At 72.1% G+C, this 109,395-nt stretch carries 101 protein-coding genes and 1 pseudogene (1 of these 102 only partly in view); 51 read left to right on the top strand and 51 right to left on the bottom strand.

Features of this window, described 5'->3' with window-relative positions; translation table 11 throughout:
• On the top strand, window positions 1–909 hold a 909-nt coding region (locus tag A3Q37_RS23870), incomplete at its 5' end, for a hypothetical protein (protein WP_065487665.1).
• A 271-nt stretch (window positions 910–1,180) separates the two neighbouring features.
• On the opposite strand, the gene A3Q37_RS23865 is transcribed toward A3Q37_RS23870, so the two are convergent.
• A complete protein-coding gene (locus A3Q37_RS23865) occupies window positions 1,181–2,173 on the bottom strand; it encodes a L,D-transpeptidase family protein (protein WP_065487685.1) in 993 nt (330 codons plus the stop codon).
• A gap of 250 nt (window positions 2,174–2,423) precedes the next feature.
• Here A3Q37_RS23865 and leuE point away from each other — a divergent pair, with 250 nt between their 5' ends.
• Entirely contained in the window at window positions 2,424–3,101 is a 678-nt protein-coding gene (gene leuE / locus A3Q37_RS23860) for a leucine efflux protein LeuE (RefSeq protein WP_065487664.1), read from the top strand.
• A gap of 47 nt (window positions 3,102–3,148) precedes the next feature.
• On the opposite strand, the gene A3Q37_RS23855 is transcribed toward leuE, so the two are convergent.
• Window positions 3,149–4,615, bottom strand: a complete 1,467-nt coding sequence (locus tag A3Q37_RS23855; RefSeq protein ID WP_065487663.1) for an FAD-dependent monooxygenase — start codon at window positions 4,613–4,615, stop codon at window positions 3,149–3,151.
• 38 nt (window positions 4,616–4,653) lie between these two features.
• Here A3Q37_RS23855 and A3Q37_RS23850 point away from each other — a divergent pair, with 38 nt between their 5' ends.
• The 6 genes from A3Q37_RS23850 (at window position 4,654) to A3Q37_RS23825 (ending at window position 13,222) form a co-directional block, all read left to right on the top strand.
• Window positions 4,654–5,304 carry a TetR/AcrR family transcriptional regulator C-terminal domain-containing protein gene (locus A3Q37_RS23850; RefSeq protein WP_065487662.1) on the top strand — a complete coding sequence of 217 codons (651 nt, stop codon included), beginning with the start codon at window positions 4,654–4,656 and terminating at the stop codon, window positions 5,302–5,304.
• A gap of 143 nt (window positions 5,305–5,447) precedes the next feature.
• Window positions 5,448–6,431 (top strand): glycosyltransferase family 2 protein, encoded by a 984-nt coding sequence (locus tag A3Q37_RS23845; RefSeq protein WP_065487661.1) that lies wholly within the window; start codon window positions 5,448–5,450, stop codon window positions 6,429–6,431.
• A 3-nt stretch (window positions 6,432–6,434) separates the two neighbouring features.
• Window positions 6,435–7,928: a polysialyltransferase family glycosyltransferase gene (locus tag A3Q37_RS23840; protein ID WP_176711492.1), complete on the top strand. Its 1,494-nt coding sequence runs from the start codon at window positions 6,435–6,437 to the stop codon at window positions 7,926–7,928.
• A 67-nt stretch (window positions 7,929–7,995) separates the two neighbouring features.
• On the top strand, window positions 7,996–9,366 hold the full coding sequence (locus A3Q37_RS23835) for a hypothetical protein (protein ID WP_065487660.1): 1,371 nt from the start codon (window positions 7,996–7,998) through the stop codon (window positions 9,364–9,366).
• Window positions 9,363–12,119: a polysaccharide pyruvyl transferase family protein gene (locus A3Q37_RS23830; protein WP_255311915.1), complete on the top strand. Its 2,757-nt coding sequence runs from the start codon at window positions 9,363–9,365 to the stop codon at window positions 12,117–12,119. Before A3Q37_RS23835 ends, A3Q37_RS23830 begins: the two co-directional genes overlap by 4 nt.
• Window positions 12,120–12,124: 5 nt before the next feature.
• Window positions 12,125–13,222, top strand: coding sequence for an acyltransferase (locus A3Q37_RS23825; RefSeq protein ID WP_065487659.1), 1,098 nt, complete (start codon window positions 12,125–12,127; stop codon window positions 13,220–13,222).
• Window positions 13,223–13,312: 90 nt separating this feature from the next.
• Here A3Q37_RS23825 and A3Q37_RS23820 read toward each other — a convergent pair whose 3' ends face one another.
• Together A3Q37_RS23820 and A3Q37_RS23815 are read right to left on the bottom strand one after the other, a co-directional pair.
• A complete protein-coding gene (locus A3Q37_RS23820; RefSeq protein WP_065487658.1) occupies window positions 13,313–14,638 on the bottom strand; it encodes a polysialyltransferase family glycosyltransferase in 1,326 nt (441 codons plus the stop codon).
• Window positions 14,635–15,618, bottom strand: a complete 984-nt coding sequence (locus tag A3Q37_RS23815; protein WP_065487682.1) for a glycosyltransferase family 2 protein — start codon at window positions 15,616–15,618, stop codon at window positions 14,635–14,637. The genes A3Q37_RS23820 and A3Q37_RS23815 overlap by 4 nt, the downstream gene beginning before the upstream one ends.
• 208 nt (window positions 15,619–15,826) lie before the next feature.
• Here A3Q37_RS23815 and A3Q37_RS23810 point away from each other — a divergent pair, with 208 nt between their 5' ends.
• From A3Q37_RS23810 to A3Q37_RS23755, 12 genes are all read left to right on the top strand, one after another.
• Window positions 15,827–17,212: a DUF6716 putative glycosyltransferase gene (locus A3Q37_RS23810; RefSeq protein WP_065487657.1), complete on the top strand. Its 1,386-nt coding sequence runs from the start codon at window positions 15,827–15,829 to the stop codon at window positions 17,210–17,212.
• A 53-nt stretch (window positions 17,213–17,265) separates the two neighbouring features.
• Window positions 17,266–18,510 (top strand): acylneuraminate cytidylyltransferase, encoded by a 1,245-nt coding sequence (locus tag A3Q37_RS23805; protein WP_065487656.1) that lies wholly within the window; start codon window positions 17,266–17,268, stop codon window positions 18,508–18,510.
• Window positions 18,511–18,522: 12 nt separating this feature from the next.
• Window positions 18,523–19,458 (top strand): N-acetylneuraminate synthase family protein, encoded by a 936-nt coding sequence (locus A3Q37_RS23800; RefSeq protein WP_065487655.1) that lies wholly within the window; start codon window positions 18,523–18,525, stop codon window positions 19,456–19,458.
• A 10-nt stretch (window positions 19,459–19,468) separates the two neighbouring features.
• The gene (locus A3Q37_RS23795) at window positions 19,469–20,503 is read left to right on the top strand and encodes a hypothetical protein (RefSeq protein ID WP_065487654.1); all 1,035 of its coding nucleotides are present in this window, start codon (window positions 19,469–19,471) and stop codon (window positions 20,501–20,503) included.
• Between the two features lie 154 nt (window positions 20,504–20,657).
• On the top strand, window positions 20,658–21,896 hold the full coding sequence (locus A3Q37_RS23790; protein WP_065487653.1) for an amidohydrolase: 1,239 nt from the start codon (window positions 20,658–20,660) through the stop codon (window positions 21,894–21,896).
• A gap of 182 nt (window positions 21,897–22,078) precedes the next feature.
• Window positions 22,079–23,125 (top strand): BMP family protein, encoded by a 1,047-nt coding sequence (locus A3Q37_RS23785; protein WP_065487652.1) that lies wholly within the window; start codon window positions 22,079–22,081, stop codon window positions 23,123–23,125.
• Between the two features lie 362 nt (window positions 23,126–23,487).
• A complete protein-coding gene (locus A3Q37_RS23780) occupies window positions 23,488–25,071 on the top strand; it encodes an ABC transporter ATP-binding protein (protein WP_065487651.1) in 1,584 nt (527 codons plus the stop codon).
• Complete coding sequence (locus A3Q37_RS23775) at window positions 25,068–26,186, top strand: ABC transporter permease (protein ID WP_065487650.1); 1,119 nt, start codon at window positions 25,068–25,070, stop codon at window positions 26,184–26,186. Before A3Q37_RS23780 ends, A3Q37_RS23775 begins: the two co-directional genes overlap by 4 nt.
• The gene (locus A3Q37_RS23770; protein WP_065487649.1) at window positions 26,183–27,448 is read left to right on the top strand and encodes an ABC transporter permease; all 1,266 of its coding nucleotides are present in this window, start codon (window positions 26,183–26,185) and stop codon (window positions 27,446–27,448) included. The genes A3Q37_RS23775 and A3Q37_RS23770 overlap by 4 nt, the downstream gene beginning before the upstream one ends.
• On the top strand, window positions 27,445–27,858 hold the full coding sequence (locus A3Q37_RS23765) for a cytidine deaminase (protein ID WP_065487648.1): 414 nt from the start codon (window positions 27,445–27,447) through the stop codon (window positions 27,856–27,858). The genes A3Q37_RS23770 and A3Q37_RS23765 overlap by 4 nt, the downstream gene beginning before the upstream one ends.
• A 118-nt stretch (window positions 27,859–27,976) precedes the next feature.
• The gene (locus tag A3Q37_RS23760; RefSeq protein ID WP_065487647.1) at window positions 27,977–29,254 is read left to right on the top strand and encodes a thymidine phosphorylase; all 1,278 of its coding nucleotides are present in this window, start codon (window positions 27,977–27,979) and stop codon (window positions 29,252–29,254) included.
• A gap of 97 nt (window positions 29,255–29,351) precedes the next feature.
• A complete protein-coding gene (locus A3Q37_RS23755; RefSeq protein ID WP_065487646.1) occupies window positions 29,352–29,942 on the top strand; it encodes a Uma2 family endonuclease in 591 nt (196 codons plus the stop codon).
• An 81-nt stretch (window positions 29,943–30,023) separates the two neighbouring features.
• On the opposite strand, the gene A3Q37_RS23750 is transcribed toward A3Q37_RS23755, so the two are convergent.
• Window positions 30,024–33,308, bottom strand: a complete 3,285-nt coding sequence (locus A3Q37_RS23750) for a S8 family serine peptidase (RefSeq protein WP_065487681.1) — start codon at window positions 33,306–33,308, stop codon at window positions 30,024–30,026.
• Window positions 33,309–33,566: 258 nt separating this feature from the next.
• Between A3Q37_RS23750 and A3Q37_RS23745 the strand changes: the two genes are divergently transcribed.
• Window positions 33,567–33,941 (top strand): STAS domain-containing protein, encoded by a 375-nt coding sequence (locus tag A3Q37_RS23745; protein WP_065487680.1) that lies wholly within the window; start codon window positions 33,567–33,569, stop codon window positions 33,939–33,941.
• Between the two features lie 61 nt (window positions 33,942–34,002).
• Here the strand turns inward: A3Q37_RS23745 and A3Q37_RS23740 are convergent, their stop codons facing one another.
• From A3Q37_RS23740 to A3Q37_RS23725, 4 genes are all read right to left on the bottom strand, one after another.
• On the bottom strand, window positions 34,003–34,302 hold the full coding sequence (locus tag A3Q37_RS23740) for a hypothetical protein (RefSeq protein WP_141693605.1): 300 nt from the start codon (window positions 34,300–34,302) through the stop codon (window positions 34,003–34,005).
• The gene (locus tag A3Q37_RS23735; protein WP_065487644.1) at window positions 34,302–35,330 is read right to left on the bottom strand and encodes a sigma-70 family RNA polymerase sigma factor; all 1,029 of its coding nucleotides are present in this window, start codon (window positions 35,328–35,330) and stop codon (window positions 34,302–34,304) included. Before A3Q37_RS23735 ends, A3Q37_RS23740 begins: the two co-directional genes overlap by 1 nt.
• Before the next feature lie 193 nt (window positions 35,331–35,523).
• Window positions 35,524–36,240, bottom strand: a complete 717-nt coding sequence (locus tag A3Q37_RS23730) for a L,D-transpeptidase (protein WP_065487643.1) — start codon at window positions 36,238–36,240, stop codon at window positions 35,524–35,526.
• Between the two features lie 186 nt (window positions 36,241–36,426).
• Entirely contained in the window at window positions 36,427–37,737 is a 1,311-nt protein-coding gene (locus A3Q37_RS23725; RefSeq protein ID WP_065487642.1) for an MFS transporter, read from the bottom strand.
• Between the two features lie 62 nt (window positions 37,738–37,799).
• Between A3Q37_RS23725 and A3Q37_RS23720 the strand changes: the two genes are divergently transcribed.
• Window positions 37,800–38,753, top strand: a complete 954-nt coding sequence (locus tag A3Q37_RS23720) for a LysR family transcriptional regulator (protein ID WP_065487641.1) — start codon at window positions 37,800–37,802, stop codon at window positions 38,751–38,753.
• 49 nt (window positions 38,754–38,802) lie between these two features.
• Entirely contained in the window at window positions 38,803–39,558 is a 756-nt protein-coding gene (locus A3Q37_RS23715) for a hypothetical protein (RefSeq protein WP_065487679.1), read from the top strand.
• 62 nt (window positions 39,559–39,620) lie between these two features.
• Here the strand turns inward: A3Q37_RS23715 and A3Q37_RS23710 are convergent, their stop codons facing one another.
• Window positions 39,621–40,298, bottom strand: a complete 678-nt coding sequence (locus A3Q37_RS23710) for a dienelactone hydrolase family protein (protein WP_065487678.1) — start codon at window positions 40,296–40,298, stop codon at window positions 39,621–39,623.
• A 187-nt stretch (window positions 40,299–40,485) separates the two neighbouring features.
• On the opposite strand from A3Q37_RS23710, the gene A3Q37_RS23705 reads away from it, so the two are divergent.
• Together A3Q37_RS23705 and A3Q37_RS23700 are read left to right on the top strand one after the other, a co-directional pair.
• Entirely contained in the window at window positions 40,486–41,640 is a 1,155-nt protein-coding gene (locus tag A3Q37_RS23705; RefSeq protein ID WP_065487640.1) for an adenosine deaminase, read from the top strand.
• A gap of 135 nt (window positions 41,641–41,775) precedes the next feature.
• Window positions 41,776–42,075 (top strand): hypothetical protein, encoded by a 300-nt coding sequence (locus tag A3Q37_RS23700; protein WP_010058552.1) that lies wholly within the window; start codon window positions 41,776–41,778, stop codon window positions 42,073–42,075.
• Window positions 42,076–42,201: 126 nt separating this feature from the next.
• Here the strand turns inward: A3Q37_RS23700 and A3Q37_RS23695 are convergent, their stop codons facing one another.
• The 5 genes from A3Q37_RS23695 to afsQ1 all read right to left on the bottom strand — a co-directional run bounded on the left by A3Q37_RS23695 (window position 42,202) and on the right by afsQ1 (window position 46,124).
• Window positions 42,202–42,408, bottom strand: coding sequence for a PspC domain-containing protein (locus A3Q37_RS23695; RefSeq protein ID WP_065487639.1), 207 nt, complete (start codon window positions 42,406–42,408; stop codon window positions 42,202–42,204).
• Between the two features lie 94 nt (window positions 42,409–42,502).
• Complete coding sequence (locus A3Q37_RS23690; protein ID WP_065487638.1) at window positions 42,503–43,075, bottom strand: VanZ family protein; 573 nt, start codon at window positions 43,073–43,075, stop codon at window positions 42,503–42,505.
• A gap of 120 nt (window positions 43,076–43,195) precedes the next feature.
• Complete coding sequence (locus A3Q37_RS23685; RefSeq protein WP_065487677.1) at window positions 43,196–43,831, bottom strand: hypothetical protein; 636 nt, start codon at window positions 43,829–43,831, stop codon at window positions 43,196–43,198.
• 89 nt (window positions 43,832–43,920) lie between these two features.
• Window positions 43,921–45,450 carry a HAMP domain-containing sensor histidine kinase gene (locus tag A3Q37_RS23680; RefSeq protein WP_065487637.1) on the bottom strand — a complete coding sequence of 510 codons (1,530 nt, stop codon included), beginning with the start codon at window positions 45,448–45,450 and terminating at the stop codon, window positions 43,921–43,923.
• Window positions 45,447–46,124: a two-component system response regulator AfsQ1 gene (gene afsQ1, locus A3Q37_RS23675; RefSeq protein WP_006127084.1), complete on the bottom strand. Its 678-nt coding sequence runs from the start codon at window positions 46,122–46,124 to the stop codon at window positions 45,447–45,449. Before afsQ1 ends, A3Q37_RS23680 begins: the two co-directional genes overlap by 4 nt.
• A 182-nt stretch (window positions 46,125–46,306) precedes the next feature.
• On the opposite strand from afsQ1, the gene A3Q37_RS23670 reads away from it, so the two are divergent.
• Entirely contained in the window at window positions 46,307–47,077 is a 771-nt protein-coding gene (locus tag A3Q37_RS23670) for a SigE family RNA polymerase sigma factor (RefSeq protein WP_079137951.1), read from the top strand.
• Between the two features lie 288 nt (window positions 47,078–47,365).
• Here the strand turns inward: A3Q37_RS23670 and A3Q37_RS23665 are convergent, their stop codons facing one another.
• Window positions 47,366–48,073, bottom strand: a complete 708-nt coding sequence (locus A3Q37_RS23665; RefSeq protein ID WP_079137950.1) for a uridine kinase — start codon at window positions 48,071–48,073, stop codon at window positions 47,366–47,368.
• Window positions 48,074–48,135: 62 nt separating this feature from the next.
• Here A3Q37_RS23665 and A3Q37_RS23660 point away from each other — a divergent pair, with 62 nt between their 5' ends.
• Window positions 48,136–48,555, top strand: coding sequence for a hypothetical protein (locus A3Q37_RS23660; RefSeq protein ID WP_006127092.1), 420 nt, complete (start codon window positions 48,136–48,138; stop codon window positions 48,553–48,555).
• An 88-nt stretch (window positions 48,556–48,643) separates the two neighbouring features.
• On the opposite strand, the gene A3Q37_RS23655 is transcribed toward A3Q37_RS23660, so the two are convergent.
• Genes A3Q37_RS23655 through deoC form a run of 3 tightly spaced genes read right to left on the bottom strand, consistent with a single transcriptional unit; the run spans window position 48,644 to window position 51,943 of the window.
• Window positions 48,644–49,561, bottom strand: a complete 918-nt coding sequence (locus tag A3Q37_RS23655) for an aldehyde dehydrogenase family protein (RefSeq protein ID WP_065487634.1) — start codon at window positions 49,559–49,561, stop codon at window positions 48,644–48,646.
• Window positions 49,554–50,990, bottom strand: coding sequence for an aldehyde dehydrogenase family protein (locus A3Q37_RS23650; protein ID WP_065487633.1), 1,437 nt, complete (start codon window positions 50,988–50,990; stop codon window positions 49,554–49,556). Before A3Q37_RS23650 ends, A3Q37_RS23655 begins: the two co-directional genes overlap by 8 nt.
• Window positions 50,991–50,995: 5 nt before the next feature.
• Window positions 50,996–51,943, bottom strand: a complete 948-nt coding sequence (gene deoC / locus A3Q37_RS23645) for a deoxyribose-phosphate aldolase (protein WP_065487676.1) — start codon at window positions 51,941–51,943, stop codon at window positions 50,996–50,998.
• A gap of 134 nt (window positions 51,944–52,077) precedes the next feature.
• Between deoC and A3Q37_RS23640 the strand changes: the two genes are divergently transcribed.
• Complete coding sequence (locus A3Q37_RS23640; RefSeq protein ID WP_065487632.1) at window positions 52,078–52,716, top strand: PH domain-containing protein; 639 nt, start codon at window positions 52,078–52,080, stop codon at window positions 52,714–52,716.
• Between the two features lie 100 nt (window positions 52,717–52,816).
• Here A3Q37_RS23640 and A3Q37_RS23635 read toward each other — a convergent pair whose 3' ends face one another.
• The 3 genes from A3Q37_RS23635 to A3Q37_RS23625 form a co-directional block, all read right to left on the bottom strand.
• Window positions 52,817–54,457, bottom strand: a complete 1,641-nt coding sequence (locus A3Q37_RS23635; protein WP_065487631.1) for a phospho-sugar mutase — start codon at window positions 54,455–54,457, stop codon at window positions 52,817–52,819.
• A 373-nt stretch (window positions 54,458–54,830) separates the two neighbouring features.
• Window positions 54,831–55,655 carry a purine-nucleoside phosphorylase gene (locus A3Q37_RS23630; RefSeq protein ID WP_010058533.1) on the bottom strand — a complete coding sequence of 275 codons (825 nt, stop codon included), beginning with the start codon at window positions 55,653–55,655 and terminating at the stop codon, window positions 54,831–54,833.
• Window positions 55,656–55,771: 116 nt separating this feature from the next.
• Window positions 55,772–56,209, bottom strand: coding sequence for a gamma-glutamylcyclotransferase (locus A3Q37_RS23625; RefSeq protein ID WP_006127099.1), 438 nt, complete (start codon window positions 56,207–56,209; stop codon window positions 55,772–55,774).
• A gap of 294 nt (window positions 56,210–56,503) precedes the next feature.
• On the opposite strand from A3Q37_RS23625, the gene A3Q37_RS23620 reads away from it, so the two are divergent.
• Window positions 56,504–57,943, top strand: a complete 1,440-nt coding sequence (locus tag A3Q37_RS23620) for an NAD(P)H-quinone dehydrogenase (protein ID WP_065487630.1) — start codon at window positions 56,504–56,506, stop codon at window positions 57,941–57,943.
• Between the two features lie 186 nt (window positions 57,944–58,129).
• Window positions 58,130–59,092, top strand: coding sequence for a DeoR/GlpR family DNA-binding transcription regulator (locus tag A3Q37_RS23615; RefSeq protein ID WP_079137949.1), 963 nt, complete (start codon window positions 58,130–58,132; stop codon window positions 59,090–59,092).
• Window positions 59,093–59,402: 310 nt separating this feature from the next.
• Here the strand turns inward: A3Q37_RS23615 and A3Q37_RS37335 are convergent, their stop codons facing one another.
• The 3 genes from A3Q37_RS37335 to A3Q37_RS23605 form a co-directional block, all read right to left on the bottom strand.
• Entirely contained in the window at window positions 59,403–59,609 is a 207-nt protein-coding gene (locus A3Q37_RS37335; RefSeq protein ID WP_176711491.1) for a hypothetical protein, read from the bottom strand.
• Between the two features lie 226 nt (window positions 59,610–59,835).
• Entirely contained in the window at window positions 59,836–60,432 is a 597-nt protein-coding gene (locus A3Q37_RS23610; protein WP_065487628.1) for a TetR/AcrR family transcriptional regulator, read from the bottom strand.
• A 118-nt stretch (window positions 60,433–60,550) separates the two neighbouring features.
• Complete coding sequence (locus A3Q37_RS23605; RefSeq protein WP_065487627.1) at window positions 60,551–62,305, bottom strand: biotin carboxylase N-terminal domain-containing protein; 1,755 nt, start codon at window positions 62,303–62,305, stop codon at window positions 60,551–60,553.
• A 353-nt stretch (window positions 62,306–62,658) separates the two neighbouring features.
• Here A3Q37_RS23605 and A3Q37_RS23600 point away from each other — a divergent pair, with 353 nt between their 5' ends.
• Entirely contained in the window at window positions 62,659–63,093 is a 435-nt protein-coding gene (locus A3Q37_RS23600; RefSeq protein WP_065487626.1) for a hypothetical protein, read from the top strand.
• Here A3Q37_RS23600 and A3Q37_RS23595 read toward each other — a convergent pair.
• The 4 genes from A3Q37_RS23595 to A3Q37_RS23585 form a co-directional block, all read right to left on the bottom strand.
• A complete protein-coding gene (locus tag A3Q37_RS23595; RefSeq protein ID WP_065487625.1) occupies window positions 63,074–63,685 on the bottom strand; it encodes a nucleoside triphosphate pyrophosphatase in 612 nt (203 codons plus the stop codon). The genes A3Q37_RS23600 and A3Q37_RS23595 overlap by 20 nt on opposite strands.
• A gap of 105 nt (window positions 63,686–63,790) precedes the next feature.
• Window positions 63,791–63,919, bottom strand: a complete 129-nt coding sequence (mmpB, locus tag A3Q37_RS37960) for a morphogenic membrane protein MmpB (protein ID WP_006127106.1) — start codon at window positions 63,917–63,919, stop codon at window positions 63,791–63,793.
• A 93-nt stretch (window positions 63,920–64,012) separates the two neighbouring features.
• Window positions 64,013–64,219 carry an acyl-CoA carboxylase subunit epsilon gene (locus A3Q37_RS23590; RefSeq protein WP_065487624.1) on the bottom strand — a complete coding sequence of 69 codons (207 nt, stop codon included), beginning with the start codon at window positions 64,217–64,219 and terminating at the stop codon, window positions 64,013–64,015.
• Between the two features lie 42 nt (window positions 64,220–64,261).
• On the bottom strand, window positions 64,262–65,842 hold the full coding sequence (locus A3Q37_RS23585) for an acyl-CoA carboxylase subunit beta (RefSeq protein ID WP_065487623.1): 1,581 nt from the start codon (window positions 65,840–65,842) through the stop codon (window positions 64,262–64,264).
• Window positions 65,843–66,082: 240 nt separating this feature from the next.
• Here A3Q37_RS23585 and A3Q37_RS23580 point away from each other — a divergent pair, with 240 nt between their 5' ends.
• From A3Q37_RS23580 to A3Q37_RS23565, 4 genes are all read left to right on the top strand, one after another.
• Window positions 66,083–66,952, top strand: a complete 870-nt coding sequence (locus A3Q37_RS23580; protein WP_065487622.1) for a biotin--[acetyl-CoA-carboxylase] ligase — start codon at window positions 66,083–66,085, stop codon at window positions 66,950–66,952.
• A 412-nt stretch (window positions 66,953–67,364) separates the two neighbouring features.
• Window positions 67,365–68,564, top strand: coding sequence for an adenylate/guanylate cyclase domain-containing protein (locus A3Q37_RS23575; RefSeq protein ID WP_065487621.1), 1,200 nt, complete (start codon window positions 67,365–67,367; stop codon window positions 68,562–68,564).
• A gap of 148 nt (window positions 68,565–68,712) precedes the next feature.
• Window positions 68,713–69,525, top strand: coding sequence for an enoyl-CoA hydratase/isomerase family protein (locus A3Q37_RS23570; protein ID WP_065487620.1), 813 nt, complete (start codon window positions 68,713–68,715; stop codon window positions 69,523–69,525).
• A 104-nt stretch (window positions 69,526–69,629) separates the two neighbouring features.
• On the top strand, window positions 69,630–70,784 hold the full coding sequence (locus A3Q37_RS23565) for a diguanylate cyclase domain-containing protein (RefSeq protein WP_065487619.1): 1,155 nt from the start codon (window positions 69,630–69,632) through the stop codon (window positions 70,782–70,784).
• A gap of 66 nt (window positions 70,785–70,850) precedes the next feature.
• Here the strand turns inward: A3Q37_RS23565 and A3Q37_RS23560 are convergent, their stop codons facing one another.
• Window positions 70,851–71,588 carry a translation initiation factor IF-2 gene (locus A3Q37_RS23560; RefSeq protein ID WP_065487618.1) on the bottom strand — a complete coding sequence of 246 codons (738 nt, stop codon included), beginning with the start codon at window positions 71,586–71,588 and terminating at the stop codon, window positions 70,851–70,853.
• Between the two features lie 122 nt (window positions 71,589–71,710).
• Between A3Q37_RS23560 and hutH the strand changes: the two genes are divergently transcribed.
• Window positions 71,711–73,261 carry a histidine ammonia-lyase gene (gene hutH, locus A3Q37_RS23555; RefSeq protein WP_065487617.1) on the top strand — a complete coding sequence of 517 codons (1,551 nt, stop codon included), beginning with the start codon at window positions 71,711–71,713 and terminating at the stop codon, window positions 73,259–73,261.
• A gap of 71 nt (window positions 73,262–73,332) precedes the next feature.
• Here the strand turns inward: hutH and A3Q37_RS23550 are convergent, their stop codons facing one another.
• Window positions 73,333–73,629: a hypothetical protein gene (locus A3Q37_RS23550; protein WP_065487616.1), complete on the bottom strand. Its 297-nt coding sequence runs from the start codon at window positions 73,627–73,629 to the stop codon at window positions 73,333–73,335.
• Window positions 73,630–73,736: 107 nt separating this feature from the next.
• Here A3Q37_RS23550 and A3Q37_RS23545 point away from each other — a divergent pair, with 107 nt between their 5' ends.
• The 4 genes from A3Q37_RS23545 (at window position 73,737) to A3Q37_RS23530 (ending at window position 77,912) form a co-directional block, all read left to right on the top strand.
• Entirely contained in the window at window positions 73,737–74,186 is a 450-nt protein-coding gene (locus tag A3Q37_RS23545) for a hypothetical protein (protein ID WP_255311914.1), read from the top strand.
• Window positions 74,187–74,422: 236 nt separating this feature from the next.
• A complete protein-coding gene (locus A3Q37_RS23540) occupies window positions 74,423–75,691 on the top strand; it encodes an Ig-like domain-containing protein (RefSeq protein ID WP_065487614.1) in 1,269 nt (422 codons plus the stop codon).
• Between the two features lie 212 nt (window positions 75,692–75,903).
• Complete coding sequence (locus A3Q37_RS23535; RefSeq protein WP_065487613.1) at window positions 75,904–76,269, top strand: DUF1330 domain-containing protein; 366 nt, start codon at window positions 75,904–75,906, stop codon at window positions 76,267–76,269.
• Window positions 76,270–76,412: 143 nt separating this feature from the next.
• Window positions 76,413–77,912: a SpoIIE family protein phosphatase gene (locus tag A3Q37_RS23530; RefSeq protein WP_065487612.1), complete on the top strand. Its 1,500-nt coding sequence runs from the start codon at window positions 76,413–76,415 to the stop codon at window positions 77,910–77,912.
• 14 nt (window positions 77,913–77,926) lie between these two features.
• Here A3Q37_RS23530 and A3Q37_RS23525 read toward each other — a convergent pair whose 3' ends face one another.
• Window positions 77,927–78,379, bottom strand: coding sequence for an RDD family protein (locus A3Q37_RS23525; protein ID WP_065487611.1), 453 nt, complete (start codon window positions 78,377–78,379; stop codon window positions 77,927–77,929).
• Window positions 78,380–78,865: 486 nt separating this feature from the next.
• Here A3Q37_RS23525 and gdhA point away from each other — a divergent pair, with 486 nt between their 5' ends.
• Window positions 78,866–80,254 carry an NADP-specific glutamate dehydrogenase gene (gene gdhA / locus A3Q37_RS23520; protein ID WP_065487610.1) on the top strand — a complete coding sequence of 463 codons (1,389 nt, stop codon included), beginning with the start codon at window positions 78,866–78,868 and terminating at the stop codon, window positions 80,252–80,254.
• A 159-nt stretch (window positions 80,255–80,413) separates the two neighbouring features.
• Complete coding sequence (locus tag A3Q37_RS23515; protein ID WP_065487609.1) at window positions 80,414–80,971, top strand: hypothetical protein; 558 nt, start codon at window positions 80,414–80,416, stop codon at window positions 80,969–80,971.
• Between the two features lie 8 nt (window positions 80,972–80,979).
• On the opposite strand, the gene A3Q37_RS23510 is transcribed toward A3Q37_RS23515, so the two are convergent.
• Entirely contained in the window at window positions 80,980–81,390 is a 411-nt protein-coding gene (locus A3Q37_RS23510) for a YrdB family protein (protein ID WP_079137948.1), read from the bottom strand.
• Window positions 81,391–81,545: 155 nt separating this feature from the next.
• Here A3Q37_RS23510 and A3Q37_RS23505 point away from each other — a divergent pair, with 155 nt between their 5' ends.
• Window positions 81,546–81,950 (top strand): RodZ family helix-turn-helix domain-containing protein, encoded by a 405-nt coding sequence (locus A3Q37_RS23505; protein WP_079137947.1) that lies wholly within the window; start codon window positions 81,546–81,548, stop codon window positions 81,948–81,950.
• Between the two features lie 56 nt (window positions 81,951–82,006).
• Here the strand turns inward: A3Q37_RS23505 and msrA are convergent, their stop codons facing one another.
• The 4 genes from msrA to A3Q37_RS23485 all read right to left on the bottom strand — a co-directional run bounded on the left by msrA (window position 82,007) and on the right by A3Q37_RS23485 (window position 87,152).
• Window positions 82,007–82,672, bottom strand: a complete 666-nt coding sequence (msrA, locus tag A3Q37_RS23500; protein ID WP_065487607.1) for a peptide-methionine (S)-S-oxide reductase MsrA — start codon at window positions 82,670–82,672, stop codon at window positions 82,007–82,009.
• A gap of 150 nt (window positions 82,673–82,822) precedes the next feature.
• Window positions 82,823–83,938, bottom strand: a complete 1,116-nt coding sequence (locus tag A3Q37_RS23495) for a hypothetical protein (RefSeq protein WP_065487674.1) — start codon at window positions 83,936–83,938, stop codon at window positions 82,823–82,825.
• A 119-nt stretch (window positions 83,939–84,057) separates the two neighbouring features.
• Window positions 84,058–85,755 carry a M48 family metallopeptidase gene (locus A3Q37_RS23490; RefSeq protein WP_065487606.1) on the bottom strand — a complete coding sequence of 566 codons (1,698 nt, stop codon included), beginning with the start codon at window positions 85,753–85,755 and terminating at the stop codon, window positions 84,058–84,060.
• A 293-nt stretch (window positions 85,756–86,048) separates the two neighbouring features.
• Window positions 86,049–87,152 (bottom strand): hypothetical protein, encoded by a 1,104-nt coding sequence (locus tag A3Q37_RS23485; protein WP_065487605.1) that lies wholly within the window; start codon window positions 87,150–87,152, stop codon window positions 86,049–86,051.
• Window positions 87,153–87,218: 66 nt separating this feature from the next.
• Here A3Q37_RS23485 and A3Q37_RS23480 point away from each other — a divergent pair, with 66 nt between their 5' ends.
• Window positions 87,219–88,364, top strand: a complete 1,146-nt coding sequence (locus A3Q37_RS23480) for a cystathionine gamma-synthase (RefSeq protein WP_065487604.1) — start codon at window positions 87,219–87,221, stop codon at window positions 88,362–88,364.
• A gap of 63 nt (window positions 88,365–88,427) precedes the next feature.
• On the opposite strand, the gene A3Q37_RS23475 is transcribed toward A3Q37_RS23480, so the two are convergent.
• The 4 genes from A3Q37_RS23475 to A3Q37_RS23460 form a co-directional block, all read right to left on the bottom strand.
• Window positions 88,428–88,625: a DUF1059 domain-containing protein gene (locus A3Q37_RS23475; protein WP_065487603.1), complete on the bottom strand. Its 198-nt coding sequence runs from the start codon at window positions 88,623–88,625 to the stop codon at window positions 88,428–88,430.
• 70 nt (window positions 88,626–88,695) lie between these two features.
• Window positions 88,696–88,959 carry a hypothetical protein gene (locus tag A3Q37_RS37330; protein WP_065487672.1) on the bottom strand — a complete coding sequence of 88 codons (264 nt, stop codon included), beginning with the start codon at window positions 88,957–88,959 and terminating at the stop codon, window positions 88,696–88,698.
• Entirely contained in the window at window positions 88,956–89,423 is a 468-nt protein-coding gene (locus A3Q37_RS37325; RefSeq protein WP_065487673.1) for a sigma factor-like helix-turn-helix DNA-binding protein, read from the bottom strand. The genes A3Q37_RS37330 and A3Q37_RS37325 overlap by 4 nt, the downstream gene beginning before the upstream one ends.
• 82 nt (window positions 89,424–89,505) lie before the next feature.
• A complete protein-coding gene (locus A3Q37_RS23460; protein ID WP_065487602.1) occupies window positions 89,506–90,036 on the bottom strand; it encodes a MarR family winged helix-turn-helix transcriptional regulator in 531 nt (176 codons plus the stop codon).
• A 156-nt stretch (window positions 90,037–90,192) separates the two neighbouring features.
• Here A3Q37_RS23460 and ilvA point away from each other — a divergent pair, with 156 nt between their 5' ends.
• The 3 genes from ilvA to A3Q37_RS23445 all read left to right on the top strand — a co-directional run bounded on the left by ilvA (window position 90,193) and on the right by A3Q37_RS23445 (window position 93,421).
• The gene (gene ilvA, locus A3Q37_RS23455) at window positions 90,193–91,422 is read left to right on the top strand and encodes a threonine ammonia-lyase (RefSeq protein WP_065487601.1); all 1,230 of its coding nucleotides are present in this window, start codon (window positions 90,193–90,195) and stop codon (window positions 91,420–91,422) included.
• Between the two features lie 161 nt (window positions 91,423–91,583).
• Window positions 91,584–92,558, top strand: a complete 975-nt coding sequence (locus A3Q37_RS23450; protein ID WP_065487600.1) for an ATP-binding cassette domain-containing protein — start codon at window positions 91,584–91,586, stop codon at window positions 92,556–92,558.
• Complete coding sequence (locus tag A3Q37_RS23445; protein WP_065487599.1) at window positions 92,555–93,421, top strand: ABC transporter permease; 867 nt, start codon at window positions 92,555–92,557, stop codon at window positions 93,419–93,421. Before A3Q37_RS23450 ends, A3Q37_RS23445 begins: the two co-directional genes overlap by 4 nt.
• A gap of 97 nt (window positions 93,422–93,518) precedes the next feature.
• On the opposite strand, the gene greA is transcribed toward A3Q37_RS23445, so the two are convergent.
• Both greA and A3Q37_RS23435 read right to left on the bottom strand, forming a co-directional pair.
• Window positions 93,519–94,016 carry a transcription elongation factor GreA gene (gene greA, locus A3Q37_RS23440; protein ID WP_006127137.1) on the bottom strand — a complete coding sequence of 166 codons (498 nt, stop codon included), beginning with the start codon at window positions 94,014–94,016 and terminating at the stop codon, window positions 93,519–93,521.
• A 242-nt stretch (window positions 94,017–94,258) separates the two neighbouring features.
• Window positions 94,259–94,675, bottom strand: a complete 417-nt coding sequence (locus tag A3Q37_RS23435) for a DUF4307 domain-containing protein (RefSeq protein WP_065487671.1) — start codon at window positions 94,673–94,675, stop codon at window positions 94,259–94,261.
• Between the two features lie 157 nt (window positions 94,676–94,832).
• Between A3Q37_RS23435 and mca the strand changes: the two genes are divergently transcribed.
• Window positions 94,833–95,714 (top strand): mycothiol conjugate amidase Mca, encoded by an 882-nt coding sequence (gene mca, locus A3Q37_RS23430; RefSeq protein ID WP_079137946.1) that lies wholly within the window; start codon window positions 94,833–94,835, stop codon window positions 95,712–95,714.
• A gap of 1 nt (window position 95,715) precedes the next feature.
• Window positions 95,716–95,961 carry a hypothetical protein gene (locus tag A3Q37_RS23425; RefSeq protein WP_065487597.1) on the top strand — a complete coding sequence of 82 codons (246 nt, stop codon included), beginning with the start codon at window positions 95,716–95,718 and terminating at the stop codon, window positions 95,959–95,961.
• A gap of 159 nt (window positions 95,962–96,120) precedes the next feature.
• On the opposite strand, the gene A3Q37_RS23420 is transcribed toward A3Q37_RS23425, so the two are convergent.
• The 7 genes from A3Q37_RS23420 to A3Q37_RS23390 all read right to left on the bottom strand — a co-directional run bounded on the left by A3Q37_RS23420 (window position 96,121) and on the right by A3Q37_RS23390 (window position 105,856).
• On the bottom strand, window positions 96,121–99,342 hold the full coding sequence (locus tag A3Q37_RS23420) for a tetratricopeptide repeat protein (protein ID WP_065487596.1): 3,222 nt from the start codon (window positions 99,340–99,342) through the stop codon (window positions 96,121–96,123).
• A gap of 135 nt (window positions 99,343–99,477) precedes the next feature.
• Window positions 99,478–100,665 carry an ATP-grasp domain-containing protein gene (locus A3Q37_RS23415; protein ID WP_065487595.1) on the bottom strand — a complete coding sequence of 396 codons (1,188 nt, stop codon included), beginning with the start codon at window positions 100,663–100,665 and terminating at the stop codon, window positions 99,478–99,480.
• A 102-nt stretch (window positions 100,666–100,767) separates the two neighbouring features.
• Complete coding sequence (locus tag A3Q37_RS23410; protein WP_065487594.1) at window positions 100,768–101,979, bottom strand: cytochrome P450; 1,212 nt, start codon at window positions 101,977–101,979, stop codon at window positions 100,768–100,770.
• 93 nt (window positions 101,980–102,072) lie between these two features.
• The gene (locus tag A3Q37_RS23405; RefSeq protein WP_065487593.1) at window positions 102,073–102,801 is read right to left on the bottom strand and encodes a bifunctional 2-polyprenyl-6-hydroxyphenol methylase/3-demethylubiquinol 3-O-methyltransferase UbiG; all 729 of its coding nucleotides are present in this window, start codon (window positions 102,799–102,801) and stop codon (window positions 102,073–102,075) included.
• Window positions 102,801–104,084 carry an MFS transporter gene (locus A3Q37_RS23400; protein ID WP_065487592.1) on the bottom strand — a complete coding sequence of 428 codons (1,284 nt, stop codon included), beginning with the start codon at window positions 104,082–104,084 and terminating at the stop codon, window positions 102,801–102,803. Before A3Q37_RS23400 ends, A3Q37_RS23405 begins: the two co-directional genes overlap by 1 nt.
• Window positions 104,085–104,127: 43 nt before the next feature.
• On the bottom strand, window positions 104,128–104,607 hold the full coding sequence (locus tag A3Q37_RS23395) for a pyridoxamine 5'-phosphate oxidase family protein (RefSeq protein WP_369691468.1): 480 nt from the start codon (window positions 104,605–104,607) through the stop codon (window positions 104,128–104,130).
• Between the two features lie 31 nt (window positions 104,608–104,638).
• Window positions 104,639–105,856 carry an SUMF1/EgtB/PvdO family nonheme iron enzyme gene (locus A3Q37_RS23390; protein WP_107471580.1) on the bottom strand — a complete coding sequence of 406 codons (1,218 nt, stop codon included), beginning with the start codon at window positions 105,854–105,856 and terminating at the stop codon, window positions 104,639–104,641.
• A gap of 607 nt (window positions 105,857–106,463) precedes the next feature.
• Between A3Q37_RS23390 and A3Q37_RS38365 the strand changes: the two are divergent.
• Window positions 106,464–107,003: pseudogene (locus A3Q37_RS38365) on the top strand (hypothetical protein); the annotation flags it as partial.
• Window positions 107,004–107,299: 296 nt separating this feature from the next.
• Window positions 107,300–109,321: a thioredoxin domain-containing protein gene (locus tag A3Q37_RS23385; RefSeq protein ID WP_065487590.1), complete on the top strand. Its 2,022-nt coding sequence runs from the start codon at window positions 107,300–107,302 to the stop codon at window positions 109,319–109,321.
• A 70-nt stretch (window positions 109,322–109,391) separates the two neighbouring features.
• On the opposite strand, the gene A3Q37_RS23380 is transcribed toward A3Q37_RS23385, so the two are convergent.
• A protein-coding gene (locus A3Q37_RS23380) for a hemolysin III family protein (protein ID WP_065487589.1) crosses the window boundary here: on the bottom strand, window positions 109,392–109,395 show its final stretch. Its footprint extends 689 nt past the window's final position; only the last 4 of its 693 coding nucleotides appear in the window; its start codon lies off the right edge, out of view — the gene reads right to left on this strand; the stop codon is at window positions 109,392–109,394.

The raw sequence follows: 109,395 nt of genomic DNA, 5'->3' as shown, positions 1-109,395 counted from the left end.
GTCGACCGGCTCGCCGGCCGCGCTGCCGGTGCCGCCGTCCCCGGCCGCCCCGGGCAGCTGCACGCCGTCCAGCTCGGCTCCGCCCCTGCCGCCCCGGCCCGCCGCCCCCGCTGGAGCCGGCCCGTCCGCTTCGGCCTGGCCGCCTCGCTCGCGGGCTGCGCGCTCGGCGGAGTGGCCGTCGCCGCCGGTACGGGCGTGTTCACCGGAACCTTCGGCGGGCAGGGCTCGCCCACGCCCGCCAGCTCCGTATCGGCCGCCGTGACCCCGGGCCCCCTCATGTCCAGCGACTCCGTCGACGACCCGTCCGCCCCGGCGGACCCGTCATCGCCCGCCGAGCCGGAATCCTCCACCTCGCCCACGGCCCGCGAATCCGGCGGCCCCGAAGCCCCCGGCGGCGCGCGGACCGGCGACACGGGCCGCGAGTCCGGCACGGGCCGCCCCGACACCCCGGACCGCCCCGGCGGCAACGGCCGCGAGGAGACCACCGGGGGCGGCACCGGGCGGGACGACCGGCCCGGCGGTTCCGGCGGCGACACGGACTCGGGCAACTGGTACGAGAAGTCCGTCAAGGCCTGCAAAGCCTTCCGCGAAGGCACCCTGGACGACCGCAGCCGGCGCCAGCTCATCGAGTTCGCCAAGGGCGAGAAGAACCTGGAGCGCTTCTGCGACCGCCTCCTCGGGGGGAGCGGGGGGAGCGGTGGGAACGGCGGCTCCGGTGGCGGGGGCGACGACGACGATGACGACGACGGCGGTCAGAACGGGCCGGGCGGCGGCTCCCTGCCGCCCGTCTCCTTCCATCCCGTACCCCGCGCCGCCCCGGCCCCGGAAGCCGGCGTCGGCATGGGCGCGGACGCCGAGGTTCCGCCCCTCCCGACGAGCAGCGGTGCGGCCCCCGTACTGACCCGCTGACCTGCGTTTTCAGGTCTCGGCAGAGGTCCCGCGCGACCAGGTGTGACGTTTTTCGAAGGCCGGGCGCAGTACAGAGTGAGCCGACTGGTCATCGGCCGCGCGACGAGCCGGGGTTCCCCCCGTACCTTCGGCTCAGCGCATCGGCGCGGGCGGGACACGTTCCCCCGGTCCCGCCCGCGCCCTCTCCCGTCCCCGTAACGGCCCGTCTCCGTACCGGCTCTCCCGGCGTACGCACCGGCTCTCCTGGCGTACGTTCCGGTCGAGCAGCCGGTCACCAGTAGACGACGACCTTGTCGCCGGTCCTCACCTGGTCGAACAGCGCCGCGACCTTCTTCTTGTCCCGTACGTTGACGCAGCCGTGCGAGGCGCCGCCGTAGCCGTTGGCCGCGAAGTCCGCGGAGTAGTGCACCGCCTGGCCGCCGCTGAAGAACAGGGCGTACGGCATCGGGGTGTCGTACAGCGTCGACACATGGTCCCGGGACTTCCAGAACACCTCGAACACGCCCTCGCGGGTGGGCGTGTACTCCGAGCCGAAGCGCACGTCCATCGCCGAGACGACCCGGCCGTCGACCATCCACGCCAGGGTCCGGCTGTTCTTGCTGATGCACAGGACCCGGCCCTTCAGGCACCGTTCGTCCGGCGCGGCCACCGGCCGCTCGGTCGGCGGGCGCAGTTCGGCGGCCGTCGGCACCCGGGTCATCGCCAGCAGTCGCCGCCAGGTGACCTCGTCGGTCGAGCCGGTGACGGGCAGACTCCGCTTGGCCTGGAAGGACCGTACGGCGTCGGCGGTGACGGAGCCGTAGTAGCCGGTGGGGGTGCGCCCGAAGTGGCCGATCTGGCGCAGCCGCGCCTGGAGTTCGCGCACCCGGTCGCTCTCGGACCCGGTCCGCATCAGGACGCGCGGCGGCGGTGCGGTGCTCGGTTCCGGGGCCGGGCGGGCGGTCGTCGGGGCTGCGGCCGGGGACGGTGCGGTCGTGGACGCCGACGGGCTCGGTGACGGTGGTGCCGTACGCGGCTTCGCGTCCTCGGTCGCGGGAGCGGTACGCGTGGGGGAGGGGGCGGCTGCCTGCGTGGCCCGCGCCGGAGGTGGCGCGTCCTGCGCACCCGCCGCGGTACCCGGTTCGCACCCCGTCGCGAGGGCGGCCAGCGCGACGAGGCACACGGCGGCGATGCGACGGGCCGGTATCGCCGCGGCCGGACGTGCGCCGCGCGTGCCTCGCGTCTCCCGGCCGTCCCACCCGCTGTCCGTGTCCGTGCCCACCATCTTCGGTCCCCCCTCGTTCACCGGCTCACCCGCCGGCCTGGTGCCTCCTGTACGGATTCCCGTCCGGCCCGGTCCCCGAATCCTCCGTCGGACGCGCGCCGCGCGTCCAGCCCCCCGAGCCGACGCCCGGCCGATCATGGCCGGGTCCGGACCGTCGGGACCGGCCCTCCTCCGCGCGGCGCCGGACCGGCCGTATCGCCTGGTGAAACCCCCTGGACGACGCCCCGTACCGGCGTGCGAGACTCCGTTCATGCTGGGTGTCACCGATCTTCCGACCTATCTCGCCGGCCTGGCGCTGATCGTCCTTCTGCCGGGTCCGAACTCGCTCTACGTGCTCTCCGTCGCCGCCCGACGCGGCGTACGCACCGGGTACAAAGCAGCCGCGGGCGTCTGGACCGGGGACACCGTCCTGATGACGCTCGCCGCTCTGGGCGCCGCGTCCCTGCTGACCACCACGCCCCTGCTCTTCGCGATCGTCAAGTACGCGGGCGCGGCCTATCTGACCTGGATGGCCATCGGGATGCTGCGGGCCGCCGTGGCCCTGTGGCGCGAGCGGCACCGGCGTACCGCCGAACTCGTCGAGACGGTCGAGGCGGCCGGCGACGATTCCCGGGCGGCGGGCCCTGTCGAGCGGCCCTACCGCCGGGCGCTCGTGGTCAGCCTGGTCAACCCGAAGGCGATCCTGTTCCTGATCTCCTTCTTCGTCCAGTTCGTCGACCCCGGCTACGCCTACCCGGCGCTGTCGTTCCTGGTGCTCGGCACCCTGCTCCAGCTCGCCAGCTTCGCCTACCTCTCGGTGCTGATCTTCGGCGGCACCCGGCTGGCCGCCGTCTTCCGCCGGCGTAAGCGGCTCTCGGCGGGGGCCACTTCGGCGGCCGGCGTCCTCTTCCTCGGGTTCGCCGCCAAGCTCTCGCTCAGCAGCGTGTAGCCGGAGGCAGCGTGTAGCCGGCGGAACGGCCCGTCCGGCGGGTGGCCTCAATCCGATCGGCGGGCGGCCTCAGCGGACCTGAGGTCGAGGCCCAGCGGTTCGGCGTACGCGGCGAGCCCGGCCGGGTCCTCGCCCGCCCAGCCGATGTAGCCGTCCGGCCGGACGAGGAAGAGCCCCGGTCCGTACGCCTCCGGGGCCGGTCCCCGGTACGTACGCACCGACGCGTCCGCCACCGCCGGAAGCGCGGCGTCCGTGCCCAGCGCCAGCAGCGTGAAGTGCGGCCCCCGGAACAGGTCGAACAGCCGCCCGTGCGCGCCGGCGGGCCCGTCCGGCGCGCGGTCGCCCGCCTCCAGCAGCCCCGCCCGGCCGGTGGAGAGCGGGCCGCCCCGGTAGCCGAGACCGAGCTGCTGGGTGTCCCGGCCGCGCTCCTGGCGGCCCTGGTGGATCCGGGTCGACAGGCCCAGCATCGCCTCGGCGACCGGGCGGCGCTCCTCCTCGTAACTGTCGATCAGGGCCTCGGGCGCGCCGTGCAGCAGCACCTGGCCGAGCTTCCAGCCCAGGTTGTACGCGTCCTGGACGCTGGTGTTCAGCCCCTGGCCGCCCGCCGGGGAGTGGATGTGCGCCGCGTCGCCCATGAGCAGCACCCGGCCCGCCCGGAAGCGGTCGGCGAGAGCGGCGCGCGGGCGGAAGTCGGAGGACCACCGGACCTCGGTGACGTCCTGGGCGGCCAGGTGGGTGCGGTCGGCGACCAGGGCGCGTACGGCCTCCGGCGCGAGATCGGGTGCGCCCTCCTTGAACTGGGCGACCAGCTGGAAGTCGTCCGTGCCGGGCAGCGGGCACAGGGTGGTGTAGCCCGCGTCACCCGTGAAGATGTGCCAGTTGTCCCGGTCGAGGGCGGCGGGCGCGATCCGCACGTCGGCGACGAGCATCGGTGCCGGATCGACGGTCTCACCCGTCATGCCCACCCCGAGCGCCCGCCGCACGGTGGAGCGTCCGCCGTCCGCCGCGACCAGCCAGGAGGCCCGGATGGTCCCGGTCGTCAGCTCGGCGGTGACCCCGGCGGCGTCCTGGGCCAGCGTGGTCAGCGCGGTGGAGAAGGTGACGTCGCCGCCGAGTTCGCGCAGCCGGCCGAGCAGGATCTCCTGGGTCCGCCACTGGGGCAGCAGCCAGGGCTCCCCGTACGGCTCCGCGTCGGTGGGCGCCGCCCTGCGGAACATCTCGTACGTGCCCTGCCGTACGCCGTCCGCCCAGGCCATCCCGACCGGTGCCGTGCCGCCGTGCTCGCGCACCGCGTCGCCCGCCCCGAGGTCGTCGAACACCTCCCGGGTGCGCGGCTGGACGCCCTTGCCCCGGGAGCCGGGGAAGAGGGTCTCCGCCTGCTCGACGACCAGCGCGGGCACGCCCCGGCGGGCCAGATCGACGGCGAGCGCGAGGCCGCTGGGCCCGGCGCCGACGATCAGTACGTCGACCTCGGCCGAGGCCCGGACACTTTCCTTAACGTTGTTAAGTTCCATGATTCGGAGTCTGCGCTTAACGCTGTTAAATTGTCAAGGTGGCTACGACGAAGATCGACCGGGCGCGCGTCGCCGAGACCGCCCTGCGACTGCTGAACGAAGTGGGCCTCGACGGCCTGAGCCTGCGGGCCATCGCCGGCGAGCTCGGCGTCAAGGCACCCGCCCTCTACTGGCACTTCAAGGACAAGCAGGCCCTCCTCGACGAGATGGCCACGCTGATGTACCGCCGGATGCTCGCCGACGGCCTGCCCGGCCCCGACGAGGCCCCCGCCACCTGGCAGGCGCAGCTCGTCGCGTACAACACCGCCCTGCGCGCCGCGCTCCTGAGCTACCGCGACGGCGCGAAGGTCTACAGCGGCGCCCGCTTCACCGGCACCGACCACGCCCCCGGCCTGGACGCGCATCTGCGGACCATGACCGAGGCGGGCTTCACCCTGCGCCAGGCGGTCCGCGCGGGCACCACCGCGTCCGCGTACACGATGGGCTTCGTCACCGAGGAACAGGGCGTCCGGCCCATGCCGGACGAGCGGCGCGAGGGCTTCGACGTCGATGAACGGGCCGACCGCATGGCGGAGTTCCCCCTCGCGGCCGCCGCCGGCCCGGAGATCTTCACCGGCTACGACGAACGCTTCGAGGACGGCCTGCTGCTGATCGTCGCGGGCATCGAGGCGCGGTACGGGGTGAGGTGAGGCGGGGCGCGCCGCAGGCCCCCGGTGGCGTACCCGGTCATCCGGGCGACGCGCAGAGTTCACCCGCTGTCGTGGCGGGTGTCACCCGATCCTTCCGCGGTCTCACTACGTTGTCGGGACCATGATCGAAGGCGAGGGCACGCGTGCCGAAACTGTCCGTTGTCGTACCGTTCCACAATGTCGCGGCGTACGCCCCGACCACGCTGGGCAGTCTGGCCCGCAACGCGGACCCGGACATCGAGTTCCTGCTGGTCGATGACGCGTCCACCGACGGTACGCAGGACATCGTCGACCACTGGGCGGAGCGGCTGCCGCGCGCCCGGGTGATCAGACACGGTACGAACGTCGGCATCGCGGCCGCCCGCAACAGCGGCATCGACGCCGCGGACGGCGACTACCTCACCTTCCTCGACGGCGACGACTGGTACGCCCCCGGCCACCTCGTACGGCTGCTGCGCGCCGCCCAGGACCTCGACTGCGACTTCGCCCGCACCGACCACGTCCAGTCCACCGGCACCGCCCGCGTCGTGCGGCGCGCCCCCGCCCCGCTCCGGGACACTCTGCTCGACCCCCGCGACGGCATCGGCGCGCCCGAGCGCGAGACCATGGTCGACTACCCGTTCGTCTGGGCCGGGATCTACCACCGGCGGCTCTTCGCGGACGGCGCCCAGCGCTTCGCCACCGAACTGCGCACCGCCGAGGACCGGCTGTGGGTGTGGCAGCTCCATCTGCGCGCCCGCACCTACGCCGCGCTCGGGCTGTACGGCATCTTCTACCGGCGCGGGGTCACCACCTCCCTGACCCAGATCAAGGACGCCCGCCAGCTCGACTTCTTCGCCTCCTACGACACGCTGCTCGACGAGCTGCGCGCCGACCGGGACGCGGACGCCCTGCTGCCGAAGGCCGTCCGTACCTACTGCGCGATGATCGCCTTCCACAACGAGAAGGCCGACGACTACGAGCCCGCCACCGCCCGGAAGCTGCGCGCCGAGTCTGCCGCCGCGCTGGGCCGGATGCCGCAGGACGTGCTCGATCGCACCCTGACGACGATCGACGACAAGCGCGGCACGCTGCTCAGCCGTCTGCGCACCAAGCAGACCAAGCCGACCAAGCAGAAGGCCGCCTGACCGATGACCGTGCCCGAGCCCGTACCGACGCCCGCAGCCACGCCCGTAACCACGCCTGTACGTACGCCCCCGCGCACCCAGATCTTCCAGGTCTCCACCCTGTACGGCGCGGCCACCCTCGCCGCCGCGCTCGACGCCGGACAGTTCGGCCGGGCCACCGACAGCCACCGCATCCTGCTCGTCTCCAACAACGCGGCCGTCCCCGAGACCGCCCTGCGCCTGGAGGAGATGCGCGGTTACGGATCCCTCGCCGCCCGCTTCGACGCCGTCGTCGACTGGAACGAAGCGATCAGCCCGCACCACCCCAGCGGCTGGGGCCCCCGCTCCGAGGAGACCGTCCTGTGGCAGCGGGCCTTCCGCCGCGCCTGGGACATCGACCCCGACGCCCCCGTCGACCTCGCGGTCGAGTCCATCCAGGTCAACCCGGCCCGCGCGCTCGCCGCGATCTTCTCCGAGAGCGCCGTCCACGTCTACGCCGACGGCCTGATGAGCTACGGCCCCACCCGCAACCGGCTGCCCCAGTCCATCGCCTGCCGCATCCGGCGCGTCCTCCACCTCGACCTGGTCACCGGGCTGCGCCCGCTCCTCCTCGCCGAGGCCGGCGTCGAGCCCGAACTCGTCCCGGACGACGCCTTCCGCGCGGTCCTCTCCGAGATCGCCGCTGCCGCCGAGGGCGACCAGGGGCTCGCCGCCGCCGAGGCCGCCGCCCCCACCGCGATGCTGCTGGGCCAGTACCTCGCCGCCCTCACCATCCTCACCCCGGAAGAGGAAGAGGAGCTGCACATCCGGATGCTGCGCGGAGCCGCCCGCGCCGGGCACACCTCCATCCTCTTCAAGCCGCACCCCACCGCCCCGGCCCGCTACTCCCGCGCCCTGGACGAGGCCGCCGCCGAACTCGGCGTACGGCTCACCACGCTGGACAGCCCGCTGCTCGCCGAAACGCTGTACGAGCGGTGCGCGCCGACCCTCGTCGTCGGCTGCTTCTCCACCGCGATGTTCACCGCCGCCGCGTACTACAGCATCCCCGTCGCCCGCGTCGGCACCCGGCTGGTCCTCGACCGGATCACCCCGTACGAGAACAGCAACCGCATCCCGCTGACGATCACCGACCACCTCGTGCCGGACCTGGACGCGCTGGACGACCTGGGCGACGTGGGCGACGCGGACACCGGGGGCGGCCCGGGCGCGCAGGGCACCCCGGACGGCCCGGGCGCGCCGGGGGGCTCCGGGGGCGTCCCCCGTCTCCCGCGCACCGCGCCCGACACCCTCGCCCCGCTGGTGCGGACCGTCGGCTACTGCATGCAGGCCAAGCTCAACCCCGGGCTGCGCCCCGAGGCCGAGGCCTGGCTGCGGGAGCATCTCGACCCCACCACCCAGCACTACTTCAAACGCCGCCGGCTCCAGAGCCTCACCCTGCCCGGCGGCGGTGGCCCCCGGGGCGCGGCGGTCCGGCTGCGCCGCACCGTACGGCGTACCCGCAGCACCCTGGGCCTCTGACCCGGGGCCGGGACCGGGGCCCGAAACCCCGGTGCCGGCGTCCGACTCACAGAACGGCGGAACGAGCATGGGCCAGACCCTCACCGGGCTGCTCACGTCAGTACGTGCGAGAGCGGGACGGGCGGGCACGCCGACCCGGGCACGCCCCGGCGGCGGACCGGACCCGGCGCTCCTGGCCGCCCTGCGGCTCTGCGGCGACCACCTCGCCGCCCTCGCCGCGTCCGGCCCTCTCACCGACGCCCGCCGCACCCGGCTCGTCGCGTCGATCGGGACCCTGACCACCGCGTGCTCGACCCCGGGGGCCGACGCGTTCGACGCGCTGCTGCGGACCGGACAGCAGGCCCTGGACAGCGGCGGCGACGCCGGGGCCCGCCTCGCCCTGGGCCTCGCCGACGAGGCGACCGCCCTGCGCGCCCGCTCCAAGGGGGCGTGGCGGCTGCGCGGCAACGCCCTGGACGCGCTCGGCCGGAACGAGGAGGCGATCACCGCGTACGAACGCCACCTGGCGCTCCAGCAGAACACCGCCGCCTCGCGCGACGTCGAACGCCGGATCGCCGCCCTCCGCGCGGCGGGAGACCGCATCGACGAGGCGCTGGCGCTGTTCGGGGACGGGGACGGGGACGACGACGGGGGCAGGCGCGAGGGCACAGGCGGCGACGACGCGACGGTGGGCCTCCGTCTCTCCCGCCACCTCCCCGCCGCCGAGGCCCGCACCGCCTTCACCGAACTCGTCCGGCTCCGCACCACCGAACGCGGCGCCGCCGACCCGGCCGTCCGCCGGCTCGCCGCGCTCTACGCCGAGCACCGCCGGCTCGCGGACCGCGACCCGATGGACGACCCGCTGCTCGGCGGGGCCGAACCCATCGGCGTACCGGGTCTGCGCCGGTTCCTCGCGGGCCGGACGGTGTGCCTGGTCGCCGACACACCGCACACCGCCGAGCAGGAGCAGCGGCCGGGCAGTTCCCTGGCCGCCCTCATCGAGGGGTACGACCTCGTCGTGCGCTGCGACGCCGTACGCCACGCCGCCCCCACCGCCCGGACCGACCTGCACGCCGTCACCCTGCGCGGCACCACCCCGTGGAAGGGCCCCCGGTGGGACCGCAGGGCCACCGCCCGGCTGGTCTTCGGCGACCCGCTCCCGCACTGGCGGCTCGCCCTGCGCGGCCGGCTCGTCCCCGGCGCCCAGGACCGCGTCGGCGACGCGACGCTGCGCCGCCCGCTGCACGATCCGGCCCTGCTCGCCGAGGCGGTGGACGCGGAAGAGCCCGCGAGCACCGCGTACACCGTGCTGCGGCTCCTCGACTTCCTGGGCACCCCGGCCCGGGTGGACCTCATCGGGTTCGAAGGACCGGCGGCCCTGTCCCCGCGCGAGCGGGAGTGGATCGGATCGCGGACCGGGACCACGGACGCCACCGCAGTGAGGATCACCCTGAGATGACGACGAACGACTCCAACTCTGCGGCCGCTTCCGCGACCGGCTCCACGACGGGCTCCGCCTCCCCGGCGGCTGTGTCCCCGGGCTCCGTCTCCCCGGCCACCGCGTCCACCGGCCCCGCTTCCCCGGGCCCCGCGTCCACCGGCCCCGTGACGGGTCCCGCGTCCCTGGGCATCGCGTCCACCGGCCCCGCGACGGGGCCTGCGTCCCCGGACACCGCGTCCACCGGCCCCGCGTCCCCGGCGACCGCGTCCACTGGCCCGGCTTTCCCGGGCCCCGCGCCCACCGGCCCCAGGACGGGCCCCGCTTCCACCGGCCCCACGTCCACGGGCTCCGCGTCCCCGGCGACCGCGTCCACCGGCCCCGCGACGGGCCCCGCGTCCCTGGCGACCGCGTCCACCGGCCCGGCTTTCCCGGGCCCCGCGTCCATCGGCCCCACGACGGGTCCCGCCTCCGCCGACGACCGCCGCGCCGTCACCGGAAAGCGGCGGATCGCCTTCGCCGTGTACGTCGCCGACGCGGGCCGACTGCCCGGGCTCCAGGACCTCCTGCGCAGCCTCGCGCTGAGCAACCCGGCGCTCTGCGAGGACGTCGTCGTCCTGCACCCCGGTCTGCCGGACACCGCCTTCGACGCCGCCCACCGGCTGCACCCCCGGCTGATCCCGCGCACGGCCGCCGGACGCGACGACATCCTCCGCCTCGACGGCTACGACACCGTCATCGCCCTCACCCCCGCCCAGATCGTCCTCGGCGGGATGGACGCCCTGCTCCGACTCCGTACGGGCGTGGCCGCCGTGCCGCGCCCCGGATCGGACCCGCGTAACGGCATCGCCGACGACGGACTCCTGGTCATCCAGCGCCAGGACCTCGACCACCCCGAACCGCCCGCCACCGCGCAGGACATCCCGGAGAGCCTCCTCGTACCCCTGGAATCCCGGTACGACTTCCCGGCGGCGCGGCTCCGCGACGACCTGGCGGTCCCCGAAGGCGTCGTCGTCCTGAACTTCGCCGGTACGCCCACGACTTCCGCCGGTCCCGCCCACGCGGCCCGGGCACGCCACGACCTGGACGACGAGGCGTTCCGCGCCGCCTACCTCGCCCTCCCCGGTGCCAAACACCCCGACCTGCTGCTGCACCTCGCGCTCCCGTTCCCCGACGGCGCCCGGCCGCCGATCGACCTGGTCCGGCAGCTCGCCGAGATCCACCGGGGGCGTGGACACCACGACCTGGCCGTCGCCCTGCTGGGCGAGGCCGTCGCGGGCCGCCCCGACCTGCCGCGCTGCCACGAGACGCTCGGGGTCTGCCTGATGGCGCTGTCCCGGTACGAGGAAGCCGAGACGCACCTCCTCCTGGCCACCGCGTCCCCGGACTTCGCCCCGCGCGCGTACGGCCAACTCGCCCGCCTCGCCTGGCTGCTGGGGCGTACCGAGGACGCCCGGGGTTACGCGCTCGCCGGTCTGGACTCCGACCCGACCGACGCCAACTGCCGTGCCTGGTACGCCCGTACGTCCCAGATGATCGCGGCGGTAACCACCTCGCCGGACACCTCGCCCAGTGAACAGCTCGCCCATGTCGCCCTGTTCGCCGACGGTGACGAGAACGCGGGCGACAAGGTGCTGCCCGAGGCGGTCCGCAGCTGCTTCACCGCCGACACCGGCCCCGGCCGCTGGCACCAGCAGCACGCGCATCTGCTCGTCGACGAGGCCGGCCTCGAACGCCTCAACGCCCGCAGGGCAGTGATCGTCGGCGGCGGCGGGCTCTTCCTCCCCGACACCGCGCCCAACGGCAACAGCGGCTGGCAGTGGAACATCCCCGACGACGTGCTCGCCCGGATCACCGCCCCCCTGGCGGTCTTCGCCGTCGGCTACAACGTCTTCGACGGCCAGCGCTACCGGCGCGAGCGGTTCGCGGCCTCGCTGCAAGCCCTGGTCGAGCGGTCCGCGTTCTTCGGGCTGCGCAACCACGGCTCCGTCGCCCGGGTCAGGGAGCTGCTGCCCGACTCCCTCCGCGAGAAGGTGCGCTACCAGCCTTGCCCCACCACGGTCGCCCGCCACCTCGACCCCCGCCTCGCCGAACCCGCCGTACGCGAGGACACCGTGCTCATCAACTGCGCCTACGACCGGGCCGGTCTCCGCTTCGGCCACGACTACGGGCACTTCCTGGCGGAGATGGCCGCCGGGATCAGGGGCATTTCCGCCGTCGCGGAGGTCCGGTACGCCGCGCACATGCCCGCCGACGAGCGCTTCGTCGACGATCTGCGCCGCGAACACGGCCTCACCCTCCCCGTGGAGCCGCTGTATCTCCTCTCCAACGACGCCATCCGCGACCTCTACCGGCGTACCCGGCTGGTGATCGGGATGCGCGGGCACGCCGGGATGATCCCCTTCGGCTGCGGCACCCCCGTCATCAGCCTGGTCTCGCACCCCAAACTGGCCTACTTCCTGGCCGACATCGACCGGCCCGACTGGGGCGTCTCCGTTCACGAACGGGCCCTCGGCGCCCGGCTCGCGGAGCGGGCCCTCGCGGTGCTGGCCGACCATCCGGCGGCGGTGGCCGACGTCCACGACCGGCAGCGGACGCTGTGGTCCGTCACCCGCGACAACCTCGCCCTGCTGCGTGAACTCACCGGTCTCCCCGACCCGTTCGGTGACCCGTCCGGCGGCCCTGGCACCGCTCCCGTGGTCCCCGCGCCCCGGTCCGCCGCCGACGGGGACCACGCCGCCCCCTCCCTCCGCACCTCCCCGCCCACCCCCTGAGGACCATGTCCACCACACCCTCCCCCTCCGCTCCCGCCTCGCTCCCCGCCCCGGTGCCGACGGTCCCGGAAGCCTCCCTTCCCGTGCGCGAGCACCGCTACGACATCGACGTGATCCGGCTGCTCTGCTCGGTCGGCGTGATCGTCTCGCACGCGGGCGCCACCTTCCTGGACGCCGCAGGACGCAAGGCCTCCGGCGGCGCGCCCGCCTACTGGACCGGTCTCTTCGCGGATTCCCTCGGCAGGTTCGCCGTACCGACGTTCTTCGCCATAGCGGGCTGGGCCGCCCTGGTCGGAGCGCCGCCCAAGGACGGCGCCCGGCTGCGGCAGCGGATGGTCCGGCTGCTGGTGCCGCTCGCGGTGTGGACGGCCCTCTACCTGCTGTGGGGGCGGTGGCGGGGCACCAACGACGGGCCGATCGGAGACCTGGCCCTGGACTCGCTGTTCGCCTCCGTCCGGCCCGCCTACCACATCTGGTACCTCTACGCCTACATTCCGCTGATCATGGCGCTGGCCCTGATCCCGATGATGCGGGCGGGCAAGCGCCCCTGGGGCGTCGCGGCGGTGCTTCTGGCCGTCGCGGCCGCCCCGACGCTGGCCGGCGATCTCTCCCGGGTCACCGACTGGGACGTGCCGCGTTTCGGCTGGAGCTTCGGCGCGTACCAGGTGATCTACGCGGTGCTGGGCGCCCTGCTGATAGCGGCGCCCGCCGGGGCGTTCGGCAGACGCCGGCTGCCCTGGCTGCTGCTCGCCGCGGGGAGCCTGGTCGCCGTGATCGCGTACCAGCACAGGATCCATTACGTCATACCGAACGCGAGCCTGGCGATCGCGCTGCTCACCGGCGGTTTCGTGCTCTCGCTGCACCGGGTGCGGCTCCCGGACCGGTTCCGCCCCGTGGTGAGCCGCCTCGTCGACGCGACGTTCGGGGTCTACCTGGTCCACGTCATGTTCGAGGACGTGGTGGCCGGCCGACTGGTCCGGGCCGACGTGGGGTGGCCGGCCACGGTGGCGCTCTTCCTGGTCGTGTCGGCGGCGATCACCGTGCTGTCGTTCGCGGCGGTCCTGCTGTGGCGCCGCATCGGGCTGGCACGACTGCTGGGCTGAGGGTACGTCGGCGGGGTGGCCGGGCCGCAAGGCGTGGTGGTTACGGCCTCAAGCCCGCAGCCGGTTGCGATCTCAGCCCGCCCGGGCCGGTTACGACCTCAGCGCCCGCGCCCGCCGCACCACCCTGCGCAGCGCCGGGCTGGAGCGCAGGAACGCCAGCCGGGCCGGGACCACGCCGGGCAGTGCGAGCGAGGCCAGGCGGCGGCGCTTGAAGTAGCGCCAGGTGTGGCTGTCCAGGTGCGCGGCGAGGTAGCGCTCGGCGGCCGGGCGCAGATCGGGGCGCACCTTCGGCCGCATCGCGAAGGCGACGGCCGCCAGCAGACCGTCCAACTCCGCCCCACCGCGCGGCTTTCGGGCCGCGACCGCCTCCGCGTCGCCCAGCCCGGGCAGCACCGCGTCCGCGAGCGTCGCCGCCGTCCGCTCGGCGTTCTCGTACGGGGCCAGGCGCTCCAGCAGCAGCCCCGTGCCGGCGGTCGCCACCGGCAGGCCGTGGAACCGGGCCGCCCCGAACAGCGCGGCCGAGGTGCAGCCCACCACCAGCGCGGGCCGCAGCCGGTGCACCAGCACCTCGGCCGGGACCGGCAACGGGCCGTCCAGCACGGTCAGTTCGACGCCGAGCCGGTCCGCCTCCGCGCGCAGCTCCGCCGGGTTTTCCCAGGGGGCGTACGGATCCGGCGCGTACACCAGCCGGGTGTGACCGAGCGCCGCCGCCCCGCGCACCATCTCCCGCCGCAGCCCCGCCTCGTCGGCCGCCGGGATCAGCCCGGCCCCCGCGAGATCCTGCCCGAGCAGCAGCGCCGACTCCTCGCCCCCCGGCAACACCGCCTCCCCGTCCGCGAGTTCGGCGACGACCTTGGTGATCGCCTCGGGCGGCACGGTGCGCGGCTCCACCCCGTACTCGCCGAGCAGCAGCGGGCGCACCCCGGCCACCAGGTCCGGGTGGAGCAGCCGCCGCACCCGGGTCCCGGTCAGCGCGGGGATCTTCTCCCCGGTCGGGCCGTACGCGCCGGGCCCCTCGGCGTACACATCGACGGGGACGCCCGCGAACACCTGGGTGAGGGCCCGGGCCGGGCCGGCGTGCGGGGAGTCCACGACGAGCTCAAGATCCGTATCGCCGAGACCCCAGGCCCGCCGGAAGTGGCGCTCCCACAGCGGGGCGTCGTCCGCCCGGGGACTCCAGCCATCCGGGTGGAAGGGGGCGATCGCCTCGTTCCACGAGAGCACCTCGTCGAACCGGGTACGCAGCCGCCCGAACCCGGCGCTCTCCGAGACATCGGCGACGGTCTCCGGGGCGGGCCCGGTCCGGGACAGCAGCAGGATCCGGCGGTCGGGCTCGGTGAAGCAGCCCGCGTCGATCGCCGCGGCGAGCAGCACCACCGCCCCGGGCGAGGAGGCGTGGAAGATCCGGATGGTCATGCGGCCGAGGCCCCCTTCGTGGCGCCCGGGCGGCGGCGCAGCCTGCGCACCCGGGTCGCCCGTGTCACGCCCATGGCGTCGAGCGCCTCGTCCAGCAGCCGCTGCGGCAGGCGCCCCAGGGCCGCGGCGCCGCGCGCTTTCAGTTCACGGGCCACGGCCGGTTCGAATTTGTCCAGGTCGCCCAGATGGTGGGCGATGATCGCGCAGTACGTGCGTACGGCCTTCGGGAGAAACACCTCCGCCTCACGGTCGGCGGCGGTCTCCGCGATCACCTGGTCGAATGCGCGCAGGAAATCGAGCTGGCGCACATCGCCGATCTGGGTGAGGGAAGTCGCCACCCCGCGCCGGTAGAAATGGCTGAGCAGCCCCAGGGCGGCGAAGGATTCCGCCTCCCGGTGCAGCCGCCAGATCCACGGCCGGTCCTCCGCCGTGCGCAGCCCGTCGGTGAAGTGCAGCAGCCCCCGGTCCAGCAGCCGCCGGTGGTAGAGGCCCGCCCAGGCGAACGCGTAGTCCACCGATGTGGTGCGGTGGGCGGGCAGGATCGCGGCCCGCGGATCGCTCACCACCCCGTGCGGCCCGTGCGGAACCCGGCGTACGGTACGTGCCTTGCCGTTCACCTGGACATGGTCCGTGCGCACGAAGTCGCAGCCCAGCGCCTCGGCCCCGGCCACCAGCCGCTCGTAGTGCCCGGGCGCCAGCCAGTCGTCGCCGTCCAGGAAGGCGATGTACTCGCCGCGGGCGGCATCCAGACCGGTATTGCGCGCGGTCGCCAGACCGCCGTTCACCTCATGTTGCAGCAGGACGGCCCCGGGGATCTCGTCGGCGGCCCGGCGCAGCAGCGGGAGCGTCCCGTCGGTCGAACAGTCGTCGACGAGAAGGAACTCGAAGTCCTCGCGGGCGTTGGCCCGCAGACTTCTTAGGGTGTCGGGCGCATAGGTCTGCACGTTGAAGAACGGCACGATGACGGAGAGCTTAACCACGCACATCACGTTAGGTGCGGCCCCGGCCCTTTCCTTTTCCGCAATGCGCCCAACAGGTGAACAACGGCCGACGCTCAGGTGAATCGCCTTTTCCGGGAAGGCGATTGAGGGCGTATTCACGGCGGTCCCCCAATCGTCGGCTCGCTGTTAACCATCTGTTGCCATCGCGTTGGGCCGCTCATCGAAATGCCTTCCTAACTTCTTCGACGTGCCCCCACGTACCAGCCATGAGGCCGAACCGGCCGAGACCCCCGCCGCCCGACCGGCGCTCCGGGTCGCCGTCCTCGCCGACTCCGACACCCGGTGGAAATGGGGCGCGCTCACCGCGCGCCGCCTGACCGCCGAGGCCGCCGGGGACGGACAGGACGCGCGCCCCGTCGAGGTCAGCGGGCTGCTGCTGCGCGGCCGGGCCACCCCGACGCCCCGCCAGCTCGCGGAGGTCGGCGAGGTCGGCATCGACGCCGGGCGGGTCCGCGAGGTCACCGCCGTCGAGTTCCTGCACACCGTGCGCGACGAGGGCTTCGACCTCGTCGTCCTCGCCCTCGTCGGCGGCGGCGTCCAGGCCATGCTGCACGGCATCGCCGCGCTGAACCTCCCGCGCCGGCCCGTCGTCGTCACCGGCTACGTCGGCGTCGTCTACGAGAAGCTCGCCGACGGCCTCCTGCTGCGCCACGGGGCGGACGTCGTCCTCGCCAACTCGGCCCACGACGCGGAACGTTTCCGCGCGGTGTACGAGGGAGTGGGCGCCGACGCCTCGGCCGTCACCGAGGCCGCCCTGCCCTTCCTGGGCGGAGCCCCGTACCAGCCCGAAGAGGGCCGCGACACCGTGGTGTTCGCCGCCCAGCCCTCCGTACCGGCCTCCCGCGCCGACCGTACGTACCTGCTCCGCCGGCTCGTCGAGCACGCCCGGCTGCACCCGCGCCGCGAGGTGCTGCTGAAGCTGCGCTCCAAGCCCGGCGAGCACACCACCCACATCGAGGAACTGCCCTACCAGAAGCTCGCGCAGAAGCTGCCCGGCGGCCTCCCGCCCAACTTCCGCCTGGTGTACGGGCACATGGGCGAGGTCCTGGACCGCACCGACCTCCTGGTCACCGTCTCCTCGACCGCCGCGCTGGAGTCCCTGCACCGCCGCATCCCGACCGCGATCCTCACCGACCTCGGGGTCCGCGAACCTCTCGGCAACCACCACTTCGTCGGCTCCGGGCTCCTCACCTCCTGGGACCGGCTCGACGGCGGCACCCGGCCCCGGCCGGACGCGGAGTGGGTGGCGGGCCAGGGCGTGGCCGCCGACGGCTCGTACGGCACCGCCTACGACACCGCCCGCGCCAAGGTCACCGCCCTCCTCGACGCCGGCCGACTCCCGCCGCTCGCCCCCTACTACACGCCCGCCACCGCCCCCGGCTACCTCCCCGGCATCCTCGGCCGCCACCACCTGGCGCCCGACGGCACACCCCTGCCCGGCGCGGCCGCGCCGCAGGAGACCGGCCGGGTCCGGGGCGCGGTCCGCGAAACCGTACGCAACGCGGCGCGCGGCGCCTACCGGCACGGCGTCCAGCGCGTCGCCCCGGTGATCCGCCGGATGGGGGACCTGTGACCACTCCCGCGGCCTCGACCACCTCAGGAACCGCCACCACACCAGGAGCAGCGATGCAGCCGCCCCCGACCCCGACCGTCCTCGCCGTGATCCCCGCCCGCGGCGGATCCAAGGGCGTCCCCGCCAAGAACCTCGCCGAGGTCGGCGGCATCCCCCTGGTCGCCCGCGCCGTCCGCGCCGCGCTCGGCGCCCCCGAGGTCACCGACGTCGTCGTCACCACCGACGACGGGGCGATCGCCGAGGCCGCCCGCACCGCCGCCGCCGACCTGCGCGCCGCCCACCGGCTGCACTGCGTCGAGCGCCCCGCCGCCATCGCGGGCGACACCGCGACCAGCGAAGCGGCGGTGCTGCACGCCCTGGACGTCTACGAGGCCGAGCGGGCCCGCACCGTCGACGTGGTCCTCCTCGTCCAGTGCACCAGCCCGTTCGTCTCCCGCGAGGACATCGACGGCGTCGCCAGGGCGGTCGCCCACGGGGACGCGGACACGGCCGTCACGGTCGCCCCGTTCCACGGCTTCGTCTGGCGCGACGGGCACGCGGTCGAGGAGAGCACGTACGGCGTCAACCACGACAAGTCCGTACGCCCCCGCCGCCAGGACCGCCCCCAGGACTACCTGGAGACCGGCGCCGCCTACGCGATGGACGCGGCGGGCTTCCGCACCCACCGCCACCGCTTCTTCGGCCACACCGCCCTGGTCCCCACCGACCCGGCGCGGGTGCTGGAGATCGACGACCCGCACGACCTGGCCCGCGCCCGGGCGCTCGCCCCGCTCCTGGACCCCTCCCCGCTGCCCTCCCTCGCGGACGTGGACGCGGTCGTCCTGGACTTCGATGGCACCCAGACCGACGACCGGGTCATGGTCGACTCCGAGGGCCGCGAGACCGTCGCCGTCCACCGGGGCGACGGACTCGGGATCGCCGCGCTGCGCAAGGCGGGCGTGCCCCTCCTGATCCTCTCCACCGAGCAGAACCCGGTCGTCGCGGCCCGGGCGCGGAAGCTCCAGATCCCCGTCCTGCACGGCATCGACCGCAAGGACGAGGCGCTGAAGCGCTGGTGCGACGAGCACTCCATCGCCCCCGACCGGGTCCTCTACGTCGGCAACGACGTCAACGACCTGCCCTGCTTCTCCCTCGCCGGCTGGCCCGTCGCGGTCGCCAGCGCCCATGACTCGGTACGCGCCGCCGCGCGCGCCGTCACGACCACCCCCGGTGGCTACGGCGCGATCCGCGAGATCGCGGCCTGGCTGCTGGGTCCCACCCTCACCACCACTCCCACCCCCACTGTCCCCACCAAGTAAGGAAGCACCACCATGACCAGCACCTCCCGCCTGCGCACCTTCGGCACCCGCACCGCCGGCCCCGGCCAGCCCGTCTACATCACGGGTGAGATCGGCATCAACCACAACGGCGACCTCGACAACGCCATCGCGCTGATCGACGCGGCCGCCGAGGCCGGCTGCGACGCCGTCAAGTTCCAGAAGCGCACCCCGGAGATCTGCACCCCGCGCGACCAGTGGGACATCGAGCGCGACACCCCGTGGGGCCGGATGACGTACATCGACTACCGCCACCGCGTCGAGTTCGGCGAGGCCGAGTACACCGCCATCGCCGAGCACTGCGCCAAGCGTGGCATCGACTGGTTCGCCTCCCCGTGGGACACCGAGGCCGTCGCCTTCCTGGAGAAGTTCGACGTCCCCGCCCACAAGGTGGCCTCCGCCTCGCTCACCGACGACGAGCTGCTCCGCGCCCTGCGCGCCACCGGCCGCACGATCATCCTCTCCACCGGCATGTCCACCCCGAAGCAGATCCGCCACGCGGTCGAGGTCCTCGGCTCGGACAACATCCTGCTCTGCCACGCCACGTCGACGTACCCGGCGAAGGCCGAGGAGCTGAACCTCCGGGTCATCAACACCCTCCAGCAGGAGTACCCGAACGTCCCGATCGGCTACTCCGGCCACGAGACCGGCCTCCAGACCACGCTGGCCGCCGTCGCGCTGGGCGCCACGTTCGTCGAGCGCCACATCACCCTGGACCGCGCCATGTGGGGCTCCGACCAGGCCGCCTCCGTCGAGCCGCAGGGCCTGACCCGCCTGGTCCGCGACATCCGCACCATCGAGCAGTCGCTCGGCGACGGCGTCAAGAAGGTGTACGAGTCCGAGCTCGGCCCGATGAAGAAGCTCCGCCGCGTCGCGGGCGTCGTCGCCGAGACCGAGAACGCGCCGGCCCCCGAGCCGGTCGCGGTCTGAGCGCCGACCGGTGAACCTCGCCTTCGTCGAGAGCCCGGTCCAGCTCCTGAACGTCCTGGAGTGGGTTCACACCCAGGGGGGAGACGACCCGGCCGCCACCACGGTCGTCGTCCTCCCCCCGGTCGACCCGATGTCGCGCGGTCAGCTGCGCCGGATGGCGGAGCTGGCCCGCGACGAGGGCATCACGGTCCGCTGGCAGGAGGCGCGCGGCGAGTCCGGCGCCCCCCTGAAGGCCCTGCGCGCCCTGGCCGGCCTGGTCAGACGCGCGGACCACATAGTGATCGGCGACCCGTTCTCGCGTTACGTCCAGCTCCTGCTGACCCTGGTCCGCGCCGACCGCCTCACGGTGGTCGACGACGGCACGGCCACCATGGAGTTCGTCGCCCAGCTGGCCCGGGGCGAACGCCTGACCCGCTGGCACCGCCGGGGCCGTACGGGACCGCGCGAACTGGTCCTGGCCCCGGTCACCGCCACGGCCCGCCGCCGCTTCACCCCGACGGCCCGCCACACGGTCGAGGTGTTCACCGCGATGCCGGTCGAGGCTCCGCCCGGCATCACGGTCACCCCGAACACCTTCGCCTGGACCCGGGCCCGCTTCGGCCCGCCCAGCATCGGCAAGGGCGCCGACCTCGTCGGCACCTCCCTGGTCGAGACGGGCGTCGTCGACCCCGTCCCGTACCAGGAAGCGGTCGCGGCCCTGGCCCGCACGCACGGCGCCACCCGCTACTTCGCCCACCGCCGCGAGTCCGCCGAGAAACTCCACGCCCTGGAAGCCGCCACCGGCCTGGAGATAGTCCGCCCGGACCTCCCCCTGGAACTGATCGCCCGCCGCGGCCCCATCGGCCGCACGATCGTCAGCTTCCCTTCCACGGTCGTCCACACCCTCCCCCTGGCCCTGGCCGGCACGGGCGTGAACGTCGCGGTCTGCGACATCGCCCCGGAATGGCTCCGCGCCACGGCTTCACCGCGCGCCCAGGGCTTCCTGAGCGGGGTCACGGAGACGGCACGGGGGGTGCAGCGGCTGACCTCGACGGCCCACGCGTAGGGGGCCGCCCGGCCCCGAAGGGGGAACCGGTATACCCGTAACCACCCTCCGTCACACGTCCTCACCCGAACTTTGTTCGCCTGAGCGGCTGAAATTTCCTAGATCCATGGCCAGTTGGGGGGTCGAGGGGCCTACGCTTCATAAGGTGAACCAGTTGAAGTCCCGCGCCTCCCGCCCCCACAGCCTGGCCGACCAGCCCGGGGGAGGTGCGCTGCCCGGCCGGCTCGGTGATGAACTCCGTGCCGAGCTGATCGCCTTCCGCCGGGATCTGCACATGCACCCCGAGCTCGGCAACCAGGAGTTCCGGACCACCGCCGCCATCAAGGACCGGCTGGAGAAGGCCGGGCTGAAGCCGCAGGTCCTCGCGGTGGGGACCGGGCTCATGTGTGACGTGGGGGAGTGGGACGGGGTGACGCCGATGCTGGCGTTGCGGGCCGACATCGACGCCCTGCCGATCCCGGACACCAAGACCGGCGTGCCCTACCGGTCCACCGTGCCCGACCGGGCGCACGCCTGCGGCCACGACGTGCACACCACCACCGTCCTCGGCGCGGGCCTCGTGCTCGCCGGGCTCGCCCGCGAAGGGCTGCTGCCCAACGCCGTGCGGCTGATCTTCCAGCCCGCCGAGGAGGTCCTCCCCGGCGGCGCGGTCGACGCGATCGAGTCCGGGGTGCTGGAGGGCGTCGGCCGGATCATCGGCGTCCACTGCGACCCGAAGGTGGACGTCGGGCGGATCGGGCTGCGCATCGGGGCCATCACCTCGGCCTGCGACCGGCTGGAGATCACCCTCGACGGGCCCGGCGGCCACACCGCCCGCCCCCACCTCACCACCGACCTGGTCACCGCCGCCGCCCGGATCGCCGTCGACGTCCCCGCGCTGCTCGCCCGCCGCGTCGACGCCCGCGCCGGGCTCGCGCTGACCTGGGGCCGCCTGGAGACCGGGCACGCCCCCAACGTCATCCCGCAGCACGCCGAGCTGTCCGGCACCGTCCGCTGCCTCAACCTGGACGCCTGGCGCGAGGCCCCCGACCTGGTGCACGCCGCCGTGGACGAGGTGGCCGGAATGCATCGGGCCAAGACCGTCATCAACTACGTGCGCGGCGTGCCGCCCGTGGTGAACGACGCCGAGTCCATCGGCCTGCTGGACGCCGCGATGACCGAGCGCCGGGGATCGTATGCGATCGAGGACACCGAGCAGAGCCTCGGCGGCGAGGACTTCTCCTGGTATCTGGAGCAGGTGCCCGGCGCGATGGCCCGCCTCGGCGTCCGCACCCCGGGCGACACGCGCGGCCTCGACCTGCACCGCGGCAACTTCGACGTCGACGAAGAGGCCATCACCGTGGGAGTCGAGCTGTTCACCGCCGCCGCACTGCTCGACAGGGGCCGTTCGTGAAGCGTTGACACAGTCTTCGTGAGCCGTTCGTGGACTCCCGTGCCGCCGTGTGGGTGGCTTCTGTTCGCGACGATCCGATAACGGCTTCCGTACGTGCTCTTATCTGACATCTACGCGCGTTACGATCGCGGCGAAACCAGCGCCGGAAGAGGCGCTTCGGTCAGGTTTGAAGGAGCCTCCCCTTGCGCCGGATCACCAGGATCACCACCGTGGGCGTCGCGTCCGCGGCACTCGCTCTCAGCGTCACCGCCTGTGGCGGAAACTCGTCGGACTCCGGTTCCGGCTCCGACGGCGACAAGGCCGCCATCGCGTACGACATCGGTGGCCGCGGCGACCAGTCGTTCAACGACGCCGCCTACGCCGGTCTCGCCAAGGCGGAGAAGGAACTCGACATCTCCGGCAGCGAGGCCGAGCCCTCCGACGGTGAGGGTGACGCGGACAAGGTCCAGCGCCTCACCGAGCTGGCCCGCTCCGGCAACAACCCGGTGATCGGCGTCGGTTTCGCCTACGCGCCCGCCATCAAGAAGGTCGCGCCGAAGTTCCCGAAGACCACCTTCGGCATCATCGACGACGCCTCGGTGACCGGCGACAACATCGCCAACATCGTCTTCAACGAGGAGCAGGGCTCCTACCTCGCCGGCGTCGCCGCCGCCAAGGTGACCAAGTCCAAGACGGTCGGCTTCATCGGCGGTGTCGAGACCCCGCTGATCAAGAAGTTCGAGGCGGGCTTCGTCCAGGGCGTCAAGGACACCGACGCCTCCGTCAACGTACTGCCGCAGTACCTGACGCAGCCGCCGGACTTCGGTGGCTTCTCCAAGCCCGACCTCGGCAAGGCCGCCGCCCAGGGGCAGCTCGACAAGAAGGCCGACGTGATCTACTCGGCCGCCGGTCTGGCCGGTTCCGGTGCCATCGAGGCCGTCTCCAAGGCGGGCAAGTGGAACATCGGCGTCGACTCCGACCAGTACAAGCAGAAGGGCCTCGCGGCCTACAAGGAGTCCATCCTGACGTCGGTCACCAAGGACGTCGAGGACGCCGTGTTCAACCTGATCAAGTCGGTCCAGGACGACAAGCCGGAGACCGGTGAGATCCGCTACGGCCTGGACCAGGACGGCGTCGGCCTGTCGATGTCCAACCCGGCCTTCACCGACATGAAGGACGTCATCGCCGCCGTGGACAAGGCCAAGCAGGACATCATCGACGGCAAGATCACCGTCAAGACCGCTCCGTAAGGCCCGCGTCCGACGGCCCCTCCCGGGCCGTCGGCCCGGCTGGTTTCCCAGGCCCTGTCCGTACGCCGCGCGGCTCCCGCCGCCGGTGACGGGCAGGGCCGCGGGCCAGCCGCCCGCCCGAGCCGTACGGGGGTCTCACCGAAGACCCGCGGCACCCGCGGTCCGCGGCCCTCCGTACGAACCGAAGAAGATCCGCCTCCCGCAGTGCTCTCCCGCCCGGTCCGGACCCCGCGTCCGGCCCATGACGTGCACCCGTGTTTCACGATTCGGCAGCGCTACGCGTGTAGACATCCCTCCGGCGCGATAACTTCACCCCCGCCCCCCAGGGCCCCCGAGCCCCCCGAGCCCCTCCGCCCCCGCTCCTGTCCGGCCAAGGAGAGTGCGTCATCAACGCGTCCAGCAGTCCCCCTGCCGTAGAACTGCACGGCATCACCAAGCGCTTCCCCGGCGTCGTCGCCAACCACGACATCGACATCACCATCGGCAAGGGCACGGTCCACGCGCTCGTCGGTGAGAACGGCGCCGGCAAGTCCACCCTGATGAAGATCCTCTACGGCATGCAGAAGCCGGACGAGGGCACCATCGCGATCGACGGCGAGCAGGTCTCGTTCTCCAACCCGGGCGACGCCATCGAGCGCGGCATCGGCATGGTGCACCAGCACTTCATGCTCGCCGACAACTTCACCGTCCTGGAGAACGTCGTCCTCGGCGGCGAGAAGCTGTACGGCATCGGCTCCGGCGCCCGGAAGAAGATCAAGGAGATCTCCGACGCGTACGGGCTCGGCATCCGGCCCGACGCGCTCGTCGAGGACCTCGGGGTCGCCGACCGGCAGCGCGTGGAGATCCTCAAGGTGCTCTACCGGGGCGCCCGCATCCTCATCCTGGACGAGCCCACCGCGGTCCTCGTGCCGCAGGAGGTCGACGCGCTCTTCGCCAACCTGCGCGAGCTCAAGGCCGAGGGCCTGACCGTCATCTTCATCTCGCACAAGCTGGGCGAGGTCCTCTCGGTCGCCGACGAGATCACCGTGATCCGCCGCGGTACGACCGTGGGCACCGCCGACCCCGCGAACACCACGACCAAGCAGCTCGCCGAGCTGATGGTCGGCAGTGAGCTGCCCTCGCCGGAGACCCGTGAGTCCACCGTCACCGACGTACCGATGCTGCGGGTCGAGGACCTGAAGCTCACCGTCACCGACCCCGACGGCACCGTCCGCGACGTGCTCGCCGGCATCGACTTCACCATCCACCAGGGCGAGGTCCTGGGCATCGCGGGCGTCGAGGGCAACGGCCAGACCGAGCTCATCGAGGCCCTCATGGGCATGCGCGACCCGGACGCCGGAGTGATCACCCTCGGCTCCGACGACATCTCGCACGCCCCGACCCGTAAGCGCCGCGAGTCCGGCATCGGCTACATCCCCGAGGACCGCCACCGCCACGGTGTCCTGCTGAACGCCCCGCTGTGGGAGAACCGCATCCTCGGCCATGTCACCGAGAAGCCCAACAGCCGCGGCTGGCTGCTGGACAACAAGGCGGCCCGAGTCGACACCGAACGCATCGTGCGCGAGTACGACGTCCGCACCCCCGGCATCGACGTCACCGCGGCGTCCCTCTCCGGCGGCAACCAGCAGAAGCTGATCGTCGGCCGCGAGATGAGCCACGCGCCCAAGTTCCTGATCGCCGCCCACCCCACCCGCGGTGTGGACGTCGGCGCGCAGGCCCAGATCTGGGACCAGATCCGCGAGGCCCGTCGCGAAGGGCTCGCCGTGCTGCTGATCTCGGCCGACCTGGACGAGCTGATCGGGCTCTCCGACACCCTGCGCGTCATGTACCGCGGCCGGCTGGTCGCCGACGCCGACCCGGCCACCATCACCCCGGAGGAACTGGGCTCGGCCATGACCGGCGCCGCCACCGGTCACCTCGAAAGCCCGGAGGACGAGGCCCGATGAAGAAATTCGACAAGGACCGGCTGATCCTGGGCTTCGCCGGCCCGGTGCTCGCCCTGGTCGTCGCCCTCGCGCTGACGACCGTGGTGCTGCTCGCCTCCGGGCAGAACCCCTTCGAGCCGTACCGGATCATGTTCGACTCGGCCTCGTACGCCGACGTCCAGGTCCTGATCATCAACCAGGCCGGTACGTACTACCTCGCCGCGCTCGCGGTGGCCGTCGGCTTCCGGATGAACCTCTTCAACATCGGGGTCGACGGGCAGTACCGCCTCGCCGCGATGATGGCCGCGCTGGTCGGCGCGAGCGTCGATCTGCCGGGGCCGCTGCACATCGCGCTGATCGTGATCGTCGCGATGCTCGTGGGCGCGTTCTGGTCCGGTATCGCGGGCTTCCTCAAGACCACCCGCGGGGTGAGCGAGGTCGTCTCGACGATCATGCTCAACTCGATCGCCACCGCGCTCGTCGCCTGGATGATCCTGCCGAAGAACTTCGGTGAGCAGCCCGCCGGTTCCAACAACCTGACCACCGGGGAGATCCCGGAGTCCGGCTGGTTCCCGGGGCTGCCGATGGGGGACGGGGCCGGGGAGATCTACGGCTTCACCTTCGTCGCCGCGGGCTGCGGCATCCTCTACTGGTTCGCCCTCAACCGCACCCGGTTCGGCTTCGACCTGCGCGCCACCGGCGCCAGCGAGAGCGCCGCCCAGGCCTCCGGTGTGGACGCCAAGAAGATGGTCCTCACCTCGATGCTGATCTCCGGCGCGGTCGCGGGCCTCGCCGGCATGCCGACCCTGCTCGGCGACACGCACACCTACAGCCTCGACTTCCCCACGGGCATCGGCTTCACCGGCATCACCATCGCGCTGCTGGGCCGCAACAACCCGCTCGGCATCGCCCTCAGCGCCCTGCTGATCGCGTTCCTGGACAAGTCCTCGGCCTCGCTCGACCAGTACGGGTACGAGAAGGAGATCGCCACGATCATGCAGGGCCTGATCGTGATCTCGGTCGTCGTCTCCTACGAGCTGGTCCGCCGTTACGGCATCCGCCGCCAGCAGCAGAAGGTCGGCGAGGAGCTCGCCGCCGGACACGCCCTCACGACCGAGAAGGAGGCGGCCCTGTGAGCACCAGCAAAACCATCGCCGCACGCCCCGCCCCCCAGAAGGGCAACGGCCGTCGCAAGCTCACTCTGCCCGTCGTCCTGCTGATCGTCGCGGGCGGTCTCGCCCTGATCTCGCTGGTCCGCCTGATCAGCGGCGCCGAGGACATCACCTCGGTCGGCCAGGTCGCCGGCGCCCTGGAACTCGCCGTGCCGATCGGCCTCGCCGGACTCGGCGGTCTGTGGGCCGAGCGCGCGGGCGTCATCAACATCGGCCTCGAAGGCATGATGATCCTCGGCACCTGGTTCGGCGCCTGGGCCGGGTTCCAGTGGGGCCCGTGGATGGGCGTCCTCTTCGGGATCCTCGGCGGCTGCGTCGGCGGTCTGCTGCACGCGGTCATCACCGTCACCTTCGGCGTGAACCACATCGTCTCCGGTGTGGCCATCAACATCCTCGCCGTCGGCGTCACCCGCTACCTGTCCAACTTCGCCTTCGACGGCGTCCAGGGCGGCTCCTCCAAGCAGTCCCCGCGCGTCGACCCGATCGACAAGATCACCATTCCGGGGCTCTCGGACTGGCTCCAGGACCTCCAGCAGCACCACTGGTTCCTGATCTCCGACATCGCGGGCATCATCGGCGGTCTGATCACCGGCCTGTCCCTGCTCACCGTCGTCGCCCTGCTGCTGATCCCCGCCACCTGGTGGATCCTGTGGCGCACCCCGTTCGGGCTGCGGCTGCGCTCCTGCGGCGAGTCCCCGGTGGCCGCCGAGACCCTCGGCGTCAACGTGTACAAGTACAAGTACATCGCCGTCACCGTCTCCGGCGGGCTCGCGGGCCTCGGCGGCGCGTTCCTCGCGATCGTCGCCACCGGCATCTACCAGGAGGGCCAGACCGGCGGCCGCGGCTACATCGGTCTCGCCGCGATGATCTTCGGCAACTGGATGCCGGGCGGTATGGCGCTGGGCGCGGGCCTCTTCGGCTTCACCGACAGCCTCAAGCTGCGCGGCGGCGCCGAGAACGTCCACGCGATGCTGCTCCTGCTGGCGATCCTGCTGGTCATCGCGGTGTTCTGGCAGCTGTACAAGAAGAAGTACGTCTCCGCGGCGGTCGCCGCCGTCGTCTCGGCGCTGCTGTTCACCTGGTACTTCCTGACCGACCAGGTGCCGAGCCAGTTCGTCGACGCCGCGCCGTACGTCACCACGCTGCTGGTCCTCTCGCTCTCCGCGCAACGCCTGCGGATGCCGAAGGCCAACGGTGTGCCGTACCGCAAGGGCGAGGGCAAGTGACACCCCCGCCCGCCCCGGCCTTCGGCGAGGCCGACTGGGACGCCCTGCGGGAGGCCGCCCGGGACGCCATGTCCCGGGCGTACGCCCCCTACTCGGGCTTCCCGGTCGGCGTCGCCGCCCGGGTGGACGACGGCCGCACCATCTCCGGCTGCAACGTGGAGAACGCCAGCTACGGCCTCTCGCTCTGCGCCGAGTGCGGCCTGGTCTCCACGCTCCAGGCCACCGGCGGCGGCCGGCTGACCCACTTCACCTGCGTGGACGGCACCGGGGAGATCCTGGTGCCGTGCGGCCGGTGCCGGCAGCTCCTGTACGAGTTCGGCGGCCCCGGACTTCTCCTGGAGACGCCCGACGGGCAGCGCACGCTGGACGAGATGCTGCCCCAGTCGTTCGGCCCGCAACACCTCGGCTGAACCCCGCACGTTCCGGCGGTGGCCCTTCCCTTCCCGGAAGGGCCACCGCTCTTCTCCCTCTCTATGCGCGTAGAGTCAACGAGGACTCTTGCGTACGCACCCGGCCGGAAGGACTCCCATGGACGCCATCTCCGTCATCCGCACCAAGCGGGACCGAGGCGAGCTGACCCCCGAGCAGATCGACTGGGTCATCGACGCCTACACCCGCGGCGAGGTCGCCGACGAGCAGATGTCCGCCCTCGCCATGGCGATCCTGCTCAACGGCATGAACCGTACCGAGATCGCCCGCTGGACCGCCGCGATGATCGCCTCCGGCGAGCGGATGAACTTCCGAGCGCTCTCCCGCCCCACCACCGACAAGCACTCCACCGGAGGCGTCGGCGACAAGATCACCCTGCCGCTCGCCCCGCTGGTCGCCGCCTGCGGCGCGGCCGTTCCGCAGCTCAGCGGCCGGGGCCTCGGCCACACCGGCGGCACCCTGGACAAGCTGGAGTCCATCCCCGGCTGGCGGGCGCACCTGTCCAACGAGGAGATGCTGAACGTCCTCGACACCACCGGCGCGGTCATCTGCGCCGCCGGTGACGGCCTCGCCCCCGCCGACAAGAAGCTGTACGCGCTGCGCGATGTCACCGGCACCGTCGAGGCGATCCCGCTCATCGCCAGCTCGATCATGTCCAAGAAGATCGCCGAGGGCACCGGCGCGCTCGTCCTGGACGTCAAGGTCGGCTCCGGCGCCTTCATGAAGACCATCGAGGACGCCCGCGAACTGGCCTCCACCATGGTCGCGCTCGGCACCGACAGCGGGGTGCGCACGGTCGCCCTGCTCACCGACATGTCGACCCCGCTCGGCCTCACCGCGGGCAACGCCCTGGAGGTCCGCGAGTCCGTCGAGGTCCTCGCCGGCGGCGGCCCGCAGGACGTCATCGACCTGACCCTCGCCCTCGCCCGCGAGATGCTGGACGCGGCGGGCCTCAAGGACGCCGACCCCGAGAAGGCCCTCTCCGACGGCTCCGCGATGGACGTCTGGCGCCGCATGATCTCCGCCCAGGGCGGCGACCCGGACGCCACGCTCCCCACCGCCCGCGAACAGCACGTGGTCACCGCCTCCGCCTCCGGCGTCCTCACCCGCCTGGACGCCTACGACGTCGGCGTCGCCGCCTGGCGCCTCGGCGCGGGCCGCGCCCGCAAGGAGGACCCGGTGCAGGCGGGCGCGGGCGTCGAACTCCACGCCAAGCCCGGCGACACGGTCACCGAGGGCCAGCCCCTGATGACGCTGCACACGGACACGCCGGAGAAGTTCGACTACGCACTCAAGGCGCTGCCCGACGCGTACGACATCGCCCCGGCCGGCACGTCGTTCTCGCCGCTGCCGGTGGTGCGGGAACGTATCGCCTGACCTGCGGTTTCCTCGTACGGGTGAACGGGACCGGTGGACTGCCACCGGTCCCGTTCGGCATGCTGGACTCGGTGACGTACCGATAGAGGAGACCGCCATGAGCGCACTCACCGTCGACCCCGCGCCGGGCCCTGGCCAGGACTGGGACGACCTCGTCCGGATCTGGGAGGAGACGGACGCACCCGAGGGCTGCAAGGTGGAGATCATCGAGGAGATCGTCACCGTGTCGCCGCCGCCGTCCAAGGACCACAACACCACTGCTGAGCTGCTCCAGCGCAGGCTCTACACCGTCATCCCCGAGGAGTGGGGGATCTACCAGACCCTCGGCCTCTCCCTCCCGGGGCGGGGCGGGATCTACATCCCCGACCTCGTCGTCGTGGACCGTGCCACCGCCACCGGGCCGGGGCACACCGTCCCCGCCGAAGAAGCCCGCCTCGTCGTGGAGATCACCTCCCGCGCCAACGCCAACCACGACCGCGTCAGCAAGGTCAACGGCTACGCCAAGGCCGGAGTGGAGCTGTTCCTGCTCCTCGACCCCTGGCACTCCGGCCGCCCGACCGCGACGCTCTACGGAGAGCCGGAGGACGGGACGTACCGGGTGCTGGAGACCGTCGAGTACGGGCGGGAGCTGACCCTGCCCGAGCCGTTCGGGCTGGTCCTCGACACCGGCGTCTTCCCTATCAGCTGACACACCGGCGGCCCGCCGCACGGATCCTCTCCGTGCGGCGGGCCGCCGTCGTGCGTGGGGTGAACTACCCGCGAGCGCCCGTCACTTGCCCAGGTACGCGTTGTAGATCTTCACCGACGAGGTGTTGCCCTTCTTGTCGGTGACCTTGGCGGAGAAGGAGATCGCCTTGTTCTTCGCCGGGTTCTTGACGGAGATCTTCCCCTTCTTCACCGTGACCTTCTTCCAGGTCTTGCCGCCGTTGTAACTGACGTACGTCTTCAGCGACTTCAGGTTCTTGCCCGCGGCGGCGCCGTGCACCTTCACCGGCACCGAGACGGTCTTGCCCGCCTTGGCCCGGCCGTCGGCGCCTACGGCCGGGGTGAACCGGACCGTGGAGACGGGCAGCATCGTGAACGCGGTCTTCTTCGACGAGAACGTCCAGGACGCGTCCACCTGAGTGGAGAGCGGGTTGACCTTCGCGCTGTGCTTGACCGTGGTCGTCAGCTTGTAGGACGCGGAACCGGCCGGGACTTTGAAGCCCTCGCCGCCGCTCAGCGGGTCCTTGTTCTGGCCGATCTTCTTGCCGTTGCGGTACAGGACGGTCTTGGCCGACGTGAACTCGATGCCGCCCGCGTTGCCCGCGCCGTCCGCCAGCAGCGGAAGCATGCCGAAGATCTCGTTGCCCTCACGGGCCACGCCGTAGCCCTCGCTCACCAGCGGGCCGAACACCCCGGTGTTCACGGACTTGTTGTAGGTCTTGCCCGCCTTGAACGCGGCCCCATCGCTGATCTGGTAGCCCGCCTCGTACGTCGGCCAGCCGTCCTGGTCGACCGGGCCCAGCTGGCTGAACTCCAAGCCCCAGCGCACCTTGTCGGCCGTGGAGAGATACAGCGTGCGGGTGCCGGGCAGCTTCTGCTCGACCGCGGCGGACCAGGCGCTGCCCGAGGTGGGCAGGAAGCCCGTCGCGGAGATCGAGCCCTTCTTCTTCGGCGCTGCCGCGCCCATGGAGATCTTCACCTTCGCCAGCTGCGCGGCGGTGAACTTCCGCTCGTAGCCGGTCGCGAGCTTCTTGACCGTGCCGCCGACCGCGATGTCGTACTCGGTCGACGCGCCCTTGGTCCAGGTGCCCGACCAGTGCTGGGAGAGCGACCCGTCCGTGATCTGCGGACCCACGTGCAGCGTACGGAAGTTGGTGGTCGTGTCCATCAGCCAGCCGAAGGTGACCCCGTCGGCCTTCGTCTCCACCGAGTAGTCCGGCGAGAACAGCTGGGTCTTCGTGCCGGTGACCGGGAGCGTGATCTTCACCGGCTTCGCCTTGCGGGCGTCGAACGTCAGCGAGGTGTTCTTGGTGACCGAGACCTTCGGCTGGGCGATCCAGTCGGCGCCCTTGGTGAAGTCCTCCGGGTGGCCGTAGACCGTGGAGTTGACCACGTACGTGCCCTTGGGCACCCGGATCTTCGCCGTGCCGTTGACCACCTGCGGGCTCAGGAACGAGCCGCCGACCTTGTCGTTGAAGCCGTAGAGCGTGCTCTCCGCGTAGGCCGCCGGGAGGCCCTTCCGGTCGAGGTGCTTGACCGTCAGGTTGTAGCTCTCGACCTCACGCTCGACGGCCGCCGCCGTGCGCACGGTCTGCCCGCCGCCCGTCGCCACCAGATACGCGGAGTACGTGCCGTCCGCCGTGCCGCCGATCCGGGTGTCGGCGGTCAGCGTCGCCTCCGCGGTGCCGCCCGCGGGAACGGTCACCTTGTCCGCGCCGAGCGTGAAGAAGCCCGCCGGGGCCGGCTTGCCCGTCGGACCCGTGCCCGTCACCTTCAGATCGAGGGTGACATCCGTCGTACCGAGGTTGCGGTACGTCACCTTCTTGCTGACCGGTACGTCATCGGTGTGCGGCCACTGCTGCACCCCGAAGCTCACCGAGACCGGCTCCGCCACGACGTTCTGGGCGATCGCCCGGTCCACCTGGATCCGGCCCGAGCCCTGCTGGAACGGGTTGTACGCACCGGGCTTCGTGGACGCGGTCAGCGCGCCCTTCAGCTCGGCGTACTTCCAGCCGGGGTGCTGCTGCTTGAGCAGCGCGGCCGCGCCCGCGACATGCGGGGTGGCCATCGACGTACCCGAGATGGTGGCGTAACCGGCGGGCTTCTCGCCCACGTCCTGGGCGATCAGCGAACCGGACGGGATGGCCGCCGTGGTGTCCACGCCGGGAGCCGTCACATCCGGCTTGATCGCCCCGTCGCCGATCCGCGGGCCGCGGCTGGAGAAGTACGCCAGCTTGTCCTTGTCGTCGACCGCGCCCACGGTCAGCGCGGCGTCCGCGCTGCCCGGCGAGCCGACCGTGCCCGCCTCGTCGCCCTCGTTGCCCGCGGCGATGGCGAACAGGACGCCCTTCTCGGCCGAGAGCTTGTCGACCGCCTTCTCCAGCGGGTCCACCTCGGGGGTGTCGGGCCCGCCGAGGCTCAGGTTGACGATGTCGGCGCCCTGGGCGACCGCCCACTCCATACCGGCCAGGATGCCGGAGTCCTCGCCGTAGCCCTCGTCGTCCAGCACCTTGCCCGAGAGTAGCTTGGCGTCCGGGGCCACACCCTTGAACTTGCCGCCCGACTTCGCGCCGGTGCCCGCCGCGATCGAGGCGACGTGCGTACCGTGGCCGACCCGGTCCTTGGTGTCCTTCGCCTCGCTGAAGTTCTTCTCCGCGAGGATCTGGCCCTTGAGGTCGGGGTGGGTGGAGTCCGTCCCGGTGTCCAGAACGGCGATCTTGACGCCCTTGCCGGTGAACCCGGCCTTCCAGGCCGCCGGTGCGCCGATCTGCGGAACGCTCTTGTCGAGGCTCGCCTTCCGTACGCCGTCCAGCCAGACCCGGTCGATACCGGCGGCGGTCGTCACCTGGGCGCCCCCGGCGCGACGCTCGGTGAGCGCCTTCCAGATCTCCGGTGCGTCGGTCGTCGGCGTCGTCACCGACTCGGCGTTCAGCGACTTCAGGCTCCGGCCGACCTCGGTGCCGCCCGCGTCACGGACCTGCGCCTTCGCGGTGGCGGCCTGCTTGCCCCGGTAGCCGACGATCAGCTTCAGACCGTCCCGCTGGGACCGGAGGTTCGCCGGACGGCTCAGCTCGGTGATGTCGAACAGCCGCCGGTCGAGCTTGCCGGAGAGGATCAGCCGGTGGGCGTCGGCCGGAATGACGAGGGTGTGCCCCTTGTCGCTCATCCGCTGGACCGGGATGTGCTCCCGCCCCTTCGCGGGCCGGAAGGCGACCGGCTTGCCCTCGGCGTCCACGGTGACCCGGTCGCCGGTGACGAGGGTCAGCTGACGCACCTCCCGGTCCTGGGCCTGCGCCCGGGTGCCGGCCGCCCCCCTCGGGTCCGGCTGGGCGACGGCCGGGCTGACCATGCCGGCCGCCAGCGCCACTGCGGCCGCCGTGGCGACCGCGGGTATGCACGCGTTTCTCACGTGTCTGCGCAACTCTCCCCCTGGAGAACTCGATGGTTCTTCAACCCGTCGGCCCGCAGATACGCAGAAATGACGGCTGCGGCCGTCGGTTCACCCAACTAGAGGGGACACCGGGGAGATTGGTTCACAGGAGAGACACAAGAAGTTGTGAGTTGACGCGAAATGGCCCCTTCGCGGCGCGATCGCGCGAAGGGGCCGATGATTTTCGCCCGCCGCTCCGGTCTGCCTGGTGTGGATGCCGAAAATCCGATCACCCTGACCGTGACCGGCCGGGTCAGCCGTGCCGTCGTACCCGACCTCTGCGCCGAGCTGGAGCGCGCCCTCGCCGGTCCCCGTGGTGCCGCCCTCGCCCCGGGCGCGGCGGTGGACTGCGATGTGGGCGGGATCGTGCGGCCGGATCTGACCGCCGTCGAGGCGGTGGCCCGGCTGGGGCTCGTCGCCCGCCGCGCCGGCCACACCCTGCGGCTGCGCCGCGTCCCGCCCGAACTCCGGGCGCTGCTGGACCTGGTGGGGCTGGCCGATGTGGTGACGCTGGAGGAGGGGCCGGGAGAACGGGTGCCCGACGCCCACTGACGTACGGCCCCGGCGTGTGCGGACCCCTGTGTACGGACTCGACGCGTGCGGGCCCGCACCCTCAGCCCGTGCAGACGTACGCCCGGAGTTCCGCCGCGCTCCACGTGCCGTCCGGGTTCTGCCGGAACGAGGTGTCCGGGGCTTCCGAGCCGCCGGGCGGGCCGGTCGGCGTCGTCCGGGCGGAGCCGTCCGGGGCGTCACAGGGGTCCGGGGACGCCGTCTCCGCCCCGCGTTCCTGCGCTGGCCGGGGAGCCGGGCCGGAAGTGGCGGCCGGCTCGCCCAGCCAATGGGTGGCCCCCCAGCCGCCCGCGGCGATCACCACCCAGGCGGCGAGCAGCACGACGGGTCTTCGGCCGCCCACTACGCGTCCGCCGGCAGCCGGTCCGGCAGGCCGAACAGTGGGAACCAGCGCGGGACGTCCAGGAAGCAGTGCATCCCGGTGATCGCCCCGTCCTGGATGTCGATGACCTGGACCGCCCACGGCACGAACCCGGACCCGTCCTCGGCGGGCTTGTAGTGCGCGAAGCCGGGGGATCCGTTGGCCGAGACCGGCACCAGCCTGGAGCCCGCGCAGGCCGCGCCGATGGAGGTCATGAAGCCCGTGATGTCGCCGGTGCCGCGGAGCCACAGGTCGAACGGCGGCATCGTCATCACCGCGTCCTCGTGGAGCAGCGCGGTCAGAGCGGCCATGTCGTAGCCCTCGAACGCCTTCACATAGCGCTCCAGGAGCTTCTGCTGCTCCTCGTCGAGCGGGTCCGCCGCATCGCCCGCCCGGCCCTCCGTCTCGGTCAGCGTGGCGCGGGCCCGCTGGAGGGCGCTGTTGACCGAGGCCACGGAGGTCTCCAGCAGCTCGGCGACCTCGGCGGCCTTCCAGGCGAGCACTTCGCGCAGGATCAGCACGGCACGCTGCTTCGGCGGCAGGTGCTGGAGGGCGGCGACGAACGCCAGGCGCACCGACTCGCGCGCCACGGCCGCCTCCGCCGGGTCCTGGAGCGACGGCAGGATGCGCCCGTCGGGCATCGGCTCCAGCCAGACGTTCTCCGGGCGGGGGCTCAGCGCGGCCTGGGCGAGCGGGGTCGGGCCGGTCAGATCGACCGGGCGGGCCCGCTTGTTGCCCGCGTTCAGCATGTCCAGGCAGACGTTGGTGGCGATCCGGTAGAGCCAGGAGCGCAGCGAGGAACGGCCCTCGAACTTGTCGAAGTTGCGCCAGGCCCGGACCAGGGTGTCCTGCACCGCGTCCTCGGCCTCGAAGGCCGATCCGAGCATCCGGTAGCAGTACCCCGTCAGCTCGACCCGGTGCCCTTCCAGACGGCTGTCGATCCCGGCGGCATCGGGCTTCCCCGCGTCCGCCGCCGCACCCGCGGCCGTCGTCGTGGTCAGATCGCTCATCGCTCCACCCCTGTCGCGCGCCCTCGCGCTGTGGCATCCGTCACCCGGTACGTCGGAAGCTACCGCAGGCCACTGACAATCGGGGCGGAAAGACGACAAGGGGCGCCGGAGGCCGTGGCTCCGGCCACGATCCGTCCGGCACCCCTCGGGAGCCATCGGTCCGGCACCCCTCGGGGTGCGCCCGGCGCCTCGCTCAGGTCCCGGGCTTGCGCCCGTACACGTACACGTCGTCGCCGTTCTTCAGCAGTTTCCAGTATGCCTTCGCGTCGGCGGGCCGCATGTTGACGCAGCCGCCGGAGCCCGGCGGGTTGTACATGGACTTGGTGACCGAGTGGAACGCCTGGCCGCCGTCGAAGAACTGGGAGTACGGCATCCAGACCTTGTAGATGGTCGACCAGTGCTTGATGTTGCGCCAGTAGATCTTCTTGGCCCCGGTCCGGGTCTCCGCGCCGTCCCGGCCGGTCCGCACCGGCACCGGACCGTACTTCAGCTTCTTGCCGTCCTGGATCCAGCTCAGCTGCCGGGTCAGGTCGACACAGGCGATGCGCCCCTTGTTGGTGGGGCACTTCCCCGCCTTGTTGGGGTTCTTCCCGGCCGCCTTCTGGGCGAGCATCGTGTTCATCGTGCGCCAGGTCAGCGGGCCGGCGTAGCCGATGGTGGGGGTGATCCCGTGGGCCTTCTGGAACTTCTGGATCGCCTTGCAGTCGGCCGCCGACTGCTTGCCGTCCACGGGCCGCTTGAGGAACTTCTCGACCTGCTTCTGGTGGGGCCCCACCGACTTCGTGCAGGACGCCGCGTGGGCGGCGGTGCCGCTGCCCAGGACCAGGGCCGGAGCGGCCACCAGTCCGGCGACGGACAGCGCCACCCCGCGTCGCAGCCGTCTGCCGGATGTCTTCGCCATGTCTCCCATGCGGCAACTCCCCTTCGCCCACAGTGGTTTTGTGGTTACGCCTGGTAGACGTACGAAGGGGAGCGGTGGTTGCGCGGGGGAGGTCTCGGTTGCGTCCCGGTCCGGCGGCGCAAGGATGACGACCACCGGCCCGGCGGGCGACCGGGGCGCCCGGGCCGCTCGGCGGGGCAGGGGAGCCCGGACCGTTCAGCGGGTGGCCGGAACCAGCGCCCGCCGCTCCGCCCGCGCCACCCGGGTCCCGTACAGGGTGATCGAGACGACGCCGAGGACCGCCAGCAGGCCCAGCGTCACCGTCGCCGCCCAGCCCCCGGCGTGGAAGGCGACCGCGCCCAGCGTGCCGCCCGCGCTGGAGCCCAGGTAGTACGCCGACTGGTAGAGCGCCGACGCCTGCGCCCGGCCCTCCGTCGCCGTCCGGCTCACCGAGGACGAGGCGACCGCGTGCCCGGCGAAGAAACCGGCCGTGATCAGCACCAGGCCCAGCAGCACGGCCGCCAGCTGATCCGCCAGTGACAGCAGCAGCCCGGCGGCCGTCGTGGACACCGCCAGATACAGCGCGCCCCGGCGGCCGAGGCGGGCCACCAGACGTCCGGCGGCGGCCGAGGAGACCGTACCCACCAGGTAGACGAGGAAGATCGAGCCGATGACACCCTGCGGCAGGCTGAACGGCTCCTCGACCAGCCGGTAGCCGATCACCGTGTACACCGCGCCGAACACCGTCATGAACAGGGCGCCGATCGCGTACAGCCGGACCAGCAGCGGGTTGCCCAGGTGAGCGGCGACGGTCTTCGCCAGGGCCTTCGGGTTCAGCGAACCGGGGCGGAAGTTCCGCGCCTTCGGGATGAGGAAGTGGAAGGCGACGGCGCACGCCAGCGCGAGCAGCCCGACCGCGGCGAGCGCCGCGCGCCAGCCCCAGGCCTGGGCGACCCAGCCGGTGAGGATCCGGCCGCTCATCCCGCCGATGCTGTTGCCCGCCACGAACAGCCCGATCGCGGCGATCAGCGCCTTGGGCCGCACCTCCTCCGCGAGATACGCCATGGCGGAGGCCGGCAGCCCGGCCAGCGCCGCACCCTGGACGGCGCGCAGCGCGATCAGCGCGCCCATCGACGGGGCGAACGGCACCAGCAGCCCGACCAGCACCGCGATCGCCAGCGACGCCGTCATCATCTGCCGCCGCCCGAACCGCTCCGAGAGCGCGCTCAGCGGCAGCACGAACAGGGCCAGCGCCCCGGTCGCCGCCGAGACCGTCCAGCTCGCCTGTCCGGCGGTGGCGTCGAACGACGCGGAGACGGCGGGCAGCAGGGCCTGGGTGGAGTAGAGGAGAGCGAACGCGGCGACACCGGCGGCGAAGAGCGCGAAGCTCATCTTCCGGTAGCCGGGGCGGCCGGGCTCCAGGCGCTCATGCGCGGCGGCGGCCGGCGCGGCGGTGGTGGTGACGGGGGACGACGGGGCAGAGGCACCCACCACGACGGTGGATGCCCCGGTATCGGCGGGAGGCATACGACGAAAGTAGACCCGCCGGTTTCATGCGTCCAATGCACGAAACTGCGATAATCAATCCCATGGCGCATGAACGCAGCTCAGGGCCTCGGCTGTCACCAAGCAGTTACGAAGAAGACATCCGGGCCGTGCTCGCGCCCCGCCTCGCGTATTTCGAGGCGGTCGCCCGGCACGAGCATGTGACCCGCGCCGCACACGAGCTGGGCGTCCCGCAGTCCACGCTCTCGCGGGCCATGGTCCGGCTCGAAGCGGACTTGGGCGTCGCCCTGTTCGCCCGCAAGGGCCGTACGGTGTCCCTCACCCCGGCGGGCCGCACCTTCCTCGGCTCGGCCGAACGCGCCCTGGCCGAGGTGGAGAAGGCCGCCGACTCGGTCCGGGCGGACGCCGACCCCACGGCGGGCCGGGTCTCGTTCGGCTTCCTGCACACCATGGGCTCCGAGACCGTGCCCGCCCTGATCCGCGCCTTCCGGGTCGACCACCCCAGGGTCCGCTTCCAGCTCGTGCAGAACTACGGCGAGGCGATGATCGAACGGCTCCGCGCGGGCGGCCTCGACCTCTGCCTCACCTCGCCCGTGCCCGACGCCCCCGACCTGGTCACCCGCCGCCTCGACGAACAGCGGCTGCGGCTGGTGGTCCCGGACGACCACCGGCTCGCCTCCCGCCGCCGGATCCGCCTCGCGGAGGCCGCCGACGAGACGTTCGTGACGCTGGAGCCGGGCTACGGGCTGCGCCGGATCACCGACGACCTCTGCGCCCAGGCGGGCTTCACCCCGCGCGTCGCCTTCGAGGGCGAGGAGGCGGAGACCCTGCGCGGGCTGGTCGCGGCCGGGCTCGGGGTGGCGCTGCTGCCACCGCCCGCCGTCGCCCGCCCCGGGGTCGTCGAGCTGACGGTGACGGCCCCGCGCGCGGCCCGCGAGATCGGCGTCGCCTGGCTGGACGGACACCCCGACACCCCGCCGGTCGCCGCCTTCAAACGCTTCCTGCTCTCGCGCCGGGGGAACCTGCTGCCGGACTGAGGGAACGGACGAGACAGACCGAGGGGAACAGGTGAGCGAGAATGCCCCGGTGAATCAGTCCCCCTCTCCCCACCCGCACCAGCACCCGCAGTCGCCCGGGCTCCCGAGCCTGAAGGGCGTCATCTTCGCGTCCGTCGTCGGCTCGGTGCTGGTGCTCGCCGCCGCCGTCCTGTTCGCGCTGCTGCCCGGGGCGCTCTCCGAGGCCCGTGACTTCCGGGCCGCGCGGCCGTGCTCGGAGGCCTCCGCGCCGGAGAAAGGGGACTGCCTCGCCGAGTGGCCCGCCACCGTCGTCTCCACCGAGACCGGCCGGTCGAACAAGACCGTCACCAACTGGGTCACGCTCGACGGCGAGGCCGAGGAACCGCCGTTCAGGGTACGGATGCGGGGCCGCGGGCCCGTCTGGGAGAAGCTGACGCCCGGGGACCGGGTCACGGTCCTCTCCTGGCGCGATGTGGTGTGGGCGGTGCAGGCGGGGGAGCTGCGCCAGGACACGATCGACGAGCCGGGCCGCCACGCGACCGTCCGACTGGCCGTGGGGCTCGCCCTGTTGATCGTCGGGACCGTCTTCCTCCGGGGCGCGGGGTGGCTGCACCGCCGCCGCGCCATCCGCGCAACGGACACCCCCACGGCCCAGGTCGTCGTGGTGATGGTGGCGACGCTGCTGGCGTCCGGCATCGCCGTCACCGCCGCCGTCGCCACGGACGCCCTCTGGCTGGTCCTGCTGGTCGGCGCCGCAGGGTGCGCGACCGTATGGACGGCCACGGCGCTGCTGCTACGAGGATTCGCGCGGCGACAGGAGGCCTGACCCCGACCCCGGTGCGACGTCTGCGGCAAGAGGCCCGACACGGGCTCCGGTCCGGCGCCCCCTCAGTGCCGCAGCGACCGCCCGAACCCGGCGGCCAGCGGCATCCGCAGCCCCAGCGGCGGCGGCGCGGCGAGCGCGTCCGCGACCGGGCGGGCGTAGGAGCGGGAGAAGAGGGAGCCGCGGATGAAGTCGGCGGCCAGCGCCACCACTTCGGAGCGGTGCTGGCGCAACGCGTGCCCGTCGGAGTGGACTTCGAAGCGGCAGGTGTCCCGGTTGGACCTCTTCGCCCGCTCGGCCAGCCGGTAGGACAGCTCCGGGTCCGTACGCTCGTCGTTGGTGCCGTGCACGATCAGCACCCGGCGCCCCATCAGCTGTTTCACCGGCTCCGGCGCGGCGGCGGTGTGGTCCGGCAGCCAGGGGGCCATCGCCAGGACGGAGGTGACCGCACCGTGCCCGGCGGCCCGCAACGCGGCCCGCCCGCCCATCCCGTGGCCCACCAGGCAGACCGGAACATCGCCGTAGAGCCGCTGCACCTCGTCGGCCGCCCACGCGGCGTCCTCGGCCGGATGCGCGTCGTCCGCGTTCCAGCCCCGGCAGCGGTAGCGCAGCACGTGCACCGTGAGCCCGTCGCCCTCCCCGGCGCGGGCCAGGGCGCGGGCGAACGGCAGTTGTGCCGCGTACGAGAAGGTAGAGGGGCGGCGGTGCGAGTCGGCCTCGCCGTCCGGGAGCAGCAGAACCACGCCGCTGACCTCGTCGGTTGCTCCGGCCGTCTGTACGGCCCGTCCCAGCCTGGCTGCGGGCAGGGGGAGTGCGCGCTGTCCCATGACAGAACAGTCTCAGAAGAGCAGGTGTACTCCACCCGACTTTCCGGTCACTGTTACGCATCGGCAACCGGCGCTCTACGCGCGTAGGCGCTAGAGTGCGAAGATGACGAGCCAGACCCCGAATGTCCCTGATTCCGACCAGATCCGGCGCGCCCCCAAGGTGCTGCTCCACGACCACCTCGACGGCGGCCTGCGGCCGGGCACCATCGTCGAGCTGGCCCGCGCGCAGGGTTACGACTCCCTCCCCGAGACCGAGCCCGACAAGCTCGGCATCTGGTTCCGCGAGGCCGCCGACTCCGGTTCGCTGCCCCGGTATCTGGAGACCTTCGCCCACACCTGCGCCGTCATGCAGACCCGTGACGCGCTGTTCCGGGTGGCCGCCGAGTGCGCCGAGGACCTCGCCGAGGACGGCGTCGTCTACGCCGAGATCCGCTACGCACCCGAGCAGCACCTGGAGGGCGGCCTGACCCTCGAAGAGGTCGTCGAGGCCGTCAACGCGGGCTTCCGCGAGGGCGAGCGCATCGCCCGCAGCAACGGCCACCGCATCCGCGTCGGCGCCCTCCTCACCGCGATGCGGCACGCCGCCCGCGCCCTGGAGATCGCCGAGCTGGCCAACAGCTACCGCGACCAGGGTGTCGTCGGCTTCGACATCGCGGGCGCCGAGGCCGGCTTCCCGCCCACCCGCCACCTCGACGCGTTCGAGTACCTCAAGCGCGAGAACAACCACTTCACGATCCACGCGGGCGAGGCCTTCGGCCTGCCGTCGATCTGGCAGGCCCTCCAGTGGTGCGGCGCCGACCGGCTCGGCCACGGGGTGCGGATCATCGACGACATCGAGGTCGCCGAGGACGGCTCGGTCTCCCTCGGCCGCCTCGCCTCGTACGTACGGGACAAGCGCATCCCGCTGGAGATGTGCCCGACCTCCAACCTCCAGACCGGCGCCGCCGACTCGTACGCCGAGCACCCGATCGGGCTGCTGCGCAAGCTGCACTTCCGCATCACGGTGAACACGGACAACCGGCTGATGAGCGGCACCAGCATGAGTCAGGAATTCGAGCTGCTGACCGAGACCTTCGGATACACGCTCGACGACATGCAGTGGTTCACAGTCAATGCGATGAAATCAGCTTTCATTCCTTTCGACGAACGTCTCGCGATGATCAATGACGTCATCAAGCCCGGGTACGCCGAGCTGAGGTCGGAGTGGCTTTTCCGCCAGACCGCTGTGACCAGCAGTTCTACGGTCTCCGGAAGCTGAGGGGCGCACCGAACGAAAGGGCCGGGAAGTAGTTTCCCGGCCCTTTTTCCGCGTGTCGGGATGTTTGCGGAGGGGGTGGCGGGATGGCTAGTTTGCAGAGCCGCTCACATCCCCTTCCCCAAGGATGAATTCTCCATGAAGAAGTCTGCCAAGACTCTCGGTGTCGCCGCTCTCGGTGCCGCTTTCGCCGCTGCCGCCGCCGGCAGCGCCTCCGCCGCTCCCGCGCTGCCGCTGGACGCCGCGGCCGGGGCGCTCCCCGTCTCGACGATGGCGCTGGACACCGTCGCGCAGTCGGTCCAGAACGCGCCGGTCCAGGACACCGTCGGCAAGGTCCTCGGCGGCCAGGCCACCGACGCGGCCGCCCCGGTCACCGGCCTGCTCGGCGGACTGCCCACCCAGGGCCTCACCGCCAACGGGATCCCGCTCGGCGGCTGATCCGCACCCCGCGCGCCGGTGATCCGGCGCGCACCCGCACATGCAGGTGGGGCGCACACCCTGGTCCAGGGTGTGCGCCCCACCGCGCGTTCTCCGCCGCCTTCGCGCTCCCCGTGGTCCGGCGCGTCACCAGGCCGTCGCGGAGGAGGCGGACTTCTCCGAGGGCAGCAGCGCCCACAGCGCCAGGTAGAGCAGGAACTGCGGACCGGGCAGCAGGCACGAGACGAGGAAGATCACGCGCATCGTGCCGGCCGAGGTACCGAAGCGCCGGGCGAGGCCCGCGCACACTCCGCCGATCATGCGGCCTTCGGTGGGGCGGACAAGTGCGGCCATGGTGGGCTCCTTCGCGAACCGTTGCGGCAGGAGCAGCTTTCTCTGCTCCCCGATGTATCCATGGTGCCGCTGCGAAGGGGGACAAAGCATCGCTCTACGGGGCGAGGCCGACCCCGGTAATCGTCGGGGTCGATCCCCCAGGGGCCTCGTCCCTGAGTCGGGTCTCATGGCGGTAGTGGGGCAGATCCCGGACGCCCGGCAGCCCCCGGCGGCGCAGCCGCGCCCGGCAGACCGGAACGATCAGCAGATGGGCGAGAACGACGCCCGTGGTGTTCAGCAGCAGCGAGTCGACGTCGACGACCTGACCCGGCACCCCGGTCTGACCCAGCTCGATGGCCAGCGAGATCAGCGCCCCGGCGGCGACGGTACGCAGCAGAGACACCCAGGGGGAGACGAAGATCCGCCCCCCGGCCATCGGCAGCAGTACCCCGAGCGGGGCCAGCAGCAGCAGCGCCCCGCCGATCCGGCGGGCCGCCTCGGCCGGTCCCAGCGCGAGGTCCGCCCGGATGCCGGCGAGCGGCTCGAAGTTCGCCGCCGTGGTCCAGGGGACGTCCAGCGGGCGCAGCGTCAGCCACCCGACGAACAGAAGATGTGCGATCAGGAGAGTGATGCCCGCCGCGCGGAAGTGGATGACGGTCTGGCCGTCCGAACTGTGACGCACGCCCACCAAGACGCCACGACCGGCAGGATCGGTTCCGTACGGCCGGGGGCGACTGCGTACGAAGGGCCGGCCCGGCTGCGTACATCCGGCTTTCCCCGGCCCTCCCGGCCCCGCCCCGGCCCCGGGTCAGTCCAGCCGGAGGGCGTCCGGGGTGGCCAGATCCCCCGGCCGGGACTTCGTCTGCGAGGTGCACAGATAGCCGCGCGGCGGGTAGTCCCCGGGCCCGCCCAGCACCACCGAACCGTCCTGGATCAGCGACGCGCTCTCCGTGAACGTGCACACCAGCTGGGCCAGCGCCTCCGCCGACAGATCCTCCGGCTGGGTGCTCAGCCGCAGGGCGCCCGCCGGATCGCCGTCCCGGGGCGGATCGACCCGCAGCCCCGCCGGAACCGCCGTGGTGAACCCGGCCCGCCGCTCGCCCGCCGACGGCGCCTGCTGGACCTCCTTCAGCAGCGCGCGGGCCACCTCCACCGGCTTGGCGCCGATCGCGGCCGCCGGCATCGGGCGGTCCACAGTGACCAGCTGCGAGGCGCACACGAGATACACCTCGGCGCTCACACTGTCCGGCGACCGGGTGGTCAGGTCCGACGCGGAGAGCCGGCACGGCACCCGGGAAGGCGCGGCCCCCGCGTCCACCGGCACCGACGTGGTCCGGATCCCGCACCCGGAGACCAGCGCGGCGACCGCCAGCAGGCCGGCGAGAGAGACGGCCGACCGCCCTCGGAGCAGGCCCTGCTGCCGCAACAAGCCCTGCTGCCGCAACAAGCCCTGCTGCCGCAGCAGGCCCAGCCGTCGCAGCGGGCCCCGCCGCCGCAGCGGGCTCCGCCTCCGGTACGTGACATCGCCGCGCATCACGTCGCCCCGTCCTCGCCCGGGGCCCCCGCGCCCGGTTCGTCGTTCTGTGCGATCCTCCCGGCGTCACGGGGCAGCCGCAGCGTGAAGACGGCGCCGCCGTCCGGGGAGTTCGCCGCCGTGATGTCCCCGCCGTGGATGTGCGCGTTCTCCATGGCGATGGAGAGGCCGAGCCCGCTGCCCTCCGACCGCGGGCGGGAGGCGCTCGCCTTGTAGAAGCGGTCGAAGACGTGCGGCAGCACATCCTCGGGAATGCCCGGACCGTGGTCCCGTACCTCGATGACCAGCTCCTCGCCCTCGGTCCGCACCCGTACGCCCACCGGCGAACCGCCGTGCTTGAGGGCGTTGCCGATCAGATTGGCCAGGATCACGTCCAGCCGGCGCGGATCGAGCCGGGCCATCGTGCCGCGCTCCGCGTCCAGGCGCACCGCATCCAGCCAGGCCCGCGCGTCGATGCACGCGGTCACCTGGTCCGCCACGTCGACGTCGTCCAGGACGAGCCGGGCCGTACCCGCGTCGAAGCGGGTCACCTCCATCAGGTTCTCCACCAGGTCGTTCAGCCGCCGGGTCTCGCTGACCACCAGATGCACAGCGGGCGCGATCATCGGATCGAGGGTGTCCGCCTCGTCCTCCAGCACCTCGGCCACCGCGGTGATCGCGGTCAGCGGGGTGCGCAGCTCGTGCGACATGTCGGCGACGAACCGGCGGCTCGCCTCCTCCCGGGCGCTCATGTCCGCGACCTTCTTCTCCAGCGAGCTCGCCGTCCTGTTGAACGTACGGGAGAGATCGGCCAGTTCGTCCGTGCCGGAGACGACGAGCCGGGTGTCGAGCTTGCCCTCGCCGAGCTTGCGGGCCGCGTCGCCGAGCCGTTGCACCGGGCGCAGCACCGTCGTCGCGGCGGCCTGCGCGAGCAGCGCCGAGCCGACCAGGGCGAGTGCGGTGGCGATCCCCAGCGACCAGGCCAGTGAGTTGAGGTCCTGCCGCTCCTGGTCGAGGGACTTGAGCATGTAACCGGTCGGGCCGCCGCCGATGATCCGCGTACCGGCGACCAGATACGGCGTGCCCGCGATGCTCGTACGCTGCCAGAACAGGTGGTACTCGTGCTCGTTGCTCGACGACAGCGGCTGCTTGCGGGCCACCTGCTTCTGCAACGAGTCCGGCACCTGGGACCGGGTGAAGGTGTCCAGGTCGGAGTAGCCCACGATCGGCTTGCCGCGCTCGCGCTCGGCCACCAGCAGCACGCTGTAGCCCGGGCTGCTGGACGCCATCTCCCCGGCCGCCCGCTGAAGATCGTCCTTGGTGGGACGCGTCGGCAGCGCGGCCGCCGTGTCCTGCATCTGCCGCCGGAAGTCGTCGAGCGCGGTGTCCTGCGTACGGGTCAGCACGGCCTCGCGGTTGAGCCAGTACGCGATCCCCGAGGCGGACACCGCGGCCACCAGCGCCACCAGCGCGAACACCACGACGAGCCGCAGGCGCAGACTGGTCCAGCGCAGCCCCGCACGCAGGGACCGCTTGGCGGTCTCGGTCACTGAGGCGAGTCCAGCCGGTAACCCACGCCCCGCACCGTACGGATCAGGGTCGGCGAGGACGGCACGTCCTCCACCTTCGCGCGCAGCCGCTGCACACAGGCGTCCACCAGACGGGAGTCGCCCAGGTAGTCGTGCTCCCACACGAGCCGCAGCAACTGCTGCCGGGACAGGGCCTGTCCGGGCCGGCGGCTCAGCTCCAGCAGGAGCCGCAGCTCGGTCGGGGTGAGCTGAAGGTCCTCCCCGTCCTTGGTGACGGTCATGGCGGAGCGGTCGATCACCACGTTGCCGAAGGTCGCCGAGTCGGTCGACTCGCGCTCCCCACGGCGCAGCACCGCCCGGATCCGGGCGTCCAGCACCCGGCCCTGGACGGGTTTCACCACATAGTCGTCCGCGCCGGACTCCAGTCCCACCACGACGTCGATGTCGTCGCTGCGCGCGGTCAGCAGAATGATCGGCAGCTGGTCGGTGCGGCGGATCCGCCGGCACACCTCGAAACCGTCGATCCCGGGCAGCATCACATCCAGCACGACCAGGTCGGGCCGCTGCTCGCGCAGCAGCTCCAGGCCGTCCTCTCCCGTCGCCGCGGTGGCCACACGGTGGCCCTGGCGTGACAGCGAGAGTTCGAGGGCCGTGCGGATGGCGTCGTCGTCCTCGATCAGCAACAGGAAAGGCACGAGCGTCATTCTGGCCCATGGTGGCGCTTCAGTTCGACCTGTGGTGCCGTCCGATTGTCCGGGCACGGCCGCAACCGCCCCTGTGACAGGCCTGTGACAGTCGGGGGACAGCGCCATGAAACTGCCCCGGCAAGCTCTTGGTCAGCAAGGAACGAACGGACTCCACCGATAGGGGGCGCGAGATGAACGCACTGCACAGCACGAGCTCAAGCGCAGTTGTCACGCGCCTCCACGACATCGGGCGGAGCAGCGAGAAGTCCGGCGCAACGAACGTACGGGGGTGTGTTCGAAGCGCCGGGCGTCAGCACCTGCCGTCGCAGTCGACGTACATGACGGTGGTTGACGCACCCACGGGGGATGTGGGGGGCAACGGGGGAAACGCGTACGGGAAGGCCACGGGGGATCGCACCACGGGGGCGGAGAACGCGGACGCCGAAGCGGCGTTCACGGCCTACGTCCAGGAGCGACGGGCCTCCCTGTACGCGACCGCCTACCACCTGACCGGCGACCGCTTCGAGGCCGAGGACCTGCTCCAGAGCGCCCTCTTCTCGACGTACCGGGCCTGGGACCGGATCAGCGACAAGGCGGCGGTCGGCGGCTATCTGCGCCGCACCATGACCAACCTGCACATCAGCGCCTGGCGCAGGCGCAAGCTCAACGAATACCCGACCGAGGAGCTGCCGGAGACGGTGGGCGACACGGACGCGATGCGTGGCACGGAGCTGCGGGCGGTGCTGTGGCAGGCGCTCGCCCGGCTGCCCGAACTCCAGCGCACGATGCTGGTCCTGCGGTATTACGAGGGCCGCACCGACCCGGAGATCGCGTCCATCCTCGACATCAGTGTCGGCACGGTGAAGTCCAGCATCTGGCGCTCCCTGCGCCGGCTGCGCGAGGACGAGGTCCTCAGCTTCGGACGTGACGAGCAGGAGTCCTTCGGCGAGCTGGTGGCCTGAGGCAGGGCCCTCCGCTTCGGGGGAGGCGGGGGCCACGGGGGAACACGGGGGAGCAGTAAAACGGGGACCGAGGGGGATCCGGGGGAAAGGCAGTGGGGTCGTACGGGCCGGGGGGTCCTGTACGACCCCACTGGCATGCCGGGCCGCGATTCCGGCCGGTCCGGGCTTCTTTCAGCCCCTCCGGCGCTTGAGGAGCGGGGTCCGGGGCGGAGCCCCGGTTACGGGAAGGGGCGGGGCGGGGAGAAAGCCCGCCGCAGGCGCCCACCACGCCACCCACCACCCGCGCGACTACACCGTCCGCCCCGCCGGCGCCCCCCGATGACACCGCCCCGCCGCCGCGGCGGCGAACCGCCCCAGCGCCTCCTCCTTGCCGCACGGATACGCCCCCAGCGCCGTCTGCCGGGCCACGATGCGCCGCTCGGCCCGCATCAGCCGCCAGCCGCGCCGCAGCAGGAACGGGACCGACTTGCGGCCCTCGCGCAGGTCCCGCACCAGTCGGCGGCGGAACGTCGTGGACGGGCGGCCGCGCAGGCACAGCGCGTCCGCCAGGAGGCCCTGCTCCTGGCAGCGCTCCACGATGTCCGCCGCGAAGATGCCCTCCGCCACGAACAGCGGTGACCGTTCGATGTGGAACGTCTCGTGGCCCGTACGGGAGCTGGTGGCGATGTCGTACACCGGAACGTCCGTACGGCCGCACCGGCACAGCTCGGCGATGGCCGCCACCGCCGCGTCCGCGTCCCAGGACCCGGCGGAGTCCCAGTCGATGTCCGTGGAGCCGGGGACCCGGGGCAGCGTCGGGTCGTCGTACTCCTTGTAGAAGTCGTCCAGGCGCAGCACCGGAAGGCCGGTGCGGGCGGCGAGGACGGACTTGCCGGAGCCGGAGGGGCCCGCGAGCAGGACGACGCGGGTCGGGATCGGTTGGGAACTCACAGGACAGAAGTGTGAGGCATTGACCCGCGTAGGCGACCCCTCGGGCCTCCTGTTGGTATCCAGCATCACACCTCAACTACTCTACGCGCACGGATGATTACCCGACCAGGCTCGATCAGGTGGAAAACATGGCACTTCATGCACGTAAGCCCGAACGTCGCGTCCTGCTGCGCGCCGGTCTGACCTTCACCGCGCTGGGGGCCGCGCTGGGGGCCGGTGCGGGCTCCGCTCAGGCCGTCTCGCTGCCGCCGGCGGCCGAGGTGCCGGAGCAGGGGGTCTCCGCCCTTCAGGCGGTCGGTGAGACGGCCGCGCCCGCCGTGACCAGCGCGCTCGGGACCTCGCTGGCCAGCAGCGTCGCCCCGATCACCGACCTTCAGCTGGACCCGCTGGCGGGCACCGGGGTGGACCCGCTGGACAACGCCGTGGGCACCCAGATCGCCGACTTCAAGCCGGTGACCACCGCGATCGTCACCGACCCGATCACCAGCGGCGGCGCGCTGAGCGACCTGCCCGTGGTGGGGTCGGTGACCAAGCTCGTCACCGGCTGAGGCGCGGACTCGGACTCGGACACGGCGAACGGGGCCGCCCCGGGGTGGTGGGGCGGCCCCGTCCGGGTGCCTGTGGCGCGGTCCGTACTCAGTACGAGGAGCCCGCGGCTCCCAGCGCGCCCGTCGGGTGCCAGACCGTCTTGGTCTCCAGGAACGCCGTCAGGCGGTGCGTGCCGGGGGAGGCCAGCCAGTCCGTGGAGTCCGACGTGTCGTCCGCGTCCACAGGCTGTGGACGGAGAACCCGCTTCAGGTTGTCCGCCGCCGCGATCTCCAGCTCCTTCGCCAGCGCGGTGTCCGCGCCGGTGAGGTCGATCGCGTTGACGTCCTGGTGGGCGGCGAGCGGGGCCGCCAGCTCCGCCGTGGCGCCGGACAGGATGTTGACCACGCCGCCGGGGACGTCCGAGGTGGCCAGCACCTCGCCGAGCGACAGCGCGGGCAGCGGGGCGTCCGCCGAGGCGATGACGACCGCCGTGTTGCCGGTCGCGATCACCGGGGCGATCACCGAGACCAGCCCGAGGAACGACGACTTCTGCGGGGCGAGGACCGCGACCACGCCCGTCGGCTCGGGGGTGGAGAGGTTGAAGAACGGGCCCGCGACCGGGTTCGCCCCGCCCGCGATCTGGCCGATCTTGTCGGTCCAGCCCGCGTACCAGACCCAGCGGTCGATCGCCGCGTCCACCGCGGCCGCCGCCTTGGACTTCGACAGCCCCTCGGAGGCGGCCACCTCGCGGACGAACTGTTCCTTGCGGCCCTCCAGCATCTCCGCGACGCGGTAGAGGACCTGGCCCCGGTTGTACGCGGTCGCGCCCGACCAGCCGCCGAACGCCTTGCGCGCGGCCACGACCGCGTCGCGTGCGTCCTTGCGCGAGGACTTCGGCGCGTTGGCCAGCCACTGGCCCTTGGAGTCCGTCACCTCGTACACCCGGCCGCTCTCGGAGCGGGGGAACTTGCCCCCGACGTACAGCTTGTAGGTCTTGAAGACGCCAAGACGGTTCTGATCAGACATCGAGGTACGCCTCCAGGCCGTGGCGGCCGCCCTCGCGGCCGAAGCCCGACTCCTTGTAGCCGCCGAACGGCGACGTCGGGTCGAACTTGTTGAACGTGTTGGCCCAGACGACGCCCGCGCGGAGCTTGTTGGCGACCGCGAGGATGCGGGAGCCCTTCTCCGTCCAGATGCCCGCCGAGAGGCCGTACTGACTGTTGTTGGCCTTGGCGACCGCCTCGTCCGGGGTGCGGAACGAGAGCACGGAGAGCACCGGGCCGAAGATCTCGTCCCGGGCCACCGTGTGCGCCTGGGTGACGTTCGTGAAGAGCGTCGGGGCGAACCAGTAGCCGGAGGAGGGCAGTTCGCAGGGGGCGCTCCAGCGCTCCGCGCCCTCCGCCTCGCCGGTCTCCACCAGGGAGGTGATCCGGGCGAGCTGCTCGGCGGAGTTGATCGCGCCGATGTCGGTGTTCTTGTCCAGCGGGTCGCCGAGGCGCAGCGTGGAGAGCCGGCGCTTCAGGGCGTCCAGCACCTCGTCCTGGACCGACTCCTGGACCAGCAGCCGGGAGCCCGCGCAGCAGACCTGGCCCTGGTTGAAGAAGATGCCGGTGACGATGCCCTCGACGGCCTGGTCGATCGGGGCGTCGTCGAACACGATGTTCGCGCCCTTGCCGCCCAGTTCCAGGGTGACCTTCTTGTCCGTACCCGCGACGGAGCGCGCGATCGCCTTGCCGACGGCGGTCGAACCGGTGAAGGCGACCTTGTTGACGTCCGGGTGCGTGACGAGGGCCTCGCCCGCGTCCCCGTAACCGGTGAGGATGTTGACGACACCCTTCGGCAGCCCGGCCTGACGGCAGATGTCCGCGAAGAACAGAGCGCTCAGCGGGGTCGTCTCGGCGGGCTTCAGGACCACCGTGTTGCCCGTGGCGAGCGCCGGGGCGATCTTCCACGCGAGCATCAGCAGCGGGAAGTTCCACGGGATGACCTGACCGGCCACACCCAGCGGGCGCGGATTCGGCCCGTACCCCGCGTGGTCCAGCTTGTCGGCCCAGCCCGCGTAGTAGAAGAAGTGCGCGGCGACCAACGGGAGGTCCGCGTCACGGGTCTCCTTGATCGGCTTGCCGTTGTCGAGGGTTTCGAGAACGGCGAGCTCGCGGCTGCGCTCCTGGATGATCCGGGCGATCCGGAACAGGTACTTGGCGCGCTCTGAGCCGGGCAGCGCCGACCACTTCTCGAACGCCTTGCGTGCCGCCTTCACGGCCCGGTCCACGTCCGCCGTGCCCGCCTGGGCGACCTCGGACAGGACCTCCTCGCTGCTCGGCGAGACGGTCTTGAAGACCTTGCCGTCGGCGGCCTCGGTGAACTCGCCGTCGATGAACAGCCCGTACGACGGGGCGATGTCGACGACGGAGCGGGACTCCGGCGCCGGTGCGTACTCGAATGCGGATGCCATGGCTATCAGTCCACCGTCACGTAATCGGGGCCGGAGTAACGGCCGGTGCTGAGCTTCTGGCGCTGCATCAGCAGGTCGTTGAGCAGGCTGGACGCGCCGAACCGGAACCAGTGCGGGTCCAGCCAGTCCTCGCCCGCGGTCTCGTTCACCAGGACCAGGAACTTCACCGCGTCCTTGGTGGTGCGGATGCCGCCGGCCGGCTTCACACCGATCTGTACGCCGGTGGCCGCCCGGAAGTCCCGGACCGCCTCCAGCATCAGGAGGGTGTTGGCGGGGGTGGCGTTCGTGGCCACCTTGCCGGTCGAGGTCTTGATGAAGTCCGCGCCCGCCAGCATCCCGATCCAGGAGGCCCGGCGGATGTTGTCGTACGTGGACAGCTCGCCGGTCTCGAAGATCACCTTGAGGCGGGCGGGGCCGCACTCCGCCTTCACGGCGAGGATCTCCTCGTACACCTTCAGGAACCGGCCGGAGAGGAACGCCCCCCGGTCGATCACCATGTCGATCTCGTCGGCCCCGGCGGCCACGGCGTCACGGACGTCCGCGAGCTTGACGTCCAGCGCGGCACGGCCCGCCGGGAAGGCGGTCGCCACGGACGCCACCTTCACGCCGGTGCCCGCGAGCGCGGCGGCGGCGGTGGGGACCATATCGGGGTAGACGCAGACCGCGGCGGTGCGCGGGGTGGTGCGGTCGGTCGGGTCGGGGTTGACGGCCTTGGCGGCGAGAGCCCGGACCTTGCCCGGGGTGTCCGCGCCTTCCAGCGTCGTCAGGTCGATCATCGAGATGGCGAGATCGATGGCGTACGCCTTGGCCGTCGTCTTGATCGAACGGGTTCCGAGGGAGGCGGCGCGCGCTTCGAGGCCGACGGCGTCGACGCCGGGCAACCCGAACAGGAAGCGGCGCAGCGCACTGTCGGACGCGGTCGCGTCGGCAAATGCGGGAGCAGTGGTGGGCATGGTCACCAGAGGAGCATATCTACGCGCGTAGCGACCTGTACAGGGGGACGGGCCATCCGTGCGTTCCGGCGCGGGGGCGCGTGCGCGGGCGGGCGCTCCGCCGGGCCGGGCGCCCGTCAGGCAGAATCGGCCCCATGACGAGCCCCACACCTCCCGCAGAGCCGCCCCACGCCGACCGGACCTACCGTTCCGTGGCCGCGCTGGTCTGCGGGTCGCTGCTGCTCCTGCTGATCGCCTGGATGGGCGGGGACGCCATGATCCGGGGCGAGGACCGGGTGCCGTGGCTCGCGGCGGCCGCGCTGCTCCTCGTGGTGCCGCTGGTCGTGGCGTTCACGCTGCGGCCCGCCGTCTTCGTGAACGACGAGCGCATCCGGGTCCGCAACCCGTTCCGGACGATCCGGCTCCCCTGGACCGAGGTCGCCGACGTACGGGCCTCGTACTCATCCGAGCTGGTCGCCCAGGACGGCACGAAGTACCAGCTGTGGGCGATCCCCGTCTCCCTGCGCGCCCGCAAGCGCGCGGCGCGCACGGCGGCCCGCGCGGCGCACGACGACCCCTACGGCCGTACGTCGGTCAGCGCCGACGTCCGCGACTCCGCCGGGCGCACCGCCTCCGCCGACCAGACCGTCCGCGATCTGCGGGACATCGCCGAGCGGGCCGGTGACACGACCCCGGAGGGCGTGGATCGGGGCTCGGTGCGCTGGGCGTACGAGGTGATCGCCCCGGCCGTCGCGGGGGTCGTCCTGCTGGTGGTGCTGGTGGCGGTGGGCTGAGGCGGACGCCACCTGACGTGGCGGTGGGCTGAGGCCTCCGAATGCCGAAGGGCCGGTACCCGGGGTCGGGTGCCGGCCCTTTCTGCGTGGCGGCGGCCCGTCAGATGCCCGCTGCCGTCGCCAGGTCCCGCTTGATCCCGGCGAGCAGTTCGGCTCCCCGGGCCCGCGCGGCGGGCAGCCCGGCCGCGTCCGCCACCGGGACCACGACCTCCAGGTAGCACTTCAGCTTCGGCTCGGTGCCGCTCGGGCGGACGATCACCCGGGCCCCCTCCAGCTGGTAGCGCAGCCCGTCGGTGGGCGGCAGCCGGTCCGTGCCCCGCGACAGGTCCTCGGCCGAGGTGACCGCGAGACCGGCCAGGGCGGTCGGGGGCTGCTCGCGGAGCCGGGCCATGGCGTCCGCGATGACCGACAGGTCCTCCACCCGCACCGAGAGCTGGTCGGTGGCGTGCAGGCCGTGGGCGAGCGCCAGGTCGTCCAGCAGGTCCAGCAGCGTACGGCCCTGCTCCTTCAGTACGGAGGCGAGCTCGGCGACGAGCAGGGCGGCGGTGATGCCGTCCTTGTCGCGTACGCCCTCGGGGTCGACGCAGTAGCCGAGCGCCTCCTCGTACCCGTACCGCAGGCCGTCCACCCGGGCGATCCACTTGAAGCCCGTCAGCGTCTCCTCGTACCCGAGGCCCGCCTTCTCGGCGATCCGGCCGAGCAGTGACGACGACACGATCGACTCCGCGAACACGCCGGAGACGCCCCGCTCCACCAGGTGCGCGGCGAGCAGCGCGCCCACCTCGTCGCCGCGCAGCATCCGCCAGCCGCCCTCGACGGAGGTGTCGGGCACGGCGACGGCGCAGCGGTCGGCGTCCGGGTCGTTGGCGATGATCAGGTCCGGGGCCGCCCGGCGCGCGGTGGCGAAGGCGAGATCCATCGCGCCGGGCTCTTCCGGGTTGGGGAAGGCGACGGTGGGGAACGCGGGGTCGGGCTCGGCCTGCTCGGTGACGAGCACCGGCTCCGGGAAACCGGCCCGCGCGAAGGCGGCGGTCAGTACGGAGGTGCCGACGCCGTGCATCGCGGTGTAGACGGTGCGTGCGGTACGGGGGCTGTCGGCGGCCAGGACCGCGTCCGTACGGGCGAGATAGGCGGCCAGGACCTCCTCGCCCAGGGTCTCCCAGCCGTCCTCGGGGCGTGCGACGTTCGCCAGCGGGCCGACCGCGGCGATGGCGGCCGCGATCTCGCCGTCGGCGGGGGGCACGATCTGCGAGCCGTCGCCGAGGTAGACCTTGTAGCCGTTGTCGCGCGGCGGGTTGTGGCTGGCGGTGACCTCGACGCCCGCGACGGCGCCCAGATGTCTTATGGCGTACGCCAGTACGGGGGTGGGGAGCGGGCGGGGCAGCACGGCGGCGCGGAGTCCGGCGCCGGTCATCACGGCGGCGGTGTCGCGCGCGAAGTCCGCCGACTTGTAGCGGGCGTCGTAGCCGATGACGACGAGCCCGCCCTCCTGTCCCTGGGCCTTCAGATAGGCGGCGAGGCCCGCCGCCGCCCGGATCACCACGGACCGGTTCATCCGCATGGGGCCGGCCCCCAGCTCGCCGCGCAGTCCGGCGGTGCCGAACTGGAGCGTGCCCGCGAAGCGGGCGGCGAGCTCGTCGGTGTCGCCCGCGTCGATGAGGGCGCCCAGTTCGTCGCGGGTCTCGGGGTCGGGGTCCTCGGCCAGCCAGGTCCTGGCCTGCGCGATGAGGTCGTGCTGCACGGGGGCCGCCTTTCGGGGGTGTGCGGAGGTGGGTGCGGGCGGGTGGTGGGGCGGTGCGGGTGGGTGGGCCGCCGGGGCTCCGCCCCGGACCCCGCTCCTCAAACGCCGGAGGGGCTGGAATGGCCCGGTCCTCAGGCGCGGGAGGAGGCGGAAGCGGCCCGCTCCTCCAGCGCGGGAGGGGCTGAAGTGGTCCCGGTCCTCCAGTGCGGGAGGGACGGAAACGGCCCGGTCCTCCAGCGCGGGAAGGGGCGGAAGCGGCCCGCTCCTCCAGCGCGGGAGGGGCTGAAGTGGTCCCGGTCCTCCAGCGCGGGAAGGAGCGGAAGCGGAAAGCGCCGGGCGGTCCGGAAAGCCGGGCTCGGCCTTAGATACGCTCTTAGATACGCTCCAGCACCCTCGCCAGCAGCGCGCCCATCCGGGTCGCCGAGTCGCGGCCCGCCTGGAGGACCTCCTCGTGGTTGAGGGGTTCGCCGGAGAGGCCCGCCGCCAGGTTGGTGACCAGGGAGAGGCCGAGCACCTCGGCGCCCGCCTCGCGGGCCGCGATGGCCTCCAGGACCGTGGACATGCCGACCAGGTCGCCGCCCATGACCCGGACCATGTTGATCTCGGCCGGGGTCTCGTAGTGCGGGCCGGGGAACTGGACGTACACGCCTTCTTCGAGGGTGTCGTCGATCTCCTTGCACAGCGCGCGCAGCCGCGGGGAGTACAGGTCGGTCAGGTCGACGAAGTTGGCGCCGATGATCGGTGAGGCGGCCGTCAGGTTGATGTGGTCGCTGATCAGGACCGGCTGACCCGGGCGCATGCCCTCGCGCAGACCACCGCAGCCGTTCGTCAGGACGACGGTCTTGCAGCCCGCGGCCACCGCCGTACGGACTCCGTGGGCGACGGCGGCGACGCCCCGGCCCTCGTAGAAGTGGGTGCGGCCGAGGAAGACCAGCGCGCGCTTCTCGCCGATCTTGTACGAGCGGACCGTGCCGCCGTGGCCCTCGACGGCGGGCGCCGGGAAGCCCGGCAGCTCGGTCACGGGGAACTCGGCCTCCGGGACGCCGAGTGCCTCGCCCGCGGGCGCCCAGCCGGAGCCCATGACCAGGGCGACGTCATGGGTCTCGGCGCCGGTCAGCTCGCGCAGGCGGGCGGCGGCCCCGGCGGCTGCCGCCTGCGGGTCGCCCTGGATGTTGTCCGGAATAACAGATGCGTTCACGCGGACGAGCGTAACCGCTGAATCCCTACGCGCGTAGATGCACTGGCGCAAAGACGCGTACGTGGTGTTTGTGCTTTTGTACGAAGAGGGGTCGGCCGGGTCCGTGTCCGCCCTGGTCAGCAGGGGCGTTTGCGCAGTTCCATCACATAGTCGTGCGGCGCGCCCGCGGACTCGGCCGCGTCCGCGATCTCGCCCAGATAGCGTGCCGAGGGCAGCCCGCCCTCATACCCGTTGAGCACGTAGATCCAGGCCGGCTCCTCGCCGTCCAGGGTGTGCACCCGGATGCGCATGCGGCGGTAGATGTCGAGGCCGACGCCCTCCCAGCGGTCCATGGAGTCCTCGTCCATGGGCGCCAGGTCGTACAGCGCGACGAAGACCTGGGAGCGCGGCGCCTCCACCACGGTGGCCAGCGCCCCCTCCCAGCCCATCTGCTCCCCGCCGAAGGTCAGCCGCCAGCCGTTGAGCCAGCCGGTGCTGCGCATCGGGGAATGCGGGGCGCGGCGGGTCATCAGCCGCGCGTCGAGGTTGCCGGCGTACGCGGCGTAGAGCGACATGGGTCCGAGGGTACGGGAGGTGGCGGCGGGAGCGGCGGTTCCTGTGACGAAGGCCCCGGTCGGGGGAGTGCAAGGCCCTAGTTCACGTGCGGCGGACGCGCCCGTTCCGGTACGGGCGGCCTCCCCGTTCCCGTACGGCGGACGTCCTCTTTCCCGTATGGAGGGCCCCGGGGCGAAGCACCTTGGCGCGTGCGGGACAATGGAGTACGTACTGCATTCCCCCGGGGCGATCCCCCGGACCCCCGGCCGGGGCGGCAGGCGGCCGCGGGTTACACAACGCGAGGCGGACTTTTCGTGACCCGGATCGTGATCATCGGCGGCGGCCCCGGCGGCTACGAGGCGGCCCTGGTGGGCGCCCAGCTCGGTGCGGAGGTGACCGTCGTCGACTGCGACGGCCTCGGCGGGGCTTCGGTCCTCACCGACTGCGTGCCCTCGAAGACCCTGATCGCGACGGCCGAGGTGATGACCACCTTCGACTCCTCGTACGAGGAACTGGGCATCATCGTCGCCGACGACACCCCGCACATGGAGCAGGCCGCCCGGGTCGTCGGCGTGGACCTCGGCAAGGTCAACCGACGGGTCAAGCGCCTCGCGCTCGCCCAGTCCCACGACATCACCGCGTCCGTCACCCGGGCCGGCGCCCGCGTGATGCGCGGCCGGGGCCGGCTCGACGGGCTCCAGGCCGCCGACGGATCCCGGCAGGTCGTCGTCACGGCCGCCGACGGCACCGAGGAGCGGCTCACCGCCGATGCCGTGCTGATAGCGACCGGCGGTCATCCCCGGGAGATCCCGGACGCGCTGCCCGACGGCGAGCGCATCCTGAACTGGACCCAGGTGTACGACCTCGACGAGCTGCCCGAGGAGCTCATCGTCGTCGGATCCGGTGTCACCGGCGCCGAGTTCGCCGGGGCGTACCAGGCGCTCGGCTCGCGCGTCACCCTCGTCTCCTCCCGTGACCGGGTGCTGCCGGGGGAGGACCCGGACGCCGCCGCCGTCCTGGAGGACGTCTTCCGCCGCCGCGGGATGAACGTCATGGCCCGCTCCCGCGCCCAGTCCGCCAAGCGGGTCGGCGACCGGGTCGAGGTGACGCTCGCCGACGGCCGGGTCATCACCGGTTCGCACTGTCTGATGGCGGTCGGCGCGATCCCGAACACCGCGGGCATGGGCCTGGAGGAGGCCGGTGTACGGCTCAAGGACTCCGGGCACGTCCTCACCGACCGGGTCTCGCGCACCAGCGCCCCCGGCGTCTACGCGGCCGGTGACGTCACCGGGATCTTCGCGCTCGCCTCGGTCGCCGCGATGCAGGGCCGGATCGCGATGTACCACTTCCTCGGCGACGCGGTCGCCCCGCTGAACCTCAAGGCCGTCTCCGCCAACGTCTTCACCGACCCGGAGATCGCCACCGTCGGCTACAGCCAGGCCGACGTCGACGCGGGCAAGATCGAGGCCCGGGTCGTGAAACTGCCGCTGCTGCGCAACCCGCGCGCCAAGATGCAGGGCATCCGCGACGGCTTCGTCAAGATCTTCTGCCGTCCCGGTACGGGGATCGTGGTCGGCGGCTGCGTGGTCGCGCCGCGCGCCAGCGAGCTGATCCACCCGATCTCGATCGCGGTCGACAACAACCTGACGGTGGAACAGATCGCAAACGCTTTCACCGTGTACCCGTCCCTGTCCGGATCGATCGCCGAAGTGGCCCGGCAGTTGCACACCCGCAAGCTCACGGGCGAGGGCTGAGGGTCCGGTAACCCGGGCAACTCGCGTCAAACCCCGGCGGATCGGGCGGCGCTCCGCCCGCCTCGTGATCATCCCTGAGCAACGAAGGGGCCTCCTATACCACTTGGAGGCCCCTTTGAAGTACAACTTCTGTTATTCGGCGCAAACTGCTGAAAACTCACCGACGGGCAGGTTACTGTCAGTTTCGTGTTCGCTGCAGAACGTCGTCAATTGATCCTCGAAATGGTGCGCGCCAACGGGGCGGTATCGCTCCGTGAGCTCGCCCGCGTCGTCCAGACCTCCGAAGTGACCGTACGGCGGGACGTGCGGGCACTGGAGGCAGAAGGACTCCTCGACCGCCGGCACGGCGGTGCGGTCTTGCCGGGCGGTTTTACGCGGGAGTCCGGCTTTCCGCAGAAATCCCATCTCTCCACCGCGGAGAAGACCGCGATCGCCGACCTGGCCGCGGGCCTCGTCGGCGAGGGCGAGGCCATCGTGGTCGGCGCCGGTACGACCACGCAGGAGCTGGCCCGCCGGCTCGCGCGGGTCCCCGGTCTGACCGTCGTCACCAACTCCCTGCTGGTGGCACAGGCGTTGGCCCATGCCAACCGGGTCGAAGTCGTCATGACCGGCGGCACCCTGCGCGGGAGCAACTACGCGCTGGTGGGCAGCGGGGCCGAGCAGTCCCTCCAGGGGCTGCGGGTCTCCCGGGCCTTCCTCTCCGGGAGCGGCCTCACGGCGGAGCGTGGCCTGTCCACCTCCAACATGCTCTCGGCCAGCGTCGACCGGGCGCTCGTGCACGCCGCCGCGGAGGTGGTCGTCCTGGCGGACCACACCAAGCTCGGCTCGGACACCATGTTCCAGACGGTGCCCACCGAACTGATCACCCGCCTGGTGACCGACGAGCCCCCGCTCCACGACGAGCGGGCCGCCGCCGAGCTCCAGTCCCTGGCCGACCAGGGGGTGGAGGTCACGGTGGCCGGCCCGGACGCGGACGCGCCGGGCGGGGACGGTCCCCCTCAGGGGGGCCGCCCCCGGAGGGACATGCCCCTGCCCGGCCAGCGCCGCACCCAGAACGGCGGCCTCGGCCCACAGTTGCGCAGCGCCTCCGCCCTGACGGACGTCTCGGGCGAGCAGCGGGCCCGGGTGGCGGATCTGCGGCGGCGGTAGGCAGGGCGGCTCGGAAGCCCTCGTCACCTGCCTTCCGTCCCGGCGTCCGTTCGGCAGTTCAACGTCCTTGATACGCAATGGGCTTGGACGTGATGCTCGGACTGTACGGGGCTGCCATGGCAGGGGTTTCGGGCGCCGGTCGTACGGCGGTGTGGGCCGTCGCGGTCCTGGCGGGCCCGGCGAGAACAGCCGCCGCCTGCGGGCCGGACGCGGCGGGATTGTCGCGGGCGGGGACATCAGCGACAACGCCATCGGCGCTGTGGGCGACGTACGCGGCAACGCGGTCGGGAACGAGAGCGAGCGGCGGCGCCTACGCCCACGCCGTCGCGCTCGTCCACACGCCCGGCACGGCGGGGAGCAGGCCGGACGAGGACGCGCGGGCCTTCCTTTCCCGGCTGGCGACGACGTCCCGCAGCTGGTTCGTCGTCCTCGACGACGTCACCGACCCGGCAGGAATGGAGCCGTGGTGGCCGCCGCACCGGGACGGCTCCGTCTTGGACGAGGGCGCTTCTCGCACGCGACTACGCGAGAACCGACCGTCCGGAAGACGCCGTCGCCATGCAGCAACAGGTCGTCGCCTCCCACCAGCGGACCGACGGCCCCGAACACCCCGAGACGGTGGCGGCCCGGGCCGCGCTCGCTGACCTGCCTCCTGATCCACGGATTCCGGCTGAAGGCCGCCAACGCCCTCGGCCAGGACCTCGGCGACGAGCTCGACGTACCGGCCGAAGACTGACCCTGCCCTACTTCAGCCCCCGCAGCGTCAACCGCAGCAGCCGCTCCGCCAACTCCGGGTCGTCCGGTGATTGTTCGGCGGCCAGGGCGATCGCGTTCGTCAGCTGGAGCAGGTCGTCGATGGAGACGTCGTCCCGTACGGAACCGCTCTCCTGGGCCCGCCGCAGCAGCCCCGCGCCCGCTTCCCGGAGCGGCAGGTGGCACTGCACCAGGGGCGAGGTCTCGTCGCGTGAGGCGGACATCAGGGAGTGGGCCAGGCCACGGTACTCACCCGCATGAGTGACGATCGCGCCCAGCCACTCCACCAGCGCCCGGCACGGGGCCTCCGCCGCCGCCAGTTCCCGGGAGCGGTCCAGGAGGGAGCACAGGGCGTCCTGGAAGACCGCGTTCATCAGGGCGTCCCGGTTCGGGAAGTGGCGGTAGAGGGTGCCGATGCCGACGCCCGCCCGCCGGGCGATGTCCTCCAGCGAGGCGTCCGTACCGTGCTCGGCGAAGGACCTGCGCGCCTCGCCCACCAGCCGGTCGTGGTTCCGGCGCGCGTCCGCGCGCATCGGCCGGGCCGGCGGCTGTGCCGTGCTCGTGTCCATCGGGATCGCCCCTGCCATGGCTTTCGCCCCTCCCTCGGTCCTCGGACCCTCGTCGGTTCCAGGATGCCACTGCGACGAAGGGGCCCTGTCCACGCCGTCACGACGTGGACAGGGCCCCTTCGGAGCGTGCGGGCGGTCAGTCCTTGATCTCGCAGATCAGGGCGCCGGAGGAGACGGAGGCGCCGACCTCGGCGGTGAGGCCCTTGACGGTGCCGGAGCGGTGCGCGTTGAGCGGCTGCTCCATCTTCATGGCCTCCAGGACGACGACGAGGTCGCCCTCCTTGACCTCCTGGCCCTCCTCCACCGCGATCTTGACGATGGTGCCCTGCATGGGCGAGGCGAGGGAGTCGCCCGAGGCGGCGGAGCCGGCCTTCTTCGCCGCGCGGCGCTTCGGCTTGGCGCCGGCCGCCAGGCCCGTACGCGCCAGGCTCATGCCCAGCGAGGACGGCAGCGAGACCTCCAGGCGCTTGCCGCCGACCTCGACGACGACCGTCTCGCGACCGGCCTCGTCCTCCGCGTCCGCCTCGGCGGGAGCGGCGAAGGGCTTGATGTCGTTGACGAACTCGGTCTCGATCCACCGCGTGTGCACGGTGAACGGGTCCGCGGTGAAGGCGGGGTCGGTGACGACGGCCCGGTGGAACGGGATCGCCGTGGCCATGCCCTCGACCTGGAACTCCGCCAGCGCGCGGGCGGCCCGCTGGAGCGCCTGCTCGCGGGTGGCGCCGGTGACGATCAGCTTGGCCAGGAGGGAGTCCCAGGCCGGGCCGATGACCGAGCCGGACTCGACGCCCGCGTCCAGACGGACGCCGGGGCCGGTCGGCGGGGCGAACAGCGTCACCGTGCCGGGGGCGGGCAGGAAGTTGCGGCCCGGGTCCTCGCCGTTGATCCGGAACTCGAAGGAGTGACCGCGCACCGCCGGGTCGTCGTAGCCCAGCTCCTCGCCGTCGGCGATGCGGAACATCTCGCGTACGAGGTCGATGCCGGTGACCTCCTCGGTGACCGGGTGCTCGACCTGGAGGCGGGTGTTGACCTCCAGGAAGGAGATCGTGCCGTCGAGGCCCACCAGGAACTCGACCGTGCCCGCGCCGACGTAACCGGCTTCCTTGAGGATCGCCTTGGACGCCGCGTACAGCTCGTCGTTCTGCGCCTGGGTCAGGAAGGGGGCCGGGGCCTCCTCCACCAGCTTCTGGTGGCGGCGCTGGAGCGAGCAGTCACGGGTGGAGACGACGACCACGTTGCCGTGCTGGTCGGCCAGGCACTGGGTCTCCACGTGGCGCGGCTTGTCGAGGTAGCGCTCGACGAAGCACTCGCCCCGGCCGAACGCCGCGACCGCCTCGCGGACCGCGGAGTCGTACAGCTCCGGGATCTCCTCCAGCGTGCGGGCCACCTTCAGGCCGCGCCCGCCACCGCCGAAGGCGGCCTTGATCGCGATCGGGAGGCCGTTCTGCTCGGCGAACGCGACGACCTCGTCGGAGCCGGAGACCGGGTCCGGGGTGCCCGCCACGAGCGGGGCGCCCGCGCGCTGGGCGATGTGCCGGGCGGCGACCTTGTCGCCGAGGTCGCGGATCGCCTGCGGGGGCGGGCCGATCCAGGTCAGCCCGGCGTCCAGGACGGCCTGGGCGAACTCCGCGTTCTCCGACAGGAACCCGTACCCCGGGTGGATCGCGTCCGCCCCGGAGTCCGCGGCGGCCTGTAGCACCTTGGCCATGTCCAGATAGCTGGCGGCCGGGGTGTCACCGCCCAGGGCGAACGCCTCGTCAGCGGCCCGGACATGCAACGCGTCCCGGTCCGGCTCGGCGTAGACCGCGACACTCGCGATCCCCGCGTCCCGGCACGCCCGAGCAACGCGGACAGCGATTTCGCCACGGTTGGCGATGAGCACCTTGCGCACGATGACTCCCTCCTCGAAACAAGCTGAGTTTAGGGACTACCGACACGGCCGTACGACCTGTCCCCAATGGTGAGCTTGCCCACACGGAGTGTGATCCGAGGCTTGCCCCAGTAGTGAAATCCCTTGTGGCACCACGGTACGCCGGGATCCTCAACCGCACAGTAACGAGCAGGTGTGGTCCAGGTCTCTGTCATGGCAGTCAAGGCCGCACGGCGTTTCTTTGTGGACTCCCTACGAACGGTCGGTGGATTCTTTGCCCGGCGCCCGGGCCCGTCCAACCCCTTGTCCGGAGGAATACCCACGAGTAGCGTCCGCGCTACGCACGTACCAGAGGTAACAGGGGTGGGACGCTGATGCGCAGACCGGTGGCGATCGTGACCGCGCTCGTGCTGTTCGGGGAGGCGGTGGGCATCGTGCTCATCAACGCCGTCCTGGCCACGGTCGCCGAGAACCAGAACATGTCGCTCGCCGGAATGGACCCGGACGCCATGTCCACCGGGACCTGGGTGATGGGCGGCGTCTCCGGGCTGCTGCTCGTCCTGTGCGGGCTGATAGCGCTGATCGCCGGCATACGCGACCGCGCCCCCGGACGCGCCGGACGGATCGTCCTCATCGGCTGCGCGGTCGTGCACGGCGTCCTCGGCGCGGTCACCGTCGGCCTGGTCGGCTGGGCCGCCTTCGCGTTCATGATGGCGGTGCTGGCCCTGCTGGTGCTGACCCTGGTCTGGTACGGCCCCGAGCCCAGGGCCGAGTCCCCGCACCCCGAACTCACACCCACAGCTCCGTGACCGACACGTCCAGCTCGCCCAGCAGCCGGCGCAGCAGCGGCAGCGAGAGGCCGATGACGTTGCCGTGGTCGCCCTCGATCGCGTCGACGAACGGGGCCGACCTGCCGTCCAGCGTGAACGCCCCCGCCACGTGCAGCGGTTCGCCCGAGGCCACATAGGCGGCGACCTCGGCGTCGCTCGGCTCGCCGAACCGTACGACCGTGGACGCCGTCGCCGACGCCGTACGGCCGGAGGCGGTGTCGATCACGCTGTGCCCGGTCCGGAGCACGCCCGCCCGGCCGCGCATCGACTTCCAGCGGGCGGTGGCTTCCTCGGCGTCGGCGGGCTTGCCCAGCGCCTCGCCGTCCAGCTCCAGCACCGAGTCGCAGCCGATGACCAGGGCGCCCGCCGCCTCGGGGCGCTCCGCGACCGCCGCCGCCTTGGCCCGGGCCAGGACGAGCGCCAGCTCGGCGGGGGTCGGGGCGCTCAGCGCGTCCTCGTCCACCCCGCTGACGATCACCTCGGGGGCGAATCCGGCCTGGCGCAGCAGACCGAGACGGGCGGGGGAGGCGGAGGCGAGCACGAGACGGCGCTGATCAGTCATGCCCGCCATCGTAGAAGGGCCACCGGGCCCCGGAGCGGCCGGAGTGACGGATGCCGGGTCAGCAGATGCCGAGTACGCCGTGGCTGCCGGAGCCGGGGATCCTGGGGCGCCGGGTCAGCGGATGCCGAGCACGAACATCGCCAGCAGCATCGCCAGCGCCAGCAGCACGCCGGCTCTGCGCATCATCGCCTGGGCGTCGCGCAGTTCCTTCGGCGGCTTGTTCTCGGGGTCGGACCACAGCATGCTTCCGATCCTGCTGCGCCGGACACCGTCGCGCCTGAGTACGGGTACTCAAGCGGCGACGGCGCCCGGTTCCGGCTCGGACCCTCCGGCGTCTCAGACCGGCCAGTACGTCCGGGCCCAGGCCCGGGGGCCCGGCCGCGGACGGCCCGTGCGGGCGATACGGCCCGGGTCGGACCACTGCTCGGGCGGCAGCGGCGCGCCCGACGACACGGCGGCCGCGGCGGCGGCACGCGCCTGGACCACCGCCACGGCGGCGGCCAGCTCCTCCGGGGTCGGGTTGCCCCGTACGACCTTGATCATGGGCAGACCTCTCTGTGAACGGGTGAGCGGGTGGGCCGACGGCTACAGCGGGATGTTGCCGTGCTTCTTCGGAGGCAGGGATTCCCGCTTCGTACGCAGCTGACGCAGGCCCTTGACGATGTGGGCCCGGGTGTCGGACGGCATGATCACCGCGTCGACGTAGCCGCGCTCGGCCGCCACGTACGGGTTGAGCAGCGTGTCCTCGTAGTCCGCCATCAGCTCGGCGCGGGTCGCGTCCGGGTCCTCGGCGGCGGCGATGGTGCGCCGGTGCAGGATGTTCACCGCGCCCTGCGCGCCCATGACGGCGACCTGCGCGGTCGGCCAGGCGAGGTTGAGGTCGGCCCCCAGGTGCTTGGAGCCCATCACGTCGTACGCGCCGCCGAAGGCCTTGCGGGTGATGACGGTGATCAGCGGGACCGTCGCCTCCGCGTAGGCGTAGATCAGCTTCGCGCCGCGCCGGATGATGCCGCCGTACTCCTGGTCCACGCCCGGCAGGAAGCCCGGCACGTCCACGAAGGTCAGGACGGGCACGTTGAACGCGTCGCAGGTACGGACGAAGCGGGCCGCCTTCTCGCTCGCGTCGATGTCCAGGCAACCGGCGAACTGCATCGGCTGGTTGGCGACGATCCCGACCGGGTGGCCCTCGACCCGGCCGAAGCCGGTGATGATGTTCGGCGCGAACAGGGCCTGGGTCTCCAGGAATTCGGCGTCGTCCAGGACGTGCTCGATCGCGGTGTGCATGTCGTACGGCTGGTTCGCCGAGTCCGGGATCAGCGTGTCCAGCTCACGGTCCTCGTCGGTGACCGCGAGGTCCGCCTCCTCCGGGAAGGCCGGGGCCTCGGAGAGGTTGTTCGAAGGGAGGTAGGAGAGCAGCGACTTGACGTACTCGATGGCGTCCTTCTCGTCGCCCGCCATGTGGTGCGCCACCCCGGAGGTGGTGTTGTGCGTACGGGCGCCGCCCAGCTCCTCGAATCCGACGTCCTCGCCGGTGACCGTCTTGATGACGTCGGGCCCGGTGATGAACATGTGCGAGGTCTGGTCGACCATCACCGTGAAGTCGGTGATCGCGGGGGAGTAGACCGCGCCGCCCGCGCACGGGCCGACGATCAGCGAGATCTGCGGGATCACCCCGGAGGCGTGCACATTGCGGCGGAAGATCTCGGCGAACAGGCCGAGCGCCACGACGCCTTCCTGGATGCGCGCGCCGCCGCCGTCGTTGATGCCGATGACCGGGCAGCCGGTCTTCAGCGCGAAGTCCATGACCTTGACGATCTTCTCGCCGTACACCTCGCCGAGCGACCCGCCGAAGATGGTGAAGTCCTGCGAGTACACGCAGACCGGGCGGCCGTCGACCGTGCCGTAACCGGTGACGACCCCGTCCCCGTACGGGCGGTTCTTCTCGATGCCGAAGTTGGTGGAGCGGTGCCGGGCGAACTCGTCGAGCTCCACGAAGGAGCCCTCGTCCAGCAGCAGCTCGACCCGCTCACGGGCCGTCAGCTTGCCCTTGGCGTGCTGCTTCTCGACCGCGCGGGCCGAACCGGCGTGCGTCGCTTCGTCGATGCGGCGCGTCAGGTCCGCGAGCTTGCCGGCGGTGGTGTGGATGTCGCTTTGCGGCTCGGACATCGGGGGAGGCTCCCTGCCTGGTCACGGGGACGGCGACCGGATGGTGGTCACGGGGGACGGGCGGTCGTCCGTCCGGCTCTGCGGCTACTGACTCGTCACGCGGATTCTGGATGCTGATCTGGTGCTGTGTACGGGCTCTGCTCTGGCGCTCTGTTCGTAACCCTGCGGTTACTGCCTCGTAGGGTATCGGCGCGTCTCCGGAAAGGCAGTGCGTCCTTTGCCACACCTAGGCTGGGTTGCATGACACCACCGGATGCGTCACACAACCGCTGGTCGGACCTCGACCGGCCCCCTCTCAACGTGACCGCGCTGCGCCGCGGGCTGCTGCGGCCGGACGCGCTGTGGGCGTCGCTGGAGGTCGTGGAGTCCACCGGATCCACCAACACCGATCTCGCCGGGCGGGCCCGGGCCGGAGAGGCGCCCGAGGGCACGGTGCTGGTCGCCGAGGAGCAGACCGCGGGGCGCGGACGGCTGGAGCGGAGCTGGACCGCGCCGGCCCGCTCCGGGCTGTTCTTCTCGGTCTACCTGGAGCCGGGCGACATCCCGGTGGAGCGGTGGGGGTGGGTGCCGCTGCTGGCCGGGGTGGCCGCCGCGACCGGGCTCGCCAAGGCGGCCGGTGTCGACATGTCGCTGAAGTGGCCCAACGACCTGCTGGTCTCCGTGGCGGGCGAGGAGCGCAAGACCGGCGGCATCCTCGGCGAGTTCGCCGGGGACGGCATCGTCGTGGGCCTCGGCATCAACGTCTCCCTGCGCGCCGACGAGCTGCCCGCCCCCACCGCGGGCTCCCTCGCCCTCGCCGGAGCGGTCTCCACCGACCGCGAGACCCTGCTGCGGGCCGTCCTGCGCTCGATGGAGCACTGGTACGGGGCGTGGAAGGCGGTCGACGGCGACGCGGCCGCGAGCGGGCTCCAGGCCGCCTACGCGGCGGGCTGCGCGACGCTCGACCGGACGGTACGGGCCGAGCTGCCGGGGGGTGCGTCCCTGGTCGGCGAGGCGGTCGCGATCGACGGGGACGGCCGGCTGATCCTCTCCACCGAGGACGGGCTCCAGCAGCCGGTCTCGGCCGGGGACATCGTCCACCTGCGCGGCGCGGCGGGCGGCCTGACCTGAGGCGGCCACCGGCCCCCGATGGCGTACGGACCGGAGGTGGCCGCCGCCCCCGATGGCGTACGGACGTGAGAGCGCTTCCGCCGCGGATGTCACGCGCGACGCACCCAGGGCCTGTCGTCAAACTGCCGCCTGCCGCGCGGCGCCTGGCACGCACGCTCGCGGCGTTGCCGAAATGGCCTGGTAGCTCCGCTACAAGGCCATCCCGGCGCCTTGCGATCGCACGCACCAGACGCCGCGCGGCCGCCCTCCGGGCGACGACGGCAGTTCGACGACAGGCCCTGGGACGGACAACCAAGGACGTGAGCCAGAGCACACCTGCCGTATTGTTGAGGCGATCCAGCGACAGATCACTGTTGGGGCGATCAGCGACAGATCGGCAGGCAGTGCGCAGGGAACGGGCAGGAGGCGGCTGGTGACCGTCGGCGACACGTCGTCCGGCGCGGGTGAGGAGCCCGGGGCGGACTCCTCGGTCCACGCCACACCCCACCACGAGGTCGACCACACGGTGGAACCGACCGACGACCCCCTCGCCATCCGCCTCGAAGCGCTGATCCTGGGGGCCGACCGGCGCTACACGCCCTTCCAGGCGGCCCGCACGGCCGGGGTCTCGATGGATCTGGCCTCCCGGTTCTGGCGGGCCATGGGTTTCGCCGACATTGGCCAGGCCAAGGCGCTCACCGAGGCCGACGTCCTCGCCCTGCGGCGGCTCGCCGGTCTCGTCGAGGCGGGGCTGCTCAGCGAGCCGATGGCGATCCAGGTCGCCCGCTCCACCGGGCAGACCACCGCCCGGCTGGCGGAATGGCAGATCGACTCGTTCCTGGAGGGGCTGACCGAGCCGCCCGAGCCCGGCATGACCCGCACCGAGGTCACATATCCGCTGGTCGAGCTGTTGCTCCCGGAGCTCCAGGAATTCCTCGTCTACGTGTGGCGGCGCCAGCTGGCCGCCGCCACCGGCCGGGTCGTGCAGGCGGCGGACGACGAGGAGATGGTCGACCGGCGGCTCGCGGTCGGCTTCGCGGACCTGGTCGGCTTCACCCGGCTGACCCGGCGGCTGGAGGAGGAGGAGCTCGGCGAGCTGGTCGAGTCCTTCGAGACGACCGCCGCCGACCTCGTCGCCGCGCACGGCGGCCGGCTCATCAAGACCCTCGGCGACGAGGTCCTCTTCGCCGCCGACGACGCGGGCACGGCCGCGGAGATAGCGCTCCGGCTGATCGAGGCGATGTCCCAGGACGAGACGATGCCCGCCCTGCGCGTCGGCATCGCCTTCGGCACGGTCACCACCCGGATGGGTGATGTCTTCGGCACCACGGTGAACCTCGCCAGCCGGCTCACCTCGATAGCCCCGAAGGACGCCGTCCTGGTCGACGGGGCGTTCGCCAAGGAGCTGGTCCGCCACGGCGACGCCCCGGAGTCCGAGGCGCAGGCCGCCGAGGCCGTCGCGGCCGCCGCCGAACGGGCCCGGCTCGCCGAGAAGGAGGGCCGCGAGCCCGACGACGAGCCGCCGCTGCCGACGTACCGCTTCGGGCTCCAGCCGATGTGGCAGCGCCCGGTGCGCGGGCTCGGCGTGGTGGAGCCGTGGCTGCTGGCCCGGCGCGGGAGGACGGGCTCCTGAGCGGTTACGCCCCCGCTTTCCGCTCGCCCTGTCGGTCCGGCGGTCGCCCTGTCTAGGATTCCTGCCGGATAACGCCCGTTAACGGCAACGGGCGCCGTCGCACGGCTGTCGTCAACCGACAGCGCCGTCAACCGACAGGGGTGCAGCCATGACCGTCACGTCCGAGCAGCGGTACGGGGAGTTCGTCGTCGTACGCCGGCACGAGGGGCAGGACCACGTCGCCGAGCTGGTCCTCGACCGCCCTAAGGCCATGAACGCCGTCTCCACCGACATGGCCCGCTCCATCGCCGCCGCCTGCGACGCGCTCGGCGCCGACCGGGACGTCCGGGCCACCGTCCTGACCTCCAGCCATGAGCGGGCCTTCTGCGTGGGCGCGGACCTCAAGGAGCGCAACTCCTTCTCCGACGCCGACCTCGTCCGCCAGCGGCCCACCGCCCGCGCCGCCTACACCGGGGTCCTGGAGCTGCCGATGCCGGTGATCGCCGCCGTGCACGGCTTCGCCCTCGGCGGCGGCTTCGAACTCGCCCTCGCCTGCGATGTGATCGTCGCCGACGCCACCGCCGTGGTCGGGCTGCCCGAGGTGTCCGTGGGCGTCATCCCGGGCGGCGGCGGTACGCAGCTGCTGCCGCGCCGGGTGGGCGCGGCCCGCGCCGCCGAGCTGGTGTTCAGCGCCCGCCGCGTCGAGGCGGCCGAGGCGCGCGAACTGGGCCTGGTGGACGAGCTGGTCGCGGCGGGCCGGGACCGCGAGGAGGCCCTCGCGCTGGGCGCCCGGATCGCCGCCAACTCGCCGGTCGGGCTGCGTGCCGCCAAGAAGGCGCTCCGGCTGGGGCAGGGGCTCGATCTGCGGGCGGGCCTGGAGGTCGAGGACGCGGCCTGGCGGTCGGTGGCCTTCTCCGGCGACCGGGCGGAGGGTGTGGCCGCGTTCAACGAGAAGCGGCGCCCCGACTGGCCCGGCGAGTGACGACGCGCGTGCGTGACGCAGGGTGATCATTCTGCGGGGAAACAGGCGAAATTAGTTACGCACCTAACTGATCAAAAAGGGACAAATCTACATAGGCTGTAGAAATGGGTGGTGACGACGAACGGCTGCGGGCCGTGGTTTCGCTGGCGCAGGCCATGGCCGCGGCCTACACGCCGCGCGAATCGTGGCGGGCGGCGGCGCTGGGTGCCTGCGAGGCGCTGAGCGGCAGCTTCGCCGCGCTCTCCGTGTGGGAGCGGGACCGGGGCAGGCTGCGGGTGCTGGTGAACGCGGGTCAACGGGCCGAGGGGGAGGAGGAGTTCCCCGAGGAGGAGGCCTACCCGGTCCATGAGTTCCCGGAGATCACCGAGTTCCTGCACGAGCGCTGGGCCGGCGGCGGCGAGCCCGACGCCTGGGTGGAGACCGCCGACGGGCTGGCCGGCGCGGGCGGCCCAGCGCGCGGCGCCCGCCCGTACTGCCACCAGCGGGTCGCCGCGCTGCGCCGCCGCGGCCGGGGCTGCTGCGTCGTCGCGCCGATCGTGCTGCACGGCCGGGCGTGGGGCGAGCTGTACGTGGCGCGGCCGGCCGGGCAGCCCGTCTTCGACCGGGCCGACGCCGACTTCGCCACCGTCCTCGCCGCCGTCGTGGCCTCCGGGATCGCCCAGACCGAACGCCTGGAGGAGGTCCGCAAGCTGGCCTTCACCGACCCGCTGACCGGCCTCGCCAACCGCCGCGCGGTCGACATCCAGCTCGACGAGGCCGTCGAGCGGCACCGGGTCGACGCCACGGTCGTCAGCCTCGTCGTCTGCGATCTGAACGGCCTCAAGGCGGTGAACGACACCCACGGCCACGCCGTCGGCGACCGCCTGCTGGAACGTTTCGGCTCGGTGCTGTCGCGGTGCGGGGCGATGCTGCCCGAGGCGCTGGCGGCCCGGCTCGGCGGCGATGAGTTCTGCCTGCTCGCGGTGGGCCCGCCGGCCGACGCGGTGGTCGGGGTCGCCACCGAGCTCTGCGACCGGGCGGCGGTGATCGAGCTGGGCGACGGGGTCGCCTGCGGGGTCGCGTCGACCGGCGACCCGATCGGTCCGGTGCGCTCGGCCCGGCGGCTGTTCCGGCTCGCGGACGCCGCCCAGTACCGGGCCAAGGCCGCCCGCTCCAAGGGGCCGGTGGTGGCCGGGCGGGACGGCGAGGTCATCCGGCTCGCGGACTCCCCGCCGAAGTCCGCGCACGACCGGCGCAGGCTGCGCGGCAACCGGCCGTGAGCGGTGGTGGCGTCAGGTGTCGGGCTTCAGCAGGTGTCACGCCTCAGTGAGGCTGCGGCTCGGGTCTCAGTGCGGTGGCGGCATCGGGGTCAGGGCGTTGCCGATGGTGCAGCCGCCCTCTCCGGGCATCCGCTGGATCCGGGACGGCACCCACACCTCGGTGGAGCCGGGGCGCACCTGGCCGAGGAGGCAGTCCTGCGGTTCGTGGCCGTCGCCCTGGACCGACAGCAGGACGCCGACCCGGTCGCCGTCGGCCTTCACTTCGGTACGGATCGCCTCGTCCAGGTCCAGCGCGGCGACCGCGCTCCGGATCTCCGCCTCGTCCACCCGGCCGCCCTCCGGCACCCGCGGCAGCTTCGCGCGCAGCTCCTCGTACGGCAGCGGGGGCGGTTCGGGCGGCGGGGCGAAGGTGAGCCGGGGGCCGTCCGGGCAGTCCACGTCGCGCGGGGTCTCGCGCCACTCCGACTTCGGCGACACCCGTATCGCGAAACAGCGCCGCACGGTGACCGGATCGGGGTCGACCATCTCGTCGTACGCCGAGCCGGACGTCCGGACGGTCACCTCGACGCCGTCCCCGTCATGGGTCGAGGCGCCCTTCACCCGCAGCACCTCCACCCCGTCGATACCGGAAGCGGAGTACCCGACCTCCTCCGCCGTACGCGGCCGCTGGCCGTACAGCCGCTCGCCCGCGCTCCTGGCCACGGCCCGCGCCGCGTCCGTCGCCTCGCCCTCGGAGGAGCGGAGCGCTCCGCAGCCGGTGACGGTGAGCAGCAACAGCGGGGCGAGCAGCAGGAGTCGGCGCATGCGTGCAGCCTCCATGGATCGTCCGCGGCGTGCAACCCGCTCAGGTACTCGGGCCGCCTCGTAAGGGGCCCTGCTCGGTACCACTAGTGACATGAAGGGTTTCAATCCGTACGCTGCTGAATATGGATATGCACACTGTCGTGGTGGGGACGTCCGGAACCACCGCCGAGGACGTCGTCGCCGTGGCCCGCCACGGCGCCCGGGTCGAGCTCTCCGCCGCCGCCGTGGAAGCCCTGGCCGCCGCCCGTCTCATCGTGGACGCGCTCGCCGCGAAGCCCGAGCCGGTCTACGGCGTCTCCACGGGCTTCGGGGCCCTCGCCAGCCGCCACATCAGCCATGAGCTGCGCGCTCAGCTCCAGCGCAACATCGTCCGCTCGCACGCGGCCGGCATGGGCCCGCGCGTCGAGCGCGAGGTCGTCCGCGCGCTGATGTTCCTCCGGCTGAAGACGGTCGCCTCCGGCCACACCGGCGTACGCCCCGAGGTCGCGCAGACCATGGCGGACCTGCTGAACGCGGGCATCACGCCCGTCGTCCACGAATACGGCTCGCTCGGCTGCTCCGGCGACCTCGCGCCCCTCTCGCACTGCGCGCTCACCCTGATGGGCGAGGGCGAGGCGGAGGGCCCCGACGGCACGGTCCGCCCGGCCGGCGAACTGCTCGCCGCCCACGGCATCGCCCCGGTGGAGCTCGCCGAGAAGGAGGGCCTGGCGCTCCTCAACGGCACCGACGGCATGCTCGGCATGCTCGTCATGGCCCTCGCCGACCTCCGTACCCTCTACACCTCCGCCGACATCACCGCCGCCCTCTCCCTGGAGGCGCTGCTCGGCACGGACAAGGTGCTGGCCCCCGAGCTGCACGCCATCCGCCCGCACCCGGGCCAGGGCGTCAGCGCGGACAACATGCTGCGGGTGCTGGCCGGTTCGGGGCTGACAGGTCATCACCAGGACGACGCGCCCCGGGTCCAGGACGCCTACTCGGTGCGCTGCGCCCCGCAGGTCAACGGCGCGGGCCGCGACACCCTCGACTACGCGGCCGTCGTCGCGGGCCGCGAACTGGCCTCGTCCGTCGACAACCCGGTGGTGCTGCCCGACGGGCGGGTGGAGTCCAACGGCAACTTCCACGGGGCGCCCGTCGCGTACGTCCTGGACTTCCTCGCGATCGTCGCCGCCGACCTCGGCTCCATCTGCGAACGCCGCACGGACCGGCTGCTCGACAAGAACCGCTCGCACGGCCTGCCGCCGTTCCTCGCGGACGACGCCGGGGTCGACTCGGGGCTGATGATCGCCCAGTACACCCAGGCCGCCCTGGTCAGCGAGATGAAGCGGCTCGCGGTCCCCGCCTCCGCCGACTCCATCCCGTCCTCCGCGATGCAGGAGGACCACGTCTCCATGGGCTGGTCCGCCGCGCGCAAGCTCCGTACCGCCGTGGACAACCTGGCCCGGATCGTCGCCGTCGAGCTGTACGCGGCGACCCGCGCCGTCGAACTCCGCGCCGCCCAGGGCCTGGTGCCCGCCCCCGCCTCGCAGGCCGCCGTGGCCGCGCTGCGGGCCGCCGGCGCCGAGGGCCCGGGCCCGGACCGCTTCCTGGCGCCTGACCTGGCCGCCGCCGACACGTTCGTACGGGAAGGGCGCCTGGTGGCGGCGGTGGAGCCGGTGACTGGGCCGCTGGCCTGAGCCGGTCCCGTACGTACGCGTACGGAGGGAGGGTCCCCGCGCCGGGGGCCCTCCCTCATGTCCGTACCGGGTCAGTAGGCCGAGCGCGTCCCCGAGTGGCGTACCGAGTACGTGACGAAGCCCGCGCCGATGCCCAACAGGGCGGTGCCGCCGATGAGATACGGGGTGGTGTCCAGGCCGGGACCGGTGTCGGCGAGGCGCGCCCCGGAGGCGTCGTCGGCCTTCCCGGCGGCCCGCTCGGACGTGACGGCCGGGCCGCCCTGCCCGGCGTTCTCACCGGTCGCGTTGGCCGACGGGACGAACCAGAGAGCGGCCAGCAGCGTGCCTGCGGCGGTGGCGGTCAGCAGTGTGCGACGAGCGACGGACACAGATTCGATCCCCTTGCGACAACCATGAGTTAGCCCCGTGGGCCGATGCTAAGCAAAGCAGCGGGTCGGTGGAAAGTCGTGGCCCCGCAGGGCCGTACGCTCCGGCCATGAGCACAGATGAGACATCCAGGTTTGTTCGGCTTCGCGTCGAGATGGTGCTGGAGGTCACCGACCTCGACGCCCTGACCGGCACCGCCCTCGAATCGATCGCCGCCGAGTACGGGGAGCCCGTCGCGGGCGTCGGCGGCGGCGACACCGCCGAGGAGCGGATGCATGCCGAGGCCACGGTCCGGGCAGACGGTGCAGAGGCCCTCGCCTCGCTGGTCGACCCCTTCGACCTGGTCAGCGAGGTGCCCGGGGTCGAGCTCGCCCAGGCCTCCTGGAGCAGCGAGTCCATCGAGTACGACCCCGACGCGGAGGGCTGGGACGACGCGGACGACGGCGAGGAGGGTCTCTTCCTGCCGCGGGACGGGGACGACGAGGAGGGGTACGGCGACACGGTCGCGCACAATGGGAAGAACGACGGCCAGGACGGTGACCCCGCTCCAGGGGTGTGACGTGTGAGAACACCGGCCCCGGCCCCGCTCGCGGGCGGACCGGGGCCGCGTCGTGCGGCGACGGAAACCGGGGCCCGGCCACGGGAACCACGGCCGCCGGTGCGGCGTCGATGAGTGGTGTTCCCCACATCTGTCGAGGATGCGGAACGGAGCGCCCTTTCCGGGTGTTCTTGGAACATTGACGGGAAATAGCCGCCTGGCGGTCCCGTCCGGGGATTTTGGGGAAATCGGCAACGATGGAGAAGCGTGTGATGACGGACAGCAAGCGGCGCAGGGGCCTCGCGGCCGTGTCCGCACTGCTCGGCGGCGTGCTGGTGCTTTCGGCCTGTACCGACGACGGCGACAAGGGCGGAAAGACGAGCGCCGGGAGTTCGGAGTCGTCGCAGCAGGAGGTGGACAAGGCGGCAGCCGCCGACGCCTCCGAGGCGCAGATAACGATCAAGCCGAAGAACGGCGCGACCAACGCCAGCATCAACAACGCCGCCCAGGTCACCGTCGCCAAGGGCAAGCTGACCAAGGTCGTCATGACGACGTCGGACGGCACCCCGGTCGAGGGCACGCTGGCGGCCGACGGCTCCAGCTGGAAGCCCACGAACCAGCTGGAACGCTCCACCACGTACAAGATCGACGCCACGGCGGCCGACGCGAAGGGCCGCGAGGCGCACGAGAACAGCTCCTTCACCACCGTCTCGCCCGACAACAGCTTCATCGGGAACTTCACCCCCGAGGACGGCTCCACGGTCGGCGTCGGGATGCCCGTCTCGATCAACTTCAACAAGGCGATCACGGACAAGAAGGCCGTCCAGGACGGCATCACCGTGACCTCCAGCAGCGGCCAGGAGGTCGTCGGCCACTGGTTCAACGGCCAGCGCCTGGACTTCCGCCCGCAGGACTACTGGCAGGGCGGCTCCACCGTCACCCTGAAGCTGGCGCTCGACGGCGTCGAGGGCGCGGACGGCGTCTTCGGCGTCCAGCAGAAGACCGTCACCTTCAAGATCGGCCGTAACCAGGTCTCCACCGTCGACGCGAAGACCAAGCAGATGACGGTCACCCGCGACGGCAAGACGATCAAGACGATCCCGATCTCCGCGGGCTCCCCCGACAACCCCACGTACAACGGTCAGATGGTGATCTCCGAGAAGCACAAGGAGACCCGGATGAACGGCGCCACCGTCGGCTTCACCGATGACGACGGCAAGGGCGAGTACGACATCAAGGACGTGCCGCACGCCATGCGCCTGTCCACGTCGGGCACCTTCATCCACGGCAACTACTGGGGCAAGGGCATCTTCGGCAACGCCAACACCAGCCACGGCTGTGTGGGCCTCGCCGATGTGAAGGGCGCGAACGACCCCAACGCCCCGGCCGCCTGGTTCTACGACAACTCGCTCGTCGGCGACGTGGTCATCGTCACGAACTCCCCGGACAGGACGATCACCCCGGACAACGGCCTCAACGGCTGGAACATGAGCTGGGCGGAGTGGACGGCCGGCTCTCAGGCCTGATCCACCCACCGGTCTCCCTTCCCGGCCACCGGTTCCCCCTCTCCGCACCACCCCCGTCCCCGCCCGAAGGCGGCGGCCCCGGGATTCCGGGACCGCCGCCTTCGGCGTGTCCGGGCCATGACCTCCGGGGTAATCGACGCCCGCCGCCCCGCCCGGCAGCATCGTGGGTGTCACGAAGAGCACCCCGACCCGATCGCCCGGAGGACCGGACCATGACCGCGTACGCCATCGTTCACCTGCACCCCGCCGACGGCCCCGTGGAGGACGAGGTGCTGACCTACATCGAGCGGGTCCAGGCCACCTTCGAGCCCTACGGAGGCCGCTTCCTCGTGCACGGCGCCGAGGCGGAGGTGGTGGAGGGGTCCTGGCCGGGCGCGGTGGTCATGGCCGGCTTTCCCGGGGTGGCGGAGGCCCATGCCTGGTACGCGTCCCCGGCCTACCAGGAGATCCTGCCGCTGCGCACCCGGCACATGGGCGGAGACCTGGTCATCGTCCCGGGCGTCGGCCCGGAGTACGACGCGTCGGCCACCGCCGCGGCGATGCGGGCGGCGCGGGACCGTACGGCGCAGGAGGTCTGAGACCAGGCTCGGCCCGTACGCTCGCGCCTGGGCTGCCCACCCAGGTCGCGAGGGGGACAATGGAGCAGCCGGGAGATGGATGTCGGCACAGGGACCGCACCGGCGGACGCCAGCCGGAGCGGGGGCCGGGAGGAGTCTGGGCCATGGGCGCCACCGAACGTTTCCAGGGCGATCCCGGGTCTTCGGCTGTGGCGCCGTCGGGACCCGGCGGCCTGCTGGATGTGCTGAACGTGGCCGCTGTCCTCCTGAACGCCGATGGCAGGATCGACCTCTGGAGCCCCCAGGCCGAGATCCTTTTCGGCTACAGCGCCGAGGAGGCCCTGGGCAAGTACGCGGGCCATCTGCTGATCGACGAGGAACACCTCGACAAGGTGCTGGCGCTGTTCGCCCAGGTCATGGACGACGGCGAGAGCTGGGCAGGCGTCTTTCCCGTCCGGCGCAAGGACGGCAGCACGCGGATGGTGGAGTTCCGCAACATGCGGCTCCAGGACGACCAGCGCGAATACTGGGCCCTGGGGCTGGCCACCGACCGGACGACGCTGCGGCGGGTGGAGCGGAACCTGGCCCTGTCCGCCCAGCTGGTGTCCCAGGCGCCGATCGGGCTGGCCATGCTGGACACCGACCTCCGGTACATCTCCGTCAACCCCGCGGAGGAACGGATGAACGGTGTGCCGGCCGCCGAGCATGTCGGCCGGCACGTCAGTGAGGTGCTGCCCTTCCTCGACGCGGCCTTCGAGGGTGCCATGCGCGAGGTCCTGGCCACCGGGGCACCGATCGTGGACCAGTACACCGTGGGCCGCACGCCGGCCGACCCGGACCATGACCACGCCTGGTCGATCTCGTTCTACCGGCTCGAATCCTCCGACGGAAAAGTCCTGGGAGTGGCCACCTCCAGCGTCGATGTCACCGATCGGCATCGCGCCGTGGAAGAACAGCGCCACACCGCCCTCACCCTCCAGCGCAGCCTGCTGCCCCACCCGCCTTCACAGCGGCCGGGTCTTGAGGTCGCCTTCCGCTACCGCCCCGCCCAGGCGACGATCGAGATCGGCGGGGACTGGTTCGACGTCATTCCCCTGGCCGACGACAAAACCGCCCTCGTCGTCGGCGACGTCATGGGCAGCGGTGTGACAGCCGCGGCCACCATGGGACAGCTGCGCACCGCCACGAGAACCCTGGCCGATCTCGATCTGCCGCCGGCCCGGGTCCTGCACCACCTCGACCACATCACGGACGGCCTCGACACCATCGCAACCTGTGTCTACGCCGTTTTCGATCCCCGCACCGAGCGATGCGACCTATCCGTTGCCGGACACCTGCCGCCCGTCCTCCTGCGTCCGGACGGCAAAGGCGAGCTGCTCGACCTGCCCACCGGCGCGCCCCTGGGAGGCTGCGGCATCTCCTTCGAATCCACCTCCATCGATTTCGAGGGGGGAGACCAGCTCGTCCTCTACACCGACGGCCTCGTCGAGACGCGCGACCAGCCGATCGACGTACGCCTGAACGCTCTCCTCGACGTTCTCGACGACCCCCACCGTTCGTTGGACGCCACCTGCGACCTGCTTCTGAACACCCTGCGTCACAGCGGAGAGCGCGACGACGTGGCCCTGCTCATCGCCCGGGCCGGTACCGGCCCCGCAGGGTGAGGCGAGGGACAGGCTCAGTCCGTACGCTCCTGTACCGCCGCCCGGTAGGACCTCAGGTCGCTGCGGCGCACCTGGCGTACCCCCGCGAGGTCCTCGTACGGCTCGGCGGCGGGGCGGCCCGAGGGGCGCTCGGGCCCGGCGGCGCCCGCCGGGCCGCGGAGCCGACGCCAGGGCTGGAGCGGCAGCCAGAGGAGCCCGTACAGCCAGCGCAGCACCAGCCGGCGGAAGCCCGGCCGGCCCGCGTCGGGCAGCCGGATCACCCGGACGCCCATGATCAGCTTTCCGGCGCTCGCCCGGACGGCCATCGTCAGCAGCACCTGGTTGGCGAACGACAGCGCGATCAGCTGGACGACCAGCAGCGCGATCGCGCGCCCCGTCCCGCCGGAGTGCAGACAGGACCGCACCAGCAGCCCGACGGCCAGCAGACACAGATAGGCGTCGAGCCCGACCGCCAGATACCGCCGCATGTCCCCCGTGCCCTTGGGGACGCGCGGCTGCCTCCGGGGCCCCGGGGCGGGAAAGGCCGAGGGGCGGGCGTACGCCGGATACGCCGCGCGCGCGGGCGGGGGAGGGGGAGGGGCCGGGCGGGACCGCCCGGGACCGTTCCCGGCCCGGTGCGCCCCGCGCGAGGCCCGTAACGCGTCAGGAGGCTGCCCTCTCCGACGCCCCCGTGGCTTGGTCATGGGCGCAATCATGACTGATCGTCAGGCGGGGTGTCCCCGTTCCTGACGGGTAACTACGGCCCCGGGCCGTTGTTTCACCGGACCCGCACGGTCCGCTCGACGGCGCCTCCCTCCGGGTACGGGTCCGGAACCGGGGGGAAACGCCTGATCATGGCCACTATGTGGATGCCCCTCGAAGATCATCGGGCGGCATTGGAGAATCGGACGGGTGGCGCTCTCCGGGACGGGGGCGCCGACGCGCACGAGCCGACCACGGAAGGTCTTGATCTGATGCCGGTCATCCCCGACTCGCCCGACGCCGCCCGCACGCAGGACGCCGCGGCCCGGGTCATCGAGCCGCTCTACGCCGAGATCCTGCGCCGCAACCAGGGTGAGCAGGAGTTCCACCAGGCCGTCCGCGAGGTCCTGGAGACGCTCGGGCCGGTGCTGACGCGGCGCCCCGAGTTCGTCGACGCCCGCATCATCGAGCGCATATGCGAGCCGGAGCGCCAGCTGATCTTCCGGGTGCCGTGGTCGGACGACTCCGGCGACATCCACGTCAACCGGGGCTTCCGGGTGGAGTTCTCCAGCTCGCTCGGCCCGTACAAGGGCGGGCTGCGCTTCCACCCCTCGGTCAACCTCGGCATCGTGAAGTTCCTCGGCTTCGAGCAGATCTTCAAGAACGCCCTCACCGGCATGCCCATCGGCGGCGGCAAGGGCGGCGCGGACTTCGACCCCAAGGGCCGGTCCGACGCCGAGATCATGCGGTTCTGCCAGTCGTTCATGACCGAACTCCACCGGCACCTGGGGGAGTACACGGATGTGCCCGCCGGTGACATCGGCGTCGGCGGCCGCGAGATCGGCTACCTCTTCGGCCAGTACAAGCGGATCACCAACCGTTACGAGTCCGGCGTCCTCACCGGCAAGGGCCTCGGCTGGGGCGGCGCCCAGGCCCGTACGGAGGCCACCGGCTACGGCACGGTCCTGTTCACCGCCGAGATGCTGCGCAGCCGGGGCGAGTCGCTGGAGGGCCAGACCGTCGCGGTCTCCGGCTCGGGCAACGTGGCCATCTACGCCGTCGAGAAGGCCCAGCAGCTCGGCGCGACCGTCATCACCTGCTCGGACTCCGGCGGTTACGTCGTCGACGAGAAGGGCATCGACCTCGCCCTCCTCAAGGAGATCAAGGAGGCCGGCCGGGGCCGGGTCTCCGAGTACGCCGAACGGCGCGGCGCCCACGCCCGGTTCGTGCCCGGTACGGGCGTGTGGTCGGTCCCCGCGGACGTGGCCCTGCCGTGCGCCACGCAGAACGAACTCCACGAGGCCGACGCGCTGGACCTCGTACGCAACGGGGTCAAGGCGGTCGCGGAGGGCGCCAACATGCCCACCACGCCGGAGGCGGTCCGCGTCTTCCAGGAGGCGGGCGTCGCCTTCGCCCCGGGCAAGGCGGCCAACGCGGGAGGGGTCGCGACGAGCGCCCTGGAGATGCAGCAGAACGCGTCCCGGGACTCGTGGACCTTCGCCCACACCGAGGAGCGCCTCGCCGAGATCATGCGGCACATCCACGACTCCTGCTACACGACCGCCGAGCGCTACGGCAGCCCCGGCAACTACGTGGTGGGCGCGAACATCGCGGGCTTCGAGCTGGTCGCGGAGGCGATGCTGGCGCAGGGGCTGATCTGACGGACGCCGGGGGCGATGCGGGCCGGGGAGGCGTTCGCACCCCCCGGCGACCGCTCCCTCACGAGGGTGAGGCCGCCGGGGGTGGTCTCACCCGCGCGAGGGAGCGGGCCGGCCCGCGCGGGGGATTCCCCGTCGTGCCCGCCCCGCGAGGGTGGAGCCATGACACCGAAGCTCTTCCACCGGCCCCCGCCCGCGGGGGACACCGAGCGGCCCGTTCCCCGCTGGGCGATGCGCCTGGCGCACGCGTTACCGCTGCTCCTGCTGCCGGCGTGCCTGTGGCGGCTGCCCTTCGCGCTGCACTTCGAGATGGGGCAGGTGCAGGCGGGTGAGATGCCCGCCTACTGGCTGAGCATTCCGTACGTCCTCGGGCTCAGCGTGCTGACGGAAGCGATCGCGATCCTGACCATCGGGCTGGTCCGGGGCTGGGGCGAGGTGGCGCCCGCCTGGATACCGCTCATCGGCGGCAGACCCGTCCGGCCACTGGCCGCCTTCGCCCCGGCGGTCCTCGGCGGCCTGATCCTCACCGTCCTGTTCACCGCAGTCCCCCTCGGGGACGACCGCAGCCTCACCCTCCACGGCGTCGTCGACTCCATCGGATACAGCAACGACGCCTGGCGGCTGCTGGCGACGGTGTGCGTCACGCCCGTCGCCGCCTGGGGGCCCATCACCATCGCTCTGGCGATCGCCTACTACCGCCGCCGAGTCCCCGCCGGGTGAGAACGCGTTCAGGCGGGCGGGCGACGGCGGTAGAACTCCGCGCAGCCCGTGTTCAGGGCCAGCACGACAGCGAACACCACGGCCGCGACCGGGTGCCCCACCGCGTACAGAGCCGCCGCGCCACCGCCGAGGACCAGCGACTTCACCACCAGCACTCCCGCGAGCGGAGGCCTGAACCGGGCGCGGGGCGCGGCGAACAGCCCCCACAGGGTCACGGCCGCCGTGGGTACCCCGAGGCCGAGCAGGACCGGGACGAGAACTCCGTCCACGACGGTGAAGCCCCACCAGGCGAGGCAGCCGATCGCCGCGAGCTCCAGCAGGAAGGCGAGGACTTCGTTGGCGGCGAGCCAGGGGTGTTTCCGGAGCGTGTGTGGATCGTGGTGCCCCGCGCGCCCCGCCGCCTGCCGTTCTCGCGCCATCCCGAACCCCCTGAAGAGAACCCGCTGTCGGGCGTGACGATAGCGGCCGCCCCGCTGGACCGGCCGTCTGTCACGGAACTTCGCCGACAGCAGATCCGCCCGGAGCGCAACGCTCACCCCGTGCCGAGGGGGCGCCGCGCTCCTAGCCTGGGACGGTGACCATCCGAGCGACGAACCAGGCCCACGTGATCCCCCTGCGCCCGCTCCCGACGGCGGCGGACCCGGCACCCCGGGACCGGCCCCGGGAGCCGCTCTGGCGCGACCTCGTCGGGGAGGTGCTGCGCCGCGAACGCCGGGCGCAGGGCCGGACGTTGAAGGACGTGTCCGACGCGGCGCGGATCTCCATGGCCTACCTCTCCGAGCTGGAGCGCGGCCGCAAGGAGGCCTCGTCCGAGGTGCTGGCCGCCGCCGCCCAGGCGCTCGGCCTGACCCTCGCGGACGTGCTGGCCCTGGCCGGGGAGCGGTTGGTGAGCCTTACGGCGGCCCGCACCCGCGACCGGTCCCGGTCGGGCCCTGCGGCACCTGCGGGCCCGATGGGCGGCGTGCTGCTGGCGGCCTGACCCGGAACGCGAGGCTCCGGCTCAGCCCTCGGCCGGGGCGTTGGCAGGCGCCCGGCTCAGCCCTCGGCCGGGGCCACGCCGATCGGGCAGGAGACGCCCGTGCCGCCGATGCCGCAGTAGCCGGCCGGGTTCTTGTCCAGGTACTGCTGGTGGTACGCCTCGGCCGGCCAGAACGGGCGGCCCTCGGCCGGGAGGATCTCCGTGGTGATCTCCTGGTGGCCCGAGGCCGTCAGGACCTTCTGGTACGCCTCACGGGAGGCGTCGGCGGCCGCTGCCTGGGCGGGGGAGTGGGTGTAGATCGCGGAGCGGTACTGGGTGCCCACGTCGTTGCCCTGGCGGAAGCCCTGGGTCGGGTTGTGCGACTCCCAGAACAGCTTCAGCAGCTCCTCGTACGACACGACGGCCGGGTCGAAGACGACGCGCACCGCCTCCGTGTGGCCGGTCAGGCCCGAGCAGGCCTCCTCGTACGTGGGGTTCTCCGTGTAGCCGCCCTGGTAGCCGACCAGCGTCGTCCACACGCCCTCCGTCTGCCAGAACTTCCGCTCCGCGCCCCAGAAACAGCCCAGCGCGAAGTCCGCCACCTCCAGGCCCTCCGGGTACGGGCCCACCAGCGGATTGCCGAGGACCGTGTGGCGGGAGGGGACGGTGAATTCGGGGACGGGGCGGCCGCGCAGGGCCTGCTCCGGGGTGGGGAGCACGGGGGTGCGGTGATTCAGGAACATGCGGGGCTCCTCCGGGGTCGGTCGGGTCGTCACGTACAACAAGGGAGGGGCCGCCGGGATTCCGGGGCGCGGACGGGGGCGGGGGCGCTCTTCGTTCCCCGGCTCCCGCCCCCGCCCCGCCCCGGAATCCCGCCCTCGCCTCGCCCCGGCTCAGGCGGTCGCGGGTGCCGCGCGCACCGACTGGTCGCGCAGGGAGCAGTACTCCTCGGCGGGCTCGGTCCGGTAGCGCCACGGCAGGGCGTTCACGTAACCGTCCACCAGCCGGAACTGCTCCACCGCCGCCGCGTCGCGGTCCTGGAGCGAGAGGTAGTACGCCAGCAGATGACGCACCTCCGCCAGCCGCGGGTGGGCCGGGTCGGCGGCGGCCACGTCCGCGAGGGCGGCATCGACCAGGGCCACCATCTCCGGCGTCCGGTCGGCCTCCTGGTCCGTGGTCTCGTCATGCTCGAAGTGCACGATCAGCGGGAACGCGGTCAGCAGGCTGCCCAGCGGCGCCTTCGCGGCGGCCTCGGCGGCGAACGCCCGGGCCAGCTCGTGCGAGCCGCGCCACTTCTTGCACCAGTACTGGACCGCGGAGAAGTGCGCCTCGTAGTGGTACGGGGCACGCTCGGTGATCGCGGCCCAGATCCGGTCCATCTCCGCGTGCGGGTAACCGAGTCCGAGCGCGGTCCAGATCTCCGTGATGTACGGGGTCGGGTCCTCCGGGTTCAGCTCGGCGGCCCGCTCCGTCTCGGCGCGTGAGCGCTGGAGCGTCTCGTGGAAGCCCCGGAACTGCTCACCCGTCGTGTACTGGGCCCGCTTCCCGCCCCGGATGTCCCAGGCCAGAGAGACCGTGCTGCGGGCCCGCACCACCGCCGCGTCCGGGTCGTCGGGGCGCGCCGTCTCCCAGGCCAGCAGCCATGTGTCGTCCTGCGCGGCCTTGTCGCCCAGCTCGTACGCGTACGCCGACCGGTTCTCCCAGTCGCGCTCGGCGGCCGTACGCCCCATGAGTTCGGCGGCCGGCTCCCACTCGCCGCGCCCCACCGCGTCGAGCGCCGCGGTCAGTTCGGCGGGCACCGGGCTCGCACTGTCCGTGTTCTGCCGGTCGGGGGGAAGCAGTCCGAGGGCCGCGCACTCCTCCGGCAGTTCGTACGGGCCGTCGGGCTCGTCCGAACCGTCGCCCCGCCAGCCCTCCAGGGCGCCCTGCACGATGGCTTTCAGGAACCAGAGGCCGATGGCCAGGACGATGAGGGCGATGACGGCCAGTACGGCCCAGAGCACGGTGATCACTTCGCGTCTCTCTATGGGGAGGAAAGGGGGATGGGGACGGGGACGGTTCCGTGGAGTTCCACGGAGTCGGAACCGCAGCCGGAGCCGGAGTCGGAACCGGGTGGAGCAGCCCGCGGCTACACGGTGGAGCCCGGGCCGGGCTCGGAGACCTGGGGCGTGGACGCCGGTTCCAGCAGCGCGCGCAGCGGTCCCGTGTCCGGGCGGTCCGCCACCGCCGCCTCCAGCGCGGCCGGGAGTTCGTCCGCGTGCCCGTACGGGAGCTCCAGCGCGGCGGACTCCGTCCAGGACAGCTGCCAGCGGGCCCGGCCCTGGCGCAGGTACTCCGCGCTGACCAGCTGCGACAGCCCCGCGCGCAGCTGGGGACGGGCGAACTCGCGGGCCGCCCGGCCGGTCGCGGCAGCCGCCGCCTTGGAGCGCGGGAGCCGTTCGGCGATCCGCCACAGCGCACCGGCGTCGATCGCGTCGAGCAGCGCCCCCAGGGTTTTGGCGCCGTCGCCCTCCGGCTCGGGCCGTGACGTGCCGTCGGCCTCGCGCCCCGGCGTACCGCCGTCGCCCTCCGTCCCGAGCACCAGCGCGCCGAAGCGCTGAGCGGACTGCTCGGTCTGGACGCTCATCGCGGCGTGGACCAGCTCCGGCCAGTCCAGTCGCCGCAGCCCCAGCGCGGCCGGGGTGAGCACGGTCTCCTCGACGGCGGCGAGGGCACCCTCCGCGTCGGTCAGCAGCGACAGCGACGGCCGGACCGGGTCCGAGGCGCGGCCGTCGTCCGGCAGCGCCTCGATCCGGGCGACGCGCTCGGCGATCGGCGGGTGGGAGTCGTACGGGGAGACGGGCTCGGCGGGCAGCGGGCCGGCGCGCATCGCGTCCAGCTCCTCGTGGCGGGCGGCCAGCAGATGGCGGAAGCCGCCCAGGAACTCACCCGGCGGCGGTAGCAGGCCCGCGTCGGCGCCGAGCGTCGCGTAGCAGTTCAGGTAGAAGTCGTGGGCCGCGTCGATGACCGGGATCTCGCGCAGCGCCGATGCGGTCGCGTCGCGGCCCGCGATCCGGGCCGCCGCGATGTCCGCGGCGAACTCCGCGCGGCGGGAGCCGGAGAGGGTGGCGCGCAGATAGAACTTCCCGTACGCCGTGTACAGCCGCGCCATCGCCCGGTAGGTGATGCCCGTGCCGGTGGTGTCGACCTCCTTCGCCTTCCTGCCCCTGGCGACGGCTGCGGCGGCCTTCTTCTCCTGCCGGGCGCGCTCCTTGGAGACCTTGGCGCCGGCGCGTTCCTCGAAGTGGGCGATGGTGCGCAGCACGTGGACACGACCGCGTTCGGAGATGGCCGAGAGGCGGGTGTCGGCGTTGCCGTAGTGGCCCATCTCGTGGGCGAGCACGGCCCGCAGCTGAGTCTCGGACAGGCCCGTCATCAGCGGCAGTCCGATGTGGAGCCGCCGGGTGCCGCCCGCGAGCCCGAGGAAGCGGGAGTCCTCGCCGACCGTCGCGTTGACGTCGCCGGTGAGCAGGATCTCGTCGGGGGCGCGGGTCCCGACCTGCTGGGCGATGTCCCGCACGGTCTGCCAGAGCCGTGGCTCCTGGCTGTCGTCCACCCGTACGCCGGGCACGCCCTCGTCCGGGGGCGTCCGGAGCATGAACATGCCCCGGACGATCGGGACGGCCAGCACGGCGCTGACGATGAAGACCTTCAGCGCGAAGGGGCCGGGGGTGTGGACGGCCGCCGCCCAGTCGACGGCGGCCAGGGCGGCGAGCAGGACGAGGCCGAGCAGGTAGAAACCCGCAAGCAGGACGAGAGCGCGCGTGGCGCGCAGTGTTGGGCCCATCGGGCGGTTCCCCCCACGGGAAAGGAAGACGGTCCCGCCCACGGGCGCGCGGGGCGCCGGGTCGGTACGCGAAGTGAACAAGGGGGCGCGTCGACCCTGGGTATCGGCCATGGATGCCGAACGTACGAGTCGAACGTGCGTGTGGGGGGAACCGGAGTATGTCGCACCGGACGAACCGGCGGCAAACGTAAATCAGCCCTGGTCAGCAGCTGTTACCGCACCGTGCTCAGCGCCGGGGCGCCCACTGCCGTGCTCGGCGCGGCAGCGCGTCCCTCACCGCGGCAGCGTCGCGTTCAGTGCGGCAGCGTCGCCGGGCTGCCGCCGTTCGCCTCGTACCCCGCGACCGCCAGCGCCCGGTAGACCGTGTACTGCGCGGCCGGGTCCGGCTCCGCCGTCCACGGCAGGGCGCCCACGTGGCCGTCGATGCGGATCAGCTGGTGCATCGCCTCCGACCAGCGCTCCATGTGCACCAGGAACAGCACCAGGAGGTGGCGTACGTGGGCCAGCATCGGGTCGTCCGGACGCGCCGCGTGCACCGCGAACATCGCGCCCTCGACCGCCCTGGTCACCACCTTGCTGCGGTAGAAGTTCTGCACCAGGTTGACCTCCGGCAGGTGCTCGTACACCGCGAACAGCGGCAGCGCCGCCAGCAGCGAACCCTGCGGGGCGCGGGCGGCGGCGGCCGTGGCGAACGCGTCGGCGTCCGCACGCGAGCCGTGCCACTTCTCGCAGTGGAAGTGCAGCGCGGCGATGTGCGCGCCCATGTGCGCCGGGGCCCGGTCGATGATCTTCGCCCACAGCTGGTCGAACTGCTCGGGGGTGTAGTTCAGGCCCCGGGCCACCGCCAGCTCCACGATGTACGGCACGGGGTCGCCCGGGGCGAGCAGGGCCGCCTCGCCGCAGACCGTACGGGCCTCCTCCAGGATGATCCGGAAGTCGTCGCTGCCCGCCGCCGAGGACCGCCACGCCTGCTGCACCAGGAACTCCGCGTGCACCGCCGCCCCGCCCGCGTCCTTCGGGGACTCCGCGCGCCAGGCCCGCAGCCAGGAGCCGCCCTTGCCCGGCTGCTGCGCCAGCTCCAGGGAGGCCGCGCCCGCGAAGGCCTGCACCCGCTGCCAGCGCACCTCGCCCTCCTTCGGCGTCCCGGCAAGCAGCTGCGAGGCCGCCTGCCACTGCTGAGTGCCCTGGACGACGTCGAGCACGTCCAGGAGGTCCTGGTCGGGGCCCGGCATCCGGACGTCCAGCTCCTCCTGGCGGGCGAAGCCGTACGTGTCCGGGTCGGCGGCGTCCGGCGAACCGGGGGCGACCTGGCGGATACCGCCCCGGCGGCGCATCACCCAGGGGCCGACGACCGCCGCGAGCATGCACATCGCGAGCAGGAACAACAGAATCTCCATGGACCCATTGTCCCCGGAGCAGCAAGTGGCCGGTAAGCGCCCTTGCGACGAACTACGCTCGGCCCCATGAGCGACCAGCACAGCTTCGAAACCCTCGCCATCCACGCGGGGAACACCGCCGACCCCCTCACCGGCGCGGTGGTACCGCCGATCTACCAGGTCTCCACGTACAAGCAGGACGGCGTGGGCGGACTGCGCGGCGGATACGAGTACAGCCGCAGCGCCAACCCGACCCGCACCGCCCTGGAGGAGAACCTCGCGGCCCTCGAAGGCGGCCGCCGCGGTCTCGCCTTCGCCTCCGGCCTCGCCGCCGAGGACTGCCTCCTGCGTACGCTGCTGACCCCCGGCGACCACGTGGTCATCCCGAACGACGCCTACGGCGGTACGTTCCGGCTGTTCGCGAAGGTCGCCTCGCGGTGGGGCGTGGAGTTCTCCGTGGCCGACACCTCGGACGTGTCCGCCGTACGGGCCGCGATCACCCCGCGCACCAAGGCGGTCTGGGTGGAGACCCCGTCCAACCCGCTGCTCGGCATCACCGACATCGCCGCCGTCGCCCAGGTCGCGCACGACGCCGGGGCCCGCCTCGTCGTCGACAACACCTTCGCCTCGCCCTACCTCCAGCAGCCCCTCGCGCTCGGCGCGGACGTCGTCGTGCACTCCACCACCAAGTACATGGGCGGCCACTCCGACGTCGTCGGCGGCGCGCTCGTCGTCAGCGACCCGGAGCTCGCCGAGGAACTGGCGTACCACCAGAACGCCATGGGCGCGGTCGCCGGTCCCTTCGACGCCTGGCTCGTGCTGCGCGGCATCAAGACGCTCGCCGTCCGCATGGACCGGCACACCGAGAACGCCACCAAGGTCGCCGACCTGCTGACCCGGCACCCCAAGGTCTCCCAGGTCCTCTACCCGGGCCTGCCCGAGCACCCCGGCCACGAGGTCGCCGCCAAGCAGATGAAGGCCTTCGGCGGCATGGTGTCCTTCCGCGTCGCGGGCGGCGAGGAGGCGGCGGTCGAGGTCTGCAACCGGGCGAAGCTCTTCACGCTCGGCGAGTCCCTCGGCGGGGTGGAGTCCCTCCTGGAGCACCCGGGCCGGATGACGCACGCCTCCGCCGCCGGCTCCCCGCTGGAGGTCCCCGCCGACCTGGTCCGGCTCTCCGTCGGCATCGAGAACGGCGACGACCTGCTCGCCGACCTCACGCAGGCGCTGGGCTGATCCGGCACCGGTCAGCACAGGGGCGCCCGCCGGTTCCGGCGGGCGCCCCTCGCGTTCCGGCGCTCAGGCGCTCACCTTCTCGTCCGCGTCCTCCAGCAGACCCCTGATCTCCTCGCGCAGTTCGGGAGTGTTCTCGTGGCCATGGACCGAAGCGGCGTGCTCGCTCGCGGCCCGGACGACCTCGTCCTCCTCACCGGTGAGGGTGAGGGTGCAGTTCATCTCGCTCGGATACTTGCGGCAGTCCGCGGTCTTCCTCGTCATCACGGCCTCCTCGGCTCGTACGACAGCCGCCTTCTCCAGCGTATGCCTTCCGCGCCGGGGGCCCAACGGCTCACCAGCCCTCCAGCGGGGGAGTGACCTGGGCGGGCTCGGTCGCCCACGGCTGCTCGACGCCGGCCCAGACGAGGAACGCCACGAGCACCAGGGCCAGCAGCCAGCCCGCCGTCCGGTGCGCCGCCCGGCGCAGCCGCATCCGGCGCGCGCCGTGCCGGACCGCCTGCGCGGCCAGGTCCGGCGGCAGAACCGGATGCGGGCCGTCCAGCATCCGCCGGACCTGCTCCTCACGCGGGTCGGGCTCCCGGCGGCCGGCGCTCACGACGTCACCCGGCCACGGGGCCCGCCCGCCCGCAGCGTCGCCACCGCCCGGGCGCACACCGCGCGGATCCGGTCGGCCGGGAGGCCCAGCAGCGCCGCCGTCTGCTCCTCGCCGACCTCCTCGTACATCCGCAGGACCAGCACCAGGCGCTCGATCGGGGTCAGCCGGTCCAGCAGACCGCCGCGGGGCCGCTGGTGGCGCCGGGCCTCCCGGGCGAAGCGGAGGGCCAGCTCCCGGCGGGCCCGGTCGTAGGGGTCGCCGCCGTGCAGCCGGTCCCAGTCGGCGTACGTACGGGAGAGCGCCGCGCGCAGCAGCGCCTCGGCCCGGACGTACGCGCCCGGCGGCTGCGAGGGTTCGCCGGTGAGCAGGGTCGCCGTGTGCAGCAGGCGTCCGCCCGCGCCCGCCACGAAGGCCTCGAACTCCAGGGCGCGGAGCCGGTCCCGATGGGTCGCCCGCTCTGCCATGCACCACATACGAGCCCCGGTGCACCGCCCCGGTCAAGAGTCCGGACGCGGAGGAAGGGACAGGAAGGGACAGGTGCGGGCGTCAGTCGGGCTGCGGCGGCTGGTACGCGGCCTGCCGGGCCGCCAGCGACCCGTTGAAACGCGTGAGCAGGGCGCAGAACGTGTCCCGCTCCTCCTCCGTCCACCCGTCCGTCACCTGCGACATCAGCTCACGCCGCGAGTCGCGGACCTCCTCCAGGCGGGCCTGGCCGCGCGGGGAGAGCTGGAGCACCACGGCCCGGCCGTCCTCCGGGTGCGACGTGCGCTTGACCAGACCCGTGTCGACGAGCGGCGCGACCTGCCGCGTCACCGTCGACGAGTCGATCCCCATCCCGGCCGCCAGCGCCTTGACGCCCATCGGCCCTTCCTTGTCCAGCCGGTTCAGCAGCAGATACGCCGCCCGGTCCATCGAGTTGCGGACCTGGCCGACACCGCCGAGGCGGGTCTGCTCGGCACGGCGGGCGAAGACCGCCACCTGGTGCTGGAGCGCGTCCAGCAGGCGGTCGGGGCCCGGGTGTTCGGGGGCGGCGCCCCCGGAAGGAGACGCAGCAGTCGTCATGTCCTGAGGGGGCATGGCCGGGGACTCTCTTCGTGCGGTGTCGGATGAGTGGGGGACAGAGTACGCGGCCCCGGGGCAACGTGTACCAGTGCCGCACAAACCTGCGGACACCACCGCAGGCCACCATGGACAAGTCTGCCGCGCACCGTACGAGCTGCAAGACTTGCGGGCATGAACTTCCGCGCGACCGCCCACCACCCGGCCCTGATCCTCGACGACGTCCGGGGCGCGCAGAAAATGCTGGACGGGGTGGCCCGGGTGACCGCCATGGAGGGAAGCCGCCATCTGACCGAGCTGGTCGGCGCCCCGGTCCACCTCAAGTGCGAGAACCTCCAGCGCACCGGCTCCTTCAAACTGCGCGGCGCCTACGTCCGGATCTCCGGGCTCACCCCGGTGGAGCGGGCGGCCGGGGTGGTCGCCGCCAGCGCCGGGAACCACGCCCAGGGCGTCGCGCTCGCCTCGTCCCTCCTCGGCGTACGCTCCACCGTCTTCATGCCCGTCGGCGCGCCCCTGCCCAAGGTCGCCGCGACCCGCGAGTACGGGGCCGAGGTGCGGCTGCACGGCCAGGTCGTCGACGAGACCCTCGCCGCCGCCCAGCGGTACGCGGAGGAGACCGGCGCGGTCTTCATCCACCCCTTCGACCACCCCGACATCATCGCGGGCCAGGGCACCGTCGGCCTGGAGATCCTGGAGCAGTGCCCGGAGGTCCGCACGATCGTCCTCGGCATCGGCGGCGGCGGATTCGCCGCGGGCGTCGCCGTCGCCGTGAAGGCCCTGCGCCCCGACGTCCGGATCGTGGGCGTCCAGGCCGAGGGCGCCGCCTGCTACCCGCCCTCCCTCGCCGCCGGGTACCCCGTCTCGCTGGACGCCCCGGCCACGATGGCCGACGGCATCAAGGTGGGCCGCCCCGGCGACGTACCGTTCGCCCTGGTCGAGGAGCTGGTCGACGAGGTCCGCACGGTCACCGAGGACGAGCTGTCCAGCGCGCTGCTGCTCTGCCTGGAGCGGGCCAAGCTCGTCGTCGAGCCCGCCGGGGCCAGCCCGGTGGCCGCGCTGCTCAGCGACCCGAAGGCGTTCCGCGGGCCGGTGGTGGCCGTGCTGTCCGGCGGCAACGTCGACCCGCTCCTGATGCAGCGCATCCTGCGGCACGGGATGTCCGCGGCGGGCCGCTACCTCAGCCTGCGGCTGCGGCTCACCGACCGCCCGGGGGCACTCGCCGCCCTGCTGGCCACGCTGACCGTCGCCGACGCCAACGTCCTCGACATCAGCCATGTCCGCACCGACCCGCGCCTCGGGCTGACCGAGGCGGAGGTGGACCTGTATCTGGAGACGAAGGGTCCGCAGCACTGCGCCGACGTCGAGGAGACGCTGCGCGCGGAGGGCTACCGGGTCATAGGCTGACCGCTCGGTTCGCGCCGACTGGCCGGATCGCGTTATTTGCCGCGCGATACGGCCCCACGAATCCTAGGATCGCCGGGTAGGCCCGTACGGGCACCGGCTCCCTACCGGCACCGGCTCCGTACGGGCGCAGTCGTCCACGAGTGACGGGGGAGTGTCTCTCCATGCCAGGTGCGATCCACGCCGAGGGTCTGGTGAAGACCTTCGGCGACGTCCGAGCCCTGGGCGGTGTCGATCTCGACGTCCCCGAGGGCACCGTCCTCGGACTGCTCGGGCCCAACGGCGCGGGCAAGACCACCGCCGTACGCGTGCTGACCACGCTGCTGCGCCCGGACAGCGGCACGGCGACCGTGGCCGGGATCGACGTACTGAAGAAGCCCAACGAGGTACGCCGTTCGATCGGGCTCTCCGGGCAGTTCGCCGCCGTCGACGAGTATCTGACCGGCCGGGAGAACCTCCAGATGGTCGGGCAGCTCTACCAGCTGAGCGCCAAGGACGCGAAGGCCCGCGCGGACGTCCTGCTGGAGCGGTTCAACCTCGGCGACGCCGCCGACCGCACCGCCAAGACGTACTCCGGCGGTATGCGCAGGCGCCTCGACCTCGCGGCGGCGCTCGTCGTGTCGCCGCCCGTGATGTTCATGGACGAGCCGACGACGGGCCTCGACCCGCGCAACCGGCAGCAGCTCTGGGACGTGATCGAGGACCTGGTGGCGGGCGGTACGACCCTGCTGCTGACCACGCAGTATCTGGAGGAGGCCGACCGCCTCGCCAACGACATCTGCGTCATCGACCACGGCAAGGTCATCGCCCGCGGCACCTCCGACGAGCTCAAGGCCCGCACCGGCGGCGAGCGCGTCGAGATCGTCGTGCACCGCCCCGACGAGATCGAGCGGGCCCGTTCCGTCCTGGCCTCCGTCGGCAAGGGCGAGGTCACCGTCGTCCAGCTCTCCCGCAAGCTGACCGCCCCGGTCAGCGGCGGGGCCAAGCTGCTGGCCGAGATCATCCGCGACCTGGACGCCCAGGGCGTGGAGATCGACGACATCGCCCTGCGCAGGCCCACCCTCGACGACGTCTTCCTCTCCCTCACCGGCCACGCGGCCGAGGCGAACCAGAACGAGGACAAGGAGGACGACCGGTGAGCGCGATCGCCAAGGACGACGCCCCCACGCTGGTACCCCGCCCCTCCGGCGGAGTCACGCAGTCCGTGAAGGACTCCCTCGTCGTCGCCAAGCGGAATCTGATCCGGATGACCCGGATCCCCGAGATGGTGATCTTCGGACTGATCCAGCCGATCATGTTCGTGGTGCTGTTCACCTACGTCTTCGGCGGCTCCATCAGCATCGGCGGCTCCACCGACCCGCAGCTGTACAAGGAGTTCCTGATGGCGGGCATCTTCGCCCAGACCGTCACCTTCGCCACCGCGGGCGCCGGCGCGGGCATCGCCGACGACATGCACAAGGGGCTCATCGACCGCTTCCGGTCGCTGCCCATGGCCCGGGGCGCCGTTCTCACCGGACGGACACTCGCCGACCTCGTGCAGACCACCCTCACCCTCGTCGTCCTCGCGGGCGTCGCCCTGCTGGTGGGCTGGCGCACCCACGAGAACATCGGCAAGGTGATCTGCGGCTTCCTGCTGCTGCTCCTGCTCGGTTACGCGTTCTCCTGGATCGGCGCGCTGATCGGCCTGTCCGTCCGCACCCCGGAGGCGGCGACCTCCGGCGGGCTGATCTGGCTGTTCCCGCTGACGTTCATCTCGAACGCCTTCGTGCCGGTCACCGGCATGCCGACGTTCCTCCAGCACGTCGCCGAGTGGAATCCCTTCAGCGCCACGGTGGCCGGCGCCCGCGAGCTGTTCGGCAATACGATGCCGGGCGTGCCGAAGTCCGTGACCGGGGCCTGGCCGATGGAGCACCCGATCCTCGCCTCGATCATCTGGTCGGTGCTGATCATCGTGGTCTTCCGGACCCTCGCGGTCCGCAAGTACCGCTCGGCGGCCACCTGAGCCACCGAGGACCGACCCACGACGCGGGAGCCCCGGCCTTCATCGAGAAGGCCGGGGCTCCCGCGTCGTGGTCGTATGCGTCGTTGTGGCCGGACGGTCAGCCGGTGTAGGGCTTCGCCGCCAGGATCTTCACCGAGGCGGTCCTGCCGTTCGGCAGCTCGTAGTCCGCGTCGTCGCCCGTCCGCTTGCCGTTCACACCGAGGCCGAGCGGGGACTGCGGGGAGTACGTCTCGATCTCCGTGCTGGCGTACTCGCGGGAGGCGAGCAGGAAGGTCAGCGTGTCGTCCTCGTCGCCGTCGAAGGCGATCGTGACGACCATGCCGGGCTCGACCACGCCGTCGTCGGCCGGCGCCTCGCCGACCTTCGCGTGCTCCAGGAGCTGGGTGAGCTGGCGCACCCGAAGCTCCATCTTGCCCTGCTCCTCCTTGGCCGCGTGGTACCCGCCGTTCTCCCGGAGGTCACCCTCCTCACGGGCCGCCGCGATCTTGACGGCGATCTCCGTGCGCGCGGGACCAGACAGGTACTCCAGCTCGGCCTTGAGCTGGTTGTACGCCTCCTGCGTGAGCCAGGTGACGTTTTCGCTGGTCTGAGTCACAGGTGCTCCTCGTCGGTACTGGGAAGTGCTGGGAATGCTGGGAAGTGTTGGGAATACAAAGCATCGCCCTACCCAGAAGCATGTGCCTCTGCGGGTGGGCGAAACCACGAGCCTAACAATTCCGCAGGAAAAGGGGGAGAAGGTAAACCGTCACACGCCAGGACCGGCCGCCGTGCCTCGTATCGCCGCAGGTCAGAGCCGGTGCGTCCGGATCCGGTAGGTCCGGGTCCGGTGGGTCCGGGTCAGCCGCGCGGGCCGTCGTCGGCCGTGCAGCCCATCGGCTCGACCGCCGTCGCCCGGGACCGGGTCACCACGGACACGACCTCGTCGATCCGGTCCTCGGCCTGATCGAACCGGACCTCCTTGCGGCCCACCTCGGAACCGTCCTCGCTGAGCGCCCGCACCACGCAGTAGCCGTGGCCCTCGCGGTCCTTGCGGACCTCCAGGTGGACGTCGGCCCGGGTGTCGGAGACGACCTTGAACTTGATCATCTCGCCGCTGATGCCCTGGTTGCCCACGTAGTCGTAACCGATCCACCCGATCACGCCGAGCAGAGCGACGCCCAGGACCGATCCGACGATCTTCAGCTTGCGGTCCGCGCGCTGGTCCTCGGTCCGGCCGTACCGCCCCTCGGGCGCAGCCTCGCGAACCGTCGTCATGATCGTTCCCTCCGGACCGGGCATCGAGGAATTTTCCGGCCCCTCGTTCAGTCACTATAGAAGCCGCACGCCTGTCACCCGATCGCGCCCCACACCGACCGGATGGAGCAGAGCGACCCATGATCGACCCGAGCGACCGATGACTGAGGATCGAGCTTTGACTGAGCAGCTGCGACTGATGGCCGTTCACGCCCACCCCGACGACGAGTCGAGCAAGGGCGCGGCCACCATGGCCAAGTACGTGTCCGAGGGGGTGGACGTGCTGGTCGTGACCTGCACGGGGGGCGAGCGCGGCTCCATCCTCAACCCGAAGCTCCAGGGCGACGCGTACATCGAGAAGAACATCCACGAGGTCCGCAAGAAGGAGATGGACGAGGCCCGGGAGATCCTGGGCGTCCAGCAGGAGTGGCTCGGCTTCGTCGACTCGGGGCTGCCCGAGGGCGACCCGCTGCCGCCGCTGCCCGAGGGCTGCTTCGCCCTGGAGGACCCGGAGCTCGCCGCGGGGCGCCTGGTGGCGAAGATCCGCGCGTTCCGGCCGCAGGTCATCACCACGTACGACGAGAACGGCGGCTACCCGCACCCCGACCACATCATGACGCACACGATCTCGACGATCGCGTTCGACGGTGCGGCCGACGCGGAGCGCTTCCCCGAGGACGAGTTCGGCCCGGTCTGGACGCCGCGGAAGCTCTACTACAACCAGGGCTTCAACCGGCCGCGCACCGTCGCCCTGCACGAGGCGCTGCTCGCCCGCGGTCTGGAGTCGCCGTACGGGGAGTGGCTCCAGCGGTGGAAGGAGTTCGAGCGGGTCGAGCGCACCCTGACCACGCACATCCCCTGCGACGAGTTCTTCGAGATCCGCGACAAGGCGCTGATCGCACACGCCACGCAGATCGACCCCGAGGGCGGCTGGTTCCGGGTCCCGATGGACATCCAGCGCGAGGTCTGGCCGACCGAGGAGTACGAGCTGGCGAAGTCTCTGGTCGATACCTCCCTCCCCGAGAGCGACCTCTTCGCGGGCATCCGCGACAATGCCTGATATGTACGCGACCCAGGCACTGACGCACCTCGTCCCGCTCGCCGCCGAAGAGCTCGACAAGAACAAGGTCACCCCCGGCGTCCTCGGCTTCCTCGTCTTCGCCGCGCTCGCCGTCGGCGTGTGGGCCCTGATGAAGTCGATGAACCGGCACATGGGCCGGGTGAACTTCGAGGAGGCCCCGGACCCGGACGCGGTGGCGGCCGGGCCCGCCGGGGACCAGGGCAAGGCGGCCTCGCCCGGCAAGTAGCGCGCCGGGCTTCGCGCGTACGGGTGGCGGTTCCGCGCGTACGGGGGCGGTTTCGCGCGTACGGGAACGGGAAGGGCGTCCGGCCGGGGTTGCCGGACGCCTCGTTCCCGGTTTCCCGTCCCGTACGGTCATGCTCCCCGTACGCTCATGGGCGCGGGGTCACGGCCTCGCCGGCTCCACCGCCACGCCCATGATCTGGCCGGCGCTACGGGTCGGGGTGAGCCCCAGCCGCCACGCCTGCCAGCCGTCCTCCAGGTCCACGCCCCGCTCCAGCGCCACCGCGAACGCCGCCGCCGACTGCTCCAGCTTGGCGTCCCGCGCCGGATGCCGGGCCTCGACCAGCTCGGCCAGCTCCTGCTGGGCAACCACCGTGCCCACCTCGCTGCCCCCGGGCGAGGCGTACGGCAGCAGCGTGCAGCGCAGGAACCGGGCCCAGTCGCCGCCCCGCGCGTCCCCGTACGAATCGAACAGCTCCGCCGCCTCCCCGCACAGCTCCAGCGCCTGCGGGGCCCGCCCGTTGCCCGCGTCGATCAACGCCAGCTCCACGCACGCCCACGCCTCGCCGTACGGCACCTTGATCCGCCGGAAATCGGCCCGCGCGTCCATCAGCAGCTGCCGGGCGAACCCCGAATTGCGGAGGTTGCCCGTCTGCGCGGCCCGCTGGTCCCGGGTCACCCGGCCCGAGTGGTGGCGGGCGCACGCCAGCCCGTACACGTCCCGCATCCGGGAGAACATCGTGCGGGCCCGCTCCAGCTCACGTACCGCCTGATCGGTGTCCCCGTCCTCCTCCAGCGCCTGACCCAGGTAGTACAGGGTCCACGCCTCACCGCGCGCGTCCTCGTTGTCCCGGTGCCGGTCCAGTGCGTCCCGCAGCTGTTCCAGCGCGGCGGCCGGGTCCCCGTCCAGCAGCCGGGCCCGGGCCAGCTGGGTGATCGCCCACGCCTCACCGCGCCCGTCACGCGTGCGCCCGTACAGCTCCAGGGCGGTGCTCAGGGCCTCCTCGGCGGCCGCCACCTCGCCGGTGCGCAGCCGCACCTGGCCCAGCTGGAACTGCGTCCACGCCTCGCCGTGCAGCGACTCGCCCTCTCGGTGCAGCCGCAGCGCGTCGGCCAGCAGCGCCAGCGCCCTCGGCAGATCGCCCCGGTCGCGCTCCACCGCGGCCAGCGCGTGCAGGGTCCAGGCCCGGTCCTCGGCCTGCGCGTCGGACGACTGGAGGGCCAGCGCCTCGCCGAGCCGGGCCGCCGCCTCGGTCAGGTTGCCCTGGTGGTGCAGGGTGATGCCGAGCGAGCAGAGGGCCAGCGCCTCGCCCGCGTCGTTCTGCGCCTCGTGGTAGAGCCCGACGACGGAGGACAGCGTGGTGCGGGCCTTGTCCAGCTCACCGAGCTGCCGGGCCGCGATGCCCGTACGCCACTGCACCGAACGCTCCAGCAGCCCCTGGTCCACGGCCTGGGTCAGCTCGCTGATCTCACCCAGCCGGTACAGGTCGCCGCGCAGCAGGCAGTAGTCGCACAGGGCGCCCAGCAGATGCAGCACCGTGGCCTGGTCGACGCCCTCCGCGTGCCGCAGCGCGGACGTGATGAAGCTCGACTCGTCGTCCAGCCAGCGCAGCGCCGAGTCCAGCGAACCGAAGCCGTGCGAGCCGAACTGCCCGGCGCGGGTCGACATCTTCCCGTCGACCATCCGGATCACCGCGTCGGCCAGCTCCGCGTAGTTCGTCAGCAGCCGCTCCTGGGCGGCCGTCCGCTCGGCCGGCTCCTCCTCGTCCAGCAGCCGGGCCAGCGCGAAGGCCCGCACCAGATCGTGCAGCCGGTAGCGCGATCCCCGTACGCGGGTGAGCAGCCCGGCCCGCGCCAGCACGGTGAGCAGCCGGTCCGCCTCCTGCTCGTCGGCGGAGAGCAGCGCGGCCGCCGCTGCCGCGCCCAGGCTCGCCCGGCCCGCCAGCGCGAGCCGCCGCAGCAGCCGCCGGGCCTGATCGCCCTGGTCGGTGTAGCGCAGCCACAGGGCCCGCTCCACCGGATCCACGGGCCCGTACGCCCCCAGATCCTCCGCGAGCGTGTGCCGACTGCGCGCCCCCAGCGCGGAACCGGCCACCCGCAGTGCCAGCGGCAGCCCGCCGCACAGCTCCACGATCGCGTCCGTCGACGGGTAGTCGTACGGTCCGGCCTCCTCTTCCTCGGCGACCTCCCGCAGCAGCTCCTCCGCACCCGCCGCGTCCAGCGCGCCGACCGGCAGCTGGTGCACCCAGGCCGCCAGGTCCTCGGGCAGCTCCAGCGGCTCCCGGGCGGTGACGAGCACCAGACTGTCCGAGCGCTCCGGCACCAGGGTGCGCACCTGGCCGGCGTCCGTCGCGTCGTCGAGCACGATCGTGACCGGCGTCCCCGTGAGGTGCTGGTGGTACAGCTCGGAGAGCCGCCGCACCTGCTGCTCCGCCGACGAGCCCTCCCGGAACAGCAGTTGCTCGCGCGGCGCGCCCAGCCGGTTCAGCAGATGGAGCAGGGCGTCGCGGGTCGGCAGCGGATTCTCCCCGGCGACCTGGCCGCGCAGATCGACCACGCACGCGCCCCGGAACTGGTCCTTGAGCGTGTGGGCCGCCCGCACCGCGAGCGCGGTCCGCCCCGACCCCGGGGCGCCGTGCAGCACGACGACGGTCGGCCGGGTCTGCGTGGAGGCGCGGGCCGCGTGCACCCACCGGGCGATCTGCGCCAGCTCCGCCCGCCGCCCGCTGAACGGCCCGTCCGCCTGCGGGAGATGGCCGAACGACTGCTCCAGCACCACCCGGGTGCGGGCCGCCGCGCTGCGGTCACCGCCGCGCAACTGCTTGACCACCGGGGTGGTCTGCTTCTTCGGGGCGCGCTTGGCGGGGTTGAGCATCCGCTGCTGGTCCAGATACGGGCGGATGCCCCGTACCTCCAGGGCGGTCAGCCACTGGAGCCGCAACTGCTCGGCCCCGCCCGGCTGTCCGGCCGCCGCGGCCCGGCGGTGGGCGGCGGGCCAGTGCGAGGCGGTCACCTTCGCCACGGTCGTCGCCGTACCGGCCACCGCGACGACCGCGCCCGCGCCGAACGCCAGACCGGTGTTCGCGCCGAGCGCCAGATCCGCGCCGAACGCGGCGGCCGCGGCAACTCCCGTCACCAGCAGGGGCGTTCCGAGCGTCGCTCTGCTGAAGCGCTCCGCCAGCGGCCGGTCGCCGGCCGCCGCCGAGTCCAACGCCTGCGTGTACGCGGCGTACTCCTCGCCCGCGCTGGCGGCCATGGTGTCGAGCGCCGCCCGCGCCCGCGACATCAGCGCACCGGCATCGGTCCGCCCGCCACTGCGCCGCGCCTCTTCCTCCACGGCCCGCACCAACAGCCTCTCGGCTTCCGCCCGATGGCTGTCCCGCATATGTGTCCCCCTCCGAGAGCTGCGTTCCGGATCCCGGGTTCCGGAGCGTCGGATATCAAGCGCCGGATACCCGGTGTCGGGGTCAAGTGTCCTGCGTAGCACGCTCCGGCGCGAGGGGCACCGGGCAAGGGAGGGTCAAGGAGCGGACGGAGGGCTCACCGGCTCGGGCGGCCCGTCCTGGGTCACCTCGAAGCCGATGCCGTTCTCGATCCGGTCGAGGCAGGCGTCCACCTCGGCTCCCGAGGCCCCTTCGACCACGACGAAGCCGTGCCGGTCGGCGGACCAGGTGACGGGGCCGATCCGGTCGCCCGGCCCCACCAGCAGGCCCGACGCCACACACTCGTCGACGGCCACCGCCGCGTCCCAGCCGGAGACCGAGACGAGCCGCCCGGGAGGCTGGACGATCAGGTGGCGCATGCCCGCACTGCGGGTGGTGGGCGGAATCGGCCGGGACGGCCGTCCCAGCACGTCGTCGAGGTAGAGCCCGTACATCTCCAGTCCGGGCCGCGCGTACTCGGCCATCGTCGGGATGAACGCGCCGCCCGGCCTGGCGTGGATCTCGCCGAGAACGACTCCTGTGTCATGCGTCCAGAACTCGACGTGGAACAGGCCCCGGTCGAGGCCCACCGCGGGCAGAGCCACTCTCATCTGCTCGTCCACCAGGGCGACCTGCGCATCGGAGAGGTCCGCGGGAACGCGATGACCGGTCTCCACGAAACAGGGGCCCAGAGACTTCTGGGCCAGTGCGGTGATGACGGGAACACCGCCCACCACCACTCCGTCGGCGGAGAACTCCGGACCGGGTACGAACTCTTCGATCAGGGCGGGCGAGCCGTGCGGGCGGCCGGAGAACGCCTGCTCCAGATCGGCCGCCGAGCGGACGAGATCGACCTGCGCGCTCCCCATGCCGTCGCGTGGTTTGACGATCCAGGGGCCCGGAGGCGTGGAGTCGAGGAACTCCCGGGCCTCCGTCACGTTCCGGACGAGCGCGGAGGCGGGCTGCGGCAGACCGGCTTCCCGCAGACGTTCCCGGCTCAGGTCCTTGTTCCGGGTGGTCCTGGCCGCCGACGGGCTGATCGCCGGTATCCCCAGTGCCCGGGCCACTGCCGCGAGGGGTTCGACGCACAGGTCGCGGAACGCCAGCACCCCGGCGACTTCGGCGTCCACCGACGTCATCGTGGCCACGGCGGCCGCCGCGTCCTCCACGTCGCACGGAACGAGGGCGGAGAACTTCGACGCGTCGGCGAACGACAGGTTCGCGGGCTTCTCCGCCCCGATCAGTTCCAGTCCTCTGCGCCGCGCCTGCTCGTGCAGGAGCCGCATCTGATCACGTCCATGTCCTGACCTGAGGCCACAGCCCATGACGAGAACCGCTGTTGACACGTTCCACTCCCCACTCGCCGGATGTCTCTGCCCGTACGCCGCTCACCACTCGACCGGAACCCGCGAGAGGCCTCCCATCATCATGTCCGTCCGCCGGGTGAGTTCTTCGTGCGGAACGGAGAGGCGGAGCGAGGGGAAGCGCTCGAACAGCATCCTGAGCGCCGCGGCGATCTCGATGCGGGCGAGCGTGGTGCCGATGCAGAGCCGGGGGCCGTGCCCGAAGGACAGGTGTGGATTGGGGTCCCGCGCGATGTCGAACGCGTCCGGTTCCGGGAAGACCGACGGGTCGCGGTTGGCGACGAGCGTGGAGAGGAGCACGGCTTCGCCGGCCCGCACGGCCGTGCCGGCGATGACCAGGTCCTCGCGGGCGTACCGGAGAAGAGGGTGGTCCGGTGACGACAGCCGCAGGACCTCCTCCACCGCGGTCTCGGCGAGCGCGGGCTCGGCCCGCAGGGCGGCTCGCTGCCCCTCGTCGGCGAGCAGGAGCACCGCACCGTAATCGATCTTGATCGCGGTGGTCCGGTATCCGGCGAAGAGGAGGGAGGCGGCCACGTAGGAGAGGTCGTCCAGGGCCGCCTCGCTCCCCGGTGCGTGGGACCCGATCGTCATGTCCCCCGAGTGGACCAGATCGCTGATGAGGTCCTCGCCGGGGTGGCCGCGCTTGCGCTCCGCCAGCGCGGCCATGTATGCGCCCATGGCCTGCCGCGCCTCCGAGGACTTCTGGAGGTCCGCCATGCCGGCCAGCCCTTCGAACCACGCACGGAAGCGGTCGTGGTCCTCGTAGGGAACGCCCAGGAGCCGGCAGATGACGTGCAGCGAGACGGGCATGGAGAAGACCTGGTGGAGATCGACGGGAGAGGCGAGCCCGGACATCGCGTCCAGGGTCTCCCGGATGACCTCCTCGGTGCTCTCCCGCAGCAGCCGCATGCGCTTCGCGGAGAACGCCGGAGTCAGCCTGCGCCGGTAGCGGGCGTGGTCCTCCTGCTCCGACGCGTAGCTCCCGACCGGGCCCGCGGTGCTGAGCGCCGAGTTGCCGAGGCGGGCCGCGTCCCGCGGGGCGGGGTGGGAACGGCCGAGCCGCGCGTCCGCGAGCAGGCTCCGCACCTCCTCGTAGCGGGTGACCAGCCACGCCTCGTCCCCCGCCGCGGTGAGCACCTTGACCAGGTCCCCGCCGCGCTGCATCTCGCGGAGTTCTCCGGGAACGTCGAATATCCCGCGCCGCTGGAAGGGGAGCCTGGGCAGAACGGATTCCATGTCATCCTCTGTTTCGTCACCGACGGTTTCGGGTCACGGGACGTCCCTCCGGGGCACGCGAAGTCCCTCCGGGCGCGGGACGTCCCTTCGAGGTCACGGCTTTCGGTACACCGCGACGTATCCCCCCGAAGCGTCGTAGCCGGAGCCGTTCCAGTCGCCCGTGCGGGAGACCAGGCCGAGTCCTGCCAGCCTCGCCATCAGGTCCAGTTCGGACGGCCATACGTAGCGGTAGTGCAGCGGGTGGAACGTGTTGCCCTCGCTGTCGAACACGATGTTCTGCACGTCGACCCGCTGTTCCGCGCGGTTGTGCCGCCGGGCGGTGACCACCGCGCTTCCCTCGCCCACGTGACGGGTGTGGGTGCTCTCCTTCTTGCAGAAGAGCCCGTGCTGGGGAACGGTGGCCTGGACGACGAACTGCCCCCCGCTCGTCAGCCGTTCCGCCACGTTGCGTACACACGCGATCTGGCTTTCCTGGGTCGGCAGGAGGAAGAACGTCTCGCTGATGCAGTAGACGAGGTCGAAGGTCTGGTCGACGGCCACGTCGGCGAAGTCACCGACGACGACGTCGACGCTCTCGTCGGCGATCTTCCGTTTCAGCTGGTCGACCATCGACGAGGAGCCTTCGATGCCGGTGACCGACACCCCGTGGCGCGCCAGCGGCAGTGCCACCCGCCCGGTCCCGATCCCGAGCTCCAGGGCCCGGCCGTCCGTGGCGAGGCCGGCGAGGAAGGCGCTCGCCTCGGCCTCGTCCTGCCGGAGCTCCCACAGCATCGTGTCGTAGTCCGGCCGCTTGTCCCCGTACGCGGCGATGTCGTAACCCATCACGTCTCCCTGTTCTGCTGGTGCTTACCGAGTTGGACGGCCGGTGCGGCCGGGGGCGGGTCCTCAGGTGGTGCCATCGGCCGCATCCGCGTCATTCCGAGCGCGAGCGCCAGGATGAGGAACGCCGACAGGAAGACGGCCCCACGGCCGCCGAGGGCGTGGACGAGCGGGCCTGCCGCCAGCAGGCCGATGGGCGCGGCCAGCGTGGAGACCGTGGACCAGAGGGTCAGGACGGGCTGCTCGTCCTTCTCCGAGAGGAAGGTGTGCAGGTAGGAGTACGCCACCGGCGTGAACGGCGCGTAGACCACGCCGCCGACGAAGAAGGCGACGGCCGCCGACGCCACGTTCTGACTGAGCGCCAGCCCGACCGTGGTGGCTCCCCAGGAGGCGATGATGCCCATCATCAGGGGAACCTGAGGCACGGACCGCAGGAAGTTCGTCGCCAGTGCGCCCAGCAGGGCGCCGGCCCCGAAGAGGGTCCATACGACGCCGAGGGCCTTGCCGTCGCCGCCGAGCGGGCCGTTGACCAGCAGGGGCAACGCGACTTCCACCGGCATGTACAGCAGGTTGAAGAAGAAGACGACGATCAGCAGCCGCCAGGCGACCGGGAGCCTGCGCATCACCTTCAGCCCGGACTCGTTCTCCTTCGCCTCCCTGCGCGTCGAGGGAGAACGGGGCACGACCAGAAGCGTGGCGAGCAGCAGCGGCAGGAACGTCGCGCCGTCGACCACCAACGCCCACTCCGGGCTGGCGAAGCCGGCGATCAGTCCGCCGATGGCGGGGCCCACCACGTACAGCGTGAACTGCCGGACCGTGGCCAGCAGTCCGTTGACGGCGAACCGGCCGTGGCTCGGCGCCATACCGAGCGCGGCGAGCCTCGTCGCGGGCGTGCCGACGGAACGCAGGCAGGACCCGACGAACAACGCGCCGATGAGCGCGAAGATCGTCAGGTTCTCGCTGACGGCCGCCAGCCCGGCGGCGGCGAGCGCGGCCCCGCGCAGCAGGCAGTCGGAGACCAGCCCGCCCCGCACCGGAAAGCGCCGGGTGCCGAGGCTGAAGGGGAGGGCGACGAGGGTGGAGGAGACGAAGGGCGCGGCTGCCGCGAGCGACACGGCGATGGCCACCGGCAGGTCGCCGTGAATCTTCATGGCCAACAGGGGGATCGCGGCGATGAGCATGCCGTCGCCGATACCGGAGAAGGCCACACCGCCCAGGAAGAGAGCCAGCCGGGGGTTCTTCAACGCCTGGACGTAGGACCACTCCGGCGTGGCAGGCTGCGACATCTTGCATGTCCCTTGCGTGTAGCGGCACCGCTGCGGGCGGCGGTCACGGGTGGTCGATCGAGGGGCGGAAGGACTGGTCGGAGACCCAGAGCGTGTCCGGGGTCAGCCGTATCCACCAGATGTCCTCGACCGTGCCCCGGATGGCGAACCGGGCGTCCCACAGGCTCTCGTCGGGTCCCAGGTAGCGGGTCAGTTTGCGGCGTCCGCGATCGGTGTCGAACTCCACGACCGCACCCTGCCCGCGGCCGATGACCTGACGCACTTCTCCGGTACGCGGGTCGCAGCTGTCGACGACGAGTTCGAATCTCGGGTCGGCACGGAGTCGTTTCGCCATGCGGGACCACGCGCCGCTGAAGACCCAGAAGGACTCGTCCTCCCACAGATACCAGGTCGGCCGTACCACGAGATTCCCTGTGGCGATCCTGGCGACCAGCGGCTGGAGGAGGAATTCGTCCACGCTGAACGGTGCACCGGTCAGTTCTCCGAAACCGTCCGCGCGGCGCTTGTATTTCACGGTCGGCACGGGGTGAAGCCCTTCGTCGCGGTTTGGGGAGCTAGCTCGAATACACGCAACGGAACCCGATTTCGTTGTGCCGGTCGGTGAGCAGGTCTTTTCCTCGGTAATACGTTGCCAGGCAGACTGCGGGCGAAGTCCATGTTCCGCCGCGGAGGGCGTAGAAGGCATCCCTTCTATTCATGAACTCGATCGGCTTCCGCGTCTTGAAGAAGGGGTCCATCTCCTCCCTTGTGTAGAAATTCGTGGATGTCATCTCCCAGACGTTACCGGAGAGGTTGAGAGCTCCGTAGGGGCTTGCGCTGCCCGGGAGCGAGTCCGCGGCGAGCACCGGGCTCTTCGGGGGGTCCATATGCGCGGCTTCCAGCAGTTGTTCGAGTTCCAGGCGGTCCTTGGGCAGTACGCCGAAGGCCCGGGAGACCTCGTTGGCGTTCGCCGCGTCCCACTCGTCCCCCCAGGGGAAGACCCGGGCGTCCGTGCCGCGCGCGGCCTTCTCCCACTCGTCCTCGCTGGGCAGGCGCCCGCCGGCCCAGGAGGCGAAGGCCCAGGCGTCGTACCAGTCGACGCCCACGACCGGCAGGTCGGGGCCGTTGAAGCGCGGGTCGTGCCAGTGGGCGGGCGTGTGGTCGTGACCGACCGGCTGATCGGGGTGGTCGAACCGGTCCGTGCCGTCCGCCGCGGCGAGGAATTCCGCGTAGCGCCGGTTCGTCACGGCGGTCCGGTCGATGGTGAACGACGGGAGCTCGACGACGCGCAGGGGATTGTCCTGGTCGTTCATCTGGAAGGAGCCGACCTGCTGGTGCACCAGGTCGATGTGCTCCTGCGAGGCGCCGGCGATGAAGGGACCGCCGGGCACGTGCACGACGTCGTCGTGGTTCCGCTGCCGCGTCTCGGCCGCCACTTTCCGGCGCAGACCGGCGAAGTGCTCGTCCTCCAGCCGGCGCAGCGTGTCGGGATCCTCCGACCCGAAGATGGAGAGCAGCGCCCGCTTCGTGTAGGCGGCGCCGAACCCCACCGGTTTGCTGGTGTGCTCACGCGTGATCCGGCTGGGCCATCCGGCGATCCCGATCAGGTCGCGTATCGCGGTGTCGACCCGCCGTTCCCCCGCTGTGCGGATCGCTGTGAACGCCACCTGGTCCACGGGGTCGTGGGTGCCGTAGGCGATGGCTTCCCTGGCTTCCTCGACATCCGAGAAATACTCTCCCAGGAGCTCGATGCACCCGGCGCGCACGGGCCAGTCGCGATGCTCGCGCGCCATGGCGCACAAGGCGCCCACCTCTCCGCTCCGGGCGATGTCGCGAGCCTGGGAGATCCCTTTTTCCACCCGTACGTCGAATGCATCGGAATTCAAAGCGGCGGACCTATCTGGTGGAGGCTCTCTCGCGAAAGCGTGGAAGGGGGAGGGGTGCCGCCGCCCGGTTCGACGGGCGGCGGCACTCGGTGGTGGCCCTGTTGTCAGGCCTCCCACTTGGTCGTCGCCTTCTTCTCGTCGCGCGAAGCGATGAAGTCCTTGTCCGACATTTGTAAACACCTCCCTCCGTGAATTAGTGAACGCAAATCAACATAGGGTCACAGAAATGGCCGGGTCAATCCCTCAACTTTGTGAGCTGGATCACTTTACAGGATCGCCATTTATGTGGACTGAGTGATTCTGGGTGGCATCGTAAACATGCCATCGGGGATTGGCCGAAATTAATTCCCGTGAACGTGTAGGTGGGTTATTTCATCAGGTGGCGATCTGCGCGCAACTGCTGGTGGATCTCGGTCTCCGGTGCCGAGCCCACGACGGCCCTGATGCGGCGGGGTGAACGCGCCCGTACGGTTGTCGGTCACATCGGCGGCTTTCGGGCTGGCCGATAACCGTCGTGTCGACCGGGCCGCGCGCCCTGGTCCCCGACGGCGTCCGCCTGCACCCGACGGCGTACGTCGCTCCGCGCACAGCTTCGACGACGGTCAGGCAGACACCAGGACAAGCGCCCCGATCGACATGCTGGGCGTTCTCGTCCCCGAACAGCGCGCGACGAGCGGCTTTGAACTCCCGCTCGGTGGCGACAGCCGGAACACCCGGCAGGCGGGATCGACCCGAGAGACCTCTGCGATGCAGGTGGTCAGGTCGGCCGGTGGGAGCGCGAAGGGCCGGATGGCTGTGGTGGCAGCGCCTCCGCAACCCTGGCACAAGAGTGCCGTGCATATTTCATGGTGGCGTTCAACCTCTGACTGTGCTGATCTTCGGTGAATGCTGCTACCTGTGGCAGCGTGACCAGCGACGATCAGGGCGCCAACCCGCAGAGGTCCAACATCGTGCTCGGGGCAGAGAGTGGCCGTATGCCTGCCCGTGCCGCGGCTACCTGACCATGGAAACACGCGGGGCGAATGAGACGTGCCTGGTGTGTTGCTGGGAGGACGACGGGCAGGGCGGGCACGACCGTGGCGAGGCCTTCAATGACGCGATCGGCCTGCCGCGGGCCAGTGACGTCTGCGAAGTCTCGACCACGCGCTGCCGCGGGCGATTCCTCGCCGGGCACCACCCTGTCGGTGGTCACGGTGTACCTCCTCCAGGAGCTGGTGCTGCTGGGGTCGCCTATTGTCCGCCGATGCCGGACTGCTCGGCTCCGGCAGCGCCCACCCGCCCCACCTGCCCGTTCCCGCCCCGCCCCGTGGCGCACCCTCGTCGCGGGGACCGGTGCGCGAGGATTGGGGCATGGCCAACCGACTTGCGCAGACCACCTCGCCGTATCTCCTCCAGCACGCCGACAATCCCGTCGACTGGTGGCCCTGGTCGCCCGAGGCGTTCGAGGAGGCCAGGAAGCGGGATGTGCCCGTGCTGCTCAGCGTCGGGTATGCCAGCTGCCACTGGTGCCACGTCATGGCGCACGAATCGTTCGAGGACGACGACATCGCCGCCTACCTCAACGCGCACTTCGTGCCCGTGAAGGTCGACCGGGAGGAGCGGCCCGACGTCGACGCCGTGTACATGGAGGCCGTTCAGGCCGCCACCGGGCACGGCGGGTGGCCGATGACCGTGTTTCTCACGCCGGATGCCGAACCCTTCTACTTCGGGACCTACTTCCCGCCCGAGCCCCGGCACGGCTCGCCCTCCTTTCAGCAGGTTCTGGAAGGGGTCACCGCTGCCTGGGCCGACCGCAGGGACGAGGTTGCCGAAGTTGCCGGGCGGATCGTCGGTGATCTTGCGGGGCGGTCGCTGGTTCACGGTGGGGACGGGGTGCCGGGGGAGTCGGAGGTCGCTCAGGCTCTGCTCGGGCTGACCCGGGAGTACGACGAGCAGTACGGCGGGTTCGGGGGTGCGCCCAAGTTCCCGCCGTCCATGGCCATCGAGTTCCTGCTGCGGCATTACGCCCGTACGGGGGCCGAAGGGGCCCTTCAGATGGCCGCCGACACCTGTACGGCGATGGCCCGCGGCGGGATCTACGACCAGCTCGGCGGCGGGTTCGCGCGGTACTCCGTGGACCGGGAGTGGATCGTGCCGCACTTCGAGAAGATGCTGTACGACAACGCTCTGCTGTGCCGTGTCTACGCCCATCTCTGGCGTACCACCGGGTCCGACGAGGCCCGGCGGATCGCTCTGGAGACCGCCGACTTCATGGTGCGGGAACTGCGGACCGCCGAGGGCGGGTTCGCCTCCGCGCTGGATGCCGACAGCGAGGACGCGGACGGCAAGCATGTCGAGGGCGCCTATTACGTGTGGACGCCCGCGCAGTTGCGTGAGGTGCTCGGGGAGGACGATGCCGCCTTCGCCGCAGCTTATTTCGGGGTGACCGAGGACGGGACCTTCGAGGAAGGGGCCTCCGTGCTCCGGCTGCCGGGGGACGCGGGGCCCGTCGATGCCGCCCGCGTCGCCGGCGTACGGGCGCGGCTGCTGGCCGCCCGTGACGAGCGGCCGCACCCGGGGCGGGACGACAAGGTCGTCGCCGCCTGGAACGGGCTTGCTATTGCCGCCCTTGCCGAGACCGGCGCCTTCTTCGACCGGCCCGACCTCGTGGAGCGGGCCACCGAGGCCGCCGATCTGCTCGTCCGGGTGCATCTGGGCGACGTCGCCCGGCTGACCCGTACCTCCAAGGACGGGCGCGCCGGGGACAACGCCGGAGTGCTGGAGGACTACGGCGATGTCGCCGAGGGCTTCCTCGCGCTGGCGGCGGTGACCGGGGAGGGCGCCTGGCTGGAGTTCGCCGGGTTTCTGCTGGACATCGTCCTGGAGCAGTTCACGGGCGAGGGCGGACAGTTGTACGACACCGCCCATGACGCCGAGCAGCTCATCCGGCGGCCCCAGGATCCGACCGACAGCGCCACCCCGTCCGGGTGGACCGCCGCCGCCGGTGCGCTGCTCTCGTACGCCGCCTACACCGGGTCCGAGGCCCATCGCACCGCAGCCGAGGGCGCGCTCGGTGTGGTGAAGGCGCTGGGGCCGCGCGTCCCCCGGTTCGTCGGCTGGGGCCTCGCCGTGGCCGAGGCGCTGCTCGACGGGCCCCGCGAAGTCGCCGTGGCCGGACCCGTCGGCGGTGAGCTGCACCGTACGGCCCTGCTCGGGCGAGCCCCGGGCGCGGTGGTCGCGGCCGGGGAGGGGCCGGGCGCCGGGGCCGAGTTCTCGCTGCTGGTGGACCGGCCGCTGGTGGGCGGCGCGCCGACCGCGTACGTCTGCCGCCACTTCGTCTGCGACGCGCCGACGACGGATGCGGGGGAGTTGGCGGCCAAGCTGGGCGGGTGACGCCCGCGGACAGCGGTGAGGGGCCGGTCGTCTCGTGCGGCCGGCCCCTCGTGCGTAACCCCGTTAGCGTCTAT

The sequence above is a fragment of the Streptomyces sp. PTY087I2 genome (assembly GCF_001687325.1).
Classification (GTDB): Bacteria; Actinomycetota; Actinomycetes; order Streptomycetales; family Streptomycetaceae; genus Streptomyces.
The sequence above is the reverse complement of the archived record's forward strand: the minus strand, read 5'-3'. Positions and strand labels throughout refer to the sequence as shown.

Coding starts and splice junctions, on each gene's coding strand:
- A3Q37_RS23400 (WP_065487592.1), bottom strand. CDS start 104,084: ATGTCGCAGCCTGCCACGCCGGAGTGGTCCTACGTCCAGGCGTTGAAG.
- A3Q37_RS23450 (WP_065487600.1), top strand. CDS start 91,584: ATGCCAGGTGCGATCCACGCCGAGGGTCTGGTGAAGACCTTCGGCGAC.
- A3Q37_RS23640 (WP_065487632.1), top strand. CDS start 52,078: ATGACGAGCCCCACACCTCCCGCAGAGCCGCCCCACGCCGACCGGACC.
- A3Q37_RS23730 (WP_065487643.1), bottom strand. CDS start 36,240: ATGGGAGACATGGCGAAGACATCCGGCAGACGGCTGCGACGCGGGGTG.
- A3Q37_RS23415 (WP_065487595.1), bottom strand. CDS start 100,665: ATGCGGCTCCTGCACGAGCAGGCGCGGCGCAGAGGACTGGAACTGATC.
- A3Q37_RS23655 (WP_065487634.1), bottom strand. CDS start 49,561: ATGTCTGATCAGAACCGTCTTGGCGTCTTCAAGACCTACAAGCTGTAC.
- A3Q37_RS23425 (WP_065487597.1), top strand. CDS start 95,716: ATGTACGCGACCCAGGCACTGACGCACCTCGTCCCGCTCGCCGCCGAA.
- hutH (WP_065487617.1), top strand. CDS start 71,711: ATGGATATGCACACTGTCGTGGTGGGGACGTCCGGAACCACCGCCGAG.
- A3Q37_RS23600 (WP_065487626.1), top strand. CDS start 62,659: ATGCGCAGACCGGTGGCGATCGTGACCGCGCTCGTGCTGTTCGGGGAG.
- A3Q37_RS23835 (WP_065487660.1), top strand. CDS start 7,996: ATGGGCCAGACCCTCACCGGGCTGCTCACGTCAGTACGTGCGAGAGCG.
- A3Q37_RS23775 (WP_065487650.1), top strand. CDS start 25,068: ATGAAGAAATTCGACAAGGACCGGCTGATCCTGGGCTTCGCCGGCCCG.
- A3Q37_RS23510 (WP_079137948.1), bottom strand. CDS start 81,390: ATGGCGCGAGAACGGCAGGCGGCGGGGCGCGCGGGGCACCACGATCCA.
- A3Q37_RS23725 (WP_065487642.1), bottom strand. CDS start 37,737: ATGCCTCCCGCCGATACCGGGGCATCCACCGTCGTGGTGGGTGCCTCT.
- A3Q37_RS23805 (WP_065487656.1), top strand. CDS start 17,266: ATGCAGCCGCCCCCGACCCCGACCGTCCTCGCCGTGATCCCCGCCCGC.
- A3Q37_RS23580 (WP_065487622.1), top strand. CDS start 66,083: ATGACACCACCGGATGCGTCACACAACCGCTGGTCGGACCTCGACCGG.
- leuE (WP_065487664.1), top strand. CDS start 2,424: ATGCTGGGTGTCACCGATCTTCCGACCTATCTCGCCGGCCTGGCGCTG.
- msrA (WP_065487607.1), bottom strand. CDS start 82,672: ATGTTCCTGAATCACCGCACCCCCGTGCTCCCCACCCCGGAGCAGGCC.
- A3Q37_RS23660 (WP_006127092.1), top strand. CDS start 48,136: ATGGCACTTCATGCACGTAAGCCCGAACGTCGCGTCCTGCTGCGCGCC.
- A3Q37_RS23485 (WP_065487605.1), bottom strand. CDS start 87,152: ATGGAGATTCTGTTGTTCCTGCTCGCGATGTGCATGCTCGCGGCGGTC.
- A3Q37_RS23490 (WP_065487606.1), bottom strand. CDS start 85,755: ATGGGCCCAACACTGCGCGCCACGCGCGCTCTCGTCCTGCTTGCGGGT.
- A3Q37_RS23405 (WP_065487593.1), bottom strand. CDS start 102,801: ATGGGTTACGACATCGCCGCGTACGGGGACAAGCGGCCGGACTACGAC.
- ilvA (WP_065487601.1), top strand. CDS start 90,193: ATGAACTTCCGCGCGACCGCCCACCACCCGGCCCTGATCCTCGACGAC.
- A3Q37_RS23560 (WP_065487618.1), bottom strand. CDS start 71,588: ATGCGCCGACTCCTGCTGCTCGCCCCGCTGTTGCTGCTCACCGTCACC.
- A3Q37_RS23595 (WP_065487625.1), bottom strand. CDS start 63,685: ATGGCGGGCATGACTGATCAGCGCCGTCTCGTGCTCGCCTCCGCCTCC.
- A3Q37_RS23745 (WP_065487680.1), top strand. CDS start 33,567: ATGATTTTCGCCCGCCGCTCCGGTCTGCCTGGTGTGGATGCCGAAAAT.
- A3Q37_RS23385 (WP_065487590.1), top strand. CDS start 107,300: ATGGCCAACCGACTTGCGCAGACCACCTCGCCGTATCTCCTCCAGCAC.
- A3Q37_RS23720 (WP_065487641.1), top strand. CDS start 37,800: ATGGCGCATGAACGCAGCTCAGGGCCTCGGCTGTCACCAAGCAGTTAC.
- A3Q37_RS23410 (WP_065487594.1), bottom strand. CDS start 101,979: ATGGAATCCGTTCTGCCCAGGCTCCCCTTCCAGCGGCGCGGGATATTC.
- A3Q37_RS23760 (WP_065487647.1), top strand. CDS start 27,977: ATGGACGCCATCTCCGTCATCCGCACCAAGCGGGACCGAGGCGAGCTG.
- A3Q37_RS23695 (WP_065487639.1), bottom strand. CDS start 42,408: ATGGCCGCACTTGTCCGCCCCACCGAAGGCCGCATGATCGGCGGAGTG.
- A3Q37_RS23625 (WP_006127099.1), bottom strand. CDS start 56,209: ATGTCGCTCTACGCCGCGTACGCCGGCAACCTCGACGCGCGGCTGATG.
- A3Q37_RS23545 (WP_255311914.1), top strand. CDS start 73,737: ATGAGCACAGATGAGACATCCAGGTTTGTTCGGCTTCGCGTCGAGATG.
- gdhA (WP_065487610.1), top strand. CDS start 78,866: ATGCCGGTCATCCCCGACTCGCCCGACGCCGCCCGCACGCAGGACGCC.
- A3Q37_RS23390 (WP_107471580.1), bottom strand. CDS start 105,856: ATGGCGCGCGAGCATCGCGACTGGCCCGTGCGCGCCGGGTGCATCGAG.
- A3Q37_RS23590 (WP_065487624.1), bottom strand. CDS start 64,219: ATGATCAAGGTCGTACGGGGCAACCCGACCCCGGAGGAGCTGGCCGCC.
- deoC (WP_065487676.1), bottom strand. CDS start 51,943: ATGCCCACCACTGCTCCCGCATTTGCCGACGCGACCGCGTCCGACAGT.
- A3Q37_RS23525 (WP_065487611.1), bottom strand. CDS start 78,379: ATGCGGCGGTATCTGGCGGTCGGGCTCGACGCCTATCTGTGTCTGCTG.
- A3Q37_RS23825 (WP_065487659.1), top strand. CDS start 12,125: ATGTCCACCACACCCTCCCCCTCCGCTCCCGCCTCGCTCCCCGCCCCG.
- mmpB (WP_006127106.1), bottom strand. CDS start 63,919: ATGCTGTGGTCCGACCCCGAGAACAAGCCGCCGAAGGAACTGCGCGAC.
- A3Q37_RS23670 (WP_079137951.1), top strand. CDS start 46,307: ATGAACGCACTGCACAGCACGAGCTCAAGCGCAGTTGTCACGCGCCTC.
- A3Q37_RS23665 (WP_079137950.1), bottom strand. CDS start 48,073: ATGCTGGATACCAACAGGAGGCCCGAGGGGTCGCCTACGCGGGTCAAT.
- A3Q37_RS23460 (WP_065487602.1), bottom strand. CDS start 90,036: ATGCCCCCTCAGGACATGACGACTGCTGCGTCTCCTTCCGGGGGCGCC.
- A3Q37_RS23865 (WP_065487685.1), bottom strand. CDS start 2,173: ATGGTGGGCACGGACACGGACAGCGGGTGGGACGGCCGGGAGACGCGA.
- A3Q37_RS23700 (WP_010058552.1), top strand. CDS start 41,776: ATGAAGAAGTCTGCCAAGACTCTCGGTGTCGCCGCTCTCGGTGCCGCT.
- A3Q37_RS23650 (WP_065487633.1), bottom strand. CDS start 50,990: ATGGCATCCGCATTCGAGTACGCACCGGCGCCGGAGTCCCGCTCCGTC.
- A3Q37_RS23480 (WP_065487604.1), top strand. CDS start 87,219: ATGAGCGACCAGCACAGCTTCGAAACCCTCGCCATCCACGCGGGGAAC.
- A3Q37_RS23585 (WP_065487623.1), bottom strand. CDS start 65,842: ATGTCCGAGCCGCAAAGCGACATCCACACCACCGCCGGCAAGCTCGCG.
- A3Q37_RS23530 (WP_065487612.1), top strand. CDS start 76,413: ATGGGCGCCACCGAACGTTTCCAGGGCGATCCCGGGTCTTCGGCTGTG.
- A3Q37_RS23755 (WP_065487646.1), top strand. CDS start 29,352: ATGAGCGCACTCACCGTCGACCCCGCGCCGGGCCCTGGCCAGGACTGG.
- A3Q37_RS23515 (WP_065487609.1), top strand. CDS start 80,414: ATGACACCGAAGCTCTTCCACCGGCCCCCGCCCGCGGGGGACACCGAG.
- A3Q37_RS23820 (WP_065487658.1), bottom strand. CDS start 14,638: ATGACCATCCGGATCTTCCACGCCTCCTCGCCCGGGGCGGTGGTGCTG.
- A3Q37_RS23830 (WP_255311915.1), top strand. CDS start 9,363: ATGACGACGAACGACTCCAACTCTGCGGCCGCTTCCGCGACCGGCTCC.
- A3Q37_RS23475 (WP_065487603.1), bottom strand. CDS start 88,625: ATGACGAGGAAGACCGCGGACTGCCGCAAGTATCCGAGCGAGATGAAC.
- A3Q37_RS23800 (WP_065487655.1), top strand. CDS start 18,523: ATGACCAGCACCTCCCGCCTGCGCACCTTCGGCACCCGCACCGCCGGC.
- A3Q37_RS23750 (WP_065487681.1), bottom strand. CDS start 33,308: ATGGTCAGCCCGGCCGTCGCCCAGCCGGACCCGAGGGGGGCGGCCGGC.
- A3Q37_RS23855 (WP_065487663.1), bottom strand. CDS start 4,615: ATGGAACTTAACAACGTTAAGGAAAGTGTCCGGGCCTCGGCCGAGGTC.
- A3Q37_RS23420 (WP_065487596.1), bottom strand. CDS start 99,342: ATGCGGGACAGCCATCGGGCGGAAGCCGAGAGGCTGTTGGTGCGGGCC.
- A3Q37_RS23570 (WP_065487620.1), top strand. CDS start 68,713: ATGACCGTCACGTCCGAGCAGCGGTACGGGGAGTTCGTCGTCGTACGC.
- A3Q37_RS37325 (WP_065487673.1), bottom strand. CDS start 89,423: ATGGCAGAGCGGGCGACCCATCGGGACCGGCTCCGCGCCCTGGAGTTC.
- A3Q37_RS23535 (WP_065487613.1), top strand. CDS start 75,904: ATGACCGCGTACGCCATCGTTCACCTGCACCCCGCCGACGGCCCCGTG.
- A3Q37_RS23435 (WP_065487671.1), bottom strand. CDS start 94,675: ATGACGACGGTTCGCGAGGCTGCGCCCGAGGGGCGGTACGGCCGGACC.
- A3Q37_RS23610 (WP_065487628.1), bottom strand. CDS start 60,432: ATGGCAGGGGCGATCCCGATGGACACGAGCACGGCACAGCCGCCGGCC.
- A3Q37_RS23565 (WP_065487619.1), top strand. CDS start 69,630: ATGGGTGGTGACGACGAACGGCTGCGGGCCGTGGTTTCGCTGGCGCAG.
- A3Q37_RS23735 (WP_065487644.1), bottom strand. CDS start 35,330: ATGAGCGATCTGACCACGACGACGGCCGCGGGTGCGGCGGCGGACGCG.
- A3Q37_RS23540 (WP_065487614.1), top strand. CDS start 74,423: ATGGAGAAGCGTGTGATGACGGACAGCAAGCGGCGCAGGGGCCTCGCG.
- A3Q37_RS23840 (WP_176711492.1), top strand. CDS start 6,435: ATGACCGTGCCCGAGCCCGTACCGACGCCCGCAGCCACGCCCGTAACC.
- A3Q37_RS23705 (WP_065487640.1), top strand. CDS start 40,486: ATGACGAGCCAGACCCCGAATGTCCCTGATTCCGACCAGATCCGGCGC.